The sequence below is a fragment of the Paenibacillus sp. cl130 genome (assembly GCF_900116035.1).
Lineage (GTDB): Bacteria > Bacillota > Bacilli > Paenibacillales > Paenibacillaceae > Paenibacillus > Paenibacillus polymyxa_B.
Window position 1 is genome coordinate 1136521 of the sequence record NZ_FOYG01000001.1, and the last position, 115343, is coordinate 1251863.

Below are 115343 nucleotides of genomic sequence, written 5' to 3' on the forward strand. Positions count from 1 at the left end.
TCATGAATCAGATATAGCCGTTTTTGCGCCGAAGATGTTTCATATCCTTCATAATGCATGATGCTAAATCTCCCTCCGTCGGCGTTCTTTTTTCTCTACTTTTACTGATGACAGTGCATGCTGCTGAACTGGGATGACTTCTCTCATAAGCTTTCCATCGGACCGAAGTATGTTGCTAATCTCGGTTTCCTCTGTTCTGAAAAACTCAATGGCAAACGGAACAGATTCATGAATAAGCTGAACAATCTCGCCGTTGATCACATCAAATGTGGTCCTAAAAGCTTCGTGACGCTGAATAAGCGCTTGGAAGGCTCCCTCAAGTCTGGCCAGGTCCAGTTCTCCTTCCAACATCATGGCGCCCGGTAGATTATAGCTTAGATCCTCTGGATTCAGCTCGTGCATCATAAAAAGACGCATTTGAGCAGACGAGGCCGGATAATGGGCGCTTGGAGTCGCAGCAGGGATCAAGGAACGGACTGTCGCTTCATCCTCGTGATGACACTCAACTCTTCTGGAGCTTATGTGATCTGAAAGTTGTCGAATAGTCGGAGCTGCAAAAAGTTCCTTTAAAGTAATCTCGATGGCCAACATTTGACGCACACGCAAAATGAACTGGTAAGCGAGCAACGAATCTCCGCCAAACTCAAAGAAATGATCATCTATACCTACTGCGCCTGTTTTGAAAATGTCCGCCCACAACAGGAGCAGTTGCTGTTCCATTTCGTTGCGGGGCGGTGTATGTTCTTTGCCGGAAGGCAACTCTACCCCCAAGGTATTTAACGCCTTACGGTCCAGCTTTCCGCTTGAACCTAGAGGCATCGTCTCCACCTTCACAAAACGTAAAGGAGTCATATATTCCGGTAATCGTTCCAGCAAAAATGCCCGCAGTTCTCGAACTGTACAGTCGGTTTGCACAACCAGATAAGCACACAAATACTTGTTGCCCTGCTCATCTGTCAAATCAAGTACAGCCGCCTGCTGAATGTCGTTATTTTGCAAGAGGGCTGTTTCAATTTCACCTGTCTCAATCCGGTAGCCTCCGATTTTCACCATTTGATCCAATCGTCCCAAGTAAACAATCTCTCCGCTAGGCAGCATCCGGGCAAGATCGCCTGTCCGATAGATTCGCTCACCTGGTACAAAAGGATTGGGGATAAAACGCTCTGCCGTAAGTCCATCCAGATGTACATACCCGCGTGCCAGATGGCACCCTCCCAGACAAAGCTCTCCTACCTGCCCCAAACCAACCAACGCCAGCTCCTGATTTAAAATATACGCCCGGGTGTTGCCCACAGGCCGTCCGATCGGAATCGGACCTTCGGAAGATACAGACGTACACGTATAGGCTGTTGCAAACACACTGGCTTCCGTAGGCCCATACAGATTAAGTAATCTCGCTTCCGGGAACTTCAGATTAAAACTTCGCACCTGCTCCTGGCCTATCTGTTCGCCACCCGACATGACCCAACGCAAAGTGGCTGCTTGGATTGTATCCTCGACTGAAAGCTCTGACAAAAACATTTGCAGCACAGTAGGAATGAAGAAAGCCACTGTAACCTGATGCCTGTGAATGGTACCCAGCAATTGACGGGTATCCGTTTCTGCACCTGCCTCCAATAACACCAATCGTCCTCCGCCCATGAACCAGCTGAAAAGCTCGACGATGGAACCATCAAAGGTATAGGATGCTTTTTGCAGCACCGTGTCCTGCTCCCTTAAACCAAGCTGTTGTGCCAGCCATACCACTCGCGCACTAAAGGCGTGATGCTCCACCATCACCCCTTTGGGCTGCCCGGTTGAGCCGGAGGTGAAGATGACATAAGCCAGATGATCAGGCTGGATGACAAGCTCTGGATTACCTCGTTCTTGCTGATCCTGACACAGTAAGTCAACGTCGATGACCTGCTGGATTCCTTCATCTATCCAGTTGGCGTGGCATTGCTGATGGGTCAGAATCCATTCGGCACCAGCGTCTGCCAGGATGTAGCGAATCCGTTCCTTTGGATCGGCTGGATGAATGGGGAGGTACGCCGCCCCTGCTTTTAACACGCCCAATAAAGCAACAATCATTTCCGGTGAGCGCTCCATAACAATAGCTACTATTTGCTCCGGCCGGGTACCGGAGTCCAGTAGGCTATGTGCAACCAGATTCGCCCGTCGATTCACCTCTCCGTAGCTGATCTCCTGTTGACCGGAAATGAGAGCGATCTGCTCAGGGTTTCGGCTTGCTTGATCCTCGAAATATTGATGTAACAGCTTTACGGACCCCGGACCCATGTCTGTCTGATTGAAATCATGGACAAGTGTCTTCCATTCCGCCTCGCTCACCGATTCCGAAGCCGCTATGGCAAGCTCACTCACCCAGTCCTCTTCCTTGTGGACGCTTGCTGACTCAAGTATTTCCTCTCTGTCCCGCTGATTCGGGTCAACTGCCACCTTTTCTATCCGAAGCTCTCCAATCTTTTGCTGTGGATTGACAAGGACAGTGTGTAAGATTTGAAGGAATTCCCGGCTCAAGCGTTCCACCGTCTCCCCGGTAAAGAGATCTACATCGTATTGAAAAATACATTCGATATGCTCGTCGGTCATAGCTGCGGTAAATGTTAAATCGAATTGTGCTCCTGTATACTCCGCTTCATCACATGGAGTCAGTTTCAGGCCGGGTAATTCTACGATGGTACGGGAAGATTCGTTCAATAATGCAAACATGGTATCGAACAGCGGATTGCGACTTGTTTGGCCAGCCAAATTCAACTTCTCAACCAGTTGCTCGAACGGATAGTCCTGATGCTCAAAAGCCTGGAGAGAGCGTTCCTTTACCTGCATTAAAAATTCGTGCACTGTCATGTCCTTCTTCGGCGTGTTGCGAAGGGCCAAAGTATTGACGAACATGCCGACAAGAGGACTCAGGCTCGCATGAGTTCTGCCGGATACCGGAATGCCGACGATAATATCTTCCTGCCCACTGGCTTTGGCCAGCAATAGGTTATAGGCCGCCAGTAGAACCATAAATACCGTGACATTTTGTTGCAGGGCAAAGCGTTTTAACTTCCACGTCCATTCCTGATCCAGCTCAAAATGAACGGCTTGCCCTTCACCTCTTCTCACATCGGGGCGTGCATAATCCGTAGGCAATTCCAGCTCTGTAATTTCCCCTTGAAAAAGCTCCAGCCAAAACTGCTCCTGCTGACGGAATTCCACACTGTTCAAAAACTCACGCTGCCACACGGCATAGTCTTTATACTGGATCGTCAATTCCGGTAAGCTCATGCCCCCGTATAAACGAGCAAATTCCTCGACGATTATCTCCTGGGAAAGACCGTCCGTAATAATATGATGCATATCAATGAACAGCAAATGACGGTTGGCAGGCTGATGAATAACCTGAACGCGGAACAATGGCTTTTGCCGGAGATTAAAGGGCTTGATTAATCCGTCCTGTTCCACTAATATTCCACGTTCACAGCCCGATTGAATTTCTTCTATCCAGGTCGCTAACCCTTGAACCGTACCTGCCCGGAAGAAATCGCGCAGTGTCAGATTTACATTCCATTCCTTGTTAATAAGGTAGACCAGCTTGGTTGCCAGCAAGGATTGACCGCCCAGCAGGAAGAAGTCATCCTGTGTGCCAATCTGCTCCCGGTGCAGGATTTCCGACCAAAGCTCAACCAAGCGCTCTTCCAGGGGTGAAGCTGGATGTACATAGGCCGTACCGACCTTGATACTTTCATTAACCTGCGGTAAAGCATGACGGTCGATTTTTCCGTGATGTGTTAACGGGATCTCATCGACTCGAACAAAGTAAGACGGAATCATATATTCAGGCAAGGTTACCGACAGATGGGTCTTCAGTTCTGCCACCGACAATTCCTGATCTGTAACGATATAGGCGCATAGCTCATGCATACCAGGCTGGACTTCCTGAACCAACACCACTCCATCCTGTATACGCGGGTGCTGGAGCAACGATTTTTCAACCTCGCCCGGCTCAATGCGGTAACCCCGCACTTTAACCTGCTGATCGACTCTTCCTAAAAATTGAATTTGCCCATCTTCAAGATATCTGCCCAGATCACCTGTTTTGTACATCCGCTCGCCCGGTATCCACGGATTTGCTACAAACTGCTGCTGCGTCAGTTCGGGGCGGTTCATATAGCCGCGTGCAACACCCCAGCCTGAAATGCATATTTCACCGGGTACCCCGATAGGCATAACATCCGTACCCCTGCGATTCATGATGTATACCTCAGCATTGGCTACAGGCCGTCCGACAGGCAATGGATGGACAGCTGGAATATCCGGCACACAATAATAGGTAGCACAGACAGTCGCTTCTGTCGGTCCGTACGTATTGTAGACCTTTGCGGAACGCAACAACTGGGTGACATATTCGCTTTTCAGCACATCCCCCCCGCTAATGTAAGTGCGAATATGCGGGAAAGGGGGCAGTTGATTTAGCTCATTTAAAATAAACGGCGAGGCGCTGACCACGGTCACTTGCTGCTGGCGAATGAATTGGTTCAGCAATTGGATGTCCTTCAGTTCATCCCGTGAAACCATAGCCAGCGTTCCCCCTGCTGCCAATGTAGGGTATATTTCCTCCACGGATGCATCAAAGGTAATGGCTGCCTGCTGGAGCACTACGTCCTCAGCCGTTAAGTGGAATTTATGCTGGAAAGCCGTGATGTAATTCGTTACATTTCTATGCTCAACCATGACTCCTTTGGGCTTACCGGATGATCCTGACGTGTACAAAATATAAGCCAAATGGTGAGGTGCCAGAGGCTCCTTGCCCGCAAGTGCAAGAGCTACATTATCAGCATCTCCGCTGTACAAGGCCGGATCACTTACATCCATGACAGATCCTGTAAAGCGCAGCGTGTCGATGCTGGCGGTACCCGTAGAAGTTAGGAGCAGAGACACGCCGCTGTCCTCCAGCATGTAGGCCACCCGCTCCGTCGGATGTTCCGGGTCCATAGGGACATAGGCTGCTCCTACTTTGAGTACGGCAAGCATGCTGGTCAGCATATCCAGCGAACGGGGAACCAGGATGCCGACAGCTTGGTCCGGTACCAAATGATAAGTTAGCAAGTGCCGGGCAAGCTGATTAGCTCTGATATTCAATTGGCTGTAAGTCAGCGAATGCTCTCCGTAGACGGCAGCAATCCGCTCAGGATGCTGTTCGGCCTGTTCTTCAAACCACTGGTGAACCAGCTTTTCTTGTGGGTAATTCACCCGGGTTTCATTCCACTCGTACAGGGTTCGCTGCTGTTCTTCCGCCTGATTCATGGAAATGAGGCCAATCGGCCGCGAAGCATCAGCACAAACTTCTTGTAAAAGATTCTTGTAATAGCTCGCAAGCCGACGTATGGTCTCTCCCTTGAACAGTTGGGTCGCATACTCAAAGTGAAAACGCAGCTTGCCTTCATTTTCAACCCATATGACTGTCAGATCGACTTGTACAGCCTCCATCTTAGCTTCCAACGGAGTAAAGCGAAGCCCGTTGATGCTCATCGGCTCCCCCCGAAAGTTCTGGGAAATAAACTGAACATCAAAAAGTGGGTTCCGGCTCCGGTCTCTCGGTACGTCAAGCTGATTCAGCAGCATTTCAAAGGGATAATCCTCATGCTTATAGGCTTCAAGCGCGTGCTTCTTAACCTCCTTCAAATATGCTGCGAAAGGCTTATCTTCAGCTGGCGCAGTTCGTAGGGCCAGCGTATTGATGAACAGCCCAATCATGTGCTGGACCTCTTCCGACTGGCGACCTGCGCTTGGAATGCCAATAATGATCTCTTCCTGATTCGCATATTTGGCCAATAAAGTGCTATAGACAGCGTACAGAAGCATAAAGAGCGTAACCCCATGCTGTACCGCTGTTTTTTTAGCCAAAGCTGTTAATTCCTCACTCAGATCAAATGTATAGACATCCCCGGCATTACTCATTTGCGCTGCCCGCGGCTCATCTGTAGGCAAATCAAGTACAGGCAGCGTCCCCTTAAATACGTCCAGCCAGTATGCCTCCTGCTTTTTCATTTCGGCACTGTCCAAACGCTGATTTTGCCACAATGTAAAATCGGTATATTGCATAGGCAGTTGCGGTAGATCCTGTCCAGAATAGCCCTGTATCATTTCACTTAATAAAATACCAATCGAGGCTCCATCGGCTGCAATATGGTCAACATCGCACAGAAAGAGGTGGGAATCGTCCTTCAGCCGGATCAGCTTCGCCTTTAACAGCGGCGCACGATTCAGGTCAAAGGGACGGATAAATTCATCCACATACGCTTCCAGCTCGCGCCCGTCCCCTTCGCTATATTCCAGTGAAAAATCTACCTCCGGGTACACTCTCTGTACCAGTTCGTTATCCCGCAACTCAAAAGCGGTGCGCAGCGAGCTATGACGACGAATTACCGCATATATGGCTTTCTCCAACCGATGATGATCCAGATTACCAGTGATGGTCATCGCACTGCATAGATTGTTCAAGGTGCTATGTCCTGCCATTTGACGCATCATATAAAATCGACGTTGCGTCGAGGAAGCTGGGTACACCTCACGTTGTTCCACCGGATGAATGATCAGATTTTTGTCAGCTGATTGGGGTGCAGGCAGCTCCGTTTTCGTCAGAAGAGGCTGCTTCGCTTCTCCATCCGTATACAGAGCTAATTCGCTGACCGTCATATAGTTGAAGATATCGCTCATATCCACTTTTTTGGACAAGCTTTGATTCATCTGTCCCACCATTTTACTAGCAATCAGGGAGTCTCCTCCCAGCTCATAAAAACTGTCATAGATGTTCAGCTCATCAAGCCCCAGCACTTCCGCCCATATGCTTGCGATCACCTTTTCAGATGAGCTATATTGTTCTGTTGCCCGACCACGCAACTGCACAGGACGGCGCACGGCAGCAGATGACGTGACCGCATGGTCATGCAGAAGCCGACGATGACGGTCCAGAATAGCCCGCATTTCATGAGAAAATCCGAAAGGAATGGCAGCGGAATCCAGCGCGGCCACCTGAGCGTAATTCAAGCCACCCACAATGACACGGGGAACGGGATGAAGCAATAATTGTTCAAGAGCGGCCAGTCCCTCTTGTGTGGACAGAGCCTGAAATAAGCTCTCTTGGAAATCAACCTCATGCTCAAAAGCCATCCCAACTTCCTGCCAAGGAGCCCAGTTGATGGCAAGCGTACGTCGGCCGGAGTGATTCCGCCACTCGGCAAAGGCATCCAGATAGGCGTTGGCTGCCGTGTAGTCGCTTTGGCCTGGTCCACCCATCAGTGAAGTCACAGATGAAAAAAGAATAAAAAAGTCCAGTGTATCCGCAGTGGTGATTCGGTCAAGCACATGTGTGCCTGTTACCTTCGGAGCCAGTACCTCGGTAAAGCGGTCCTGGCTCTTGAGAGCCATAAAACCGTCTCCAGCCACACCCGCAGCATGGATGATACCGTGAATAGCCCCATACTTGTGGCGAAGTTCATTCAAGGCTTGCTTCATAGCGGTCTCGTCAGCTACATCGACAGCATAATATTCTACCTGCGCTCCCTGCTGCTCCAATTCCAGTAAGGCGGTAACCGTATTCAGCATCCTTGTATTCATATCTGGCTTTAAGTTCTGTCTTACGTTACGGCTTCCGTTCGAATCAGCGTTTGCAATGGCCTCCCATTGCTCCTTGGGTGGCAAAGGCTTGCGACCTATCAATCCCAGTGTGACCTGACCTTTAGAAGCAAGCCATTTACCGATTGCCAATCCCAGCCCGCCAGTACCCCCAGTTATGACATAGGTTCCCTGCGGTCTGATCGTAATCGGGTCAACTTCGCTTTCCGTCAGATCCACAGGTTCAATCTGCTCTACATAACGTTCGCCGTTACGCCAAGCGACCAGAAATATATCAACATCGTGCCGTAGGGAATGAATGAGTTCTGAAGGCTGGGTGCTTGTATCTATATCGAGGCAACGGCAGCTCAGATCAGGGTATTCCTGACCGATGACACGGGCCAGCCCAAACAAGCCCGCATGTTCTGGTTTTAATTCATTTTCCAATTCATTCACTTTATAAGCCTGCTCAGCGATCACCGTCAGTTCCTTAACAGCTGACTTGGTCTCTGCGATTGCCTTAGCCAGATGAAATAGCTGAACCATAGACTGCCCGTTCCAGAGGTATATCAGTTTCTTAGCATTCTGACATCGCATCTCTGTCAACAAGCGTCTATGATCTTCCTCGGAACCCGTAGAGAAGTAAGCATGGTCTGACATTTTAGTAAAGGTGACTCCTCGCTTCACTTCAACCACATCATACCCTTCGTGCGCTAACAATCCACGTAGCGTTACACCGATCGGACGGTTATCAGTGAATAATAAAATCGTTTCCAGCGGTGTGGATAACACTGAATCATTTGCGGTCCGGGTTACTGTATCTTCTTCATACTCGGAGGGTGCTTGTTCTTGCTTTTTCCATACAATCTGATGATATTTATGATGTTCTGTATAGCGGGTTCGTTTAAGATCCGCCTCGTGTACACGTTTGACTGCATAATCTTCAATTTCTACCAGTACCTGACCTTCGGCACCCAGAATGAGCACATCTACCGTTAAAATTTCTCCACTTTCCCTGACCTTGCTTTTTTTGCGCAGATAGCTGTAGCAAAGCCGTGGAAGGGAGTCGTAAATGCGCAACTTGTGATATGAAAATGGCAGAAACAGGCCATTTCCTAAACTCTGGCTTGCTACCCCGACGGCCACATCCAACAAAGCGGGATGCAGCACGTATTGACTTACATCCATTTGATAGGCTGCGGGCAGCTCCAGCTTAGCCAACACTTGATCTGTTCCAATTGCAATCGTCCGTAGCGTCTCCCACCGCGGCCCGAATGAAAATGCAGCAGCAGCTTCGGCATGATTCTCACCGACTACTACTTCCTGATCGTTGCACTCAGTCCGAATATCGCCCAGACTCATAACAGGATGGGCTGCCTTTACAAATACCGCGCGCCCCTGTGCATGCCTTACCCAATTCTGCTCCCACGGCTGAACTGAGGGTCCCGTCCGGCTTAATACCTTAAACGAAAACGTCTCACCCTCCCGTTGCAAAACGGTGTGTACTTCTCTTTCTTCCTCTGCATCCACGATGAGCGGAGAAATAAACTGGATATCATATAGCTCCAGCACCTTGCCTGGACGCTTGTATTTTTCCAACCCTGCCCTAACCATTTCCAGATAAGTGGTTCCTGGTACAATACAGTTTTCCATAATCTTATGCTCGCTTAGTACCCAATGACGCCCAACAGAGAAACGGGTCAGGTAAATATCCTGATCCTCGGTTTCTGCCAAACAATAGTCCAAAAGCGGATGTGTTGTTTCCATCTCTGTGAATTTTCGAACATGGGAAGCCTGAGAAACGACTGCCTTCTCCTCTACCTCCACCCAGCATCGCTTAGGCTCAAAAGGATAGGTGGGAATGCTTCGTCTGCGGCACGCTTTGCCTTCATACAAGCTCTCCCATTCCACATCTGCTCCCTCAACATACATACGGCACAGAGAATCCAGCGTATCGAACTCGAATGAAGACTGGGTCAGTTTCTCTTTGGCTGATGCTGTCAGTCTTCTGGATTCCTCCAGCGTAAGCTCCCCTGCTTCTTTTTCCTTCTGTGCAGATACAACCTTATGACGTCCAAAATACACACCCGGTATGAACTCTTCTTGTTGCGCTTGTCCGCTGAAACCTGAGGTCTGAATTTGAGTCAGCTTTGCTCCTAGATCATCCCAATCCCGGCACAGAATCGCCAGACGAAAGCCATACTGCCCTCGTCCGGTATTGGCGGTATAACAAAGATCGCGTAACGGATAGGTTTTGGGTTCCATGACATATTGCTGATATTGCTTCACATAGGCTGCAAGCACTGTTTCATTTTTAGCAGATAACGTAAAAAGCTGAACCGTTTCCGGTGTTTCCTGCTCCAACTGGCCACCATCCTGCATTTCAGCCCACACCGGGGCCTCTTCCAGAACGACATGGCAGTTCGTACCGCTGAGCCCGAAGGAACTGACTCCGCAACGCCGTGGAAAATCCTCCTTGGGCCAAGGCTGCAGCTTGTCATTCACATATACAGGCGAATCAATAAAGCTAATATCCGGGTTTGGGCAGGTAAAATGTAGGCTCGCCGGAATTTCTGCATGCTCCAAAGCGAGCACTGCCTTTAAAAAGCCCGTGATTCCCGCACTGTTATCCAGGTGACCTACATTGGTTTTGACCGAGCCTATGGCACAAAATTGATTCCGGTCGGTATACTGCCGAAAGGCTCTCCGTATACCATCAATCTCCACTGGATCACCCAGCTTGGTGCCTGTCCCATGAGCTTCAATATATGTAATGGTATCCGGGTCAATCCCAGCATCCTTCCAGGCCCGTACAATGACATCCTCTCCTGCCAGCGAATTGGGAGCCGTAATCCCGGCTGAAGTCCCGTCATTGTTCACAGCACTGCCTTTAATGACAGCATAAATATGGTCCTGATCCTGAATGGCCCGCTTCAAGGGTTTGAGCAGAACAGCGGCTACACCTTCTCCTCCGCCTGTGCCATCTGAAACGCTATCGAACGTTCTCGTCCGGTCATCCGAGGAGCCTACACCCAGTCCCCCTCCCTTTCCCTCTTTTATAGGTACGAGTGTGACCTTCACCCCGCCGGCAATCGCCGTATCGCAATCGCCGTGCCGCAAATCCCGGCAGGCCAGGTGAATGGCCACCAAAGATGAAGAACATGCGGTATCCACCAACAGACTGGGCCCTTTTAAATCCAGCAGATAGGCAATCCGACTGGCAATCATGGAATGGATATTACCTGGAATCGCTGAAGAAGCTGATGAAGGAGCCATTTCTGCTATAAACCGCTTGTACTCCTCACCAAAATCACTGCTGTAGCCGACATAGACTCCTGTCCGACTACCGGAAAGCTTTTTACCACCGTACCCCGCATCTTCAACCGCCGCCCAGGCAGACTCCAAAAATAGTCGCTGGTTTGGGTCCATCAATCGCGCTTCAGCCGGAGAAAGTTGAAAAAAGGGATAGTCGAACTTATCAATTTCTTCTAGAAATCCACCTTCATTTAATGCCGTTTGTTCATTTAACAGCCCGGCTTGGAAGAGGCTCTCCAGCTCCCTTTTTCGTCGGGCAGGAAAAGGGCGTATAGCGTCCTGCCCCGCCCGCAGAAGATCCCAAAACTGAGCTGCATTTTCACTTTCGGCAATTTTACAGCTAATCCCGATGACTGCAATATCCGAATCTCGCAGCTCATTAACCGCGATCGGACCCGCGTCCTGAAAATCCTGTTCATTGAATTGAAGAGCCGCCAGATTGAATCCTGTTTTTGTCATCATCGTACTCCCTTCCGTTCCTCGTGTTCGCTGCGATTAGCTGACCTGAAACGCGGGAAATAATTCGCGTGTATGCGTATTGCTGAAAATCTGCTCAAACCGTTCAGCCCGTAGTTCCGTTGGTGTTAATTTGGTTGCAAAAATGGACTTTAGCTTGTCCAGAGCTTGCTGCATTTGTTCCAACGTTGGTTCTGTTCCGGTTGTGATCAATTGTTCGCGCAGGTTTTGCAATTCTTTGTATGGAACGACTACACCCTGCTCATACTCATCGTTATTCCAGTTCCGGTTCTGGGTTGAAACCGCAATCGCAATACAGGAGGTCACCAGACCCAAACCATCTGGTTTGCTCTCGATATCAGCATTCCGCAGCAATTCCAGAGTGGAGGGATGCTCAAAAGCAAAGGAATGAGCCGTAGAGGTGATACCAGCCATTAAATTTCTCAATACGGTTTTGGGGCCGATTTCTATAAAATGATTCACACCCTGATTCAGCATGTATTGAACGCTTCTGTGCCATTGCACAGGCCGTGCCATCTGGGACGTCAGGTTAGATAGGATATAACGACGATCCGCATAGGGTGTCGCTGTAACATTAGAGAGCACAGGCCATTGAAAACGGCCATAATCATATCTCTCCAGCTCCTCCCGAAATTTCCCCGCAGCGCTCCGCATTAAATTCGTATGGAACGGAAAGCCCACCTTGAGGCGAATCGTTTTGATTCCTCTACGGTTCAGTTCCTCTTCTGCCTTCTCCAGTGCAGGAGTATGACCCGAAATGACGAGCTGCTCAGAGGAATTATAATTCGCAATGCCGACCGATACACCGGCTGTCGAGGCTTTCTGGCACACCTCATCCACCTCACGCTCATGACTCCCGACTACCGCCAGCATCGCTCCTGTACCGGGAGCAACAGCTTCCTGCATCAGAATGCCCCGCTGACGTACTATTTTCACCGCATCCGAAAAAGCAAGCGCCCCTGTACTGACCAATGCCGAGAATTCTCCCAGACTGTGACCCGCTACCAGAGATGGAGCAAGCATCAATTCCTGCATCAGTACACGAAAAGCTGCGATGCTCACGGTCAAAATGGCAGGCTGGGCATTAGCGGTCAGAGTCAGCTCATCCATGGAACCTGTGAAACAAAGCGTCTTTAGATCAACCCCTAGCGCATCCTCGGCCTCTTCAAAGGTTTCTCTTGCTACTGAATATTCATCGTATAAGCTTTGACCCATGCCTACATATTGAGAGCCTTGCCCCGGGAATAAAAATCCTAATTTTTTCATCGTTCCATCCTCCTTATAGTAGGTCTGCAATCTTGTGCAGTACGTGGACATAGGCCTTCATTATCTGTTCCGCCCAAGTCTTCTTCAGTTTTCCAGCTTGATATTCGCATAGGAACCGTACCTGCTCCGTGCGCACATCCATATGAAGCACCCAGTCAAATTGTCGGGTCACCTCATGTCCCGCCGGCGTATGATTCAGAAACACACAAGGGAGAAAAGCAGACGGATTGGCGTTTCCTGTCCCATTTGGCAACATAACTGGGATCGGGTAAAGGTCGGTCTCTTTCGCTTTTTGACGATGACCAGCAACCTCTATGCACAGGGCGCTAAAATCATCATTTTCCGTCAATCGTACACGCAGCGGATACAAGCTCTCCCCTGTCAGTTGTAATGCGAGGAAAGAGGACTGTCCATGGTGTACGAACTGTTTATGTGGTAATAGGTGCCCTTCACCGATGAGCAATACCAGTTCGGACTGACCTGTCATTTGTGACAAAACATACGTATAAACGGCTAGTAACAAGTCTGTTAGGGCAAAATCCTGACTCCAAACTGCTTTCTGTAACGTGGTCAGCAGGTCCGCAGGTAAGGTAAAGGTGAACGTAGCCTGCCCTTCGGCTCCTCCATCTGTCCGCATCGCCTTATTCCACGGAATAAAAGATAACGATTCAGCCAAGTAAAGACGCCAGTATTGCTCCTGACGCTCATATCGTTCCTGTTCCGCATCCGTCCATGCTTGTTCTCCTTGCTGCTGCTCCAGAAAACCGGAAAGTCTCGCAATCGTCGGATAGGCAAAGCAGTCTGCAACGCTGATTTTCCCTGGATAGATTTGCTGAAGACGAACATTCATTTGAATGAGCAGAACCGAATTGCCCCCCAGCTCAAAGAAATTATCGTGGATGCCAAGTCCACTTCTGTGCAATACCTCTTCCCAAATTCGGCTGACCTGCATTTCCACCTCTGTAGCAGGTGCTGTATATTCCACTTCAAGAAGAGGACGGCTAGGATCCGGCTTGGGCAGCATTCGACGGTTTACTTTTCCGTTCGGCGTTAAAGGCATCTCCGACAAGGTAATAAAATGCGAGGGAACCATATATTCTGGCAGCCGGGCAAGCAAATGATTACGTAGCTCACTCACCGATAAAGTCTGCTGGCCTACCCAATAGGCACAAAGGGAGTGGTTCTCCTGTTCAGCTGGTCGATCCTGTACCACCACAGCTTCCCGAATGGCAGGATGAGCCAGCAGCGCCTGTTCAATTTCCCCCAGCTCCACCCGATAGCCACGGACCTTGATCTGATCATCCATCCGGCCCAACACTTCAATCTCACCGTTAGGCAGCCACCGCGCCAAATCTCCGGTCTTAAACATTCGCTCACCGGACCGGAACGGATTGGCTTTGAACTTCTCCGCTGTTAGCTGAGGGCGCTTGTCATAACCGGATGCAAGTCCCTTGCCTCCAATCCAGAGATCACCCGCTACAAGATCCGGTACAGGCTGGAGCTGCCCATCCAGAATATATACTTGTGTATTCGCTATCGGCGTACCCACTCTCACCCGCTCGTGCTGGGTAAGCTCCTGCACAGTTGACCAGACTGTAGTTTCGGTTGGGCCGTACATATTAAAAATACGCGCAGTGGTCATCTCCTGCGTCTGACGAAGCAATGGCTCTGGTAAAGCCTCGCCTCCCACCATCACGACCTGCAACGTGCGCATACTCTCTTTTGCTTCTGGGTGCATAAGCAAAAGCTGAAGCCGCGAGGGCGTCATTTGCAGCAAGTGCGGACCTGTTCGGTGAATTGCCTCCAACAGCAGTTCAGCATTCGCCTGCTCTTCTCCCGTAGATAACACTACCCGTAGCCCCTTCGCCAAAGGCAGTAGCGTTTCCAATACAAAAATATCAAATGCGGCAGTAGTTACTGAGAAGAAGGTTTGACCTTCAGGAAACGGTATTCGCTCGGTAATCCCGTAGATCAGGTTAACGATGGCTTCCTGACGGATCATCACGCCTTTCGGATGTCCGGTCGAGCCTGAGGTGAAAATCATATACGCCAAATCATGGGGTCCCGGCTGTGTGATCTCCAGCCTTTTTCCATCCTGACGGTATATACTCGCGTCATTCAACGAAATGACTTCGCCTCTAAAATCCAGTCCATCCAGCAGTGTGTCCCGACTAATAAGCCATTGCGCTTCACTCTCTTCCAGCATGTAGGAAATACGCGCCGCAGGATAGTCGGGGTCGATCGGCAAATAGGCAGCACCTGCCTTTAAAATGCCGAGCATCGCCGTCAGCAAATCTACCGACCGTTCCAGCAGCAAGGCAACCACCGTATTCACGTCCGCTCCTTTGCTGCGCAATGTTCTCGCCACCCGATTGGACAGGACATCCAGCTCGCCATAGGTCAAACACTGGCTCCCACATTCTACCGCTATGGCGTCCGGCATCCGTGCAGCCTGTTCTTCGAACAGGTGATGCATCAGCTTGTCAGCCGGAAGCGCAAGCTCAGTCACATTGCGGTCGACAAGGATGCGTGATTGCTCCGCAGGAGTCAGCAGGCTGGCAGCATACAGGGGACGATCTGGCTGTGAAGCCAGTTGGGCCACCAGCTCTATGAAATGCTGCGCCATCTGGCGAACCGTATGCTCGCGGAACAGTTCCGTGCTGTATTCAAAGGTACAATGCAGCCCATTACGGCTAATATTACTTGCACCTTTCTCAGTCGGCATCTCAACCACGGTCAGCATCAAATCAAATGAAGCAAAAGGGCTTTCCAACGGATAAGGCTTCACCTGTAAACCCGGTACTTCCCTGCTGCCATCCATAAAATTTTGCAGCCGAAACATCGTGTCAAACAGCGGATTACGACTCAAATCCCGCTGGAGATGCAAGCGATTAACGAGCATATCAAAGGGGTAATCCTGATGCTCAAACGCATTCAACGCATTGTCTTTGACCTCGTCCAGAAACTGTCGGAAGGTCTTCTCCTGTACGGGAGCATTTCGTAACGTAAGTGTATTTACGAACATACCGAGCATCCGCTCCAGCTGAACATGCGATCTTCCGGCTACTGGCGTACCCACCACGATGTCCTCCTGCCCACTGTAGCGTGACAAGAATACATTGTATGCTGCAAGCAAAACCATGAATAACGTGGCACCACTCTCCGTTGCCAGCTTCCGCAAACTTGTTGCACAGTCTGACGACAGACTAAATTCCAGCGAGCCCCCGGCAAAGCTCCGTTGTCTTGGTCTTGGATAATCTCCCGGCAGATTCAGAAGTGGAATTTCCTTTCCAGTGTGCTGTTCGTCGAACATCTTCAGCCAGAACGCTTCCTGTTCTTTCAGATGTTCCCCGCTGAGCTGTATATGCTGCCAGGCGGCAAAGTCTTTATACTGAATGTGCGGTTTTTCCAGAGCGCTTCCTTCCATCAGGGAGATAAACTCATCAATAAGCACTGTCGCAGAAATTCCATCAAAAATAATATGATGCACATCCAGCAGTAGAACATGGCTCTGCTCCGCTAATCGAACCAGCATTACCCGTAAAAGCGGTGGCTGTTGCAAATCAAAAGGACGCAAAAATGATTGCTGAATCTGCGGCATATCGGCCGCCGTCCCTTCGGTATATTCCATTTTCCAAGCTACATCCGAATGAATCTGCTGTACTACCTCATCCTCCAGCAGGGTAAAGCCCGTTCGAAATACTTCATGCCGGAGCAGTAATGTTCGAAACAGACGTTCAAGCTGCTCTCGTTGGATACTGCCTTCCAAATGCCATGCAGTGAACACGTGATTGCTCAGGCTTTCTCCTTCCAATTGATGCAAAACAAATAATCGTCTTTGAGCGGCGGAAACTGGGTAATACTCCTGCTCAGGCAACGGTTCGATAGAAGCTGCATGAACAGAGGTCTTTTGACGAAGCAAATCTGCCAGCTCACGAATGGTTTGATGATCAAAAAGTTCTTTGAACGTCACTTTCACCTGCAAGCGCTCCTGAATCCGGTAAATCATTTTTGCCATCTTGAGTGAATGTCCACCCAACGCAAAAAAGGGGTCCTGTACACCCACTTGCGCTATATCCAAAATTTCTGTCCAAATGGTGGATAGCTCCTGCTCCATGCCGTTTCTTGGAGGTACATATTCTGTTCCTGCAAGACTTCTTCCCTCAGGTTTTGGCATGTGCTTACGGTCGATTTTACCGTGTGGGGTCAAAGGCATGGCTTCGAGAGGGACCAACAGACCGGGAACCATATAGTCGGGAAGCCGTTCTTTTAGATGTTCACGTACCCCTTCTGACGTCATTTCCGGCGACTGCAATGTGTAGTAGCCGATCAGCCCGGTTAATCCCGTTGCCTCGATATGTGCAATCACCGCTGCCTCACGAATAGATGGAAGACTGACCAGCGCCTGCTCAACTTCCTTCATTTCGACGCGAAATCCCCGCACCTGAACCTGATCGTCCTTTCGCCCAAGATACTGAAATTGCCCATCCGGGGTCTGACAGCCTAAGTCTCCCGTTCGATAAAGCCTTTCTCCAGTCAACGGATGCATAGTGAAGGCTCTGGCTGTCAAATCCGGCTTGGCCCAATATCCGCTCGCCAGTCCTGTCCCGCCGATACAAATTTCGCCTTGCACTTGGAATCCGGCAAGCTGTCCATCCTGATCCAGCACATACACATGAGTATTCGCAATCGGCAGCCCCAGAGGAATACGTAACGTTCCTGCATCCGGCTTGTGCTGAATGATATGCTGGGTCGCATAGATGGCCGATTCGGTCATGCCGTATAGATTGGCGATTTTCGCTGTGCGAAAAAGAGTGTACCATTCCTGCACGATATTCACCGGAAGCGCTTCGCCCCCGTTAAAAATCCACTTTAGATCAGGCAATGGATGAGATTCCCCCGCATTTCGTACAGCACTTAGGAAAACATTCATGAGCGCAGGAACAAATTGAGTAACCGTCACTTTTTCCCGCTCCATAAATGGGTATAGCTGTGCAGGGTCTTTGACGATATCCGCAGGTACAATCGTTAATTTGGCTCCCTCCATCAGCGGCCAGAACCATTCCCACACCGAGTCTGTAAAGCTGGTAGACGTCTTCTGCGCGATGACATCGTCTGCTCCCAGAGCAAAGGTATCCTGCAACCAAAATAACGTATTCAGCACAGCCTTATGGGTCATCATCACCCCTTTGGGCTGTCCCGTGGAGCCAGATGTGTACATGATATACGCCAGGTCTTTTTCATTAGGAATATTTTGCAGACTCAGCTCATCCGTAGACATCCCTTGTGCTTTGACAGGAATAAAATAAGACTCATCCCCTCGCATCTCCCGCAGTCTAACGATCCATTCCGACTCTCCCCATACCGTTTCATCCAGACAAATGACAGTTTTAATACAGTCTGGCAAATGATCTAACGTCCGTCCGAAATAACGTAAATTCGTAACAAGCACGCGGCACGAACTGTCGTCAAGCATATATTGGATTCGGGATTGCGGATAATCAGGATCAATCGGTACATAGGCACCACCAGCCTTCATAATCCCTAAAATAGCGGTAAGCAATGGGACATTCCTATCCCCCATAATGGCAACCAGCGAGTTCGGACGAACTCCATAGCGACTGAAAAGCTGTCCCAATTGGTTGGAGCGAAGGTGCAGCTCCTTATAGGTGACAGCCATGTCGCCGTCCAGAACCCCCACTGCATCAGGGGTACGGAGCGTCTGCTCCTGAATACGAGACGTAATTGTGACTCCAGCCGGATAAACCTTCTGCGTATCATTAACACGATGGATGACCGCGCGTTCCTCTGCCCCCATGTAATCCATTTTCCACACAGACTGCTCCGGGTCCTGAATGGCACCCGCAATAATGTTACGGAAATACGCTCCGATCCTGGACATCGTTAAGGCTGTAAACAAATCTGTTCCATAGCTAAGCGATATGACCAATTCGTCATTTACGGATTCCACAATTACGGTCAAGTCAAACTCGTTCGCGTCGGCACCATTTCCCAGCTTGATTCTTTCCATCGGGATTCCCCCGAAGTTCTCCTCATTTTTGGAGCCGGCTGCAAAATTAATTAGAACGTCAAACAGTGGGGCACGATTTAGGCGGCGTGGACGGTTCAATACCTGCAATAGCTTGTCAAAAGGATAGTCCTGATGGGCGTATGCTCCTGCGCACTCATCTTTAACTTGTTGTAACAATCGGGAAAAAGAAATGTCTCGGGAAAGTCGATTCCGCAGCACGAGAGTATTCACAAAAAAACCCATCAGGTTTCGAACCTGCTTTTGATTCCGTCCCGCCACAGGAGTACCAATAATAATGTCCTCTTGCTGAGTAAGCCGGGCTAATAACACATTTAGACTGGCAACGATCGACATGAACATGGTGGTTCCGTACGTGCGGTTCAACCGCTCCAAGCCCGCGCATAATTCCGCATCCAGAATGACCTTTTCCACCGCCGCCGGAGCATTTCGGATGGTCGGACGCGGAAAATCCAAAGGCAATTGAAGACTTGGCAATTCACCATCCAATCGGGATTTCCAGTATTGCTCCTGCGAGCTTAGTTTTCCAGTAAGCACCTGCTGATTTTGCCAATGTGCATAATCAATATACTGGATCGGCAATTCTGGCAAATGGGGGCTTGTTCCTTGCTCCAACGCCTGATAAATATGAAACAGTTCTTGAAAAAACAGATCCATAGACCAACCATCTTCAATGATGTGGTGCATACAAATATGAAAAACATAGTCGTTTGCCGCCAGCATGTAGATCTGTGCCCGCCATAATGGACTCTGCTCCAGATCAAAAGGCTGATTCATCACAGTCTGTATTTCTTTTTGTACCTCTGCCCACGCTGTTTCTTCCCCTGTATCCGATACATCCACAACAGGCACGTTTAAGGTCAATTGCTCCAGCACCACTTGCTTCGGTACACCTTCGACCACCGTGAACACTGTACGAAGGATAAAATGTCTTTCAACGATGGTATGGAGGGCCTGCTGTAAATACGCGGTATTCACAGCTTGTCTGATTCGAACGGCTACCGACTGATTTAAGGCGCTGCTCTGAGCGTCCAGCTGGGACTGAACCCAGAACCGTTTCTGCCCATGAGACAGATCATAGGTCTGCTTCTCTCCCATGTGTAAACCTCCATCTGTACATTATTCGAGGATATGCTACTGCTTTTCGTATAACGTTTCATTGCACCAGACATACCGGGTTCCGTTCCATTCGGTTGCAGAACGTACATCCGGGAAAAAGCCGCTGCCGAGCAGATTGGCGCTAGTATTGCACAGCACTGGAATACCGCTCAAATTCTCGTACGCATGCAGCAATTCATAGATCAGCGGATTATCCTCCCGACTCACCGTCTGCAGGCGTGCCGTTCCATCGAGATGACGGATCGCAGGAATGCGTTCCACCCATTCATCACGCAACATATGATCAAAAAGCATATACGGATCACGTGTTCCCGGTGAAAAAATAGCAGGTGCATGCTCCTCCATACAAATCGGTGAGACCGGACGATAGTCTTCCCGCTGCTTGATGGCATTCAGGCGGTCTTTCATATCCGGTTGAACGGCAGCTGCCAGTATACTCCGGTTGCCCAAAGCACGTGGTCCCAGTTCCGCCCGATCATGCAGCACCACGACAGGTTCATCTGTCGTATGCAGCAGCTCCGCGAGCTGTGCTACCGTACAAGCACGTGATTCCCAACCTTCTGCTGGCTCATTTTGAATGACCATGGGTCCGCTGTACACAGACCAATTCAAATGAGGATGACCTGTCTGATGAATCATTTCACAACAGGCAGCACCAATAGCCGAACCTGTATCATTGGTAAACGGAGAAACAAACACATCGTCAAATAATCCGCTTTCCCGAATCGCACTGTTCCATTTGATATTCAGAGAACAGCCTCCTATAAAGCAAAAGTTTCGTGTTTTCCGTCCATGCTTGGTCACACTCGTCTCCAGCGAGGTTACGAGAAGCTGCTCCAAATACTGATGAAAAGACGCCATGGCGTCTGCATGCGGAATATGATGCTCATCTACATATCGCTTGATTTCCTGGGAAAAGGTCCAGTTAAACTCCAGCGAGGGTGAAAAATGCCGTGCATACGTTAATTCAAACTGTTCGAGCAGCTCTGGACGTACCTGTCCCTTGGCAATGTAGGCCATGACCTTGCCCGCTACCGAAAGATCATCCACACGTGGTCCTTGCCCTCCGCGCAGAAATGGCTCAAAGTGCAGCGAAAACAGTGAATAAATGTTGCCAATGTACATGAAGAGAGGACCGAGATTTTCTAATTTTCCGTTCGCTGGATCAAAGTAATAAAAACGCGGATACATGCCGCCATCGTACACAAGCGCGTAAGACGGCTCCTTGGTCACCGCATAAGGACTTGCGCAATAGGTGCTGGCGATATGTGTGGTTGAATGCATATAACTGGTATAGTTGTAGGTTCTTCCACCAATGGCAAGGCCACTGCCCGAATAGGCTTGGAGCGCGTCGGCTGAAAGCGATACTTCGCGGTAAGGTGCAACCGTGAGGGACAGCTCCTGTCCATGGGAACGCGTATCCACCTTACTTTCCTTCAATCCGGCCCAGCCGTCGATGACAAACCGATCCACATCTGCCGAGGTATAGCCATGCAGGTTAAGCACTTCCTCGACAAAATCCAAATCAGGAATTTCGCTGTAGCGTTTGTTGTTATTGAATTTTTCAACCTCGTAGCTGAAAATAAGCTTGTTATCCTCAATCAAGGCCACACTACCATCATGCGTTAATTTCAGTCCGCAGAATAACATGTTCCTTCACTCCTCACCTGTTAGCCCAACACAAAGCCGCTTTATTGTTCAGCCTCAGCAAAATGACGTGGTAATACCGGAATGATATCGGATTCCTCGGAATCGACACGATTGGATTCATCTATCCAGCTTCCCAGCCCGGCCACCGTTGGCTCCTGAAAAAAGACCTGAATCGGTACATCTATGGCCAGCTGGTCTTTAATTTTAGCAATGACACTCATCAGCATCAGCGAATCTCCATTTTCAAAAAAGTCCTGGTGTATGCTAATTTCCTCATGCCCCAGTACCTCGCCCCAAATCTGACCTAGCTGCCGTTCTGTTTTCGAATACGCATCTCCATCACGGCCGATCAAGGTCACTTGAATGTGAGAGTTCATGTGCACTCCAGTGTCCGTAGCCTCCGACTTGGGCTGTAGCGTACGAAACAGCTCTTCCTCGAAGGAGACAAATTTAGCACCCAGTTTCACATTTCGCTGGATCATATCGTTCAGCGCTTCATTAGAGGTAATGAACTGCTTCAGCTCTTGATAGGACTCCAGCAGATGACTGTAGGCTTCAGACTCTTGATCGTTGTGTCCCTGCGCTTGCTCTGTAATTTCCTTTGTTAAGTCTGGGGAAAAGCGGACCTTGAGCAGCGTCAACACTTGAGCCAGCTCCTGGCTGCGAATGTTGGCAATGACCGTTTGGGTCAGTTTATATTGCAAAAGCCGATCAAACAGCTTGCCATAGTCCTCCGACGAAATCGGCTGAGATAACATCCGTTGATCCATCAGCTCGTCCGATGTAGCCCCCATCTCCAGATGCGACCAGTTGATCGCCATCATCTCCATGCCACGACGGCTCTGATAGTGGGCATACTGATCCAGAAATGCATTTGCAGCAGCGTAGCTACCCAAGCCTACACCTCCCAGCTGCGAAGCCACTGACGAGAAAAGAATCCAGAAGTCCAGCGTTTGATCCTTAGTCACCTCGTTTAACACCCATGTTCCTATTACCTTGGCTCCCATGGTTCGCTGGAACCCCGCTGCATCCATCTGCTCCAGACGAATTTCCTCCAAATGCATCGCGGCATTCATGACCCCATGAATCGGGCCATAACGTGCATACACATCATCCACGACCTTCTTCATTGCATCCAGATCCGTGATATCTGCCGCATAGTAGCTCACCTCGGAGCCGAGCTTTTCAATCTCCAACAGTCCACGGATTTTCTTCGTAATTTCAGAGGTATCCAGCCCCGCAGCTCGTTCCTGCCAGCTTTCCCGGTCCGGAAGCACAGTACGGTTCACCAGCACGAGCTTAACCTTCGCCTGCCGGGCAAGATAGCGGCAGGTTTCCAGTCCAACTGAACCGGCTCCCCCGGCAATCAGATAGACGCCACCCTCACGGATTGTAATCTTCCGATGTGGATGAGCTGTAAGCTGCATCCGTTCCAGCTGCTGCGTATACCGCTGACCGCTTCGCCATGCTGAACTTTGATCTGCTTCGTCCCGATCCAATTCCAGCATGATTTCCTGAGCAATGTCGGAATTGTCACGTCCGATCGTTTCTACATCCATACAGCTACAACGATGCTGACTATATTCCTGCGAGATGACCTTCATCAATCCCCACAGAGGCGCTTTTTCCGGGAACACATATGTATCCTCCGCTACGACCAGCTGTGCGTAGTTCGAGACGACTTTGATTTCCAACAGGCGATGAATCGAGCTTGCCTGAACAGCCTTCATCAAATAAAAAAGACTTAAAGCCCCTTGCTCCTGACTTTCATTCAAATCATCGAGCTGTCGCATGCGACTGCGAATTTCGGTGCAGGTCCACAAGTGGACGATACCGGAAAGCTCTGCTCCCCCTCGCGTCTCAACCTCGGTCACGGCTGCAAGCAGCCTGTTATAATCCTCCGCATAGCCGGGACGAATCTGATAATGGCTCGGATCTATGGCAGCATAATCAGATGCAGCCTCTACGATAATAGGTGTGAGTCCTTGATCCTTCATAAACTCGCTTAGTGAAGCAGCTACGCCTTCTTCATCCGCCAGAATAAGCCATGACTTGCTGGTAACCGACCGTTCTTGGGAGGCAGAAGCCGTCAACGGACTGGCTACCCAATTCAGTTCATAGAACCACTGGTCAACCTGCTTCTCCGGTACCGATCTCAAGGCTGGGGAATCTGCTACACGCTCCATCGCATGCTCCGGGATATAATTCACCCAATGTCGTTTGCCTGCAAATGGATATACAGGTAAAGGAACACGATGTCTTTGATCCAAATCATGCAGAGCTGTCCAATTGATCTCGCTACCTTGCATATATTCATCCACAACCCGATCTAGGCTGGTGTCAGGCTGTACCTTGAAGCTTTTCTCCTCACGGGTCGTTAGGCGGGTATAATATATCCCCTCTCCCGCTAAAGCTGGACGTGCAGCTTCATCTGCATTTGCAAAACGCTCCAGCCCTTCCTTCAATTCTTCAAGACTTGTAGCTACAATCGCAAGCCGATAAGCATAGTGCCCCCGTCCCTGATTGCTTGTAAAACAAATATCTGGCAGCGCATGAGCCGTGCGATCCAAAAACGTATGATAACGGTCAACCAAAGCATCAAAGGAAGCTTTACTCTTGGCAGACAACGTAAATACATACGGTACGTTTTCTCCACTGGCGGACTGGCTCTGCTCGTCCTGCTCATATTCCTCCAATATGACATGACAGTTAGTTCCTGCTAGACCAAAAGCACTTACTCCTGCCCGCCGTGGCACTCCTGCCTCCGTCTCCCATGGAACCAACTCTGTATTCACATACACAGGCGATTCAATGAAATTAATGTGCGGATTCGGCTCGTTAAAATGGAGGGTTGCCGGAATCTCCTTCTTTTGCAATAACAGCACTGTTTTGATTAGACCTGCAATACCGGCTGCGGTGTCCAGATGACCTATGTTCGTTTTCACCGCGCCCAAGGCACAAAAATGCCGCTTGTCCGTGTAGCTGCGGAAGGCGTTGGTAATGCCTTCAATCTCAATTGGGTCACCTAGACGAGTTCCTGTACCGTGAGCCTCAATGTAGGTTACCGTTTCCGGAGAGATACCCGCATTACGCCAAGCTTCCTTCATTAGCTCCGTCTGAGCCAAGGCACTTGGCGCGGTAATGCCGTTGGACTTTCCGTCCGAATTCATGGAGCTGCCTTTAATGACAGCGTAGATATGGTCCCGATCCTTTTTAGCCTTTTCCAGCGTCTTCAGTACGATGACCCCGAATCCCTCGCCCCATACCGTCCCATTCGCTGCGGCATCGAAGGTGCGCGCAACAGAGTCGGGAGAAGCAATGCCGATATCGACCAGCCCTTCATCTACAGGAAACAGGGTCAGGTTCAGCCCGCCGGCTACAGCCATGTCACAATCGCCAGTAATCAGTCCTTTGACCGCATGATGCACAGCAGCCAAAGATGCCGAGCAGGCGGTATCAATCAGATGGCTGCCGCTGGCGAGATTCAGCAAGTAGGCCACCCGACTGGCTACGACTGAAATGGTATTGCCGGGTAAGGCATACGGCTCCATGTTCTGAATCAGTTGCAAGTAATCGGCATCCGTATCCCCTACGTATACCCCGGTTCGTGAGCCGTACAATTCCTTTTCGGCATAGCCGGCATCCTCCAGTGCTTCCCAGGTAACTTCAAGGAAAATGCGCTGCAAAGGGTCCATACACCGGGCTTCTGCGGGAGTAATGTTAAAATATTCCGCATCAAAACGATCAATATGGTCCAAATAAGCTCCTCTGCGATACTTGATCTCCGGCGCATATCGTTTACCTTTAAAATAGTCCCGAATAGGCCGGTCCACATCAGCCTTGCGGCTTTCCGGGAAGTCCCTCACGGCATCCATGCCGTTCACGAGATTATCCCAAAACTCATCCGTTCCATTTGCTCCCGGAAAACGACAGGCCATCCCAACAACGGCAATATCATCAACCTTCACCGTTTTGGCCTCATTTTCGAATAGCTCTTTTAGCATCGGCAGAGCTTCTATCTTGGAGAGATGTTTTGCAGCAACCTGAGCTAGCAAATACTTCTGAACCCGTTTCATATGTTATCCCTCCTTCAGATGGTCCAGCGCCCGTATAGACTCGCTTACATCCAGTGAGCCATCTTCAATTTGATCCAGCAGGCTCATAAGATCCTGATCCAGCTGTTCGTCATCCTTGGACTGATTTTCAAAGTGATTCATATACGCTGCAATCGTAGGATAGGAAAACAGCTCGGCTACTGTTGCCTCACTGCCCAGTGCGTGCTTCATCTTTCGATGAAGCCGAACAATCGAGATGGAATTGCCGCCGATTTCAAAAAAGCTGTCATGGATGCCGACGTCCTCCGGGCTTATATTTAAAATTCCGGCCCAGATTTTCGTCAGCATATGCTCTCTTTCATTGCGAGGCGCCACATATGCGGTTGAACGGTGAACTCGGCCCTCCGGCTGTGGCAGATTTTTGCGATCAATCTTCCCGTTCGGAGTTAACGGCATCTCCAGCAGTTCCATGAAAAATCCCGGAATCATATACTCAGGTAATATTTCACGCAAGTGTGTTGTCAGATCATCCACTTCGAGCCCTTTTTCCAGCGAAGTAAAATAACATAAGAGATTGGTTACACCAAACTCATCCGTTTGGGCAATCACAGCGGTTTCCTTGATCCCTGGAAAAACGGATACGGCCCGCTCCACTTCTTTGAGTTCTACGCGATACCCCCGCACCTGTACCTGATCATCCTTGCGGCCGCTATACTCTAGAATGCCATCCGGCCGTAACAGGCCCAAATCACCTGTACGATATAGCCTTTCTCCTGTTTTGGGATGCTGAGTAAAAGCCTTGGCAGTTGCTTCTGCCTTATTCCAGTACCCCTCCGTCAGACCAATCCCGCCGATGCATATTTCGCCTTTGACCTCAAAGGGGCACAATTGCCCCTCCTTGTCCAAAATATAAACATGCGTGTTCGCAAGGGGCCTTCCCAACGGAATGCTCAATTCGCCCTCTGCCGGAAATGCGTCAATCAGGTAACAGGTTGCATAAATAGCCGACTCGGTCATACCGTAAATGTTGGCAATCTTGGCTTGCTGGAATGTGCTGTACCAGTCCCGCACCCCATTGACGAGCAAGGCTTCGCCTCCATTGAATACCCATTTAAGTTCCGGTAGCGGTTGATCCGTCTCTTCGGTCGGAACCGCATCCAGAAAGAGACTCATCTGGGCCGGAACGAACTGGGTAATGGTAATCTTGTCATCCCGTAGCTGTTCATATAGCCGTTGAGGATCTTTGACCGCATCCGAGCTGAATATAGACAGCTTGGCTCCGTATATCAGAGGCCAGAAGAATTCCCATACCGAATCGGTAAAACTGGCAGAAGTCTTCTGCGCAATCACATCTTCTGCGGTCAAACAAAAGGTGTCCTGCAACCAAAAGAGCGTATTCAGCACAGCTTTATGCGTCATCATGACTCCTTTGGGATCTCCCGTAGAGCCTGAGGTGTAAATCAAATACGCAAGATCATTTTCACCGGCAGGACAGGCCCATGAGCCCTGCTCCTGGCGCTCCCAATCCGACCGCTGATACACCTTCAGATGATCTGCTCGCATCTTCGTTTCGTCAAGACAAACAACCGTCGTCATGCTTTCCGGCAAATCTCCCAGCATCGTTTGCAGCTTGGCAGACTCGGTGATCAGCACACCGCAAGCACTGTCGCGCAGCATATATTGAATCCGCTTTTTCGGGTAGTCCGGGTCAATAGGCACGTAAGCTGCACCTGCTTTTAATACGCCGAAAACAGCCACTAAAAGCTCAATTCCCCGTTCCGCTACCACTGCTACCCGCTGGTTAGGCCGCACACCTGCTGCGTGCAGCAGGCGGGCCATTCGGTTCGCTTGTTCCTCCAATTGGGCATACGTAATGGAGGAGCCGTATTCATAAATAGCGGTTTGCTGTGGTGTGATTGCGACCTGACGGGCAAACAAATCAGGAATCGTAACATGATCCTCATAAAGCTTTGCAGTCTGATTCATCTCCGCAATGACGCGTTCCTCTTCTGCCGATAGAATTTCAAATGCATCAAAATCCAGATCCATAGGGTCTACTCCCGAACCGGAATTGCAGCAGATACAGCCGATTGACCTACCAAGCTGTTTGTGAAAAAGTCCACTAAGCGATCTATGCCTTCGTTGTATCGCGTTGTAGAGTAGGACAGGCGCAGCATTTTCGGCAATCCAAAATCAGAACCTGGCACAGTCGCCACTTGTTTGGCTCTCATAATTTGTTCAGCCAGCTCCAAACTCGTTTCGATGCCGTGCTCGTCCATGTACTTTTCACAATCGAGTGTGAAGTAAAAGCTACCTTGTGCAGGGATAGCACGTACGAGCGGAACCTCATTGAATCGCTCCACCGTATAATCCCGTCTTGCTTTATACAGGCTGACCAGCTGCTCAATCTCTTCGGGATGTGCCAATGCTTCCAGTGCGCCAAATTGCACGACAGGGTCGGCTGTCAGCAATGTATGATGCTGTATGACCGTGAGCGGTGTGACTAGCTCGTCAGGAACGATACAGTAGCCCACGCGCCGACTGTACATCCGGTACCCTTTGGAGAAAGCATTCGTTGTAATAAAGGCTGATTTGGTATCCTTCAGCTCCAGTACCGAAGTGCTTCGTTCATCAAAGCAAACATTGGCATAAATCTCATCATTAATGACCACTGCCTGACCGTTGATAATTTCATCAATGGCATACAGCTCGTCTTTCGTTAAGATGTTGCCTAGCGGATTACCAGGCGAATTAATGACTACAATTCTGGTTTTATCCGTGAAATTTTCCTTAAAGGAATCCAGATCCAGTGCCAACGTCTCCAAATTGATATCATAGTAGCGAACATTCGCCCCTACCAATTGGGCGCAAAAATGATACAGAGAATAGTACGGACGCGGTAAAAGAACCTCATCCCCCTCTTTTGCCAGCAAATAAAACAGATTTCGGAATAAGGCGCTGGTGCCTACATTAATCAGGATATTGTTAGGGTTAATGTCCAGATCATATGTTTTCTTGTATTCCTCCGCGAGCGCTTCCTTTAATTCCGGCAAGCCCGGCGGAAATACAAGCGAGCTTTTTTCAAAGGTGTCCAACGCATCCTTCATCGACTGAATGATATCCTCATGCAAAGGTAGCTCGGATTTTCCCAAGGTCATTCGAATGACCTCTTTGGAGCCGTTTTTCTCAAATTCATAAGCCATTTGATCCAGAACGAACATTAAAAACCGATTGTCATAAAATTCAATAGATGATCTTAATTCCATTTGTAATTGCCTCCTTTGAATGAACCGCACGTTAATGGGATACCTTAGACAGGTTGGACACACTACTAGCAATGGTCTTGATTATTTTGTGATACCTTTCCAGCATAGAGTGGACATAGGAAGATTCCAGCAAAGCGGTATTCCACCTCAGGGAACAGGTCAGTCCGGTTGTTGATTTCACGACTGACAGTTGCAGTGCTGCTGGCTCTGAGGGGTATACACGCAATCCCACTTCCCCTCCCTCGGGTAAAGATCTCGTTCCATCCTCTGTGCAAAAGACGACGTTATAACGTGATGAACCCTCCCTCCCGCTCTTCAACTCATTAGGGTCCAGCAGCAAATGAAACGGATATAAAACAGCTTGAAGCGCAGCTTGATGTTTGTCCTTCACTTTTTCTAGCAAAGGATTAAACGACGAAAGCCCCTCCATCGAAACTCTGACTGGCACAGGATGCTGGATACATAAAGGTACTCCGCTGCCCTGAACTGGATGTCCTTCGGGATGCATGACATAGATCAAAAGCTCCTCCGCATGCGTTAATTGCCGCAGCAGCAGGAAATAACAGGCGAATAGAACGTCCGTAACAGAACCTTCATGACTGGAGGCAAAAGCTTTTAGAGCTTCAGTCTCCTCTGTGGCGAGAGGCACTTCAATAGAAGTCCCCTCGGGTGTTACAAAAGCTTCTTCCCCGCGTTTGAACGGCAATCCGATCGGAGGAAGCGGCTTTTGCAGTGCCTCAGTCCAATACGCCTTTTGAGGCTCCAAATATCCTTCCTGCAGCAACCGTTGTTGCCAATAAGTAAAATCAATCTGCGAGATGGACTGAAATATGTGGTCTGTATCCACTGCCGAATCCGTAACAGCAGCGGAATAGCGAATAAACAGTTGTTCCAGCCAACCTTTCAGATCGAGGCACTCCGTTAGTAATGGATGAACAGCGACGATCAATTGGCATCGTTCGTTGCTGTCACAACCCAAGCGTATCCGGTACAGCGGACCTTGTCGTAACTCGAACGGGTTTTGATACTCCACAGCCACACGGTGTTCCGCCCAAGAAGCTGCATCCCCCTCTATTACATCTGTAAATTTGTAATCCAACGGAAGACACGCCTGCACCTGCTGAGTCGGCCCGGCTGTCTCTTCCCTAAAGGTTGTTCTGAGCGTGCTGTGTTCGGCTTGCAGTTCTTCCAGCACTCTGGCAAATAACGTTTGATCCACCTTGCCTTTCCACGTTGCATAAACGATCACATTATTAGTTGATCCTCGATGTCGCCATATCTGCTTTTGATAAAAAGACAAAGGGTGCTGCTCAGCCTCCGGTGCCGGGCAGATCGCAGGAAGCGCAAAAGTAGAGTCCTTTCCCTGCCGTTTCTGTTTCATCTTCTCCGCTTCCTCAGGTGAAAAAATCCGGTACTCCGCTAAAGCTTGCTCAGGCTGGTCCACAATCTGGTCGATCAGGCTGAGCAAATGTCCTGCCAGCGCAGTGATCGTCTGTTCGTGAAACAAACGGGAGTAATACTCAAAGGTACATTTCAGTTCCCCTTGCATTCCCTGAAAAATGTCGAGCTTTAAATCCATGGTTGAACTGTGCTTGGCCCAGTCCACCATGTTCAGCGTTAAATCTCCCATCGTAAATTGGGTTTTCTGCATCCCCTGATTATGTAAAATAAGCATGGTGTCAAAAATAGGGTTGCGTGAAAGATCGCGCTTCTGATCCAGATGCTCCACCATTTTTTCAAATGGATAATCCTGATGATCATACGCGGCTATGGTGCGATGAGCCACCTCCTTTAAGAAGTCCGTAAAGCGCCGCTCACCCGCTGGAGTATTACGAATAGGCAAGTAGTTGGTAAAAAGTCCTATCGTATGCTCTACACCCGCATAACGTCTGCCAGCAATGAGGGAGCCTACAATGACATCCTCCTGCCCTGTGTATTGATAAAGCAGCACATTGTATACAGCAAGAAGCGTCATATACAGCGTAGCGCCATGCTCCTGTCCCATCGCTCGCAAGCGTTCAGCGACCACTTTGTCAATCGTGAACGAGTACACCCCCCCTTCAAAAGTCATCACAGGCGGCCGGGGATAGTCACTGGGCATTTTCAGAACAGGCAATCCTGACTCCAGTCCTTCCGTTAACGTCCTCAGCCAAAATTGCTCCTGTTGCAGCATCTGCTCACTTTGCAGAAAAGCATTTTGCCATACCGCATAGTCCTTATATTGGATACGCAGCGGCGGCAGGTTCTGCCCGGCATAAAGACTGGTAAATTCCCGAATGAGGATCTCCATGGAAACGCCATCCGAAACAATATGATGCATATCAAACATCAGCAAATGCTTGTCCTCTTCATCACATTCCTCCGTTAATCGCAGCAAGCGTATCCGAAGTAAAGGAGCCTCTCCCAGGGAAAACGGCTGGACAAATTCCTCCATCAGCTTTTGTACATCTGCTCCCTTTGGAGCCACACCCAGCGATATAGCAAGCTCAGCCTGCGGAAGAACACTTTGCACAATTTCATCCTCCGCAACATCAAACACCGTCCGAAAGGATTCATGGCGACGAATGATCGCAGCAAAAGCAGCTTTAAAGCGTTCCACATCCAAGCGTCCCGTGATCGTAGCCGCTCCGGGCATGTTGTAACTCAAATTGCCTTCTGCCAGCTGCTTCAAAATAAACTGACGGCGCTGCGCATTGGATACGGGATAAAATGCTTGTGGAGACACAGGTTCTATGGACTGGTAATCCGATTTTTTTTCACCTGAAATAAGCTGGGCAAGCTCACGAATGCAGGGATGCCCAAACAAATCAACCAATGTAATTCGTGTATGGAATACCTGGCTTATGGCAGTAATCAGATCTGTTGCCAACAGAGAGTCCCCGCCAAGTTCGAAGAAATCCGCATCCACAGACAGCTCGTCAATGCCTAAAATTCGGCCCCAGATACGTGCCAGCCTGTCTTCTGTTTCCGTCGGAACATATCCGTCACCAAAGGAAACGCGTGCTTCGCTATAAGCTGACACCTGTTCATCGCGGTTGCTGCTTCTACGTTGGATCGGCGGCTCCACCCAATATCGTTGCTTCTCCCAAGCGTATGCAGGCAAGGGTACTTTGACACACCCACCTACCGGATAATCCTCCGCCCAGCGCCTGTTCTCCCCGGCAACATATCGCCGGGCAATCATCGGGGCATCATCTGTATCCAGCGCCATTTCTACCAGGGACTCGCTGCACATGGAACAGAAAATCCCCTGCTGCTCCAGCCCTGTTCCATCCTGACGAACCAAAGCATCATAGGCCTGTTTGAGCTTTGTCCAAAGGCTGCGTCGATCCGTGACCGGAATCGCCAGCCGATAAGCATGATGCTCTCTGCCCGTATTCAGGACGTAACAGATATTTTCCAAAGGCGGAATATCGTCATTCTCCAAAAAATCAATATATCGGGCAGTCAATCTTCGCAGTGAATCCTCACTGTATGCCGAAAGGGTAAATACACGTTCCCCACCGCAGGGTAGATCGGAGGACGAAGAAAGGGAGGGCCTGCTTCCCTGATAATCCTCCAGCACCACATGACAATTTGTACCGCTTAACCCCCATGAACTGATACCCGCCCTCAGTGGTATTCCGTCCTCACTTCGCCATTCGGTTAGCTTCGTATGGATATAGACCGGAGAGCTATGCAGGTTCATCAACGGATTCGGATAAGCAAAATGCAGGGTGGGCGGAAGCTGCTTATGCTGTAAAGCCATGATCATTTTGATTAATCCTGCCATGCCTGAAGCGGAATCAAGATGACCGATATTGCTTTTAACCGAGCCGATTCCGCAAAATTGTCTGTTTTGCGTATACCTGCGAAAGGCATTCGTAATCCCCTTAATTTCAATCGGATCTCCAATTTTGGTCCCCGTTCCATGGGCCTCGATGTAAGAGATCGTCGAAGGGTCAATGCCCGCACGCTTCCACGCCTCTACAATCACTTCTTCCTGAGCTCGGGCATTCGGGGAGGCCAATCCGTTGGAGGCACCGTCCTGATTGATGGCACTTGCTTTAATCACAGAGTAAATATAATCGTGATCCCTCTCGGCTTGCTCCAGTGGCTTGATCAGAACAACGCCACAACCTTCGCCCCATCCTGTACCGTCGGCATCCGCGTCGAAGCTGCGTGATTGTCCTTGCGGAGAAGTAATCCCAAGCCCGCCCGGCTCCATCCTGGTGGGTAACGCACCAATGGCTACCCCACCCACCAAAGCCATGCTGCAATCTCCAGCGCGTAATCCCTCACATGCAAGATGCAAAGCAACCAGGGAAGACGAGCAGGCGGTGGCTACACTCAATGCAGGACCGGACAGATTCAGCGCATAAGCGAGACGGCTTGCGATAACTGGCGGGAAATTCCCGACAAAGGCGGTGGACGACTCGCTTTCGATCAGCTCCTTGTATCGCGCTTCACTATAGCCGACATATACCCCCACTCGTGAGCCACGAATGCGTTCACCACCATACCCTGCGTCCTCAATGGCCTCATAACCGGTTTCCATGAACATACGCTGCTGCGGGTCCATGTATTTGGCTTCACCCGGAAGAATATTAAAAAATGCCGCGTCAAACGTATCAACTTCCTCCAAATAGCCTGCCGGCATATATGGCCCTTGATTCTCCTCATCCAAAAAGGGACGAATCTGCTCCAAACGTGAGCTTGGAAACGTTCGTATCCCATTCAAACCGTTGACCAGATTACTCCAATATTGTTCCTTGTTATCTGCTTGCGGGAACCGTCCGGCTACGCCGATAATGGCTATATCCCTGTTGCGGTTTATTCCATCGTGGGCTGCGGACGATGAAGCAGTTTTGAGCCGAACCTGATATTGCTTGATCAGAGAATACGCATGCTCTTCGGATAATTCCTGTTTGGCTACAAGCTGCAAAATGGCTTCAACAAACGTATCCCTCATATGCTTTCATATCCTTTCATAGCTTCATCCACTGAAATAGCGTCCTCCTTTACACGCTTGATCAGGCTTCGTAAATCCTCGTCCGCTTCGTCCGCGCCGGAAACTTCAACCTGTAAGTGCGGTGCTACGTCCGTCACTTCTCTTGTGCTGGCGGCATGCCTGTTTTCCATAAACTGCGCCAGCTGCGCAACTGTACCGTACGAGAACAAATCCCCGGCCTCCACTTCGGGATCAACCCGTTCATTCAGAAGACTCAGCACTTTCAAAATAAGCAAGGAATCCCCGCCGATTTCAAAAAAATGTTGACCTACATCAATTTCCTCGTATCCCAGCACCTCTGCCCATATTTGAGCGATCTGCTGTTCCAGCTCTGTGTAAGGCTCTGTTGTTTTCCCTTTCAGACTGACCTTCACATCTGTCACCAAACGGTTAGGCTCGACAGATGGCAGAGCTCCTGCTTCCTTGGTGGATTTAGCTACAGCTCGGCGTCGACTCGTCAACATATCCGGCGCAAGCTGAATTTTCATCATCGGCGCCCATTCACGCAGCTTCTGTGTATCAAACTTGCCGATGGCCACCTGATCCAGCGGATAAGACAAGCTCATGCGGAAAGCAGCCAGCGCATCTGATACAGGCATATAGTCCATGCACCCTGGTCCAGTGAGTCCCTCCCACGCATACCAGTTGATCGCAAGCGTCGTTTGCCCCTGCATGTTACGCTGTGCGCTGAAGGCATCCATAAACGCATTGGCAGCCGCATAATCTCCACCGCCAGCTCCGCCCCATAGCGAGGCTACCGAGGAGTACAGAACAAAGAAATCTGTCTCTTGTTCCGCCAGAAGCTTATCCAATACCAGCGTTCCGTGAATTTTGGGGCGAAGCACCTTGCGAAAATCACCCAAATTCTGAATCTCCAGCGGACGACTGGTGTCGCCGCTAGCTGCCGCACAATGAACAACTCCCTTAACGGGGCCATAACGAGCTTGTACATCGTCAAAAATGTGTTGCATCTGCCTATAATCAGCCACATCTCCCGCGTAATAATGCACCTTTGAGCCGTGTTTTTCCATGTCTGCAAAGGCCGAAAGCTTACGGTAAATTACGGTATCAGCCTTCCTTTGCACCTGATCATTTATGATGTGTGACCATTGCGATTTTTCCGGCAGCTCCGTTCGGTTCAGGATGACTAGATGGATCGGAGCTTGCTCGGATAAATACCGGCTAACCTCCAGTCCTAATCCCCCTGCGCCTCCAGTCACGATATATACGGCACCCGGACGAACGGTGATGGAACGCCGGGGTGGAATACCCGGATGATTCCGATTATCTGGAGTGCTTACCGTATCCGATTCGAGACGAGACATACCTTGGATGTAACGCTCCTGACGGATGACAACGAATGAATCCGTTTTGTTTTCTTGCAGCTCGGTCATGATCAGATCCGCCACTTGCTCGTTGGTGTGGTGGAGCGTTTCGACATCCAGTCCGAAGCATTGCAATTGTGGATGCTCCTGAGAAATAACTTTGACCAAACCGTGAATCGCCGCTTTTTCAGGTGATACTTGTTGCTCGTCCGATATCCGCTGGGTAAAGTTCGAAACCACCCGCAAGTCCAGCGTTTCATGCAGACCCTGATGAAGTAATGCTTTAGTCAGAAAATAAAGACTATAGACACCTGACTCCAAACCTGCATCCACTGTTTCAATGTTGACTGGGGTTGACGGGGTGACTGTACAGGTCCAGAGATGAACGATACCGTTCAAGCGCTGGTTATGTTGTCCCAGTTCATTCATGAGTTGAATATAATCTGCTTCTACACCCGGCTGGATGGTGTACTGTTGATCGTTCCGTTTTTCAAACCTTTGCCCAGCCTCTACAGTCACCACAGGATGACCGGAGCGCCTCATGCGTTGCACCAGTTCCTCACCAATCCCCAGTTTGTCTTTGAAGATTAGCCAGTTTCCTTGAGCCAACACGCCTTCTCTTGTCTTCTTCAGTTCTTTTTTAATCCACCGAACACGGTACATTAAATCTTCAACCCTGCTCACTTGTTCTTGCTCGCTCATTCGACCGATAATCAGCGCGGTTTCGGCCTCGGCACGGTTTGGCAAATGCATAGGAAAGGTTCGTACCTCCGTGAATCGCTCCTCCTTCAACAACTGCCCCCATGTTTCCGTCGTAACCAGCGGAGAATCCTTTCGTATGTCCTGATCCTCGAACAGCCACCATCCCTCCGTCATTCCCCAGACGAGATTTTCCGCAGGCTCGTTCTGCACTTTTTCGATCATAAACAGGGCTCCACCAGGAGCAAGCACCTTTTTCAACTGGGACAAGGCCGTCCGCAAACAGCTCGTGGCATGAACTACATTCAGGCCAATAATGATATCAAACTGTTCTGGCACAAAGCCTTGTGCCACAGGATCTTCTTCAATATTAAAAGTCTGATATCGAACAAACGGGTAAGCTGCAAACTGCTTTTGCGCTTCCAAAATGATGCCCCGGCCCAAATCGGTGTAGCAATACTCGACTTGACGATTTGCTATGGCTGGGAAAAGAACCTTGCCCACCGTTCCCGACCCAGCCCCAACTTCCAGAATGCGGAGCCGTTTTCCCGCTTGCGCTAAAATATGCTGCTTTAATGCGTCCAGCGCCATCGTCTCACACAGATCGCCCAGCGTACGTCCCTGATTGGCAAAGCCCGCCAGGAATTGCGATGTACCATCGGGAAACAGCACACTCAGGGGTGACCTTTTCCCGGTCAGCACAGCCGGATAGGCGTCCAGACAATACTTCAACACCTTGAATGTTCCCGCAAATGCCGGATATTGTTCCACGTATTGGGTGTATAAGGCCGACAGATCGGGAGCTGACCCTTCAAGGGTTAGCGTGATATTATCACCGTCAATACAGATGTAACCCTGTTCTTCTACGAAACGCAGCATGAACCGAAATAGACGATGATATGTGGAAGTAATCCCTATCGTATGCAACATTTCTGGCTCTTTATATACTTTTCCGGGTTCCGTGAGCGTCCCCCATTGTCTGAATAATCCGATAATAAGCTGGGCCGCAAATTCATCAACCGCCTTTTTATAGCCCTGTACTACCGCAAAGCCGCTCTCTTCCAATAACCGTTCACCAAATTGGAAAACCGCCTCGGTAGCCTGCCAGAAGTCAAGAGCTTTCTCCTGCGTGTCAGGGGTCAATTCCGCACTGTTTCGTACATGCGGTGGTTGCTGAACTTTGGGTTCAACCCAGTAGCGCTTCTCTTCAAACGGGTAGCCTGGAAGAGGGACTCGCACCCGATTTTGCCCGTGATAATAGTCCTCCCATTTCAGATCCCTTCCTTGCATATACGCCTTTGCCATATGCTCCAGCGATTCCGCAGGCTGTACCCTATACGGCTCAGGGCTGTTCCCTGTTTTTGCTGTCGTATTTACGTATATTCGTTCGCGATCCGGTAATGCCGAAGCTGCATCATGATCGCTCTGCTCCACGGACAGCATGAGCTTACGCCGTAATTCTTCCTGCGAGTTGACGACGGTAGCCAAACGGCAGGTGTCGTTTCCACGGCTGATATTGGTACAGTAACAAATGTCTGCCAAAGCTTCGTTGGTATTTCCCAGATAAGCTGCAAACCTGTCGGCATAAGCGTAGAGCGCTTGTTCAGTCCGAGCTGACAAGGTGAATACATATTCCTCGCCCAGAGAAGGAACTTCTCTTTGGATCGCATATTCCTCCAGCACAACATGGCAGTTCGTTCCGCTCAAGCCAAAGGAGCTTACCCCTGCACGACGAATTCCGCAGTCTGGCGTCCATTCCTGAAGTGACGGAGCAACATAAACCGGAGAATTTGCAAAATCAATATGTGGGTTAGGCACTTTAAAATGAAGGGATGCCGGAATCTGACGCTTGCTGATGGCCAGCACTGCTTTTATAAACCCGGCAATCCCTGCCGCTGAATCCAGATGCCCGATATTGCTTTTGACGGAGCCTACCGCACAGAACTGCTTACGATCTGTATACCGTCCAAAAGCCCGTGTAATGCCCTCCATTTCAATAGGATCACCTAGCTTGGTGCCTGTTCCGTGCGTTTCGATATAAGAAACCGTCTGCGGATCAATCTCCGCACGCTTCCAGGCCTCTTCAATCACTTCAGCCTGCGCTGCCGCATTGGGAGCTGTGATCCCGTTGGAGCGACCATCCGAGTTAGCTGCGCTTCCTTTGATTACTGCGTAAATATAATCACCATCAGCCACCGCCTGCTCCAGTGACTTCAGTACAACAGCGCCAACCCCTTCGCCACCGCCTGTACCATCTGCCGATGCGTCGTACGCCTTCGTCTTTCCATCAGGTGAGGCGATTCCCATATTGAAGAGATTTTCATCCACCATCGACAGATACAGATTGACACCACCAGCTACAGCCATTTCACAACCGCCGGACGTTATCTCCTGTACCGCATGATGCACGGCGATGAGTGAAGAGGAACAGGCTGTATCAACAACCTCCGCCGGGCCTGTCCAATTGAAGGCATAAGCAATCCGTCCGGCAATCACAGCCTGCAAATTCCCCGGAATTGCGGAAGGCTCTACCTGTGGCATAAGGTCCACATATTGCGGTGTGCCTGTCCCTACGAACACTCCTGTCTTCGAGCCATACACCTCTTTTTCCGAGTATCCCGCATTCACCATCGCTTCCCATACAACCTGCAACAGTAGACGCTGCTGCGGGTCCATCATCCGTGCTTCATTAGGGGATATTTGAAAAAACGATGCATCAAAGCCATCAATTCGATCCAGATATGCCCCTTGCGGCAACGATCTTGACTGCCCGACTACATCATCTGAACTCTGAGCAATATCCTGTAACCGATGGGCCGGAATGTCGCGGACGGCATCCACCTCGCGACACAGATTGTCCCAGAAGTCATCGCAATTGTCCGCCATAGGGAAACGGCAAGCCATGCCAATCACAGCAACATCACCGTTTCGCCCCTTGCTTCCAAGCTCAGGTCTGTGGGTATGTAGTCGTTTTGTTTCCGTTTTGTGAAGGGCTTCGGTAGGTTGCTCTACACCGCCGAACTGAATGATTTTGGCCTGCATGGCGATCGTATGATGTGTAAAGAGCTGCGGAATCGTCAGCTGAACTTTCAGCAGATGGTGGATTCTGCTTTGCAGTCGCACGATAGACAACGAATTTCCACCTGCTTCAAAAAAACTTTCCTCCACACTAACGACAGGTACGACCAGCAGCTTCTTCCAGATCTCCGCCAGCTGTTCTTCCAGCTCATTACGTGGTGCCACATATGCACGGGTTTCGGTAATTACAATCTGGTGCAGAGGCAACGCTTTTTTATCCACCTTGCCGTTCACTGTGACGGGCATGGACTCCAAGCAGACGATATGAGTCGGGACCATATAGCCCGGTACATGCTGCTTCAAGTACGACTGGACATCGCTCGTTCCGACCGGAGATTCTTGCCTGGCTCCCGATTTTTTCAAGGTATAAAAGGCAGCAAGATCCTCGGTTCGTTCCTCTGATCCATGCGGAATGACCACGGCTTCTTTGATGGACGGATGACTTCTGAGAACAGATTCAATCTCCCCCAGCTCCACACGCATCCCCCGGATCTTAACCTGATCATCGGACCTGCCGACAAACTCCAGATTGCCGTCGGGCAACCATTTCACCAGATCGCCTGTTTTATACATCCGTTCTGATTCGGTCCCAAACGGATTCGGCACAAAGCGTTCTGCCGTCAAGCGTGGATTGTATAAGTATCCGCGCGCCAGTCCAGCGCCAGCGATGAACAGCTCACCAGTAGCTCCGAAGGGCAGCAAGCGTTGCTGTGGATCCAGAACGTATACCTGATAATTCAGCAGAGGCTTACCTATGGGTAATGTTGCTCGCTGCTCTACAGGCAGACATTCATACAGAGTTGTATTAATAGCCGCTTCCGTCGGGCCGTAAATGTTGAGCAGCTTGTCTATGTTCAGCTTATCGCGTAATTGCTGTACCAGCTCGCCGCTGCAAACCTCACCTGCCACCATGATAAAAGCAAAGTGATGTTCGATATCTGTCACCTGTTCCAACAGCACTTCCATCAGTGAAGGTACGGTATTCAACACGTTAATCCGTTCCTTCCGTACCAGTCCCCAAAAGGCGCTTGGATCGGTTTTGGCTTCTTTTGGAATCAGATATAGTGTCCCGCCTGTAGCTAACGGTAAAAAAATCTGCTGCACAGAGGGATCGAATGTGAACGGAGCCATCAAAACATGTCTCAACTGTTCATGGAAGTCATAGCTGCGTTTCAGTCCAGCCAATTGATTGACAATATGACGATGCTCTATCACCACCCCTTTAGGCGCTCCCGTCGAGCCTGATGTGTATATGACATACGCTGTATGATCAGGTCTACCCTCAAACGGTAGATTGGACGGCTCCCCCGCATATAATGCAGGATTGGATAGATCGAGCACTGTTCCTTGAAAAGCATGGGTATCCACATGCTGTGGAGGTGAGATCAACAACTCCATCCGACTATCCGTTAAAAGCTGCTGTACCCGCTCTACTGGAAACGTCGAATCTATCGGACAATACGCCGCTCCAGCCTTTAATACCGCTAAGATGGCAATGATGACCTCCGTCGTCGGCTCAGCCATGATGCCCACGATATCATCCGATCCCACTCCGTGACGTTGTAAAGTACGGGCCAACTGATTTGCCTTCGCATTTAGCTCTCTATAGCTAATGCGATACCCTGCCTCGACCACAGCAGCTTGTTCAGGCGTTGTAATCACCTGTTCTTCGAACAATTGATGCAGCAAGGTCACACCCGGCAGCTCTACAGCCGTCTGGTTTAATCCATGTACCAGAAGCTCTCGTTGCTGTGGAGCCAGCATATTTGCCGCATCATCCTCCAGAGAGACCGCCGATTTCTCAGGCCATTGAGCCAGAACATACAGCAAATTTGCAGCAAAGGATTGGACTAGGGACAACGAATACACCTCAGGCCGATAAACCAGTTGCAGCATTCGACCTTCTTCGTTTGGTACAAGCTTGATCATCAGATCGAACCGATCCAGGTCCTCAGTCACCGTTTGTAATCCCTCATCCACACATGCCAGTTGCCACAGTTCTTGCAGTTCTCTCCCGTGAAGAGATGTCCATTTGTTATAGAGAAGGGGCACAGAAACATCCTGATGATTCAGCGTTCGAGAAAACTCGGCCTTCATGTCTTCGTTAAGCTCACGCCAGGTTCGGCTTCCCTGAACCCGCGACTTGAGAAAAAGTACATTTCCCCGCTTGGGTTCGGACTGTATAAGCGTCGTCGTGCCGATACAAATATCCTCTGACTGCGAATAGCGATAGACCAGCCCTGACAGCGCCGTCAGGAACAAAATAAAACGTCCCAATTCCGAGCCCTTCGACATTTGATCCAATTGACGAATCGTTTTCCTGGGAATAACCATTTCGAGCGTTTCCTTGCGAGCCTCCAGCTGATGGTTAGACTTGCTTCTGCTTGTAGGCAGTAATTCCCTCGGCAGGTCTTGAGACCATTTTTCCATCCAATATTCTTCAATGATCCGGCCTTTCAAATGTGTACTTTTGTCCATACACACTCCCCTCTCTGTCAACCGTTCCAGGCCTTCATGAGCTGACGAATCTACCATATCTTCCAGTTGATAATCTCAATGAATCACTTAATTAATTCACTATTCAAAATGCTCAGTCTTTCCTCAAAAGGAGGATGCACGTGATTCAGTTCCTTCTTCCATTCAGCCTTGCAGCTGCAATCCAGATGGTCCAGAACGCTCGGATCAAGAGTGTGATTATACTCCTTCAACGCCTCCATTACTCGATCACTGCAATGCGGACAATTGTAAGGCACCCCGACAGGAGAAGGATAGAATTGGAACAAACCGACGATGATCTTGCCCAAATGCGCCGTCCGTTTTACCACCTCAACGATGCTCCAGAGCCATGCCGGTTTATAGGCGCCCTGGTCACTTAAATATTGCACCAGTGTATAATCCTGTACGGTACAGCTTTCCAGTGAAACGGTCGTCGTACCGAGCTCAAAAGCATGCTCAATCGTTTGTACGGCATGTTCGATAGCCTCTTGTTCCGTAATAAAGGGCGGCTTCAGCAACACATAGCTGCGTAAATTCAGCTCCTGGGTCACCAAGCGAGCGGCCTTATCAAATTGCTTTAAGGAAAAGCCTTTGTTTATGCATACATACCGCAAAAAGTCGTCAATCATTTCGAGCCCCATGGCGACTTCCACATGCTTATCCGGTAAAAGGCGCTTAATTTCCGCCATATTTTCTTTCGTTACAAATTCGGGTCTGGTTTCGATGACCAGCATTTTGATCTCAGGCTTTTCTCCAACCATGCGTATGATTTCCCACAGCGCTTCAGCCGGAACTTCATTGTCGTTGAGAATGGAGCCGTTATTATACAGATTGAGTAAAGGATATTTGCTAAAATCAATCCGCTTAAATTCCTCACTAAATTGCTCCAAATAATAATGGGCAGAGAGAGGGCCGTCTTTACGTGTTTGCTTGGCCAAATGACCGCACATGGTGCAGCCATTTCCGTTTTTCAAGGCCCACTCACATCCGTTAGACATTAAATACATGACTGCGCGTTGATAGTTTTTTCCCTGAAAGTTTTCCTCACGAATATCCGTTTCTGTCGCTACTTTGTCCAAATGATACTGTTCATCTGGAATTTTAGCGTGAATCTCCTTCATTAGATTGGCGATGAGTCGGTAATAGTGGGCGGTTTCTTTCGTGGTCATCCATTGATAGGAATCCATTTGTTCCCAAGCTTTCGGCTTCTTCATCTTCATACACTCCTTTTCAAAGTATCCGGGCTATAGTCAAATTCAATTGCCCAGACCTCTTCCAGTCTCTTTTCCATCTCCGTCAAGGAGTGAATATTCTGAATGGCACAATCTCTTTCTGTAACGATCAGCCTGAGCAAAGCAACATAACGTTCACATAACAGTTCAATCGCGGACGGCTCATATTTTGAGGGCTGATACATGATTTGGATGGCTGTTTGCTCCATTTGATGAATGCTCACCAGAAGTGAATAATCCGTTACGCTATGGCCAGAAAAGGATTCCAAGTTCAATTCACTCTGTTGATTGATCTCCAGCGGATAATTTTCAATCACAAGCAACGTATCAAAAAGACGCTCTGTGCTTCTGAAATTGCCGTAAGACTGTATATCCACAAGCGGTGTTGTTTCGTAGGGCTGTCTCGCTACGCTGGCTTGCTGAATATCGAGCAAGGCTTGTTGCAGCGTATCTCCATTGCCTGACTGTAACCGTACAGGAACCGTGTTCATCAAAAGCCCCACTACCCGTTCAATTCCAGGCAGGCTGCTGGAGCGGCCAGATACCGTCGTGCCGAAAAGCACATCCTGACGTCTGCTGACCTTTTGCAGCAGAATACCCCAAGCCGCTGTAAAAAGGGTACCTACTGTCACGGATTCTTCCTTCGCAACAGCTTCAAGCCCCCTCACCAGCTCCGATTGCAAAACATACGATTCGCAAGCCGTATCGCTTATTTCTGAGCTAGAAATTGTATCGGGTAAACACAGGGGCTGAACCTCATATCCAGTCAGGTAAGCTTGCCAAAATGCCTTACTTCCGCTTCTATCCTGCATCCCAAGCCATTTCACGTACTCTCGAAAACGCGGCTTGGCTAATCGTTCTGGCTCCCGGCCTGCACGCAGCGCATCATATGCCCGGATAAACTCACCCAGCACAATGCCATTACTCCAGCCATCCATCACAATATGGTGGTTGCTGACCATCATGATATGACGATCATGCGCCAGCCTAAACACCGTAATCCGCAGTAGGGGGCCCTCGGACAGGTCAAATCCTACAGCACGGTCTGCCTCGCGCAGCTCCTGTAGTACCGTCTCTTGCTCCACCTCTTCCATTTCTATGAGGTCATGGAAAGTGAAAGATAGGACGCGTCCTTTCAGGACAATCTGAACCGGGTTCTGGATCTTTTCCCAGCGGAATACGCTTCTCAGCACTTCATGCTGTTGAATCGTCCATTTCCACGCCTCACAGCAGACAGATAGATCAAGCTGACCCTGCAGCGTATAGCTGTATTGCTCAAAGTAAGCTCCTGTATCCTTGTCCCGTAAATAGTGGTAAAGCATTCCTTCCTGCATGGGAGTCAAACCAATGACATCCTCCACACGTGTTTTGTTCAATGGACGGTGGCTCATGGTTGTCTCTCCCTTACAATTGAATGATGGTGCCAATCCCATACGCGAACAGTCCCTCTTGCGGGTGACGAATAAACGGCTCTCGACAGCCCGTTGGGTCTACAAATTCCTCAAAGGAGGGATAACTTTGTTTCACTTCATCCCAGAAAACGCCAACATCATAACCTCTTCCCCACGTTTCAGGCCGCATGCTGATATCATGAAAAGCAATCATGCCGCCCGGTGCCACCAGCTCTTGATACATACGAAAATCCGAACTCACACCACCGTAGGAATGATCTCCATCAATAAATAGAAGGTCAATCTGCCGGTCTCCTAAAACCTTTTTCAAGTCCTGTTTGGTGGAGCAGTGAAATGAACGGTCTCGAATAAAAGAAAACTGCTGTCCCGTGCTGCCAAAGCTGGAGTAGAGCTGTACCTCACTGTCATCCTGACCCCCTCCATACGGTCCACCCGGATAATCAATACTGACGAGCAACGCGTCTGGATCGGCCAGTTGACTCAGGCAATAAAACACACCGCCGCTGGCTGTCCCGATCTCAACGACTGTTTTAGGCTTTTGGCCTTTCACGACCTCCAGAAAGCGACGCAGCTCATAGGGATTCTGAATGGCTGGAAAAACAGGTACATGCTCGGCGACACGCTCCAAAATAGCTCTTAACCGGATAGATTGCGGACTGGTCACGTCTTCTTGAAGATTTTCCGGGGAAAGCAGTTCGAATAACTCGGGCACGATGACCTTAGCCAAGAGTCCTTCCACATCAGGTTCATCTTCTCCGTCCAGTAGCCATGCTTCTGGCAGCCGAGGAAGCTTGTCCTCAGGATTTTCGCCTTTTTCAATGGCTGCTTTGAGAAGATTTGCCTGTTCCCGTGTTAGCTTCACATACCCAGGCTTCCATGCATGAATGAGTATAAAATCCCCCTTTACCTTGATGTGATCCAAGCCAAACTTGTGCACCCATGGCAGATCGTTGTATCGCTTTTGCAGATAATAATTTAGGGGGCCTGTCGGGAGAATGCGTAAATGTTCCAATCTGTTGCTCATGCTCTCACCTCGTTCTCGTCGTAATCCATTCCTAAGTTACGTAAAAAAGATCCGGTATGGGAGTGCTCACAGGTCGCAACCTGCTCAGGCGTTCCAGCTGCCACTAGCTGTCCACCTCGGGTGCCCCCTTCAGGGCCAAGGTCTATCACATAATCTGCTGTTTTGATCAGATGCAGGTTATGTTCAATGATGAGTACGGTGTTGCCCTCATCCACGAGCTGTTGAAGGATAGTTAGCAGTCGCTGAATGTCGTCGGGATGCAAGCCTGTGGTCGGTTCATCCAAAATGTACAACAGGCTGCGCCCTTTTTTTAACTGACTTAGCTCCTCTACCAGCTTAATACGCTGGGCTTCCCCGCCAGATAATGTCGTGGCAGACTGACCCAGCTTCATATAACCAAGACCCAATTCGTTCATGAGCTTCAACTTGCCGTAAATATCCGGTTGGTCAGCGAAGAAAACAGCAGCTTCTTCAATGCTCATCTCCAATACATCCGCGATATTCTTCTCGTGATATGTAATTGCCAGTATATCCTCGCTGTAGCGTCTGCCCCGGCACGTTTCGCAAACCATTTCAACGTCAGACATAAACTGCATTTCAGTGACGATCACCCCGAGTCCTGAACAAACTTCACAGCGTCCACCCGGTGAATTGAAGCTAAAATGTGCACTCTTTCGTTGGAGTTGCTTAGCTATTTCTATCCTGGCAAACAGCTTTCGAATGGCGTCAAACACCCCCACATAGGTAGCCGGAGTGGATCGCGGTGTCCGTCCAATTGGCTTCTGATCGATACAGATCACCTGATCAATCGACGCTTCTCCTTTCAGCTCTACATCGTGCTTCAGATATGCAGATTTACCATCCAGGCGAGAACGTAATTTCTCATATATAACGTTATGAACTAGCGTGGTTTTCCCTGATCCAGAGACCCCTGTAACACAAACCAAACAACCCAATGGAATACGAATATTCAGGTTTTGCAGATTATTCTCCCTGGCTCCCAGCACCTCAAGATATTTCCCGTCACAGGCCTTTCTTCGTTGGGTGGGAACAGGAATACCTTGCTTGCCGCTCAAATATTGTCCTGTCAAAGACTTCGAATTGCTCATGACTTCTTCCACCGTACCCTGTGCTACAATTTCACCGCCGAGCAATCCTGCGCCAGGTCCAATATCAACAAGATAATCCGCTTGGGCCATAATCTCCTCATCATGTTCGACGACCAAGATGGTATTTCCCAAATCCCGTAGTCTGTGAAGCATAGCTATCATTTTCCCGGTATCCTTCGGGTGTAATCCAACACTGGGTTCATCCAAAATGTAGATCATGCCCATCAGCCCAGAGCTTAATTGGGTCGTCAAGCGTACGCGCTGTGATTCACCACCCGAGAGCAGGGTCACCGGACGGTTCAGATTTAAATAGTCCAGTCCCATATCCAGCAGCAGCGTCAAACGAGTCTTGATTTCCTGTAAAATGGGCTGGGCCACAGCCGCAAGACTCTCGAAAACTTGAGGTGCCATTCGCAGTAGTTCATCACAGCCTGCATACAGCTCAACCAACGGCATGTTCGAAAAATCGCGGATCGTTTTGTCCCCCACACGATATAGCAGTCGTTCTGCCTTCAAACGTGCTCCTCCGCAGCTCGGACATACTTGTTCCCGCATCACTTCCTTGTCTTCCGCTTTCATGGCGCTCATTTCATCCTTGGCATTAGCGTTAAAGCGCTCATAAATAAGATTCACAATCCCTGCAAATCTTTCGTGCATCAGCTTGCCACCTGTAGCAGGATTCTCAATTGCAATCTTTTCCCCTTGAGTACCGTATAGCACAGCGTATAACGCCTCATCTGGCAGATCCTTTACCGCCGTGCTCAGTTCAAAATGATATCGGGTCGCTAGTCCCTCCAAAATTTTTCGATTTTTATGAAATTTCTCTTGCTCACATTGCCAGCCAAGTAGCTGAATCGCTCCTTCAGCTAGACTTTTGGATCGATCAGGAATCACACGTTCCAGATCTACTTCATAATGAGTGCCCAGTCCTGTACAAGTCGGACAAGCACCCAAAGGACTATTCGACGAGAAAGCCCCTGCCGAAATTTCACTCGCCACCATACCACAACAGGAGCAACCGAAATTTGGATTCCATACGAATCGTTTATCAACCATAGGTCGAATTTGAATCCAGCCATCTCCTAAGTCTAGTGCTTTATCCACCATAGCTTGAATATCTTTGCGTTGCTCCACGGAAGCTGAAATCGTAATTCTGCCAACCAGTACCTCCAGCTGACTGTCTCCTTTTCCTAGACGTACGGCCTGTGGAGACCTACCGGAAAACAAAGCTTCTGCTTGCTCTATATCCAGCATTTTTTGATTCCAGCTTAATTGGGTGTAGCCTTTTTTTTGTATTTCCTTCAGCAACGCGACAGGCCCTTCATGTGGCATGGAAAGGATTGGCGCATAGATTTCTATTGAAGTGTCGGGTGAACAATGGAGTATCTGCTCCGTGATTTTTTTCCTTGTCTGTACAGACAGTGCTTCCTGACAGTAGGGACAAACCGCCCGACTTGTTCGTGAAAACAACAACCGGACAAAAGAGGAGATTTCGGTCAATGTACCCACGGTTGACCTCGGGTTGCGCGACACCGTCTTTTGCTCCATCGCGATTGCCGGAGACAACCCTTCGATCAAGTCCACATCCGCCTCTTCCGTTTTTCGCAAGCCCATTCGTTCATATGCGGACAGCGACTCCATTAAGCGTCGTCGCCCTTCCGCATATAGTGTATTGAAGACAAGCGATGATTTACCCGAGCCGCTAACTCCCGTGAAAACAACCAGTTGATCTCGCGGAATCCGCAAGGAGATATTTTTCAGGTTGTGCTGTCTTGCACCTTTGACAACAATGTAGTTTTGCATGCTAAGCCCACACTTTTTCATAAATTTTAATGGATTGGTTATGAGCCACTGACTTCAGCACTCAACACCTCCAGCTCCTTCATCTGCCCCATTTCCATCTTCAGCAGTCGGTCTGCGGTATGGAAATAATGGTCATCATGCGTAATGGCGAAAATAATTTTACCCGCCGCCTTCATTTCAGGCAGAAGTGTATGGTAAAAGAACTTGCGGAATTCCGGATCTTGATCGGCAGCCCATTCGTCAAACAAATATACGGGTCGATCCTCCAGATAACAGATCAAAAGCGCAAGTCGCTTTCGTTGTCCACCTGATAGCTTGAGCGTACTGAAATATCCATCCTTGACCGTTACTTTTTCCTCCAGTCCCAGTCTTTTCAGATAACGCTCAATGTCGGACTGCTTTTCCTTATAATCAATGTCGTACAAGCGCTCAAACAGATGAAAATCAGAGAAGACGGTGGAAAAATACTCGCCCGACGTGCGGGCATCAATGACTTCTCCATTGATCGTGATGTATCCCGTTTGTGGAGGATAGAGGGCAGTCATTAATTTAGCAAGCGTCGTTTTACCACTGCCGTTGCCGCCTGTGATGAAAATGGTCTGTCCTTTAGCCGCTTCCAGTGTAATAGGTCCGACCAGAAAGCTGGACTCTCCAGTCACGTTGCTGTACTCGAAGCTAAGATTATGAAAACCAATTCGTTCCACAGCCACTTCTTCATCCACCAAACTCGCAGTATCATACACTTCTCCGCTGTCATCAGTCGGCATTTCCGCAATAAAGGCTTTAATTCTTCGCCAGGAGGTCCGAATCTGGAACAGCTCCGGCACAGCCTGCAACAATCCGTTGATGGGTCCGATCAAGTAGAGGAACACGACAACAAATTGAATTAATGTGTAATCCTTAATGTTCGGGAAAATCGTCGGGAACACAAAGGTAACTACACCTAAAATTAAAATCAGCAGCGTCTCGCCCAGCACCAGTGCATTGGTAAATTTAATGCGGGACACGGAGCGTTTTTGACGATACTGTTCACAGCTATCCTGAATATCGCTGCTAAACTCCGTCTTTTTGCGTCCATGCATACTAAGCTCTTTAAAACCTTTGAGCATATGGTCGATGAACCCCAAATACACGTTTTGGGTATCCCTCGCCTCTTCCCAATAGCGGTTAGCCGTACCGCTGACGATGCTATAAAATGCGGCAATCACCGCAATGACAGCCAGGGAGAGTATCGTGCCCCAAAATGAAATCGTACCGAGATAAACAAAGCAGCAGATGACTGTCAGTAGACTGGTCGCGAACCCCACCGCCACATTGGCCGAGAAGCCCACCATCTCTGTATCATTATTTAAAGTGGCTAAAATTTTGCCATTGTCCATGCGTTCTAATTTGTCATAAGAGCTGTGTAGCACACGTTGAATCAGTTCCATTCGTTTTCGATAAATCATGTTGTAGGTAATCTTCACTAATTTGGTTTCAATCAGCTTGCGACCGAAAATATAAACCGCCAGCGCTAATCCGAAATAATACAGCAGATATTTGAGCGGTATTTCGCTGCCAATTGAGAAATTGACGATAAAAATGACAAAAGCATTCGCCGCCCCGCTCAGCAAGCTCATCATTACCAGTAAAGGAAGCGAGCGTTTATTTTCGTCTGTGTTCGGAAAAAGCGTACCCAACACCAGGTAGCCAAAGCTCAAGAGCAATCCCAGCCCCAAGGCTGCAATCGCAAACGGAAAGCTAAACGGAGACCAGACGATCGCAGTTGTCCAAGAAACGCCCTGCATGGCTGTAGGAACCAGATAAACTCCATACAAAAATGGTGTACTGCAAAGTAAAAATAGCAGCCATGTGAGCAGCTTTTTTGGATTCAAAGGCTTCAAAACACGTTGTTTGCGGATGATATCTCGTACCACCGTCATCAACAGGACCACTACCGCCAGCACATAACATGCCAGCATGATCGTAATAACGGACCACGCATTGTCTGTTTTCTGATCTGGCTCATACGGAGACACAGGCTGACGATCTCGTAAAATGTCCATAAGACCATGCCCGGTGATATACGTTAACGTGGTACCGTTGTTTGCCATAATCCCTACAGCCAGCTGATCCTGAGGGCGAAAAACCATATAAGCAGAAAAATTCGGATTTAATCCAGCCTTGGACACCTCTCCGTTTCCACTTTGGTAGTCAGCCCAGCCCATAGCATAAGACGACATATCAAACTTGCTGGGGGTAACGGTGCGGTCAGGCGCATGAGTTTCCATAATTAATGGAGTCATGGGAGATTTCAGGCTGCCCAACTGATATTTGAGCCAAGTGGCGAGGTCATTTCCGTCCATCATGATATAACCAGCGGGACGGTTTCCTCTAAAGACAGGGGATTGATATTCACGTGCTTGAAAAAAGCCGTTCTTGTAGCCTGTTGCCATCGTGGGTGCGGCTTCTGTGGGATAAAGAGTAGTTTTATTCAGACCTAAAGGCTGAAAAATATGGGTCTTCATATAATCTTCGTAAGGTTGCCCTGTGACCTTTTGAATGACAGCCCCCACGATTGCGTAGTTAATGGTGGCATATTCAAAGCGTTCGCCAGGACGATTATGTAATTCCAGGCCATTCACATTTCGTACAACCTGTTCCAGTGAATCGGGACGGTTGGAGATCGGGATGTCGGTAATTGTGTACCATGGAATGCCACTGGAGTGATGTAACAGCTGCCGCAGTGTAATCTCGACATTTTGGTGCTTATACTTGGCTTGAAACCATGGAAAAAACTTTGAAACGGGATCATCCAGCTTCAACAACCCCTGCTGCTGTAGTTGCAGCACGGCAAGTGCTGTAAATCCTTTGGAGCAAGAGGCAATTTCAAAGCTTGTCTCGGGTGTTACAGGAACCTGCTTGTCCACATTGGCATACCCAAAACTTTTGAGATAGGCCGTTTCCTTTCCACGAACCACAATAACTGTCATTCCAGGGATATGACCTTCCTGCATCTTCTCATGAATAAATGCTTCCAAACGCTGAGTGGTGTTTTCATCCAATCCTGCTGCGGCCTCCGCACGACTGGGCGGAATACATGTAGCCACTAAAGCGAAAATCAGGATAACCGCTGCCATTTTTCTCATGATCATCTTTTTACATTCCATAATCGCTCCAGCTTTCTTTGTAATATGTAATCAAAGCTTGCTTGACCAATATATGTAAGACTATTTATCTAGTAATTACATAAAAAAACTAGGATAAATAGTATTCAACATCATGAATAAATATACACAATTTGTATATTTAATTTATGGATAATTAAATAGTTTAAGAGTAAATATATGTTAAATAGGAATGGATTTATTTAAAGGAAAATTAAGGAAGAATGCCAGGATATTGATTGCGAAATCGGAGAGTCAATTACCAGAAATACTTAATAAATTAATATTTATCAATATTATCGAAATTGTATTAACACCTTAACATTTCATCCATATCGGATGTAGTGAGCTAATTCACACTTTTTTAAAAATTCCATTGTAAACCTACGGAAACCTTTTAAAGGGAACTCGCCTTTTTAAATTGGAATAAAATTGTCGAAAATCCGTTTTATTTTTTGTTTAAAAATACATTTTTTCTGCTTGATTGTTTTTATTGGGTGGGCTAGGATCATTTTTATGTAGACTCTATGTTTTTCAATATCTGCATGTATAAGGAGGCTAATGGATGTTCTATGCATTAACGCATTCTCAAAAAAGAGTTTGGTATAACGAGAAAATATATGGTACGACAGCCATGCACAATTTGACCGGACTTGTACGCATTCAAAAGGAACTAGAGTTTGACGCGCTGGAGAAAGCGATTCAACTCTTCATTTCCAAAACGGAAGGCCTCCGCATCCAGATCGAAGAGCAAAATGGAGAACCCGTACAGTACGTGAAGCCCTATGAAAAGGAGCAGATCGCATGTATTGATTTTAGTCATGAGCCTGATCCGTTACTTCATTTTGAACAATGGCTGAAGGCTGTGAGTGGACAGGTTATGCCTCTGTTGAATGCCAAACTGTATTCTTTTGTTATTTTTAAACTTGGGCCTGGTGATGTTGGTTATTTGGGTCAATTTCATCATATTATTGCAGACGGTTGGGCCTTACATATCGTGTCTGAACGAATTTCGCAGTATTATACACTACTGGTTAACCACAGCCCCCTGCCTGCTGATGAAGAATATTCCTACATACCTATCATTGATCAAGAACAAGCCTATTTAACATCTGAGCGTTTTATTAAAAATAAAATATTCTGGCATGAAAAATTCCAAACCTTACCCGACATGATACCTATCAACAAAAGCAAAGATATTTCGGCCGTTCGAACGTCCTTTGCCATCGACAGTGAAACTTCACGTATCATTCAGACCTTTATCCAAAGCTCCAAACTTTCTGTAAACGTATTATTCGTATCCGCCCTTCTGCTTTACATCTACCGGACGACTCAAGAAACCGATGTGGTGATCGGGACTCCAGTCCTAAACAGATCGGGCAAAAAACAAAAAAATACGTTTGGTATGTTCACCAGCACCATGCCGTTTCGCATCCAACTGGATGAAGCTTTAGATGCCTGCTCTTTGATGAAGCATGTGGGGGCAGAACTGATGAATTTTTATTTTCATCAAAAATATCCATATGATCTTCTAGCTAGTGACCTGGAGCTTGCTCAAAAAGGATATAACAGTCTGTTTGATATGTGTGTTAATTATTACAATATGAAATTTAGTCCCCAATTTGATGGGTGCCCCTATGAAGTTCAGGAGGTTTTCAGTGGTTATCAACCTTATGCGCTGCAACTGGTTATTCGTGACTGGGAGGGGAGCGGAAGAATTACGCTGGACTTTGACTATAAAGTGAATTCTTACAGTGAGACGCAGATCGCAAAAATGTTTGAGTATATCATTCATATCGTTCGCGAGATGATCGAGCAGCCACAGACCCCGATTGCGGAAATTGAAATGCTATCTCCGCAGGAACAAAATGAGCTGATCTATGGGCTGAATCAAACACGTTCTTCCTATCCCTCGTCCCTAACCATTACTCAGTTATTTGAGCAGCAAGTCGTTGAAAAAGCTACTAATATTGCCTGTTACTTTGAAGAGCACACGTTAACCTATCGTGAGTTAAATGAACAAGCTAACCAACTGACGAGGTTTTTAAAAAGCCGTGGTATTGGGCAAGAGAGTATCGTGGGGATCATGGCTGGGCATTCATTTGAGCTTATCATTTCGATCTTAGCTGTGTTGAAATCAGGTGGGGCCTATCTGCCTATAGATCCTCACTATCCAGCTGACCGTGTTAGCTATATGCTGGAGGATTCCGGGGCTGCTTTGCTTCTTACCGATGCACCTTTGAATGATGATATTTCATTTTCCAGAGGAGTTTATCGTATAGACGATGCATCCCTGTACCATGGAGATTGCTCGAATTTGAAGCCACAAAGCGGACCGAACCAGCTCGCTTATGTAATTTACACCTCCGGTTCCACAGGCAAACCTAAAGGAGTGGCAGTTCCGCACAAGGGACTTGTGAATTACATATGGTGGGCGAATAAAACCTACTTGTCCGCAGCTCACGAGGTCTTTGCTTGTTATTCGTCAATAGCCTTTGATCTGACTGTCACTTCCATATTCACCCCATTAATCAGCGGACATGCCATTAACCTCTACAGAGATGATGATCCCGGCGAATTTGTATTGTTCCGCATTATGAAAGACCAACGTACAACCATTGTAAAGCTAACTCCCGCACACTTGTCCCTTCTACAAGAGTCGGACATTCGTACATCGAGCGTCCGCAAATGCATTGTAGGAGGAGAAGATCTCAAAGTCAGTCTTGCTCACAACATTCATGACAAGTTTGGCGGAAGTATTGCCCTGTTCAATGAGTACGGACCTACGGAAACCGTCGTAGGCTGCATGATCCATATGTATGATGCAGACCGGGATAGCAGAAGATCCGTTCCCATCGGTGTGCCTTCCGATAACGTGGCTGTATATTTGCTGGATACGCACTTAAAGCCTGTTCCTGTGCAGGTAAAAGGAGAAATCTACATTTCCGGTCATGGAGTGGCAAGAGGATATCTGAACAGACTGGAACTCACAAAAGAAAGGTTTCTCGATAATCCTTTTGTTCCTGGCGAACGAATGTATAAAACCGGTGACATGGGGATACGGCTGGAAAATGGCCTGATCGAATACCTTGGCCGAAATGATAACCAAGTCAAAATCAGAGGCTTTCGTATCGAGCTGGGTGAGATTGAAGGAGCTTTATCCTCCTATCCTGACATCCAGCATGCTGTCGTAAACGTTGTGGAAACAGGCGATGCGAATAGATATCCCGTTTTGTGTGCCTATTATGTATCTGATCGTGTTATCTCTCCCAAGCTTCTCAAAGATTATTTACATGCTTGTCTTCCCCATTATATGGTACCAAGCCACATACTCCAGCTGGAAATCATTCCGCTTACATCCAATGGCAAGGTGGACAAGCAAAAGCTTCCTGTGCCAGACGTGTCCTCTGGATTAACTGACATATATGAGGAAGCCCATAATACGGTGGAAAGCATTCTCGTGCAGGTTTGGGAAGAGCTGTTCCATACGTCTATCATAGGTATCCACGATAATTTCTTCGCACTGGGCGGAGACTCTATTAAAGCGATCCAGATGACATCCAAATTAAATAACTATGATTTGGAAGTGGGTGTACAGGATGTTTTAGCGCATCCCAGTATAGCAGAGCTTGCTCATTACACACGCCAAAAGAGCCGACTGTACGATTCTTCAGCTCCCGTCAGCGGAGAAATTCAGCCTACACCGATCTCCTTGTGGTTTATGGAGCAGTCATTTCATAATCCTCATCACTATAATCAATCGGTCTTGCTTCTGCTGAAAAATGAAATGGATCGTTCTGCTCTAGAAAAGGCATTTCACAAGGTAATTGAGCATCACGATGCTTTAAGGATGAGCATACACCCGGCTGGCAAGTTATTTTATAACCCGGAACTCACTGCAATCCCGTTCAAGCTGGATTGTTATGACATGACGCCTATTTCAGCAGATGCTTGGCAGCATGAATTCAATAAGCTGGTGCATAGCTTGCAATCCGGTTTCGATCTGTCCCACCGTCTTCCTATTCGAGCAGCTATATTCGATCACGGACAAGGAACCTGGGAATTGTTCATCACTGCGCATCATCTGGTTGTAGATGGAGTTTCCTGGAGAATTATATTGGAGGATGTATTGGAGGCTTATCATGCCTTAGAAGAAGGCAAGGAGGTACATTTTTCAAGAAAAACAGCCTCTGTTCAAACCTTTGCCAAGGAGCTTCATCATTATTCCACTACTGCGGATCTACGGGAGGAGCTTGATTTTTGGAATGAAATGGAGGGCGGCAACGACCATTTTCCAGCATTCATCACAAGCCAGCCAGCTACTGCCGTAAACTATGCTTCATGTGCAGTCGTCGAAGGAGAACTTTCCCCTACCCATACGCACAAACTGCTCACCAAGGCGAATCAGGTCTATCATACTGAGCCTGTGGATTTACTGCTAGCTGCCTTGGCGTTAAGTGTAAAGGAATGGATCGGGTTGGACGATTTCACTTATGAGGTTGAGCATCACGGAAGGAGCCTGGATCACGTAGACGTATCCAGAACGGTTGGCTGGTTTACGGCGTTACATCCCTTACGTATTCAAGTGCCAGGTACAGAAATAGGCAGTGTCATTGCATATGTCAAGGAACTGCGCCGACGCATTCCCCAACAGGGTATCGGTTATGGCATTTTAAAATACATGCAAGGAGCTATTGAAAAAAGTAAAAAGATTCGTCCCCTACGCTTCAATTATCTGGGACAGTTCGATCACGAAAGTCAGAGTTCAGACTATGTATATAAGCATACTCCAGGCCTTCAAGATGTGGACTACGCCAATCATCTAACGGCTGGCATCGAAATCAACAGCCTGATTGTTAACGACCAGTTGGTGGTCCATATGATGTACAGCACGGAAATGTTTGAAAAAGAAAGTATAACTGAATTTATGCATATGTATGTCCAAACTCTACACCGTGTGATTGATTTTACACTTAGTCAGCAAAATGTTCACTTCACTCCTTCGGACTTTGAATCTGCTCGGATTAGCCAAGAGGATATTGAATTGCTTTTCGAATAAGGGTGCAATAAGGGCAGGCGGTTGCCTTCAACCGCCTGTCTATTTAGACTTCGGGCGTAACTGCTTTACTCATTTCATATAAAAGTGGGATTGGCAGTGAATGAGTTCTTTCGAAGATCATTTGGTTGTTTTAAACACACCCAGACGGTTCAGTACGACCAGTAAGCGATAAAAATCGTAACTGCTTGGCAGTTTCGCATCCACAATCGGGCTTGCCGGATTAAATGCAACAGCGGCAGCCATCGCTTCCTTCGCCCAGGTCGGTACAGGCATAGCCTGACGCGCCTCCAGTTCAGCTACCCGCTGATCCACCTTTTTAATATAAGCGCTTTGTTCATTCAACGTCTGCTTAAGCACATCTTTGCTGTTTTCAAGGGCGGCGACCTGCTGCTGCAGGGCCTTAAATGCCGCTTTTTCCTCTGCTGTCATTGGCTCATCCCCCTTTTCTCCTACAAATGCTTGGCGTAGCTCGGCCTCTGTTCCGACGTATACATTCAGGTCAACCGGCCCTTGAATTCCATCAACCCGTCCACTATCGCTGTATTGCCAAAAGTCCCAGCGCTTCCATGCCGTGGTGTCGCCGGGCACTCGTGTACTATAACGCGCAATCCACAGCTTATAACTACCCAATGGGGCTTTGAAATGGGCAGCAAAAGCATTCCCTGTATATACCATCGGCTTGCGGCCGCTTACTCGTTCAAATTCCGTTATAAATGCCAACGCAACCTCATGAATCGCGGCCGAGCTAAGCCCTCCCGGATTATTTTCGTAATCCATCACCGCTGGCAAGTCCAGCGCTTTCGCACCCCCCACCTGATCCAGCACCTCGGCGAAATGCCTGGCTTCCGCTTTTGCTGCGTTTACACTAGTTGCATCTACAAAATGGTAAGCTCCCAGGAGAATCCCGGCTGCCTTGATCCCTTTTGCATTCGTGATAAATGTCGGATCGACGTAACGCTGTCCTTGACTCGCTTTAATAAAGGCAAACGATTTACCATCGGCTCGTACACGCTTCCAATCAATCGTTCCCTGATATCGGGATACGTCAATGCCTTCGGCAGCGTTAGGGCTGCGATTCTGCATAAGGCGTTCCCTCCTTATCATTCATAATGTTGTAGCTCACTTTGTCTCTGTTATCCATATGCTTGGACCATCCATACGGTCTGGGCTTTTCCACTTTTACACCGAAAAAAGGGCGAAAAGGTAGTCTGCCTATTTTGGTAGTGGCCACTAGTGGCACTTTATGAAGCTTTATTTTCTTTGTCGGAAGGGTCGGTTGGCTTTATTTTTTCTCCACTCGACTTGGACTCAAAAATAGCTACCGCATTCCGCAAAATATCCGGCATCGGCACTCCCATTCTGCCCACATTTTCAATAATGGACAACAGCTCGTTCGCTAAATAAAAGAAAACGACGGCATCCCGGAAGTAATGTGCATCCCCGAGAATACCGTCGATTAGATGAGCTACCGTAATGAGCAAAAACACGGTAACCTTGCGAAAAATACCGTAATACCCCTGGCGGCTTTTTAGCTCCCCATTAATCCAGGCCGCTGCCCATCCGGTGAAAAAGTCGATCACGACCATCCACCACAGCAACGTCAACATTGTGGTCCACCCCCCAAAAAAATAACCGATCAAGGTCCCCGTGGATAGCCCCAGCCAAATCTGATCGATCTTTTCATGCATATTTGTTCCCCCTTTTGAACCAAGGTGTAAAATGAATGCCCTTGGACTGATTCAAGGGCATTTAAAAACACGCTCTGCGCGGGCGTGTTTGTTATACTTGTTCAGTTTTGGCTAAATCCAAATTTGTCTTAACCATGTCTTGCAGCACTACTGGCACATCTTCAATCGAACGACGACCAGATAAAATAAGTTGTACGAAAGTTGCAGCGAATGCTTTTTTGATTTTATTGTCCACCGTATTACCACCTTTGGTTATTATGCTAAAGCAAATAGTACTATTCTTAGAATTCTACTTAAACATCGGTCTGTTGTGACATAACGAACTGAATCAGCCCTGCAATTGTCTCTTTGTTATCCAGATCAGCTTGTTTTAATATCTCAATTTCTTCTTGGAGCTTTTCCTCCACAGACGGCCTAGGATTCGGTGCTGGAATTCTTTCGAAATCACCTGTATCCGGATGGAATTTACTCCCTAATACTTCGTATCCATTAACTTCAATTACTTTATCACCTGCTGGCGCTTCAATACTCTGCGATACTGCGAATATTACGCAATCATTATTATACTGAGCAAAATATTTCATATAACATCCCCACCTTAATTAAATTCTATGACTTCAAAACTTGCAAAAATATAATAATCTCCGCCTCTTTCATGAGTGAATTTGACTTGCGTTGGGCTTATAATGCTGGCCATATGGCTATCATCATCTCCGTAAGTTGTTAAGTTCAACATTGCTTTTCCGACATTGACAGGTGCAATATTTACAATACCGTCAGGCACATTACTGGAAATACTAAATCTTTGTATGCTTTTCACAGAACCAGTCTCCTTTACACTATTAATAAGTTGTCTTAATTCATCACCTATTGCCTTTACCGCACTGGGAGTAGCTGCCTGATCTGTAGCTGTACTTCCGGTAGATGTATTAAGTTGCACAATCCCCCTAGCCTGTGTGGATGCAGAAGGCAAATCTGATGCTGGGTGACTATGCTGCTTGGGAGCAGCGTACTGATCTGTATACTTCTTGGCATTCCCCTCTGTTGCACTCCATACCGCTTGCTTGGCTGCCGTAACATGGATCTCTGTATTGCTGGCATGGTTGTCTAACGCTTCCTTAGAAGCAACACCGTTTCCAGCCGGGTCCTTTTTGATATTTTCAACCTGTGCGGCCAATTCCAGATCGTTAGCATAAAGGGTATCAATCGGTCCATTCAGGACGTCCGCATGTCCTTGGTCGGTAGTAACAAATCTGCGTGGTTGTTGTATGCTCATATTTTGTATCCTCCTTAATAGATGTCATCAATTTCGAAAACAAACTCCATATCACTATCCTTGACCTTGTTACTCATCGTACGAACAGCCGTCAGCTTACCTGCTGAATCTACTAAAGCCAGCTCATTAATCGTTTCTCCCGCCAATTCATTTTCTGCCAGTGAGCAGGTATATCGAATTGTTGCAGGAGCAATAAATTCAAAGCTCGTAATATCCTTTTGAACCAGTTCCTTTTTCAACACCTGTTCTGTTCCATCCAAAGGCAGTGGTTTCCCTGCTTGATCCACACCTCCGCTACCAAATGCCATTTTTACTACTTTACTTAGCGTTCCTCCCTCAGCGCGGGCACGAGCCATTTGTTCCCTTGCATATGCAGTCGTGACTGTCAAAACTTGTTCTGCCATACTTACCATCCTTTCTATCTTAAAAATAAAAGTTATATTTGTTTAGATTGAAATGACTTTCTCGGTTGAGCTTAACATCTGACTACCGTCCAGCTTCATACTTCCATCTAACTTCCAATAATGGTCTCGAATTTTCATTCTGCCTTCCTGATGATGATCCACTCGATGCTTGATGACCATTTTTGAACGGTTCAAATAGCGCATAGGTTCCTCTGTCCACCCGGACAAAGAAGCTATTCCGTTCAGTAACTCGACACCATCTAAATACCATGGCCTTCCACCCAAAAAGCGAACTCTCGAACGTAATCGAATACGAGAAACTATTTCATTTTCATGAAGAAATGTAAGCCTGGTTTTGTTATTCATATAAAAAGCAAGATGAGCAGGCTTAATATCCTCAATGATCTTTTTGAAATCAATCATATTTTCAGGGATGCGATTTTTAAAGCTTATACTGAACTTATATTCCGTCGGATGAAAGTCTACTTCCCCTTCCACATCAAAAGAGTTCATGATTTTCCGTATTAAATCCCCTGAAAATTTGCCGCTTCCACGAAGTTTTGACTCCACAACAGATCGCCGCTGTTCCAGCGGTTTTTCCAAATGGGTTTGGATACCCAACTCCATTTCCCAGCGTTCGAGCCCCCAAGTGGCAGTACGAACAAAAAACTGAGCTAACGTATCATCCAACGCGAGATATAGAGCATCTAGTTCGCTACCCTTTGCATCCATATCGACGTGCATAACACGAGATGCTTCGTAATAGGCAGGAAGATAGGAAAATAGCTCCGGTCCCCGCGAACTGAACATTCGATTACTAAAATCATCGGTTACATCTTGGATAACAGATTCTTTTTTTTCGTCAATATCCATCCACACTCACCATCCCCAGCTCTACCCCCTGACCGAATTGAATCGTTATAAAAGGATTGCTTTGTCTGTTCATTTTCAACTTGGAGAAACCCATTATAATCAGATCCATTCTTTCATACATGCTCGCTCCTCCTTTGAGTACAGGCATTTTTGCCCTCTGCTCTATACCGTTTTTTTACGAAAAATAGAGCTATACCATTTAACCGGTTCTCGCTGTGCACTGGAAACCTCCATAGATGACGATTCCTCTACGTTGTCCAATACCAGATCAGAACGATGGGATAAAATCATTTCCTTCACTTGTTTACGTTGTTTTTCATCTAAAGCGTAGCTTCCAATGATAGCTGCTATATTACCTTCTCCCCGATCATAGCGGGTAACACAAGCATAAGCACAAATACGCAATTGAGTCTCTGTTAAAGCAGTCATAGTTATGACTTCACCTCTTTTAAATAAGATTTTTGCAGTTAAACAGGAGTCGGTACTTGGTTATTTTCCTGTGTTACCAAGCATGAACTGACTCAGCACTACTTCGAGATCTGCAATACGCTGCTTCAATTGATCTGTCTCACTTGGCTGTTGCTCTGCTTTTTGTGTCAGTTCCTTAATCGCCTCGGCACTTAATCCTTCACTCCAGAACGTCGTTGGATCTCTTCGTTCTGGAGTCGCAAAAGCCGGAGCAGAATATATAGGTTCGTCTCCACGTTCGTTTTCCAGCTTGTTTTGCCATTCATCATGTAGCTTCTGAAATGAAGCTTGCGATTCCTTGCTGAGTTGCTCATACGCCCTCTGGGCTTCTAACAGTTTTTCACCATATTCTGTTTCTTGGGTTAGCCAGGATTGAATGTCAAAATGAGGCTGGTATAAGCCCGGTGGAACTGGAATACCAACGGTATAGCCAGCGATTTTTTTTTCCTTCATAGTCTGATCTCTGGTTTCTAAGGAAGCATAAAAAGGGACGACACCCACAAAGGCATCGTCCACAAGCTCGTCCTCTAGATAGAGACCGCTTATATTCACTTTAGGAACTGCTTTCATTTGGTCACTCCCCTTGTTTTGCACGGTATTTAAAATCTAGTATTAAATAAGAATTGTGTACTGCATTATCACACTGTATACTGCTCTCGCCTACATATATAGTTGAGGGATAAGGGACACTACCTTCAGCAGAAAGCGCCGCAACCTCCATTGGCCTTTCCGCTTCATAACCATCCGGTAATGTAAAAATCTGTGTTCCAAAAGCAGTAGCACCTCCGCGAATAAATCCCTGTACATGTACCCAGCCTTGAGAATCCTTACAGTAGCCTACTGGCCTACGAGTATTATCATAGTTAACCCACCCGTTGAGTAATGTAGGAGCTATCCATTTTAAGGTGATATCGTTCTCTACCCTCCCATTTTCAACGACCGACAAACGTGTACTATTCTGTTGAACACTATCTACCAAGTCAAGTAAAAGCGTTTTTTCATTGGCTGTATAAGTTCCGATAAATTTGACAACGGGTGAACGATCAAACATTAGGTAGGTAGTATTGTAAGACGACGATAAATTGAAATTGGCGGTCAAAGTATACACTTGCTCTTTGCCGAAGGTAGATTGGTATTGATCTGAAACTGTGGCAATTATCCATGACGAATCCTTTTTACCATCTCTATAAACGGCTAAGATTTTATTTACTCTATTTTTTAAAATACTCGGATCATCTGTACGACCGTTTATATAGTAAGCTCCATTTGTGTAAACTGCCTTTGATCGTTCACGTAGTATAATCCCCGTACCGACTTCGACCTGATTCCCTCCCTCAATAAAGGATAGCTGTCCCTCACTAACGATGGGTTCAACAGTAGGTGTCTTAAGCTGATACACGAGTTGTTGCGTTGTCCAAATTCCATATCTTGTGTATGTCAAGGAAGTTATCCCTGTTGTTGGTAATGTTGTAACGAAAAACGTTGCAGATGGCGTACCGTTGGCCACATAAATAGAATCTATTGGGCACCACGCCTTGCCTGCAGATTCGTTATTAAAAGGCTTGCTTACATCTCCTTGTCCCGCAAGATACATCTTCCAACCATTGAAATAAGCCTTAATCTCGTCCGATGTCGGTGTATAACTGTCCCCCCATCCGCTGTCTGTAAGCGAGACACCTATTTGAAAATTATCGTACGTGCCATTACTGCTCGATGATCCTATATTGTAACTGTCGGATTGACCAATTGCAGTTGCGTAATTCGACTCTTTAATAACCTTGCTGTTAAATTTGACGAATATCCCCGTACCGTCTATGGCTGGGGTAATTCCATTGTTTAGTGAACCTACCGTTTTATTACCGATTACCGATGTGTAAAACGCGTACTCCCGGTTGCCATCCAGCACTATGGCATTCCACTTCTTAGATTTGAAATACTGACCCTCTCTCTCAAATACCGTGTCAGCATTTTCGCCCGTAACAGGATCGGCATACAGGTCCGTTTGTAATGCCAGCATGGAGTCCTCACGTGATTTGAATGGTTTGGCAATGCTTCCGATGTTGAGCATCATTTCTGAAAAAACAAACGTACCAAAAACACCTGTATCCGCTCCAACTATAATACACAATCCAAATGTCCCAACAGGAGTTGTAAACGTCTGTGATAAAGTGTGCTCACCGTTAGCTACTGCGTATGGGCCAGTGTCTAAGGGTACCCCAACGTAATTCCCGTACGCATCTAGTGCACGGATATTGTAGTAACCACCTGCACCAATGACTCCCCCGATATTAGATACTGACACTTTCATGGATAAAGTGTAAGCTTTACTAGCTGCAGCCGGGAGGTTCCAGGCATACGAGCTATATCCTGCTGTACTCTTAGTGAGAGTGGCGACATATGGAGCGGTAATTTTTTTTGAACCTGTGGTCACACTGTTTTCAGCTTCGTAAATGCTAGGCAGCATATTCTCCCCATACCGAATCGCATAAGGATTACACACAGGCATTACACTGTTCACATATGGATATTCGGCAGCTACCTGTTCAGGTGACATACTTTTAATTGCTGTGGCCTCAGATGAACTCAGTTCGTAAACAGCCATTTCATCAAAGTAAGCATACTGCCCAACAGATCCGCGAGAAACAGCATAAGGAATAGGTGCTTTAGCGGCTTTTCTAGCATCATATACCGCATAACAAAAAGTAAATTCATTTGAATCCGTAGTACTCATATCCACCGCATATGCAATTTCGTCAGTCAATTGAATATATGCCCTAGCATCAGTACCTGAAAGATTCCCATTTTTAACATAACCACGGATCAAATAATACGGCGCCCCCTCTCCAAATTTAAGAGGCAAACCATAAGCTCCAGCTATACCAACTGGTGTTGTACTAACGGTAACCTCAAGAGCATTGTTACCTGTAAGTTTATTACTTGCGTTTAATTCCAGCTTTGCTGTGTTGTTTACAGCTGACCAACCTGTCAGACTTTCCATTCCTCCAGTGCGTCCCAACAAATTCACCAACGTACGCCCTTTCATCCCCGTCAGCGAAAACGGAGATGCCTTTTCCGCATGAACAATTTGTACCCCAGGTTCCAAAGTTACCGCCTTACGATCCGTCGTATCCAGACGCTTCTTGATCGCATTCACACCATCATTCACATCACCTGCAAAATCATCTACAGCGCGCCAGTTTTGGTCCAAATACTTCTCCAGATCAAAATACGTGGTTTTGGGCGATGTGCGGTCAATTTGATTTAAGCCAAGATTTGGTGTTTTTTCGCTTGCCATGTTATGCGCCACCTCCTAAATATCTATCCTGTGTTGTATGTTCATTTTCATAGACGGTCATAGACTCGACTTCAGCAATGGTCAGGTAGCGTAATTTGTACTCCACCGCCATGTGAGCGGGCTTGATCTCCTCAATGGCTTCTTTAAGATCCTCCACGTTAGGCGGAATCCCGATGGTATCCATAAATTTGACGGTAAATCCCCATTCGGCGGGATGAAAGATAACATCTACAGTGCCTCCGTCATACGCCTCCGCTACATTTTTGACAAGCCGGCCGGAAAAAGTTCCTGCCCCTCGCAGCTTCGACTCCACCACCGCACGCCGTTGGTCCAATGGCTTCGTCAGATCGGTTTCAATCCCCAGCTCCATTTCCCAGCGTTCCAACCCCCACGTGGCGGTACGTACGAAAAACTGTCCCACCGTTGCATCCATTGCAAGATACAAAGCGTCCAATTCGCTTCCTTTAGCATCCATATCGGAACGCATTACACGTGAGGTTTCATAATAGGCAGGCAAATAGGAAAGCAGCTCGCGTCCCCGCTCGCTGCTCATTTGGCCCAATGTATCTCCCGCTATAGTTACCCGATTAACAAAAGTGTCACTACGGTTTGCACGTTTTCCCTGGTCTGAATTATTCAATAAATCTTCAAAACTGTTCGTTCCATTGTTACTCACTGACGCTCACCGTCCCCAGCACTGCCACCTGACCTGATCCAATCTCAATATTCTGATTGCTCTGTCCATTGATTTTCAGTTCAGAGAAATCAATAATAATCGGAATGTCGAGCAGCACAGCAGAAATCCGGGTATACCGTACCAACGGGTCTTCTTTGTAAAAAGCAAGCTGCTTCAAATACGTCCGCACACCGCTTTCGATCAGCTTTTTGATTTCATCCAGTGTGGACGGCTTCTCTTTGGTACGCTGTACCTTAACTGAGATATTAATTTCCACTTCTGTCGCTGGCATGATCGTCACCACAGGGCCCGCTGGTGCCAGCCCTTCTCCTTGTCCATCCTGAGTCGGATCAATGTATTTCTGCACCGCAGCCACGATATCCGGGCTGGCCGCGCGTTTATCCGTATCCAGCACATATAACCCTACTGTTCCCGGCCCTTTCCAGAGAGGAACAACTTCTACGCCACCAACTCCAGCAATCTCATTCGCCCACTGGGTATACTGCGCCTTGTTGCCACTGGTACCCTGGTTCCGCACCTTGGCATAAAAACGCTCCAGCAACAACTGGTCGCTCTCAACGTCTGTACCACTTTTGGTTTCCTCCGTATTGATCACAGAGGCGACCCCGCTAACCGGGGTTGCCATCACTTGGATGACACCCGCAGGCACATTACCGCTGCGCCCGGGATTCACCGCCCGAATAGCCGCTTCCCCGGCACCTTGTTCATCCAGCGTGACCGATGCCGTGATCGCATACTCAATGGAGGCTTCCCCGGATACATCATCTGCCGGGGTCGCCACCAACGTTCCCGCCGGGACGGTCGTTCCCGCTGTGCCTGTAAAACTGACCATACCTGAGGCAGCAACCGCTTCTCGCCGTGTCACCCCATGCTCTGCTGTCCGCAAATCCAGCTCCGGCGAGCGAAAATCCGGGTTGTCGCTGGCTGCTGTGCTGGCAAAGCCACGTCGCAGTAGCTCCTGCGCCCAGATTGCCGCTTCGGATAGCATAAACGCTACTGGCGCCTGTGCATCCCAAATAAAAGAGCCCTCGGACTTATCCATGTCCGAAGGCACTTTTTCCAGCATCCGATTTAAAATTCCCTCTTCCGTCTGGTCTACCAAATATTCCGGCAAGTCTGCCATTAGATCACCACACTTTCCACAATTTCTGTTTCATCTCGCACGTTCGTAATCTGGCAGCTAAAATGGCACGCCTCACCTTCCCAGCGAAACGTGAATTGATCCACACTAGCCGTACGTGCATCTGCTAGTAATGCCTCCGTGACCATGCGTTTAATTTCGCTTTCTTGCACACCGTGCCCATAGCTGCTGCCAATTAGCTCCTCCAGCTCACTCCCATAGTCAGGTGAATAGATCACATGCCGGTAGCGAGGAGTGCGAATCGCTTTTTCACACCACTGTACCCAGGCTTCTTTCTCGCCTGTAGTCACGATTTTACGGCTAGGGCTCATAACAAACTCACCAGCTTCAAAATCAAACCGCCAGCTTCGCCCAAATACCGCACGGTTATCCTCCAGTACATCCGGGTCGGTCATATCCGTGTCTGTCCAGATCATATCATCTGTTTCGGGGAATAAATTAGCCACGTCCACTCACCACCTTGCACACGACCACCACATCATTGCCGCTATTCACCCGAACCGCAAGTACACGATCTCCAGGCTTAAGACCTTCGTTCAAACTGAGATTCACATCCTCCAGCTCGTCTTCCCCGATATAAAAGGAAGTTTTCAGCTCTTTGCCTTCCCAATTTTCCGATTCCACTGCGGTTGAGGTGCCTTTATACATATGACTTGGTACAGACAGCAGCCCCGGTAGCTCGGCGACCAGATAATCCTGAAGCTCATGTTTAAAATCGTCCAGCTTGAGTCCCGTGGAGGTGATCGTTCCTAGTACCGCGCCTACCCCACTCAGTGCTTGCTTGGTATGCTTATGAAAAGAAGATTGCAGCGCAGTAGCCAAATGCCCATAGGGGTCCTTATTCAAGGTAAAACCTCCTTTTTACATCGTCATACGTTCCGAGCTCCAGCGACATACTGCCGGGGTTACCTAATTCCCTGCTCACTGAAATGACCAACAGCTTTATGGAACCTAACATTACCGCGTCTCCTGCTCGAATCGTGTTCATATCCGGTGCATTTACCGATATCGTTTGTTGTATGCCTCTCAGCTTACTTTTGGCCAACTCACGTGCTGCTGCACCAGACTTGACTTCGTCATCCTGCACGATCACCTGAAGTGTCCCATATTTGGCAATGTCCTTTTCCTCAAGCGCCATCACCTTGGACGGTACCTCATTGCCTGATTCACTGGCAGCCGTAGCCAGTACCTTCACTCTCGTGGCCGCACCTTCCAGCGTACGGGATTGAGTTGTATCCGTGACTCTCTCCAGAGCATACACATCTTTGTTCGTTCCCAGCTCGTACAGCTCCAAGCCGGAAGAAATCATCCGTGGATGATACAGCTTCCCCCCCGCCTTTGCCGTTTCGCGCAGATCTCCCAGCATCATAGAATAGATGGACTGTGTGCGGTATACGGCGCGTCCCAGCGTTTTTTTCGTATCTGGCAATGAAGCGATTTTCAGCTTCCAGTCCCTAGCATACTTCTGAAAACGCTGAGTAGCCGTCTGCTTGGCAGGAAGTAAATATTCATCCTCTGACTTGTCCAAATACACCGTACGGTCATATAACGTCAGCGTCATACGTTTGAGCCCGTTGTTAGAGGTTTCAACTTCCCAGATCACCGCTGGAGACAGCAAGGGGACATAATCCTTTTTGCCATAAGGAATCCCACTAACCCGGATCGACATCCCTGGAGAAATGGGCGGCATATCCGACGTAACGACCAGATTGACCGTGCCCTGATAGGCGATTTGCTCCAGCGAATCCCTCAAATTAATGTTCTCCACGAGAGGAGATAAATCATATTTATCCTGTAAAATGACTTTGTAGCTCATGATAACACCAGCTTTTGACCCGGTTTAATTGCATTCGGATTTTGTCCAATGACCTTTTTATTAAGCTGATAAATACGACTCCATTGCGAACTATCCCCCAACTCCAGCTTGGCAATTTTGGACAAGGAATCACCCGACTTAACCGTATATGTTTTTTTCTTTTCTTTCATATCTGTGCGAGGTTTTTTGTTGACCGCAGCCGCCTTACTTCCCGTGACGCCAGCTTTTTTGGCAACTTTCATATCACTCCAGGTCCGCAGTGACAGATCAAAATTCACATCCCCATACTCGCCGCCGCGAAAGGTGGAATTATGGGATGCCACAATTACTGGCACATTCACGGCTGTCTCCGTAATGATAAAACGTAACGGGTTCTTGGATAACAAAAAGCCATTCAACGTGTTCATGGCCTCCTGTGGATCAGGGATATCTTCGTATGTGCAATACGCTGGATTGTATTCTTTCGGAAAAAAAGAAGAGAAGGAGATTTCCTTCACCTTCTCCCCTTGTGGGAAGTCAAACTCCCCATAGGATAAAATCGTCGTTGTATCAAATCCTTTTTGCCGTGAGATCGTCACTTCCTCAGGATTTACTGGAAACTGAAACTTTTTTCCTTTACCATCCGTCAAACTAAATTCCATCTCTTTCCTCCTTCCCCATTGCTACCATATACTGCACTACATAGCTCCAGCGCCTGCTGGCTTGGTATTCTGCGTTGCACGCAGAATTTCAGCTTTGAGACGGTAGCCAATTTGCGTAATAAGCCCATCCACATCCAGCTTGTTCTCATGTACAGTGACCTGTACAGCCCCCGCAGGAAGATTGAATTGGTTGGTGGTTTCCGTTTTAAAATCCTTCAAAAAGCCAGACAGGGTTCCCATCTGTTCAGGACTGATCTGTACTACTTGAGGTGTCGGATTACCATTACCTTTGCCTTTAGCTTTGGCTCCATTGTTCGCATGAGCCGCAGTATTCAGTAGTGGGTTTGGATTGACTCCCTGGTTAGCTATAGCCATCGGCCCATATGGGTTAGCAGCGCCTTTTACGCTTGGTTGCGGAGGTCCATACATCACTTGAGAGCCGGGTGGTAACCCCGGAAATGGTGGCATAGGTGTTAATGGTTTATTCGACACAGCTACAGCTGGTTGAGGTGGCGTGGCAGGCTTGGGTACTTCAGGTGGCTTAGCTGGCTCTTTCTTAGGTTCATCTTTTTTACCAAAAGAAAAGAAATCAGAAAAGCCTTTACCGAAGTCTCCAGCCTTATCTGAAAGCCAACCTGTAACCTGGGAAGCTTTTTCTCCAAGAAATTTACCAGCGGACTTCGCTTTGTCCATCATGGCTGGACCATAATCTGAGACTAATCCACCAATTTTCCCACCAATCCAATCACCTGCCATACTCCCTAGTGTAGAACCAATAACAGTACCTGCTCCTGGAATCACTGAACCTACAATACCACCGACGGCTCCCAATACTCCCCCGCCTATAGCAGAGCCTACAGCTTGTGAGCGTTCTTTACCAGGAGCGGACTGAGCGATATTCATAATATCCATCCCATAACTTAAAGGTCCCAACAGTTTTTTCGCTCCACCTTTTAGAAGGTTTTTGAATAAGCCTGATCCTGCTTCCTCAACCGCTCCAGCAGCACTACTTGGGTTTATAATGCTAGAAGCAGCACTAGAAGCTGCTTCTGTGGCAGTACTACCACCGCCTTTAAAGACTCCAAACATTCCCTCTCCACCTTCAAAGAGATCTGAGAACCCCCCACCTACTTTTTCCATGAAGTCTCCACCATTTTTCCCAAAAGAATAAGCTTTTTTTGCAACATCTTTAATTTTTTCTCCAGTAGTTGCTCCAACAGGTCGTGTAAATAATTTTCTTCCTGCTTTCAATGCTTTTTTACCCGCTGAAGGTGCTTCAGATAAGTTTTTTATCCCCCCACCAATTTTTTTAAGATTACTAAAAAAATCCTTTGTCTTCCCCCAAACCGTCTTAGGCTCTTCTTTTTTCTCTGCAGCTGGTGTCACAGATCCCAACTTAGTACTTAAATCCGCAATAGCGGCCGTATTGGCCTCTATAGCAGTAGTATTTGCTTTTAAAACCGTACCCAGGTTATTGTCAGACTTAACCGGGCCTGCTTTAGCAGTGCCGCTATTCACCTTCACATTTACATTTCCCGAGGCGTTAATAATCTGGGATTTAACCCGATTAATCTTGTTCAACAGATTATCCAGCCCTTTGGAGGCCATATCGTTCAGCACAATTTCCGGGGCCATGCGAGTGCGGCCGATTTTCAACACACGTCCTTGAATCCGCTCAAAATAGCGTTCCATTGCGCGCAATTCTCTGTTCGCCTTAATGACGTTTTTAGGATCAATCACAAGGTTCATGCGGTAATTTAATGCTTCTGCCATCTATCATGTTCACCTCCTTGTTTATGCTTTTGAAGCTGCTATGCTATCCATTTCCTGTTCGGCAAACGCCAGCAGCAGCATGCGCTCACCGCGGGGAAGCCGCCAAAAGTCTCCGGGGCGGAGGTGGTGCCGGACCCACAAGTGGTACAGCATCGTCGTCATTCCCCCGGAGCTGATTAGTTTTTTAGATCAGCAATCTCAACACCAAAACCGGACAGTTCCAGCACCTTATCCCCTACTGCATCCAGTTCACCAGCCAGCAGCATACGGCGGACAGACTGTTCGCCACCGGACAGCTTCAAGCGGCTTGTAATCCGGGGATCGCCCCAACCGTTAAGGGACAGGCCCTTCACTTCCAGCTTTCCAGTAGCTTCCGAAATCAACAAGGCGTTGAACGTTTCAGTATCTACCTTCTCATCCACTGCACCTTTCACAGTCCGTCGAATCGTGCAGCGTTCACGAATGCTGTCCACCTTACTGGAGGTCAGGCCGTGCAGCACAATTTTCATATCAAGGCGCTTGATACGAACCGTTTCCTCAGGTAGTTTTTCGGCAGCTTCAAACAGGCTGTCCAAAATTTGTTCTTCTGTCATATTCTCATTCAAGCTCATAAGTCATTCTCCCTTATTGTTCATTTGTATTTGGGGAACGGAACGCTTGACAGCATCCCATCCCCCGTCTTCCAATTTAGTTTGCTACAATCGGATCAAGCAGCTCATAACCTTCAAAGGTGAAGGTCGTTTCTTCCTGTACTTCTTCTCCTGCTGTCCAGTTGGCCAGTTGGATTTTGTCAGCAGTGCAACGAATGAGACGAATACTTTCATGTCCGAAGGCTTCTGGATCATCCAATTTAGTAATAATCTCAAAACGGTTAAAACCGCGACGAATCATATCGGATGTGACCTTGTAGCCACTCATTGTTCCCGTTCCCTTTTTGATACCGCGCTTGTGCACCTTCCACTCATTGCCCACGAGATTCAGCTCGCGTTTTTCCATTTCCACGCTGGCTTCCAGCTTGTTGATATTCGTCTGCCACACCCCGTCCACATGCGCCTGACCATACGTACCTAAAATGACTCTTGAAGCATCCAACATTTCTTTTTCCTCCTCAAAATGATCCATAATATAGTTCGGGATTTCACAAAATCCTCGTTGTTAACAAGCTACACCATTTCTGCTGATTGCCTGCGAAATGCTTGTACACGTAAAATGCTTATTTATTGCACGTAAAATGTGCCGAACAGTTGCTCCATCACGTCGGTAAGCTTCACGTTCCATTGCAGGAACACTTGATCCGGCTCCGGTTTGATGACTGGTGCATCGCCGTAGTAAGCCGGGTCGAGAATGACATCGTAGCCATCTGCTTCGATGACGTTGCTCAGCGACAGCTGTGCCAGGTATTCTTTGATCGCACCGATAAGCGCCAGACGACCTTCCACCGTGTTGTTGATTTTGCCAATGTAAGTCTCTTCGGCTGCACGCTGCAAGTCAGCATTAATAGCATCCATGACACGGATGGAACGAATTTTCTTCCATGCATTGTTTTGTCCAGCAGCCGGGTTCACCAAACTGTTGATGCCACGCAGCGCTTTGACCTGACGACCGTCAAAGAACAAAAGGAAGACACCATTACGGACTGCCTGCTCCTGCTCGGAACGTGTCCAGCGACGGGTCACATCCTCAAAAGGTGTAACCGCATACGTTGCCGATTGATTCAGACGTTGACCTGCAATCAGCCCGGCTACATAAGCAGCCGTTTGGGCGGAACTGTAGTCCGTACCTGCCAGACGTACGCCTGTACCGACGTTCACGATGCCTTCATGGTTCAGTGCCAGGGAACGTGCAGAGGCCAAGCTGACAGCTGTTTTGGACACATCATCTGCCGCAGAACCGCCGAATACAGCGATTACGCCCTTACCTTCGTTGCGGACACGCTTGATCCAGGCAGCAAAGCTTTGCAGCAATGCCAGATCAGCTGCATAATCCAGGGCCAACACATTAAACTCCTGTCCTTCAAGTGCCTCCTGCATCGCGATGTAATCGGCATTAACCAGCTTGCTATTGCCGCTGTTGCCGCCAGTGAGGTGTACGCCGCTGACATCCACCGGAATGCCGCCGTCGCCAACAACCTCGGCCTTCACCCATACGTTTTCGCTATTCTCGTTCATGGCCTTGGCAATAGAGGCTGCTGTACCGTCACTGCCTTTGTACGTGCCGAGCAGCTTGGTTCCTTCATAGAGGCGCACCTCACGAGCTTGCTCATCGCCCAAAGTTGGCTGTACAGTTACAGCGAAACCATTACCACGGCTACCTGTGTACAAAGCCTTCAGACGCAGCACATCCGCCGGGGTCGCACCGCCGCTTTTCAGCGTCACAGATGCTTCAGCAGCTGTATCATCTGCCAAACGGTAGGCTAGCAGCTTTTTCGGACCGCCCAGCAATGCCAGATACAGCGTCGAATACGCGGTCGCACCGTCCAGACTGTCACCCGAAAAGATTTGGCTGATTGCCGTTTCACTGCCGATCTCTACAAACTCACGTACAGGGCCCCAATTCGCCTTAACGGGTACAACGACCGTACCACGTGACCCACCTTGAATTGCTGAAGCTGCTGCTGCCTGAAAATTCATATACAAACCCGGCAATACCGGTTTATTCGTGTTTTCCCATGTTCCGCCTGCCATAATTAGTCCACCTTCGCTTTCATAAATTGTTCGATTTTAGTGTGTGCTTCTGCTACCGTAAACAGCTTGTCCTGTGTGCCAAAAAAGGCTCCTGCCAGCACTTCTTCTTTCACGGAAAACAATTGTTCTGCGTGCTCCTTTAGCTCCTCCAGCGTATAGCGAGGGCCGCTTGCTTCCTGCCCGGAATGTACCGGGGCCTTCTCATGATTTTCCAAGGTCACTCGGACCACCTCATTTCAAAATAGGATGAATTTCCACTCTGCGAATCAACGCTGCTTCCTCAGCTGGGCGCATACGCCGCTGTACCAGCATCAGCCGAAGCTGACCGTCTAAAATGGCATCTGCCTGCAAATCAGCTGAAGCTTCAGCTGTAGACATATAACGGCCTTTGTCCTGATCCAGAGGAAGCTGGATTTGAGCGGCAAAGCCCTCGATCAGTGCGGAAGCTGCGCGGTTTTCTTCAGTGGTGTCCGGGGCGGTAATATGCCCGATGAACCGTTTGCGCAGCTCATACATGGAGGCTCCCGCCATCCTAGTTTCGCAGCCGCTCATCCGCCATAGTACCGCGTGCCGGCCCGGCTGTGCTGGCCATGCGTCGGCGTATACCGACCACGTTTCGCCCAGTTGCTTCTGCGTCCAGCGGACCAGCGCGGCCAGCCACTCTTCCGGCTGTGTAGCACCGTTTGCTGGAACGGCCGAACCACCTTCCGTCTCAGGCACATACACGCCAAAACGCAGCGTTCTATAGGCCTTGCCCGTAACAGTGTCCAGCTTTTCTGCATCCCGCACACCCAAATAGTGCGCGGTAAAAGCCGATGTATCCTCACCTGCACCTGTCACTGGTTCCCGGTGCAGCCCGGCAATCAGGGCATTCGCCCATACATCAGCCTGCGCCAGCCCGGCTTGTCCTGCGTACAGCTTGATGCGAACAACCTGCCGATAGCCGGCCCAGGAAGACTTCCAAATTTCCTCGCCCAGCGCCATAACAGCATACGGCTCCTCTGCCGTCTGCGACGGTGGCTGAACATCGTATACACGCCCTTGCAGCGCTGGAATAATTTCAATGAGCTTTTGCTTAAAGGCTTGTCTCATCCTGCGGCATGCCACCTTTGCGTCCCCTGCGTTCGCATGTTGTGGCTATTCAGCCAGGCTTTTTTCCACTTTCGTGTTCTCATCCGGCGCAGCCTCGTACTCATGCATTGCAGCATCCCTTGCTTAGGCAACACGACTCCTCCTTTCTGTACAACGAATTCCCGGGAACCGACAGAGACGATCACCGCATGAAAAAACCGGCCCTAATGGCCGGCTAACGTTTGACTGTGTGTGTCTTCGGTATGTCCTCTTGTCTTGATTCCCGATGATATAATCTTACACCCTAATAACGAATGCGTTGCCGGGGAAATGGACGATAAAAGCAGAGACTAGGGATGATGTTGGGAGGTTTTTAGAGAACATATGTTCCTATTATAAAAAAAGGCCTTGATCCCTGTTATTACAGGAAATCAAGGCCTTTTAGGAAACCATTTTAAAATAGAAATGAGAACAAGTGGATAATTATTACATTAACCCAGTTTTCGATCCGCGCCCTTCTGCAAGCCTGCCAAATTTAAAACGCCTTGGTCCGCCAGTGCAAGCGCCATTTTGTAAAAAGCACGCGTACGAAGCTTCGTGTACGTATCCTTGCTGACCGGAGGGTCCAGTACGTAATTGTAAACCTTGTAATCAAACACATCGTCATCCTTTAAATAACGTTCACGGATGAGCAGCTGTTCGCGTTCATTCAAGCGACTCACTACGGCATCTACCATTTCGCAGTAGGCCAAGCGGGCGGCAGGAGCATCTACATTATATACGGCTGTCCGGGCCGTTGGATCGCTTGTCACATTCGTTGGGCCGTTCGGGCGATCCGTATAGCCAGCCGTAATAAAGCTCTCCCGATCCATAAAAGTAATCGTTTTATAAATTCGGTATTTCTCAAACACACCCTCCAATGCATTCTGCGTTTTGCGACGGTCCAATTCGGGTAAGTTATTTCTCATGTAAAGCAACACTCCTTATCTTATGCCTTTTGACAATGATGTATTTTTAAATGAGGATTTTGCACTTCGAAGCGATTGGAATCGAATTTTGCAAAATCCTGAAATAGAAAAACGTTCGTGTTTACATTGTGTTCCCCTTTTGTTCGTATCTTGAGTATAACATAACATTATTTAGGATAGGTATCCATCGTCAAAAAAAGCAGTATAGCTCTAAAAACAGGATATTCGCTTTATTTTCCTATGCCTTTTGGCATATTACGTGCTTTTACTATTTACCTAATGGTATAATAAAACTAGTATCTATGATTCTCTTGCAGAAAGGAGCCCCCATTGTGGAACAGCCAGCATTCGGAACTTACTTAAAACAGCAGCGTGAGCACAAGCAATGGAGCATCAACCAGTTGGCAGATGCTGCAGGTATAAGCAATTCACAAATTTCCCGCATTGAAAATGGACTGCGCGGAATCCCCAAACCCTCCACTCTCCGCAAAATAGCGGACGCGCTTAGCGTATCCTATACCGAAATGATGAAGGCCGCCGGATATTGGGGAGATGATGATTCAATGGAGCAAAATCCACATGAACTTTATCGTTCTACTGTGCCGGAATGGGCAACCTCCAAAGACCGCCGGGATTTTAAAAAAATGCTGGAGGAAGACGACGAATTAATGTTCGATGGCATTCCGCTGGATGAAAAAGACCGTCAACGGATCAAGGACGTGCTGACAGGTCTGTTCTGGGAAGCCAAGCAGATGAACAAACATAAAAAGCCCAAAGAGCCCCAAGCGGGCAAAGATCAGGGATAGTAGGTGAGCGCATGAACGAACTCATTCACAAACTTGTCCGAAAATACCGTACCAACTGCCCCTTCGATATTGCGAAAGCTTTGGGTATCCATATCCGATACTGCGATCTAGGCCCCACAACCAAAGGGCTGTATTACCACAAGCTGCGTAGAAGATTTATCGTTATCCACAATGGCCTCACACCCGAATGGGAACGGTTCGTCTGTGCGCATGAATTGGACATGACCGACTGCATAAAGGCATTAGCCGCTTTTTTATGGAGGAGCACTCCTACTTTTCCCCAGGAAAATTTGAACAGCAGGCCAATCGGTTTGCCGTGCTTTTGCTGAGTGAAGGAAAACCGCCACTAGCTGACGAAACGTTGGATCACTATTTACCCCGGATCGGGCTGCCCAAAGAGACTGCCCTTTTTTTTGACTACAAAACAGAACGTTAGTTCTCATTCCATGAGTTACTGTTTATTACTTCCTCTACAATATAGGTAACTAGACGATGTATTTAACAACCGATATCTCAAAAAATTTTAGTGCTTTGATATAAAATAGAAGTTATTTTTACAATCATCTGATAAAATGTGGTCGTAAGCGGTTTCTCTAATTCATTTATTTTATGGGAGGTTGAAGGAACAACATGAACTCATGGAAAAAACTCTCGTCGATCCTGACGACTGCCGCGCTTCTACTTGGTTGTCTTGGTACAGCAGCAGCAGACCCAGCAACCAATGTGGGAACAGCTGGAACGGCAACGGCTCCAGTCAGCGGTAAGCACATCACCATCCTACATACGAACGATACCCATGCCCACGTGGCCGCGAACGACAAGGAAATGGGATTCGCCAAGCTGGCGGGTATCATTGATCAGTATCGGGCTTCCAATCCCAATACACTGCTGCTAGATGACGGGGATACCGTTCATGGAACGACCTTCGCTACTTTGGTTAACGGTGAGAGCATTGTGAAAGTGATTAACAAGTTGCGTTATGATGCTATGGTTCCGGGTAACCACGAGTTTAATTATGGTTGGAAGCATCTTGTTGAGCTAAGTAAGGAGATTCAGTTCCCTGTGCTCAGCGCCAATATTAAACAAACAGACGGAACACGTTTGTTCAAACCCTATGTTATTAAAGAAGTGGACGGCGTTAAAATCGGTATTATCGGTTTGACTACGCCAGAAACAGCATATAAGACTAATCCCAAAAATGTTGAGGGTATTCAATTCACCGACCCTGCGGCTGAGGCCAAAGCGGCTGTTGATGAAATCCGCAGCAAAGTAGATGTCGTTGTTGTTCTTGGTCACCTGGGGCAGGATGCGTCTAGTAAGGACACCAGCCTTAAGGTAGTTAAGGAAGTGCCTGGCATTGATATTTTCATCGATGGACACAGCCATACCGTTCTGGAAAAAGGCTTGATTAGTGACAATGGTACATTGATCGCTAGCGCAGGTGAATACACCAAGTATCTGGGTGTTGTGGACTTATGGGTCGACGGCGGTAAGGTTACGCAAAAGCAAGCCAAGCTGATTGATTCGACTCAAGCAGTCGACGTTCAGCCCGACGCTGAGATTGCTGCATTGATCGCCTCCATTCAAAAGGACCAGGAACCTATTCTTAAAGAGGTTGTAACGCAAACGAGTGTGGATCTGGAAGGAGCACGCGAAAAGGTACGTGCAAGTGAAACCAATCTCGGTGACCTGCTCACCGATGCTATGCGTGATGTTTCAGGAGCAGACGTGGCTTTAACGAACGGTGGCGGCATACGGGCTTCCATCAAGACGGGGACAGTAACCAAGGGAGACATCATCACTGTGCTGCCCTTCGGCAACCAGATCGTTACCCTGAAAGTGAAGGGCTCTGACATTCAGGCCGCACTGGAAAATGGTACAGCCTCCTATCCAGAGCCAAGCGGAGGTTTCCCACAGGTATCAGGTATCTCGTTCAAAATAGACACATCAGCAGCCAAAGGGAGCCGTGTTCATTCCATCCTGATTGGCGGGAAGACACTTGATCCTGAGGCAACATACACACTGGCCACCAATGATTTTACTGCCGTAGGTGGTGACCAATATACGATGTTCGCTAAATATCCACAGGCAGGTATGTTCGGCTCGCTTGACGAAGCGTTAATTCGCTACATGCAAAAGGTGGGCTCCGCTAGCCTGCAAGTACAAGCGGACGGTCGCATTCAAGAAGCCAAGGCTGATGGTAAAACTTCTGTCCCTGCCACACAAGCTGCGCCATCTGCTTCAACGGCAACACCCGCACCTGTGCAGGAAAAGCCGCAATCCGTACCTACACCGGCTGCGAAACCAGCACCCGCAAAACCGGCACCGGCAAAGTCTCAAACAGCCAAGCCACAGCAGACATCCGCTTCTGCACAAGTTACAAATAGCCATGTATATGTTGTGAAATCCGGGGATACGCTGTATGACATTTCCCGCAAACATGGTACCACCTGGCAACAGCTTCAGCAGTTGAATAAGTTGAAGAATCCTCACCGCATTTATCCGGGACAAAAGTTAGACCTCCCGGCCTAATTCAATAGCTAGCAAAAACAGCGTCCGGAATCCTAGTGGTTTCGGATGCTGCTGTATGTCAGGCGTTTTTAGATATGCGATAGTCCAAGCTCATTTGGACATCGCATATTTTTTTTAAAAGCAAACCTTTTAACCGCTGACAAGTTGTGAACCGAGAGGTATGATGGAGAAGAGTCATTCGGGCAGAGAACATTCGTCCCGATATCCATTGGGATCAGTTATATGTGTGGAAGGAGTCCAGAAATGCAATACATTATTTACGATCTTGAATTTACCGTTAGCCGTAACGCCAGATATTCCTCCGAAATCATTGATATCGGTGCCGTCAAAGTTGTTCAGGGAGACGATGGCCTATACGTTGCGGATACGTTTCACAGTTTTGTAAGACCCTCGAATCGGCCTGTACTCTCTACAGATACCGTTCAGTTCACGGGTATTACTCAACGAGACATTGATGCCGCCCCACTATTCCCTGAAGCTGTGAAGCAATTCATAGCCTGGCTCGGTACGGATTCCCCTTATTATTTATGCGCATGGGGCCCGGATGACCGTCAGAAGCTGGTATCCCATTGTCGTACCCATCATGTAGATCTCGGATGGATTCATAATACAAATGATATACAGAAGCAGATTTCCCGTCTGTTTAGTTCCAATGGAAAGTACCGTCAGTTGAGCCTGTCTCAGGCGCTGGAATTGTGCAACATTGACTTCGACGGTCAACAACACCGGGCACTGGATGATGCCGTGAACACCGCACAGGTTTTCATGTACCATTTTGATCGTATTACATTAGTTCATAATGCTGCTGACGATGAGGAAAGCCGCGGCTCGAAGCTCGTCTACTCCTCACCAGAAGAAGAACAGGAGCAGTACAGTCCTTTTGGCAATCTCGCCAACCTGTTTAAAGACCGTTAAACGGATAGCTCCCCGGCCCGTTCCGGGGGATCTCCCCCTGTTATTCTTGATTTCCTGCCTTTTTATCGAAATAGAATGCTCCCCAGGTCCGCAGCATTTCTTGCATTCGTTTGCGGTACCGTAAAGGCTCCAGGATCTCGGCCTCAGCTCCATAGGAAGTGAGCCAATCCAAAAATTCACGGTCATGATTGACCGTCACCTCAAACAACAAACTTCCATCCGGCAAATCCTTAAGAAAAGGCTTGATGAACAGCTCCTCTTCTTTGACCCGATATACAGATTCGGCAGAAAAACGTACCACAAACCGGATATTCTGATTTCCTTTGGTCACCGACCAGGTCCCTTTAAAAAACATTTCCATTTCAGTTGTATTTTTTTGAAACGTATACGGCAAAATTCTCATGTTCCGAAAGCGGCTGATCCGAAAGGTTCTCATAGCGGAGTGCTTGTGACAAAAACCAAGCATATAGAATCGCCGATCCTGCGGAACCAAACAATAAGGATCTACCTGAACTAGGGATACATTTTCATTTTGAGGCGAGCTGTACTCCGCTTCAATCGTCTGCTGCGTAAGACTCGCCAAAACAATCAGCCTGAGCAGATAGGGCTGGTTTTCCCGATCAAGTGTCGAGCCGAGCCGGATGATATTTTTCATTTCCTGCGCGAAGCTCGTCTGGTCCATCTTTTTTTTCTGACTAGAGGCCATCACTTTCTCATAAGCACTTTCAAAAGCTGGCGGTAAAAGAGGCTTTACCGTTTCCATAATCTCTCCCAGCTTGGTAAAAGCCTCTACCTCTTCTTCCGTCCAATTCAGAGGATACAAAGCAAAATTACTAATAAAAATGTACCCTTTGCCATGCCCCATATTCGTAATCGGAATATGCATAGCGCTTAACGCCTCCATATCCCGGTATATAGTACGTTCTGATGTTTCACAACGTTCGGCAAGCTCTCTTGCCAATATCCCCGGATTTGCCTGAACAATAGTAATAATCCGCATTAAACGTATCAACCGATCAGTCAAGGAAGTCTCTCCTTTACAAAAAGATAGTAAATTAGACTCACTATATTACACAAATAAACTAGCATAATTGCCTATCTTAAAATATCATTTTCAGTAAAATGAACATCTCCTACCGATATTGCTTTATTAAAAATGACCTTAGAACTATACGCTGTGAATGAGACAAAAGTACCACTCCATTTATTGCGTATGGCCAGAATTAACTCGGCTTCCTGCAGGTAGTCCATGTCATCGCTTCTTGCTGCACGTATAAGTAATTCATCTGCTTGTCTGGTAAGGATGAACGCCCCTCGCTCATATTCCCCTTTCTCGTACATACGCAATGCTTTTTTTACAATAGGGGACGTCTCATTCAGCTTTATGTATTTTTCCACCTTCGGGTTGGATGGAATGCTCAGCAGACCAAGATGATGCGTGAAATGGATATAGAGCTGGTCTGTCCGGATCAGCGTTCGCTTTTCCTGCGATGGCTTGCGCCAGCTCCACTCCATCATTCCAATCGTATGTCTTCCGGACGAGTGAGCCGGTATAGAAAACGTTAAAATAGCCTGTCTATATTTTCCCCGCCGTACATCACCACAGTGAACAAACATGCTATCTCCGTTTTCTGAGCGTTTAAAACCGAGCCTCACCCCTTCAGCTTTTAATAGACTTACCCCGTTTTCTGGAATGAACTGGAGTTGAAGGTCACATCCCGCTGCTTTCGGTATTAGATTTCCTTTTCTTTTACGTATAGCTCCATAGCCCCATTCTATCAGTAGATTTACTTGTTTGGACCCATTCGCAGATATAGACTCTTTGTCCCATGTGCACGTTACATTGAGCATTGACTTCACCACTGGTAAATTCCCCCTAAAAGAACATGTAACTCTAAATTAACAGTGTTATCTGACACTATATTGTCAGGGAACGTATGTTTGATTGTGAAAATTATACATGGGAATCTTTATGAAGGGGGACCTAGTTTGGTAAATAACATTTTAAACCATTTTAATTACATAAATGCGCAAAAATAGCCCGGCATATGCCGGGCTATTTTATAGTCTACTTCTATATTTATACTTATGAGATTGTAGTTTCTGTTAAAGAAACTTTCGTTTTTGTGCAAATATCAGATATAGGAGCAAAAGTAGTGCTATCTACAACGAGATCCTTTGATAACGGCTTTCCATTTACAGTGATTTTTAAAGTTTTATAGTTTTGTTCTCTCTCATTCATCTTGCAAAATCTCCTTCTATATCAATTTTTAATATATTTCAGTTCATATATTCAACTTAAGCCCTGATCAGGTGCGGATCGTTCTTTACTCGTATGCTGGAAAAAATGCCGGAATGTTGCCGCTTCCTTGATATACCCGTTTTAAGGTACACTTAAACTAATATATCGACTTTTTTTGAGAACATTTTCTCCGTATTTGTCGTCCATTTATTCTAAAATCTGCATCCGAATCGTTATATTATACGTAACCATGTCATATGGGTAATGATCCGTATCACCTAACATCTTGGTTTATCAAAAGGGGGAACATCTCTTGGCACGACCAACTTGTCGTTTTGCTTTGTACCGCCGCATTGTCTGCGCTGCTATAGCACTTTTGTTTATTTTTGGGATAACTCGTGTACCCGAAGTACATGCTGCTTATTGGGATGATGTGTACCAAGGCTTCGAGCAATTTTCGCGGTTGCCCGGTGATGTGTACCAGCTCAAGGAAAGCTACCGACAAACACAGGAAGATCTGGAAAAGGCTCGTAACAGCTTAGAGGCCTATCAAGAGCAAAATGCCCAATTGCTGGAGCAAAACCGCAAGCTGACTGACACTGTCACAGAATTAAAAAATCTTCAAACCCAGCGCGATCAGGCTTCACACCGAAATAAAATGCTCATCATCACAGCTATAATTCTGCTGGCCGGTTATTTTATCGGTATCCGACTGTTGCGTTACGGGATGCGTCGACGTTCGGGAAGGTACTAACTGTCTGAAAGGATGAAAGGTCTGAATGGACATACAAGCAGGACAACACCATGATGAAAGCGTCGGTTCGGTCGTAACGCTCGATCTGGCGGAAGGAGAAAAGCTGCATGTTCTGCATCCGCAGCAAATCATCGCATACCGCGGACCCAGCTCAGGCCGTAGTGATAAACTGATGAATATTAAGGGCATGTATCGCAAACACAAACTGATTCAAGCCGATTTCACAGGAGCTTGTCGCCTAATTGCCGCACTTCCGCCTGGCTTTAGTCTAAAAATGATTAAGCTTGAAGGGAGCGATGATCTGTTATACGATTTTCGCAACCTGTTCTGGTACAGCTCCGGTATCCAAATGCGTACCAAGCTGCTAAGCATGAAAAACATGTTGTTTAGCCGCGATGTTATAAAAATGAAATTCGATGGTGTTGGTCAAATCGGTCTTTTGACGCAGGGATTGGTATGTCAAGAACAGCTTCATCCCACAGAGCCGATATATGTGGATGCAAGCAGCGTCATTGCCTATCCCGAAAACGCTAAACTAGAGTTGACCGTGTACGGCAACCATCTGGCCAGCCAGCATATGAACTATCATTTTAAAATGACCGGACAGGGTACCGTACTATTTCATGCTGGGGAACATCATCGGCGGCTTCAACAGGATATGAACGACGATGGCGTGATCAAGCGATTTTTACGGGAAGTCATTCCATTTGGTGGAGTGTTTATCAAATAGCCCTGCCATGCTATAATGACAATGCTATAGCCGTCTGTCCTCATGGCAGATACTAATGGAGAAAATCCATGCGTCATGCATGGGAGAGGTTCGCGAACTCCCTCTATAAAAAACTAACGATGCTTTGTCCTCCGCAAGAAAAATGAATTCGCGGGGCAAGGCCTGTTTTTTGTTGAAGTCGGTTCAAGAACTCTCCTTCTTCCAAGTGACAAGGCTCCATGTCTTGCACCATTCCAAGAAGATCGAGAGGTTTTTTTATGTTTGCAAACGAAAAAGCAGTCGTCGTATTCAGCGGCGGCCAAGACAGCACAACCTGTTTATTTTGGGCAAAAAAACATTTTGCTGAAGTAGAAACCGTGACGTTCGATTACGGTCAACGCCACAAGCAGGAAATCGAAGTAGCCGCTGGAATTGCCCGCGAGCTGGGTGTTCCGCAAACGGTACTGGATATGAGCCTGCTTAATCAACTAGCCCCTAATGCCCTCACACGCACCGACATTGACATTACTCAACAGGAAGGCGAACTGCCTAGCACCTTTGTAGACGGTCGTAACCTACTGTTCCTGAGCTTCGCGGGAGTTCTCGCCAAGCAAAAAGGAGCGCGCCACTTGATTACAGGCGTTTGTGAGACGGATTTCAGCGGCTATCCCGATTGCCGGGATTCCTTTATCAAATCGCTGAACGTCACACTGAACCTTTCGATGGACTATCCCTTTGTGATTCATACCCCGCTCATGTGGTTGAACAAGGCCGAAACCTGGCACATGGCCGATGAGCTGAAAGCTTTTGAATTTGTAAGAACACGTACACTAACGTGCTATAACGGCGTCATTGGCGACGGCTGTGGCGAATGCCCTGCTTGCAAACTTCGCCGTGCTGGACTCGAGCAGTATCTCGCGGTGCGCGGTGCTTCATCCCAAGGAGTTGAAGGTCATGCGTGAGCCAGGTACCTTTCGCATTGTCGATAAGCTCCAGCAGTTCGGGACAGACATTGAGCACTCTCAGCTGCGTTATCACCGCAAACGTGTACTAGTCAGCAAACAATTTACATTCGATGCAGCACATCATTTGCACTGCTACGAAGGCAAATGCAAAAATCTGCACGGACATACCTATATCGTCGTGTTTGGCATAAGCGGTATACCGGGCGAAACGGGTCTAACGCTGGATTTTGGTGACATCAAAACGATCTGGAAAGAGCGGCTTGAGCCTTTTCTGGACCATCGTTACTTGAATGAGACGCTTCCTCCAATGAATACAACGGCGGAAAATATGGTCGTCTGGATCTTTGAACAAATGGAGTCAGCCTTGACCTCGGATGCATACTGCAACCGTGTCGCAGGTGGACGTACCGAGTTTGTACGGTTGTTCGAGACACCTACCAGCTACGCCGAGTTCCGACGGGAGTGGATGCTCGATGAGTAATACCGTGACGACTCACCAACCCATGACAGCCTCCCACGGCACCAAACTAGCCCCTATTCCCGTACTAGAGGTGTTTGGTCCTACCGTTCAGGGCGAAGGTATGGTCATTGGTCGTAAAACGATGTTTGTTCGCACCGCAGGCTGCGATTACCATTGCTCGTGGTGCGACTCCGCCTTTACCTGGGACGGCAGCGCCAAGGACCAGATCCGTCGTCTGAGTGCCACTGACATTTGGCAGGAGCTGAAGGCCATCGGTGGCGAACGGTTTTCGCATGTGACCCTTTCTGGAGGCAATCCTGCTCTGCTACCGCAGATTGGGGAGCTAATCACCCTGCTGCGCAGCCAAGGCATTGCCACCGCTGTCGAAACACAAGGCTCCCGTTGGCAGGAATGGCTATACGATATCGATGAGGTAACCCTATCCCCGAAGCCGCCCAGCTCTGGTATGACGACCAACTGGGACGTGCTGGATGATATCGTCGCCCGTCTATCGAACCGGAAGATGGCTAGTGAGTCCCGAGCTACGTCCAACGTCCCAACCGCACCAGGCTTGAAGGAACCCGCTAATGAATCTGCGCGGCTCTATACCGGAGCTTGCAGCTTGAAGGTCGTCATCTTCGATGACACCGATCTTGCCTATGCCCGCATCGTTCACGAGCGCTATCCACACGTACCGCTGTTCCTCCAGACGGGTAATCCAGATGTGAACACGGAGAACACCGGACAGATTGCGGAGTCCCTACTCCATCGTTATGAATGGCTTATCGACCGTGTCATGGACGATTCCCGACTAAACGACGTAAGAGTACTCCCGCAGCTCCACACCCTCGTATGGGGCAATAAACGCGGCGTATAACACTTATATGTAATATATTCCGTATGGGCTGTATGTGATACACAAGATACACCAAATTAGTCGAAGTACACCCTCGACACCCAAGTTACAAAACAAGAGAAACCCTCGTCCGTAAGGACGGGGTTCTCAACAAGCTCGCTCCTTTTATAAAGGAGCGAGCACTATTCACTTCTGCCCCAACCAATATGTAAACGGGTAGGGACTTTATGGTGTTGACGGCGGTCGGCAGCGAAGCGGAGGATTTGAAGCTGTAGAAGCGTTAGCGTTCGCCTTTGAAATGGGATTCTAACCTATATCTTTCACCTTATCAGAAAGAATCCCATTTCGACAGCGATCGGAAGCTCAAATCCTTCGCGGAGCATCCCCTATCCTCCTCACCACCATAACTCCCTATCTCTTTTACCAAACCAAACTTAAGGAGCCCCATCCAATGACCGGAAGAACACCCGAAGAAATGACCGACGTTACCCTGCTTGGCAATCAAGGCACACAATACACGTTTGCCTATGATCCCGCCATTCTCGAAAGCTTTGATAATAAACATCCGTATCGGGATTATTTTGTAAAGTTCAATTGCCCGGAGTTCACCAGCCTGTGCCCGATTACAGGACAGCCTGATTTTGCAACCATCTATATCAGCTACATTCCCGATATTAAAATGGTAGAAAGCAAGTCCCTTAAGCTGTACCTGTTCAGCTTCCGTAACCACGGCGATTTCCATGAAGACTGCGTCAATATCATCATGAATGACTTAATTAAGCTGATGGACCCTCGCTACATTGAAGTATGGGGCAAATTCACGCCACGCGGCGGCATCTCTATCGACCCGTACACCAACTACGGCAAGCCAGGAACGAAGTACGAACAGATAGCGGAGCACCGCATGATGAACCATGATATGTACCCGGAAAAGATCGATAACCGTTAAGCTAATAACTCTTCTGACATAGCGTAAATATCAAGGGGTTGTCCTAAAGTCATCAAATGACAAGGGACAGCCCCTTGGTTGTACTGAAAGGATGCTGTGCATGCTCGTGGCGTTACACATCCAGATCAAATCTTGATTTTTTATATTCATACGGTGTTTTACCCATAACTTCTCTAAAAGCCTTTCTGAAAGATTTCTCGTTTGGAAACCCAACCTCGTAAGAAATTTCTGTAAGTGACTTATTAGTTGAATCCAGTAAATCGATCGCCTTCTCCAAACAAAGAATTTGCTTGTATTCGGTAAACGTCTGGCCTGTATATTCATGAAACATTCGCGACAAATAAGCCTCCGAATAACCGCAGATACGGGCCGTTTTGGCCAGGCTAATATTTTCAGTATAATGCTCTTTAATAAAGTCCATGATTGTCTTTATCTTTCGTTGCTTTTCACTAAATACTTCCGGTGGAATGTCTGTTGCTTGACTAAAATGATTGACAAGCAAATATTTCAGTTCAATAATTCGGCTTTGCTCTAAAATGTAGTCGTATTTGCTTTTGGAAATATGTAGATCATATATATCCATAAACAATCCTCTTAATTTAGAGATTATAGTATCTTCAACTTGTTTCTCTTGCGTGTTTAATTGGATGATTACTTGTTCATTGGCAAAGAAAGTGTCTGGAAATTGCAGCACAATGACTTGGTTCTCCGTAATGCTCTGCGTGGAATGCGGGACATTGCTGTTAATGAATAGCGCATCCTTTTCCATCAAAATAGTTATTTTTCCTTCATGCCACACCTTTAGACTTCCACTTGTACAGTAGATCAACTCCATATTGCTGTGAAAATGCATAGGAATGACTCTTTCTGTATCTCTGGATTGGAACATAAAAAGGTTAATCATTTTTTTTCTGTCTATTTCGATATGTTCATATATTTTTTTCATCACTACACCTCATCAGCCAGCCATGAGTGATCCATCTGTATTCTATATTAAGCAATAAACTCTTATACTAATACTCATACTATACCGATAGTAAAATGCCCGGACAAGCAGAATCTATTCAACGGACCAAAATAAAAAAGAAGGCAGTTCTTCCCGTAAACGGGATAATGAACAGCCTTCCTTAGCCTACTTGCAACTCGGCAAGCAAAAAAATGTTAACCTACACATTCCTGCAACTGATACATTCTAACTTCACCTACATTGTCTCCTGCCTCAAGCAATACATTGCGTTGGTCTGCATCTTCTATGAAATAACGCAGGGAAAACACTTCTTCACCCTCGTTAACAAATATTTCCAAGCTTGAGCTTTCAATAAATATTTGCATTTCTGCAAGCTTATTATTTAATGTTGCTTTTCTGTACTCCCTCTCGCCAGTCAACCAGTTTGTTCTCCAAACTGTCAGACTATTTTGTTCCCAATCATAGTCAAATTGCACAGCATCCCTAATGATCATTTTAAAGTTTTCTGTGAGTAAGGAAAAATGAACAATGAGCTCCGTTTGTGTAGAAGGCAGTAACCACTCACTGTTATTTTGAATTTCCCCTTTGTAATGCATGTCATCCAGTCTTAACAATTGTAATTCCGGCAATGGTTTCTGGTACAACACACCGTTCATCAATACCACTTCTCTAGGAAGTGTCAATGCATGAATCCAGCCCTCCTGAATGGTCGGAACAGCTCTCTCCGCTTCCTCATTCATGGCGCTCATCCATCCGAACATAATGGTTCTGTCATTAACCTTAAATGATTGTGGCGCGTAAAAATCAAATCCTCGATCAAGCTCTTTAAAATCGGAAAGGTTGCCGTTAAATTTGCCTGTATCCGATAATTTGCCAACAATATAACCCGATTGATTAGGATTTTTATAATATTCGCCTTTCTCCAGTAAACCCTGAGGAGAGAAAATAAAAACATCATTTTCGGCAAAATGAAGTACATCCGGACATTCCCACATATATCCAAATTGATGATCGTGATCAACAAATGATCCTTGGCATTCCCATTCGGACAAATTTTTAGATTTGTAGATAAGCGTATCTCCAGTCAAATCTTCTCTCTGAGCACCAACAATCAACCACCAGTTCCCGTGTTGGTCTCTCCATACTTTCGGATCTCGAACATGCCGGGTATAACCTTTGGGGTGCTCAAACAAGGGACCTATTTTTTGGAAATACTCGCCATCCTCCGAAATCGCGGCGCATTGATAGCTTTCTTTTACTCCATCATCTCGGATTACATTTCCTGTATAAAACAGATACAGCTTTTCATTATGAACAATGCCTCCGCCCGAATAAATGCCATCCTTGTCATACCATTCTGAAGGCTCCAGCGCGACACTTTTCCTTTGCCAGTGCACCAGATCGCTGGAAACAACATGGCCCCAGCATTTATTTTTATGCTCCGTTCCTTTTGGATTCCACTGATAGAACACATGATATTGATGATTGAAATAGGCAAGTCCATTAGGGTCATTGAGCAAACCGTAAGGAGGAGTAATATGATATTTCAGGTTATACGCGTCGCTTTTATTCATGCTCATCCTCCGGTAAAAAAACAAAACTAAAACTCAGCAAAATTTCCTGCGAGCTTGACCCGATATAAATATCAAATTCGCCGGGTTCACTTTTGTATTGCATTTCACGATCATAAAATTTAAGCATCTCTTCATGAATTGAAAATTCGACATTTTGGGTCTCGCCACTTTGCAAAAAAACTTTTTTAAAGTCTTTTAATTCTTTCACTGGTCTTGCAACACTTGCAAATTTATCGCGAATATATAATTGGATCGTTTCCTTTCCATCATAAATTCCAGTGTTGGTGACAGAAATACAGATATCAACTGACTCATTTTTTTTCATTTCTTTTTGGCTAACTGTTAATAGGCTGTATTCAAATGAGGTATAGGATTTACCATAGCCAAACGGATACAAGGGTTCATTCACTTCATCAATATATCGGGATGCAAACCGATAAGAACCATTTTCCTTTAAATTTGGTCTTCCTGTATTCAACTCATTGTAGGATATCGGAATTTGTCCAACGCTTCGTGGAAAGGTCATGGCTAATTTCCCCGATGGATTGACTTCCCCATACAGTATATTGGCCAGTGCTTCTCCGCCCATCGTTCCTGGATACCAGGCTTGGACAATAGCGTCAACTTTTCCGGCTACTTCGGTAAGAATCAAAGGTCTTCCGCTATAAACGATCAGAACCATCTTTTTGCCCAGTAAACTTAATTCATGGAGCAGTTTCATTTGCGGCTTAGGAAGCGTCGGGTTCGTTCGCGATCCCCCTTCTCCGCTCTGATAAATACTTTCTCCCAAGGCGAGTACAATGACATCCGCTTCGTTAGCATTCCGGATCGCTTCGTGCAGTAGGGCCTCCTCATCCACTGTTTCAGCAGCCAGCTTGTCCGCATATTTTCCAAGGGCTTCTCTCGCATTAGTGGGGAGCATATGCGCCCCTTTGCAAACCGAGAGATTGTCGGGATCAACATGCTTTAATAATCCCATTTTCAAATTGACGGTATCCGCCTCATCCCCCTTAATGGCCCACATGCCCAGGGTAGAGTTTTCATCTGCGTAAGGGCCGATTAAAGCTACTTTGGTATGTTTAGACAATGGCAGTAGTTGATTTTCATTTTTCAGCAAGACTACGGATTCTTCAGCCAAGGACAGCGCGGCTTTTTTATGTTCATCTGACAGAATACTGTTTCTCGACCGCTGAACGGTTTCCTGTAATCCGCGGAACGGGTCCTCAAAAAGCCCCAAATCATTTTTTAGCTTTAAAACACGGTATACAGCCTCATTCAAAAGCTCCAGCATATGCTCGTTATCCGATACTACTTTCTCCAATTGATTGGCATATATCGCTGTCTTCATATCCACATCAACACCAGCCAATAACGCAATCCTTGCGGCTGAAGCCTCGTCTTCAGCATAACCGTGCATGATCAGTTCTTCTATAGCGGCGTAATCCGAGATCAACACACCATTAAAATTCATTTCTCGTCTTAGCACGTCGCGGTTAAGCCACTCGTTTCCTGTCGCAGGGACGCCGTTCAAGGTATTAAAGGCCGTCATAACAAGCTTTGCCCCCGCTTCGATTGCAGCTTGATACCCTGGCAAATAATATTCTCGCAGCGTATGCTCCGACATATCCACGGCGTTATACTCACGTCCAGCGACAGGTGCCCCATAAGCGGCAAAATGCTTGACGCAAGCGGCAATTTTATTGGCTGGTATGATCCCTTCCAAGCTTCTTCCCTGTATCCCCTGAACCATGCTTTCAGCGTATTTCTTCGCTAGCAAAGTATCCTCTCCAGGCGATTCCATCACCCGCCCCCAACGGGGATCTCTAACGATATCTACCATGGGGGAAAAGGTCACGTGAACACCTTCGTCGTAACATTCCTGGGCAGCAATCGAACCCGCATGTTCTATTCCCTCATAATTCCAACTACATGCTTGTGCAATCGGAATCGGGAAGATAGTTCGATACCCATAGATAATATCTGCCATGAACAGCAGCGGAATTTTATGAATCGATTTTTCTAAATAATCCGTTTGCAACTGGATAATTTTTTCTGGGTTAGTGATGTTCAATATCGATCCTGTGTTATATATATTGTAGCCGGCGTTTAACCCTAATTTTTTTAAAGGCCCCGTCACAACAGTGTCTATATCCCCTTCAAAAAAATCACCGGTCAGTTGGATGAGCTGGCCTATTTTCTCTTCTATTGAAAGGCTGTCCAATTTCTTAAGTAGTGTGTTGTTGTCCATGATTCTCCCCACATCATTTTATTTGTTATCTGTTTTTTCTTTAAACCCAAAGATCCACGTTAGCGAAAATGCTACAGCAAAGCCGATTACACAAACTAAAATGTAAAGAAATATCTGATTGTTCAGGTACAATAACATTCCAGGTAGGGCTGTAATCGACATCCCCGTTGCTTGAATATTAAATATACGTGCGAAGAAACCACCAACCGCTCCTCCAATCAAGCCCATCATGAACGGTTTGCCATATCGAATGTTCACCCCAAAGATAGCGGGTTCTGTAATGCCCAACAACGCTGACAAGGTAGAAGGATAAGCAATGGATTTGGTTTTTACATTTTTGGATTTTAGACCAACAGCTAGCGCAGCACCCGCTTGTGCGCAAATCGACGCCGAACTGATCGGGTTCACCATATTCCAACCATTGCCCACTAACATCTGTATTTCAATCAGGTTTAAGGCATGGTGTAGTCCGGTAACTACAATAATCTGATTGATGCCACCGTAAATAAATCCGCCGATGCCGTATGGTAATTTCAAAATGGCGGTAACAGCCATTAATATTAAAGCTTCCACCTCGTGAAAAATGGGACCAATTACGAACAATCCCAGTACCAGTGTTATTAATAATGTTAGAAACGGTGTTAGAATTAAGTCCAATGCATCGGGGACTGACTTCCTGATCTTCTTCTCCAGCATCGCCCCCACGACACCTATTATGAAAGCAGGCAGAACCGAGCCCTGATAGCCTGCAATTTTAATGAATCCGAAAAACACTAGTGGTTCCTGAACTTTTTGGGCGACATCCCAGGATGTAGGCAACGAAGGACTCACTAACATTAATCCAATCAAAATCCCCAATAGCGGCGATCCACCAAACACCCGGAAGGCCGACCAACATACCAACACGGGTAAAAATGCAAAAGCCGTATCGGTCAATATTTGTGTAAACAATATGAAATTCGCAGAAATATGATCAGGCGTAAGTCCAAATAACTGGAGCAGTGCAGGCTGAGTTACTAAGCCTCTAACTCCCATGAATAATCCTGTAGCTACCAATGCGGGCATAATCGGAACAAATACATCCCCGAAAACTCGGATCATTCTTTTGAACCGATTATCATCTTGGGTGGAGGCCATTTCTTTCAAATCAGCCTTTGATGTAGCAGATATGCTTTGACCAACCATGGCATCGTATACTTTATTTACAGTACCGGTTCCAAAAATAATTTGATATTGCCCAGAGGTAAAGAAAACGCCTTTGGCCTTATCAATATTCTCAATAAATTCATCATCAATAATTTCTCTATCTTTTACAATCAGCCTCAGCCGTGTGGCACAATGTGCCATGGAAATAATATTGTCTTCTCCGCCAAGCCCTTTAATGACATCTTGGGCTATTTTAACGTATTCCTTTTCAAGACTCATCAGTCTCTTCCTTTCCTCTGTTCCTCTTAGTTAGTCTGAATCATTTGAAAATTTGATCAAATATGCTTCTTAAGAATATCATGACTGCGCTTTCAAACAGCGGGATTATTTTACTACATTAAGGTCAAATTTTGACCTTTTTATACTTTTGATTAATTATGATGAAACAATAAAGTGCACCCTAGAATACATACTGGAATAACCTTCTGGTTTATCCCCATGTATTTTAAAGGTGCACTTCAATTGTTGTATAGAGAGTTAATTACGTTTTACTTAGTGACTTTCAACTGAGCACTGTCAGCTGTATAGATAACCTTCACTTTATAATTGCTTGGTAAACCTACTGTTTCAATCGAAGAAAATGCTCCATTCCGTTTACCATAAGTTAAGATCGTAGCACCATTAGCCGGTACATATTTGTTAGAAAAATTCAGACGTAATTTTCCGTTGAGTATGGCTGTTCCCTTCATTTTGAGCACATCATTTTTACTGCGCAGGTTAAGCTCAAGTGTTCCCTTGGCAGATTGTCTGTAATTTCCGCCAATAATCAGCTTTCCAGAAGCATTTTTAAGCAGAGTTCCCCCGTTATTCGTAATTCCACCACTTCCGAAAGCCGTTTCCGAAGTTCCCTCCAGAGTACCTTGTTCGATCTGTGTACCGCCGGAATACGTATTGTTGCCCATTAGCTTCAACGTACCTGTTCCCTTTTTAGTCAGCTTTCCAACGCCGGAGATATTGTTGCGCCAGCGATCCAGTGCATTGAAACCGCCTTTGGAAGCGTCCATATTTACCGCAACATTATTGGTGAAAGCACCGTAGCCATCCGCGGCGGAAAACAGGTTCAATCGTCCCCATCCCTCAGCATCATCAAGTACAGGATAGCCGGAAGGAATCCCTGTAGTAGCCAAAACCCAACGACGTTGTGTGCTATCCAGGTAAGGCAAGCGTGTCTCCAACAGTACCTCAGCTCCCTTAGGCACTGTCATTGGCGTCGTAGTTGGATTAACCTGACTGAATCCGTATGTTAATCGTTGATTATAATTTTTTTTGTTTGTGGCATAATTGCTGAATCGATCTGGAGCTGTGCCTTTCTGAGACAGCAGTTGTTTACGAGCATCCTGATAAGCCGCTTTCTTCAAACTGCTATTGGCCGGATCAGACAGGATAGCAGCAGCCATCGCCGTTGCCATGACACGTCCTCCCATAACATCAAGCGGGGAGTGCATACCGGCAACAACACGGTTATTGCCCAGCTCCGAAGCTCGTGTCAGCAGTTCCTGATAACGCTCCGGCACGGCATAGGCCATAGCAATAGAACTGAGATACGCAGCATTGGTATGACCGCTAGGAAAGCCGCCATCGCTAGTAGCATCAGCTTTGAGAGCAGGAATAAGGCTCGGAACAACCACTGAGTTATCGCTCCAGCGAAACGGACGAGGATAGCTAAAGTAAGACTTAACCGGGTTCGTCGTAGAGTATTCCCCGCGCAAGGTATTTACCAGATTTACGATGTTACCGAGATTGGAGCTTGTACTCCCTGCATTCGTTCCCTCATCTTCGTATTTCTTAGTCAGGGCATCTGCCGGAATGTCGTTGATCGTTGTCGTGGCACCTGCATTCTTTCGATATACATCAGTGAGCGAACCCAGACCGTCGATCACACTGTAGCTCTGGTTTCTGCGATCATCCAAATAAGCCGCATCGGCCTCACTGGAAGTGCGCCGGGCAGCTATATCAATCACTTTTTGAATATTAGCGTCCAGCACGCTGCTGTTTAGCTTGGTACCTGTATCCCAGGTAGCGCCGGGAGTCCAAAGCTTATTAAATTCGGAGAGCAACCCGAGGGTTGGATTAGAGCTTTCCGTCTTATTTACAGAACTATTATTTTTATAATGATCTACGAAATATCCCCACGACGGTTCTGTTGGAGTTACCGTTGTTGGTAGGGTTGCCGCACTCGCATAACTTCCACCCAGGGAACCTAGAAGTAATGGTAAAGATAGTAATGCAACTGATAGTGGTTTCCTTAGCGATTTCATTCTCAAATCAGATCCTCTCTTCTCTTGTGCTCTTCATACTTTCTCTACGAAGCTATTATCTATATAAAAAGATGTATGACATAAAGAATCATATCTTAAGTTTGTTAAATAAAGAGCTTAGTTTTGTTAAATGAAAAAAAGGCATCCCAAGAGCCGTATATACGACTCTGGAGATACCTTGTTCAAACCGTTATAGAAAACCAGCTACCCTACAGCCATACTTCTATGACTTTGCCATTCACGAAAGCTACCGCCTTGAAATAAAGACTACGGTTGCCGTATACCCAGGCTTCGACTTGAGTTCCGTTTGAAGCAGCCCCCTTTTCTCTGACTGTTGGGTTTCCCCATGCGAACTGCACCTGCGTCGTATTCATGCCCAAGCTTACCTCATTATTTTTAATCTTGTTCCAGATGGCTTGCGACCATTGGTATTTCTTGTACGGATCGTAAGTCAGAAATTGATCGGAATCAGACAGCATTTGTGGAATGCGTGAAGCTCCGATGATGGAATACGTGTCATAAGTTTCGCCATTGGCCCCCTGGAAAATAACTTCGTAAGATTTAACACCGTTCGGATCCGTGCTGACTTCGATATCTTTAACTGTTACCTTGCCAAATCGCTCTCCAGCGCTATAGAAGTTATTGACCCAATAGGTTTTGCCAATTAATTTGGACAGACTACCCAGATCAATGGCTCTGATAATTTTTGCCGTTTCTGGCGTCTCAATGACCAGCTTGGTAGCGCCCACAGATAATTCTCCTTGCTGGCGGTCACGATTCCATTTGAATCCGCCCAACTTCAGATCGGTCAGTAATGTTCCCGGGAATACAACCTGTCCGTTAACCGTTTGAACCTTGCCCTTCAGTGCAACAGGTTTACCATTCACCATCGCGGTGGAGCTCCCTTTTTGGAGTACGATATTGTTTTTACCCAGCTTGATCGTAAAGGTCTGGTTCGCCACGGTAACAGATCCACCCAGCGTCTTGAACACAGACTGCACAGGTAAATACACATTGCCGTTCAGTATAGCCGCCCCGGTCAAGGTTTGATCGGACGATACCTTTAGTGTAAAAGAAGATGGTATTCCTTCGGTCCGCAGAGCTACGGATGTGCTTCCAATGCCCCTTACTTTGAGTGTACCGGAACCATTCTGCTGTAGCTCGGCAACCTGCGGTTTCTCCACTTCAATCTCACTAGCTTCGGGATGACGTGTTAGTCGATAACCGTTCGAATACGTCTCTTGTACATTTAATTGAATCGTATCGCCGATGGCAGCCTCTTTGGAGGTCGTCAACAAGGACATACCCGTTAATGTAGGCAAGCTCAGCGCAGTCGTGATTCCGTCCTTATAGCCGACCCAAGAGCCATCCTTTAATTGTGCAAAAAGCTCGTCAGGCGAATCAACCAACCGTGCAACATTAGATAACCCGCTAAGCTGCACAGCTGGATATTTCTTCATTCGGTCATAGCTCCATACAGTCCCGTCATGATGTACAGTAATCAAGACATGTGTACCTTTTTTCCATAAAATTGAAGCAATATCACTTCCCACTTCGCGCGGTGGTTCATTGGTCAGCATATCCAGCATCGTGACATGGCCATCTTCCTTAAGTACTGCAGCATACGCCGTACTCATTTTGATATCAAGCGCACCATCTACATGACCTATCTTGCGGGGCTTAGATTCTGCGTACCCTGTGGAATACCATACATCACCGGATCGAGTAAGAACCGTAAAATAGGTACTTACCTTATCACCATCTATAGCATCCGATATTCCCTCAACCTGTTCTCTTCCCCAGGAGATCGTCCCATCGGTTTTAATAGCCAAACCCTCACCTGTAATTTCTTTAACTCCTGAGGATTGAGCCGTCACTTTTGGGTCGGAGTTATCATCCCAGATGGCTACCTTCCCGTCCTCAGTCCAGCCATAATAACCTTGGCTCTCGTTTTTGCTGCCTGTAATGCCTTTCAAATTCAATTTCTCAATAACCGGGCCATCTATACTCTTTCTCCATAAAGAACCGTCATCCAGTATGTAGTTATTCCGGTCGATCACGTCTATAATTTTAGCATTTTTCCAAGTGTTGTTCGTCGTTACATTTGCCGCTACTGCTGTTTCTCCAGTGTTTAACGTAGTTCCCACCACCGCTCCACATACCATGGATACTGCCAGCAAAATCTTCGCTGCTTTTCTCATCGTGGTTCCCCTTTTCTATCTATATTTCCATATCAGTATTTTGCATAATTCCATTCCCAACGCTCAAAAATATAATATATAGACGAACTGGATCACTTCGATCTCTATTTTGCTGATTTGAAAAGCGCTCTTGGGACTTATGCAAAATACTCACATATATATCGGTTTTGAGGATGATAAACGTTTGAATTTCGATGTACCATTTTAGAAACCAACTAAATCGAGTAATAAAGAGTATCCAGCAGAATGGGCAAGCAGCGATGAGTAAAGGGGGACTTTACCCCACTTTCAGCCATTTGCTGCAAACGGATCGCTTCCTATATCTTAAAATATACATACATATTCGGAGGTTGCCATGACTAGTAAATCTGCTACAAAAAATGAAACGGGCCAATCGCTTCCCCTCCCGGGGCCGCAAGCGAAAAGCACCGTTTTTGCGATTCTGATTGCGATCAGTTTCGTCCATCTGTTCAATGACTCGATTCAATCGGTCATTCCAGCGATCTTTCCGATCTTAAAGGAATCTATGAGCCTGAGCTACACGCAGATCGGCTGGATTTCATTCGCGATCAATTTTACAGCTTCAATCATGCAGCCCGTGATTGGCTTGTTTTCGGACAAACGACCTACGCCAGCTATTCTTCCCATCGGTATGGGCTTTACGCTGACTGGCATGCTGCTGCTCGCCTATGCTGCCGATTATAAAGCGGTGCTGATCGCAGTCATCTTTGTGGGTCTGGGCTCGGCTGCCTTTCACCCTGAAGGCTCGCGCGTATCCCATATGGCGGCCGGGCCGCGTCGGGGATTGGCACAATCCATTTTTCAAGTTGGCGGCAATGCGGGCCAATCGCTGGCGCCGATGCTCACGAGCTGGATTTTTATCCCGTTAGGACAATTCGGTGCGATCTGGTTCACAGGTATTGCGGCAGCAGGAATTGTTGTGCAATCGTTCATCGCCCGCTGGTACGGTAACGTCCTACGTACAGAAGGCGTTGCACGCAAAAAAGCGGTGGCACGCCGCATGAAGCCCGAAGTGCGTAACCGCGTTATGTTTGCCATGATTGTCCTCATTCTACTGGTATTCGTCCGTTCGTGGTACTCGACCTCGGTCGGAAGCTACTATTCGTTTTACCTGATGGAAGTATTTAAAATGCCATTGGCTGATGCACAGCTTTACATTTTCCTGTTCCTCGGGGCTGGAGCGCTGGGCACCTTCTTTGGCGGTCCGCTCGCGGACCGTTTTGGTAAACGCAATATGATTTTTCTGTCCATGGTATTAGCTGCACCACTCGCGCTGGCACTACCTTATGCCAACCAATTCTGGACGGCGATCCTGCTAGCAATTATCGGGTTTATTATGCTGTCTAGCTTTTCGGTCACAGTTGTATATGCACAGATGCTTGTGCCCGGCAAAATCGGGACCGTGTCCGGTCTCATTACGGGCCTGGCTTTTGGCCTTGGCGGTGTAGGCGCACTCGTACTCGGCAACTGGATCGACAAAGTAGGCATCACCCACATCATGTTCTTGTGTGGCTTTTTGCCACTGCTCGGCATCTTAACCTTCCTGCTTCCTACAGATAAAACCCTGAACCGCTGGGCGGAAGAAAATGGAGCCGAAGTGTAACAGGCAAACGTGTGGCGGCCATCTTGGCCGCTGCACAACTTTATAGCCAACTCACGTGTTTCCTCACGAAAAAAATATCCCCTTTTACGCCTAAGTGTTGCAATCAGTTCTCTACTTCTGCCAAACGCATCAAAATACGACGCTTCCGATACAACATTTTCCCTGCTTCTGCTACGTCACTAATAGCGCTTCGATTCGCGATGGAGCCGAACAAAATGCCCGCAATCGGGACCATTTGAAGCAGCTTTTTCCATCCAAACTGATCACGATAGGTGTTAATGACCTCTCTCCATCCCTGCATCTGGGAAAAAACCTGTGCCTGACGTGAAGGATCATCGAACAAAGCCAACTCCTCTAATACAGCCTTTTTACCCACAATATCAGATGAAGCAAATTGCATACATTTAATAATAAAAATGCGTTCCTGCTTATCATGGGGATTAAAGCCATAACACAAGGCTATTTCCTGAAGCACTTTGAGTGACAAGCCGAGCAAAAGAGGAATATCCGCCGCAATCGTAAACACACCCCCAATCCCCGTTGTTGCTCCCTGAGCGGTGGCAAAGGTAATGCGACCCGCCGTCATCTCGTCAGCAGTCCGATCCATGATTGTTAGCGGGAGCTCAGCCGCCTGCTTCAACTCCCACATAGGTTCGGCACTATGTTCCGAATCAGCGTTTTCCCCGGCACGAGGCAGGTCCTGCGTATCCGACACGGAATCTGTGCCATTTTGCTGAATTACATGTTCATGGGCCGTCTTTTTCAGCCTGTTCAGAACCGTTTCTTCCTTCACCAAATATTTGCCGCCGTTCTGAATGAAACTGCCCATCTCATTAAGCAGTTGCTCTAGCTTGTCTTTAATGATTTTGGGCGTCAGCCGATCCAGCAGCATAAAAGGCCATCTGCCGATTTTTTCCCAGAAAAAAATGTCCTTCTGTTCCTTTTCCCATTTTTCAATATTCTTCAGCTCATGACGCAATACGTCCTGGCTTTCCCGATATTCTGCAAGCTGCTTCATAACCGTAGACGTCTCCTTTTGACTATGCTAGTTTATGTATGGGTAATACGTAAGCAAGGCGAGTTCAGGTTTCTTTTTTTAGCAAACTAGATGATATAGTAAGTTAAAAATCCGTACAGATCGGAGTGTAATGATGAATAATGTAGAGCTTGTCCCTTACCATTGTGGGCATGATGCCATTTTACATACCTTCTACTTACCTGAGGAGCAGAAGCAGTTTACTGGAATGCCGGATGAAATGTTGACACTGGCCAAGGAAGATCCGCACCGCCATCCTGTCGTGATTACGGCTACTAGAACACCCGTTGGATTTTTCATTTTATACGATGGGGATGAATTAGCGGACTATACGAATATTTCTGAGGCACTGCTGCTGCGCGCGTTCTCTATTCATTACGCAGATCAGGGACAAGGATTCGCTAAAAAAGGGCTGCTTCTACTACCACAGTTCATCGCCAGACACTTCCCACATATTCGCGAGATTGTACTGGGCGTCAATGCCCGTAATCTGCCTGCCCAAAATCTGTATCGCAAATGCGGCTTTATCGATGAAGGCAACACTAAAATGGGACAACACGGCTTGCAGCATATTTTTAAAATGAGCCTATAACGTTGACCTCGATAGCCCTCGCCCACATAAAAAAGCTTTCGGCACAAACGCCGAAAGCTTTTATCGTTAAATCTCACCAATGGAAAAACTCAATTTGTAATTACCAAACTTCGTAAGCTCATCCAGCATGGTATTTAACTCTGCCTGTGATGACATGCGCAAGCGCATCCAATAACAGCCTTCCCCACTCACCCGATGGATTTCGACAATATAGGGATGCTCCCGTGCAAAAGCCTGGAAAGCACTGTGAGTCGTTCCTGAATTCAAAAAAACCGTAATAAAGGCATGAATCGTCTGTCCAATTTTTTCAGGGTTCCAGCGCAGCGTATAACCCTCGATAATGCCCGCATCCTGCATTTTTCGAACACGTGCCCCTACGGCTTGGCCCGTCAAATGAACAAGCTGACCAATCTCCTTGTTCGATAAAGAGCTGTCTTCAATTAAATGATGAAGAATGCGCAGATCGGTGTCATCAGGTACGAATAGTTCCATAGTTATTTTTCCTTTCATGATGAAACGAGAATGCTGGTTTTCCTTTCAGCAAGCTGTAGCCTGTAGCTCATTGCGTCAGATATGATTGTAACAGAAACAAAGAACCACCGAAAATACACTTGGTCCAAAAACATTCACTACCAAAGGAGCTTCCATATATGAAAATCACACTAATCCGTAACGCAACCTTATGGCTGGAATACGCTGGAGTAAAATTTCTGATTGATCCGATGTTAAGCGATGCTGGCGCAAATCCGCCAGTTCCCAATACGGAAAATGCCCGCCGTAATCCGCTGGTTCCCTTGCCGCCGCAATGGCAGGCACTCGGACAGCCTGACGTTGTGATCGTCACACATTTACATCCGGATCATTGGGACCCGGCAGCAGTACACTGGTTGGACAAACAAATTCCCGTCTTCTGCCAGCCCGGAAATGAAGAACAGATCGCTGCTGACGGTTTTACACAGGTTACTCCGATTTGGGTAGCTGGTTCTGTGGGAGAAATTGAGATTATCCGTACAGCCGGGCATCACGGCACCGGAGAAATCGGGGAACAGATGGGACCCGTATCCGGCTTTGTGTTTCAGGCTCCAGGTGAACCTGTCGTCTATTTGGCCGGGGATACGATCTGGTGCAGTGAAGTCGCGGAAGCACTGGATAAATACCGTCCTGAGTGGACAATTGTGAACGCTGGAGGAGCACGGTTTACGGTAGGTGATCCTATTATTATGACTGCCCAAGATGTAACAGCTGTTGCGCAGTATGCCACTTATACACAAATCGTGGCTGTCCACATGGAGGCAATCAACCATTGTCTACTAACTCGCTCTGAGCTTACAGAACACATCAACCGTGAAGGTTTGGAGGGACGCGTCCATATTCCGGCAGATGGAGCAACGGTTTCGGGATAATATGTGTTCTGGCATCTGATGACGGTTCCTACATTCCAGGCCAAACGCTGCATATAAACGGCGGTCAAATGGTCACGACTTAGTTTCGTTGGCTGATAGCCACAAAACCCAACAAGCAAGAAAACCTCCAGCATCCACATTTCAAGTGGGACTGGAGGTGTCTTGTTTTACGATATCGAATCTGAGCTTAAGCTGATCTTTTGTTTTTGTTGTAAATATCGAAGGCAACTGCCAGCAGCAGCACCAAGCCCTTGATACCTTGCTGCCAGTCAATACCCAGACCAATCAGAGACATGCCGTTATTCAGTACGCCCATGACCAAACCACCGATAATGGCTCCAAAAACGGTTCCGATCCCGCCGGATGCCGAAGCACCGCCGATAAAGCAAGCTGCGATGGCATCCAGCTCAAAGTTCGTACCTGCTCTCGGCGTAGCCGCGTTCAGACGTGCAGCAAAGATCAGACCGGAAATGGCGGCCAGCACGCCCATGTTGACGAATACCCAGAACGTTACTTTTTTCGTTTTGACACCGGACAGACCCGCTGCCTTTTCATTTCCACCCAACGCATACACATGACGGCCCATAATCGTGCGGTTCATGACGAAGGAGTATACAACGATCAGTATGAACAGCAGCACGAGAATGTTAGGTATCCCCGCGTAGCTCGCGAGCATGAAGGTGAACAGATTGATAACCGCAGCTACCACAATCAACTTGAGTACAAATAAAGTCTGTGACGGAACCTCGAATCCATATTTAAGCTGAGAACGGCGTTCGCGAAGTTCGTTCACGATAAACCATACCGTGAGTGCAATACCGACAATGATGGATACCAGGTTATACCCGGTAGATGAAAAATCCGGCAGGAAGCCTGAACTGATTTTCTGGAATCCCCCCGGAAATGGAGAGATAGATTGGCCTTCCAGCACGATCATTGTCAATCCGCGAAAGAGCAGCATTCCCGCCAATGTAACGATAAATGCCGGAATCCGTACATAAGCGACCCAGAACCCTTGCCATGCGCCGATTAACGCCCCGACCAGCAAGGATGCAATCACAGCGATCCATGCTGGAAGCTGCCAGTCGACCATCATTATGGCGGCAACCGCACCGACAAAAGCGGCTATGGAGCCGACGGACAGATCAATATGTCCAGTGATGATGACCAGCACCATCCCGATAGCCAGTACGAGAATATAGCTGTTTTGCAGAATCAGATTTGTAATATTAATCGGCTTCAACAGCAGGCCGCCTGTCAGTACCTCGAACAAAATCATAATGACGACCAGCGCAATCATCATGCCATATTGGCGGATGTTATTTTTAAATAGTTTAGTTATGGTTTCCATGCTTCACGCCTCCTGACTTGGTCATATATCTCATCAACGTTTCCTGCGACGCGTCCTCACGGCTAACCTCTCCAGTGATCCGCCCAGCATTCATGACATAAATCCGGTCACACAAGCCTAGTACCTCTGGCAGCTCGGACGAAATGACCAGCACTCCCTTGCCTTCAGCGGCAAGTCGATGAATAATCGTATAAATTTCATATTTGGCGCCCACATCAATGCCGCGTGTCGGCTCATCCAGAATCAGAATATCCGGCCCGGCGAAAATCCATTTGCTCAGCACCACCTTCTGCTGATTGCCGCCACTCAGATTACCCGTTTTCTGTAAAATGCTCGGCGCTTTGATGTTCATGCTTTTTTTCATTTCCTCTGCAACGACGACTTCCTCCTGCTCATTGACGACAGCGCCCTTCGTCAGCTTGTTCAGGCCAGTCAGCGAAATATTACGCTTGATATCATCCATCAGAATGAGGCCATACTCCTTGCGATCCTCTGTCACATAGGCAAAGCCGTTGTTGATCGCGTCTGTAACTGTGTTGTTCTGGATCGGCTTGTCGTCTTTAATCAGCTGACCGGAAATGTTGCGTCCGTACGACTTGCCAAAAATACTCATCGCCAGCTCGGTCCGTCCCGCCCCCATCAGCCCGGCAATACCGACAATTTCACCACGCCGGATGTTCAAATTCACCTGATCCAGCACCTTGCGGTCTGCATGATGCTCGTGATACACCGTCCAATCCTTCACTTCCAACACGACTTTGCCAATCTCGGCATGGCGCTCTGGATAACGACTGGTCAGATCACGTCCAACCATCCCGCTAATGATCCGATCCTCCGTAACCTCATCCTTTTTCATATCCAGTGTCTCAATCGTCTTTCCGTCCCGCAAAATCGTGATCGAATCTGACACCTTCGCGACCTCATTCAGCTTATGGGAGATCAGGATGCAGGAAATGCCCTGTTTTTTAAATTCCAGCATCAAATTAAGCAGATTTTCACTATCATCCTCATTCAACGCCGCTGTCGGTTCATCGAGAATAAGCAGCTTCACCTTTTTTGAGAGCGCTTTCGCAATTTCAACTAGTTGTTGCTTCCCGACCCCGATGTTCGTAACTAATGTATTGGGATTTTCACTCAAACCGACCTTGGACAGTAGCTCGCGTGTCCCTACAAAAGTCTCTTTCCAATCAATCACGCCGCCACTGGCGCGTTCGTTGCCCAGATAAATATTTTCCGCAATCGAGAGATACGGGATCAGCGCCAGCTCCTGATGGATAATGACAATGCCCAATTCCTCGCTCTGCTTGATATCCTTGAACTCACATGTTTTGCCCTGGAAAACAATATCCCCTTCATAGGTTCCATGCGGATATACACCGCTCAGTACCTTCATCAGCGTCGATTTACCCGCACCGTTCTCACCGCACAGGGAATGGATTTCGCCTTCCTTGACCTTGAGATTTACATTTTCCAATGCCTTCACGCCGGGAAAGGTTTTGGTAATTCCCTTCATTTCCAAAATGATTCCAGTCATGGGATACGCTCCTTTCGGTTGGATTCTTACTCTTATTTCAGTCCGATTTGCTCTTTGGTGTAATAGTGACTGCCGACAATATCCTTTTCCACATTCGTCCGATCCACCGAGATCGGATCAAGCAAGTAAGCAGGAATGACCTTTTTACCGTTGTTATATGATTCGGTGTCATTCACTTCCGCTTGTTTGCCCTGTAAAATGCTGTTGGCCATCACGACCGTTTGCTCAGCCAGCTTGCGAGTATCCTTAAATACAGTTTGCGTCTGCTCCCCAGACACAATCGACTTGATGGAAGCCAGCTCCGCATCCTGCCCTGTAATGATCGGCAGCGGCTTGTTCGCTGATCCATATCCGACCCCTTTTAGGGATGAAATGATACCGATACTAATTCCATCATACGGGGATAGTACCGCGTCCAGATTAGCCCCCGAATAGTACGCACTCAGCAGATTATCCATTCTCGACTGGGCCAAAGCTCCGTCCCACCGCAGTGTAGCGATCTGCGCCATCGTCATCTGCTTGCTGCGCACGACCAGTTTGCCGGAATCCACGTACGGTTTAAGTACAGACATCGCACCATTAAAGAAGAAATAAGCGTTATTGTCATCCGGTGAACCACCGAACAGCTCGATATTGAAAGGGCCTTTGCCTTCCTTGAGTCCCAGCTTTTTCTCAATATATGCCGCCTGTAGCACGCCCACCTTAAAGTTATCGAAGGTCGCATAATACGTCAGATACGGTGTGTTGCGAATCAGACGGTCGTAAGAAATAACCTGGATGCCTCGGTCGTGTGCCTTCTGAATCACATCCGTCAGCGTGTTTCCGTCGACCGAAGCGATCACCATAACATTGACGCCCTTGGTGATCATATTTTCGATTTGGGAGATTTGGTTTTCAACCACGTCCTCGGCGTACTGTAAATCCGTTTTATAGCCTTGCTCCTGAAACAACCGGACCATATTCTCTCCGTCCCCTACCCAACGCTCGGACGATTTGGTCGGCATGGAAATGCCCACGTAGCCTTTTTCCTTGCTGCCCGTTCCACTCTCCGCCAAATTACAGGCCGAAAGCATCAGGGCCAAAACCAGAAGCCATACGACAACAGCTCCTTTTTTCATATGAAGTTCCCCTTTCCTCATGTGATGCGGGTCAATTTGAAGGTAAGGATTTTGCAAATCCTCAGGTTAGTGCTGAATAGAAAATGAGATGGGATAGCGCTTACATAATTGAGGCAATGATCACCTCTCCTTTTTTATGTGCAAACACATGGTATCATTCCAGGCCGGGAAAGGTCTTTGCAGGTTTTGAACTTTTTTTATAAAATTTTAACCTTTGTGTGGGTGAAGGAAGGGACGGGATTGGATTTAAGGAGAATGGAGATTGTCGGGAGAGCGGTCATATATTTTGAAAATGAAAAAAAGACTTAGCCTTCTTACGATTGGCAAAGTCTCAATTTGTTGAATCATTAAATGGTCTATCTAAAGAGTTCACACTTTTATTGACAATTCACCAATGATAGGTACGTGTGGGTTAAATAAACGCCAGCTAATCCTATTAGATAAAAAGACTATATAGCAGACCCAGGCTCCAACGGAGCCACAGCTTGAATATTTATGTTATACGACGGAATCACTTCTTCGATCAACCAAAATTCTTCCTTGATCTTGATCTGTCATTGCTCTGCTATGTGTTCCAATAAATCTCCTGGTTGACAACCTAAAGCCGTACATAATTTATCAATCACTTCTAATGACACATATTCATTCGTATTGAGCTTCGCCATTGTAGCAGACGAAATCCCCGTCATTTTAAGTAAGTCTTGCTTCTTAATTTCCCTGTCGATCAATAATTTTTGAAAAGGTTTGTAACTAATCATCTGTTATTCCTTTCACACATAAGTGAATTTTCTTTAATTATATAAAAGTATATTTTTATCAAAAACAACTCCAGCTACAACCAGTTCTCATCCGAACGAAATCTTTACTTCAAGCAGTTACATGAACTACTAACAGAGGATATACAAAAGACTCTATTCCTTTTTGATGACGCAGACCTTTCTGTTCAAGCTATTTTAGAGCGTGAAATCTATTTGCAAGGTTTTAAAGATGCTGTTCATCTACATAACGAATTAGATTTATCTTTAGATTGAGAGCCTATCGGCTCTTTTTTCTTTTGATTCTGTCGTATAACGTTTGTGTGTTCACGATGCCGAGAGGCAGGCTTAAGGCCACAAAGTGGCCGGTTGCGCTTGCTCAGTTAGCCTCGCAGGTGTGTCCGCCTGATTCCGCTTCCCCGAAGAAGCTTAGAGCGAACCGAGGGCCGAATGGCCCAAAGCGTGAACATGTTGTTAAACGACGATTCTGACTTCTAGAGTTACTATTAAACTATTATTAATCAAAATTTTGAATCAATTTGTTTTAGAATAGAATTATAGTACGTCCTAACTAATTCTCTTTCAACTTTACTAACATAGCTATTATGGGCAATTAAATTTCTAATATCGGCCATTTCATCAAGTTTTGATAGAATAAAATTTTGAGTTGGAAAATACTTTTCAAACAATGTCCAGTTGTTGTTTATTAATGTGCCTATGTCCTTGAAATCCAAATAAAATAGATCCGAATCTCCTCTTATGCTTAACCATTTTTTATTTGCTGCACTTTCCTTTCTACTGCTAACTGTTTTTTCTAAGGATCTAGGTATTGATACTTTATTTATATAATCAGTACCATACTTTTCAGTTGCAACAATTTCGAAAAAAATACGCAGTGAATTTTCTATAGAGTATAAGAAAGTATAAAGTTCAGCCATTTCTCTACCTTTATCACGAATCTCTGCTGGAAGAATTCTAGGAAGAATATCTGATGTAGACTCGTTAATTTGATTTTCTAGCTCAACTATAATATCTTCGTGAGAATCAATATCTATATTAAGATCTGGTACAAAAGCTATTTCTTTAATGTCATATCCAACTTCTCCAGGAATCAAATTGGAGCATATTTCAAAAATTATGCCTCGATATTCGTCTTTCGACAATGCCTCAATTGAATTTGGATTAACATAAAATTTGACCTTCACTCCCCTAGCGTTCCATCTTCCACTCCGATCCACATAATATGAAGTCCCTAGATCGTCAATTGAAATTTTTGATGCTTTTAGAGAAGGTATTATCTCATTTTTATTTGTTCTTTTCAGTTCAATTAATATACCTTGTAAAAGTTTTTCATTTGAAAACGGCAATTCATAAGTAAATTCAGACATATTTTTCCCCTTTAGTTTGAAATATTTTCTCTAATCTTAAGAAGTTTCGCTTAACGTTGTTGTGTTCCCGACGCCTCACCACCTTAAGGTCCGTAGGACCGGCCGCGATGCGGTTAGGTGGTGCAGGTGTGTCTGCTGAATATGCTTCCTCGAAATCCCTCTTGCAGACCAAGGCTCCGTAGGAGCCGCAGTGGGAACACCGTGTTATACGCTGACCAGGACCTCTTCGAATTCACTGAAAAATTACTTTCAATCTATCAGATTTACCTCTTCTCTATTGTCCTGATCCATCAATTATAATATTAGCTCTTTCATAAGGTTTCTGTATCTTTACATATTGTTCTTCTGCAGGCATCCATGTATCTTCCCACATAGTACGCATATTCTCACCATCTCTGTCGATACCTCTTTGTAACCTTATTTTGTTGGGTGTATCAACCCAGATAGTATAGTCATAGTATCTAAATAGCTCGGTTCTTAAAGTATATACTCCTTCAATGATTACAATTGAGCCACCTGAAACTGTATTCCATTCCGTTAATGTATCAGTATTCCAATCATATCTTTGATACTTTCCTAATAAACCTTTACTTAAAGGCAGTATCACTTGATTTAATAATCTCTTCCAATCGAAATCTTTACCAATATCATCTGTGTTTTCTATATGTTTTCTTTGTTCTGATGGCAAGTAAAAATCATCCATATGTACTACAAAAACATTCTCAGTAAACGTCTCCTTTAATCTTTCTGCTAATGTGCTCTTACCGGAACCTCCACATCCATCAATACCAATAATAAAGCTATTGTGTGTTTTTGGTTTCTTCTTAATTGCTTCAATCATTTGATTTATTTGAAAGATTTCCATGTTTTTTCTCCATTCTCCAGGTTTGCGGATAACGTTACTGTATTCACGACCCGACGCATGTCGGGTGTTCGGCTCCTGCCGAACCAAGGGCGTATGACCGCAGCGTGAATAATATGTTATCTGAAGGACTGTTCGAATTATTCGCTTATGAATTCAAATTTCTTCGCTATATACTTTGCTGTATTCTCGATATAAGGAAAGACTGTACTATCATTAATATTTAATGCATCAAGTTCATTTAAAATCTTTTGCTTATTTACAATAGTTATTCTTTTTACTGTAATATCTTCGGTTCCTTCTTCATTCATAACTGCTTCATGACCAAAAAGCAAAAATGCTCCTGATTGTGAGTGTATTCTACTATTGGCTCGCTTACTTTTAATACACAAGATATCTTGTAAGTCTGTTGACACTATTCTAGGCTGAAAAAACGGCTTCTCTTCCATGATGTAATGAAGTAATCTACCAACAATTTGTTGCTTGTTAAATTCCTCCACATCAGCCTCAAATATAATGTTTTCTTTATCATCTTTCGATAATTTCGCTAGATTTGAAATACAACTCGCTTTATCAGAATCAAAGTATTTAATATGACTCTTCTTTACTTTGAAAATAATAACTTCACCCTCAACTTTCATGTTGCTAGCTGAAGAACATGCAAAATACAAAGCGATAAGTGGATTAGATGTTATATCTAGCAAGCGTGTTGGCAGTGAATAATGTTGCATTCTTACTAACTTATCCAAAGTACTCGTATCCATTGAAAAATCAGAAGAATTAGATAATATCATTTCATTAAACATTACATTTTCGTTATCAAGAAATTTGTAATTCCCAGCTTTATCTTTCCTAAAAAGAGAGGGCACAAGTTTGTATTCTTTTTTATCTGAATGCCCTCTATAAAAAGTATCATTGTCTTGATCATTGCTTAGCTTAAAAATTTCTTCAATATATGATTTTACTGATTCTACTACTAAGCTATCTGATTCTACTGGATCAGGTAGAACAGTATCATTCTTATCTACTTCGATCTTAATAAGGTTTGCTTCACTTAGACGTGTTAATAAATCTTCATCTTTGATTGCCCAATGAGTTCGATTAATCTCCCAACCTCTGATGTCTAATAACAACGCTATATCTTCCAAATCCGAAGATTTTATAGATGGAATTTCTTCATCAAATGAATACTCAATAAGATACATTCTTCCCCTGTCAGAGATTTTTTCTAAATAACCAACTTTGGAATATCCTTCAAAACCCTCATAAGTGAACAAACAAGGAAATGATTTAAGTACATCCAATTGATCTTGTTTAGCATTTTTAAAAACATCGCTGATATCCATGTTTGTATACTCTAAAAATCTACTTTTATCGATTTCATAATGATTTTTTTCCCAAGCGTCATCTTGGCTAGTAATAAAAAGATTATACATTTTATCACTCCTAGTTTTGTGATTATAGAGTCTTTCAGATAACGTCTTATTTACGAACTTCGTGAAAACAAGGAAAATAATAAATTAAACGAATCATCGTATTTGGAATAGTCCTTTTGAATCATGTTTATATTCTATCATAAAATGGAATAATATTACAAATGATAACTATAGTTAAAAACAAAAAAATCCCTGCCTTCACAACAGAAACTTTTTTGAATAATTGATTCACGCAAACGTCCCATCAATGACAAGTACGTGTGGGTCAATAAATAGATGTATTCAATGGATAAGAAGACAGGCTTGTTGTCGCGCTTGGCGATTTCAAAAGCTTCCTCCGACCAAGGGAAGCAGTTCACCGGGTTATGTGCATGTTGCAGCACATACGGCGACTTTTCCTTGGCTAATCTATCGGGTACTTTTTGAGTTGTCATGGAGCATCGCCTCGTTGGATTTGGGTAAAGTATTGCTTAAGCTCAGTTTAGCTAAAAAGGTGAGGTAGGACTTGAGTTGGAAGTTTTCAACTAGTAATCATTCAATACTCCTTGTATCTCATGAGGGTATTCAATTTCCTGTAACAAACATTTCAGCAAATCACGATAATCCGAATAATTTGTTTCAATTATAAATGCTACTTGTTGAGATATTAAAGTAAAACTATTCATTGACACTAGAACACCAACAAGTAATGATTGCGCCATAAGATTATTAAATTTCAATGCAATATTCATTAATATCCTTGTAACATTTATTTGTAATGCTATATTTTGTGTCTCATAGTAAATACAATTTATAAGTAAAGATACTTGATCCCAGTCCGCTTCATTATTATTTGATATATTGGATATATTTTCTTCAGTCATCTGTACAAAAGGAATCATTAGTGCGTCATATTTGGCACACTCCACAAATACATTTATCGGAATTGATTTGAATGGTACTATAAACTTTTCAATAACCCTATCAGAATCCTCAACTTGAACTGATGCAATACACTTTAAAACATAATTAACATCGGCCGAGAAATCTTTAAATTCATAATTTTCCAAACTATAAAACGGAAAATTTTCTTTTCTCATACTTTTTCTATCCATAAGATTAATGTCGTCAATAAGTTCTTTAGTTGTCTGATACCGTTTAGTACGCTCCTCCTCCATAGCCTTCATAACAATTAGCTGATATTTTACTGTCTTCCTGTATCGTTCTTCTGGTGATCTCCCACTTAATAAATAATAGAGCATTGCACCTAATGAATAAATATCAGATAAATGATCGGCACTCTTCAAACTGTTTAATTGTTCTGGCGCGGTATAACCTGCTCTTCCATAACCATAAACAAAGAGTCCTGTTGATTTCGATTGTGATCGCTTATCTTTTACTAGTCCAAAATCAGCAACTTTTACTACTATAGTCCCGTCACTCTCTTTAAATATCAAAATATTATGAGGAGCTAAATCTCGATGACTAATTTTGCGGTCATGAAGATAAGCTATACCACTTAAAATATCTTTAAAAATACTTATTCTTATATCTTCCGATATATTGGAATTCAGTCCCAACCATTCATCTAATGAAGCATCTGCCAAAGGCATTGTGAAAAGGAATGGCTCATTCACTAGTTGTATTTTGCTAATTTCAATTATATTTCTATGAGAAGCTTTCTCTTTTAGAAACTTCACTTCTCTTTTGAATCGGAGATAATGATCGTCTCCTTCTACTTCTTTATTTTTAAACATACGGGATCTTTCGAAAAGAACTTTACATGCTAATTCTTTTTTTAATATAGGATCAAACACTCTATATACTTCTGCAAAGGATCCTTCACCAATCTTTTTTAAGGGAATTAATTGATAATCTCTTTCCTCTTCATTATCTAAAATCCATAAACGATTTGTTTTTTTAGTAGAATCTGGACAGAACAAAATATTATTCCCTTTTAAAATATCTTCTATCTGTTCTTCATTTGGGTTTGGAATGAATTCAGTTCCTAATGTCAAATGATTTAATACTTGTAATGCAAACAACAACATTTTACCGCCATCAGATTTAGGACTGAAGTAATCATAGTCACCGGTAAACTCATAAGCAAGCATTGGTAAATAGATGTTACTCTTTAAAGGGAGGTAATTAAATATTTTATTAATTAATTCGAGCAAATGTTTTAAGGAGTCCGGCCTCTTTTTGTGCATAATATGAATAAATGGTGCATTTTTATAAGTCTTGATAAATAAAATGAATTGGTAGAATGAACTTTCCATCGGATAATCACTCAAAAGTGTTTGGAAAAATTTCTTCTTTTCCGTATCATAACGCTGCTTGTCTTCACTTTTTGAAGTTAATTCCCCCCCGTAGTACATTTTTAATAAATCATTTAGATCATATCCATCGAATAATTCTCGATATTTACTATTCCGAATTTCCTTTTCAATTTTGTCAGCGGCAATTGGGATTACCTTCTCATTTCCATAAACCGAACCAAAAAAACCGTTTAATACCCGCAATTCATCAGATGTTGGATCTTCAAGATTAACTATCGTACTTCTGGTAATTCTTCCATAACTTCTGTATTTTTGACGAAAAAGCAAGAACACTCTGTTAAAGCCATCGATGTTCCGGAAAATCTCGACTAATTGCTGTAATGATGATTCCATCTATCCAGTTTCCTCCGGCATGTTTTTCTATAAGCTTTTAGCAAGCATATTATGCTAAGTTCTTTCGTCTTTTTAAGAGAACGTAAGGGTAATAGAAAACCCATCATCTTGTCACATTATTCCTCATAATTTGTCCTATTTGCCACCTTCATGAAGAATTTCATTCACCTCCGCCGCACGTGGTGAACACCAAATAACTCAAAACAATGTAACCTGAGCAACCGAAGATTGAATGTCCTCGCTTGCTTCATAAGGCTCTTCTACACGTGTCTTCTTAATGCCATTCCATGAGTAAGAAATTGAATTAACAAGATTTGAATTCCCCATTCGATTCAGAACATAAATCGACAGATCAGGCACTATATCGAAACATCCCCATAAGGATTGAGAGTTTAATGTGTAATCAAAGTCGTACATCTCAATAACTTTGAATGCTTCTTTGATATTGTTATCATCTACGCCTGCAAACGCTTCGTCTAATGCAAATATACGAGGAGCTTCACAGTGAGCATTTTGCAAACGTGCATCAACAGCTGCTAGAAGTGGCGTATACATCGCCATTGCTCGCTCACCACCAGAGAATGTGTTGTAATTGCTTTTCTTCATTTCTTTGCGCTTTTCACCTGTTTTTTCGTAGTAAATAATGAACTCATACCATTCTCGATAATCCAAGACTGACTTAATATCTTCCATGAAGGTCGATGTACCGCTCAACTCAGCTTTGCGTTTCGCCTCATATACCTTGGAACGAAAATGCTGGGCTATCCTTTTCCTATCGGGATCCGCAAGCCACATAGGATCCTTCTCTAGAAATCGAACCAATTCTAGTGTATCGAGTTCTTGTTCACTGTCAGTCTTTTTCGGTGACCACTCGACATCAAACTTCAGTCCACTGGAGTTCTGCGTCTTTTCCATTATTGTATTGATACGTGCTACCCATTCTTTTGAATTTTGAATTTTGTTTTTTATGGTTTCTCCCACATGATTAATCAGGATGTCTTCGTAAATCTCACGGTCCTTTTCAGCCATTACCTCTGCAAGCGTTTTATCTTGCTCGGTCAGTTTGATTTTGGCAAACGAGGGCGAAACACGACGCGACTGATACTCTAGTGTAATTTTTTCACGTCTGGCTATCATTTTAAGCATTTCCACACGACTTTCATCTTCAATAACCATATGAGAAAAATCGACTTCAAATTCTAACGGTTCCATCGTTAAATTGTATTCTGGTAAACCCTTGTCCGCATCCGAGAAAACATTGCCTAACTCGCTTTTATTTTTTACTCTATCCTTTTTCGAGAGGAGCTGCCCGAACTTGGACATGATACTCTCAGCAAGCGATTCCGTATCTGATTCGATTTCAAGCCCAAATTTTCCACTGAATTCTTTTACATCTTGAAACAAAGCAATTTCCCATGCCAAAACAAGCTCTTGCATAAAAAGTTCTTTCTGAGCACCAGTCGAAAGACGGTCACGAAGATTTTTTAAATCGTTTTTCAGTTCACTAAGTTCCCTGTCCAGTGCCCTTTGGTCTATTGGAAATTGTTCCAGCTTATCGTTAATACTTTGGGCAAGCTTTCGAATATTATCCGCGCCAATATCTTGTAACTGCTTTTCATAGCTTTCTATTCGTGTATCTATGCTTTTGATTCGCCCATCAAGTGACAGAACGTCGGCCCTTGCCACATCCACAACATCTTTAAAAGTAATTATCTTGTCATCTTGATTCTTTAGAAGACTTTGTTTATCCCCTCGGGAACGATAAGAACTCTTCAGATTTGATAACGCTCGCTCAAAATTTCGTAAGCCATCACACGCATCATTTACGGCTTGCTCATTTTTCTCAATAGTGATATCTTCGAACTCTACATTTAGGTTCCTGATTTGTGTCTCCACGCTGGTGTTCAGTTCCTTGAATTTTTCATTTAACGACGAGATCTCAGGCTCCAACAATTCTGCAATGCGTTTTGCAACGACTTCAAATTTTTCTTTGGCATCCTTTAGAGCCGGAAATTTCGGGCATGACCGGTACTCAACTTCAATTTTTCTTTGTCGCGTTTTACTTTCATTAGAAAGTACTTCAAGCTTATCAATTTCAAGCTTAAGAGCAGCAACCTTTTCTTTTAACATTGCAATTATGCGAAGCCGCTCTTGTTCCCGCGCATGCTTTCCAATATATTTGGCTACACCATACTGCGAAGCAGTTCCGGCTATAAAAGAACCTTTAAATGATCCATCAGCCGTTACAAAATGGACGTCCTCATTAGAAACCGAAATCCCCTTCAGAACTGCTAGCACATCTTCATGACTCACATCGCCAGTAGCCGAAACCGAAACATCTAGATACTTTGTTAGATTGTTTGGTACCTGAGCCTGATGAGTACTAAGAACCGTTCCAGACAACGCTTCGTTATAACGGTTAGCGGGTACAATCAGCGAAGTTAGTATACCAGTTTCAGTAAGTACCGATTCCAAACGTGACTTCTGCTCCTCAGTAAGATTCTTTTTGAAATCAACCACAGCGTAAAAAGGTACATACGGTATCCCTTTTTCTTTGAACTCCCGTATCTGGTTCTCCTTGGCTATCGGAAGTTCAGGTTCAATTTCATCAGTTCCCTCAAGAACAACGACTTCTTCTTTAGTAAGATCTCTTTCTTCAACCTTTAATCGAATTTGTGCTTCTAGCCATGCTTGCTCTTTAATGCATTGGGACACTTGTTCTTCGCGCTCACCCGAGATTGGCAACATCAATTGCTCCTCAGTCACATTTTCCAGATATCCATTAAACATCCGTTTCACACTCGTACTACTATTAACGCTAAGCACAAGAGCTGTTAATTCATTCATCCAGTTTTCAAGCTCTATATAAGCGTTGTTTCGTTCCATATCATAGATATTCGCAAGAGAAGTGCGCCTTTCTCTTTCGTTTTCAAGAACGTCTTGTTTCACTTCAATTTGTTGTCTCATACCATCTAGATCGCGCTTCT

At 46.5% G+C, this 115343-nt stretch carries 73 protein-coding genes, 1 pseudogene and 1 riboswitch (2 of these 75 only partly in view); of the genes and pseudogenes, 14 read left to right on the forward strand and 60 right to left on the reverse strand.

What is annotated here, in order from left to right; all coding sequences use genetic code 11:
* The 15 genes from BM358_RS05360 to BM358_RS05430 form a co-directional block, all read right to left on the reverse strand.
* Positions 1-59, reverse strand: the 5' portion of a protein-coding gene (locus BM358_RS05360; protein ID WP_028543120.1) for a non-ribosomal peptide synthetase. It extends 3811 nt beyond the left edge of the window; only the first 59 of its 3870 coding nucleotides appear in the window; it begins with the start codon at positions 57-59; its stop codon lies beyond the left edge, outside the window.
* 4 nt (positions 60-63) lie between these two features.
* Positions 64-11376, reverse strand: a complete 11313-nt coding sequence (locus BM358_RS05365; RefSeq protein WP_231517274.1) for a hybrid non-ribosomal peptide synthetase/type I polyketide synthase — start codon at positions 11374-11376, stop codon at positions 64-66.
* Between the two features lie 33 nt (positions 11377-11409).
* A complete protein-coding gene (gene fabD / locus BM358_RS05370) occupies positions 11410-12657 on the reverse strand; it encodes an ACP S-malonyltransferase (RefSeq protein WP_028543122.1) in 1248 nt (415 codons plus the stop codon).
* Between the two features lie 13 nt (positions 12658-12670).
* Positions 12671-19804 carry a non-ribosomal peptide synthetase gene (locus BM358_RS05375; RefSeq protein WP_028543123.1) on the reverse strand — a complete coding sequence of 2378 codons (7134 nt, stop codon included), beginning with the start codon at positions 19802-19804 and terminating at the stop codon, positions 12671-12673.
* Positions 19805-19840: 36 nt separating this feature from the next.
* Entirely contained in the window at positions 19841-21475 is a 1635-nt protein-coding gene (locus BM358_RS05380; RefSeq protein WP_028543124.1) for a carbamoyltransferase N-terminal domain-containing protein, read from the reverse strand.
* A gap of 41 nt (positions 21476-21516) precedes the next feature.
* Positions 21517-25551, reverse strand: coding sequence for a type I polyketide synthase (locus BM358_RS05385; RefSeq protein ID WP_028543125.1), 4035 nt, complete (start codon positions 25549-25551; stop codon positions 21517-21519).
* Between the two features lie 3 nt (positions 25552-25554).
* Entirely contained in the window at positions 25555-27579 is a 2025-nt protein-coding gene (locus BM358_RS05390) for a non-ribosomal peptide synthetase (protein ID WP_028543126.1), read from the reverse strand.
* Between the two features lie 5 nt (positions 27580-27584).
* Positions 27585-28796 carry a pyridoxal phosphate-dependent aminotransferase gene (locus BM358_RS05395; protein WP_028543127.1) on the reverse strand — a complete coding sequence of 404 codons (1212 nt, stop codon included), beginning with the start codon at positions 28794-28796 and terminating at the stop codon, positions 27585-27587.
* Positions 28797-28827: 31 nt separating this feature from the next.
* The gene (locus BM358_RS05400) at positions 28828-33747 is read right to left on the reverse strand and encodes a condensation domain-containing protein (protein WP_028543128.1); all 4920 of its coding nucleotides are present in this window, start codon (positions 33745-33747) and stop codon (positions 28828-28830) included.
* Entirely contained in the window at positions 33744-41366 is a 7623-nt protein-coding gene (locus BM358_RS05405) for a non-ribosomal peptide synthetase (RefSeq protein WP_028543129.1), read from the reverse strand. Before BM358_RS05405 ends, BM358_RS05400 begins: the two co-directional genes overlap by 4 nt.
* Positions 41367-41449: 83 nt before the next feature.
* Positions 41450-42598, reverse strand: coding sequence for an archaeosine biosynthesis radical SAM protein RaSEA (locus tag BM358_RS05410; protein WP_028543130.1), 1149 nt, complete (start codon positions 42596-42598; stop codon positions 41450-41452).
* A 2-nt stretch (positions 42599-42600) separates the two neighbouring features.
* Positions 42601-44007, reverse strand: coding sequence for a condensation domain-containing protein (locus BM358_RS05415; protein ID WP_028543131.1), 1407 nt, complete (start codon positions 44005-44007; stop codon positions 42601-42603).
* Between the two features lie 13 nt (positions 44008-44020).
* Positions 44021-45052, reverse strand: coding sequence for a class I SAM-dependent methyltransferase (locus BM358_RS05420; protein ID WP_028543132.1), 1032 nt, complete (start codon positions 45050-45052; stop codon positions 44021-44023).
* A complete protein-coding gene (gene uvrA, locus BM358_RS05425) occupies positions 45049-47964 on the reverse strand; it encodes an excinuclease ABC subunit UvrA (protein ID WP_028543133.1) in 2916 nt (971 codons plus the stop codon). Before uvrA ends, BM358_RS05420 begins: the two co-directional genes overlap by 4 nt.
* Before the next feature lie 38 nt (positions 47965-48002).
* The gene (locus BM358_RS05430) at positions 48003-51098 is read right to left on the reverse strand and encodes a cyclic peptide export ABC transporter (RefSeq protein WP_256253339.1); all 3096 of its coding nucleotides are present in this window, start codon (positions 51096-51098) and stop codon (positions 48003-48005) included.
* 577 nt (positions 51099-51675) lie between these two features.
* Here BM358_RS05430 and BM358_RS05435 point away from each other — a divergent pair.
* The gene (locus tag BM358_RS05435) at positions 51676-56169 is read left to right on the forward strand and encodes a non-ribosomal peptide synthetase (RefSeq protein WP_028543135.1); all 4494 of its coding nucleotides are present in this window, start codon (positions 51676-51678) and stop codon (positions 56167-56169) included.
* Between the two features lie 117 nt (positions 56170-56286).
* Here BM358_RS05435 and BM358_RS05440 read toward each other — a convergent pair whose 3' ends face one another.
* The 24 genes from BM358_RS05440 to BM358_RS05545 form a co-directional block, all read right to left on the reverse strand.
* Positions 56287-57252: a glycoside hydrolase family 25 protein gene (locus BM358_RS05440; RefSeq protein WP_028543136.1), complete on the reverse strand. Its 966-nt coding sequence runs from the start codon at positions 57250-57252 to the stop codon at positions 56287-56289.
* Between the two features lie 158 nt (positions 57253-57410).
* Positions 57411-57857 carry a phage holin family protein gene (locus BM358_RS05445; RefSeq protein ID WP_023987387.1) on the reverse strand — a complete coding sequence of 149 codons (447 nt, stop codon included), beginning with the start codon at positions 57855-57857 and terminating at the stop codon, positions 57411-57413.
* A 91-nt stretch (positions 57858-57948) separates the two neighbouring features.
* A complete protein-coding gene (locus BM358_RS26370; RefSeq protein ID WP_155990489.1) occupies positions 57949-58092 on the reverse strand; it encodes a CD1375 family protein in 144 nt (47 codons plus the stop codon).
* A gap of 58 nt (positions 58093-58150) precedes the next feature.
* On the reverse strand, positions 58151-58441 hold the full coding sequence (locus BM358_RS05450; protein WP_028543137.1) for a hypothetical protein: 291 nt from the start codon (positions 58439-58441) through the stop codon (positions 58151-58153).
* Positions 58442-58455: 14 nt separating this feature from the next.
* The gene (locus BM358_RS26710; RefSeq protein WP_231517277.1) at positions 58456-59133 is read right to left on the reverse strand and encodes a phage tail protein; all 678 of its coding nucleotides are present in this window, start codon (positions 59131-59133) and stop codon (positions 58456-58458) included.
* A 14-nt stretch (positions 59134-59147) separates the two neighbouring features.
* Positions 59148-59537, reverse strand: a complete 390-nt coding sequence (locus tag BM358_RS05460; protein ID WP_028543138.1) for a phage tail-collar fiber domain-containing protein — start codon at positions 59535-59537, stop codon at positions 59148-59150.
* Positions 59538-59579: 42 nt separating this feature from the next.
* The gene (locus tag BM358_RS05465) at positions 59580-60347 is read right to left on the reverse strand and encodes a putative phage tail protein (RefSeq protein WP_028543139.1); all 768 of its coding nucleotides are present in this window, start codon (positions 60345-60347) and stop codon (positions 59580-59582) included.
* 52 nt (positions 60348-60399) lie between these two features.
* Positions 60400-60531 (reverse strand): hypothetical protein, encoded by a 132-nt coding sequence (locus tag BM358_RS26715; RefSeq protein ID WP_256253340.1) that lies wholly within the window; start codon positions 60529-60531, stop codon positions 60400-60402.
* A 41-nt stretch (positions 60532-60572) separates the two neighbouring features.
* Complete coding sequence (locus BM358_RS05470) at positions 60573-60839, reverse strand: hypothetical protein (RefSeq protein WP_028543140.1); 267 nt, start codon at positions 60837-60839, stop codon at positions 60573-60575.
* Between the two features lie 60 nt (positions 60840-60899).
* Positions 60900-61448 carry a hypothetical protein gene (locus BM358_RS05475; protein WP_028543141.1) on the reverse strand — a complete coding sequence of 183 codons (549 nt, stop codon included), beginning with the start codon at positions 61446-61448 and terminating at the stop codon, positions 60900-60902.
* 4 nt (positions 61449-61452) lie between these two features.
* Positions 61453-64173, reverse strand: coding sequence for a hypothetical protein (locus BM358_RS05480; protein ID WP_028543142.1), 2721 nt, complete (start codon positions 64171-64173; stop codon positions 61453-61455).
* A gap of 1 nt (position 64174) precedes the next feature.
* Positions 64175-64849, reverse strand: a complete 675-nt coding sequence (locus BM358_RS05485) for a YmfQ family protein (protein WP_028543143.1) — start codon at positions 64847-64849, stop codon at positions 64175-64177.
* Positions 64842-65993, reverse strand: a complete 1152-nt coding sequence (locus BM358_RS05490) for a baseplate J/gp47 family protein (protein ID WP_028543144.1) — start codon at positions 65991-65993, stop codon at positions 64842-64844. Before BM358_RS05490 ends, BM358_RS05485 begins: the two co-directional genes overlap by 8 nt.
* Positions 65993-66457 carry a DUF2634 domain-containing protein gene (locus tag BM358_RS05495; RefSeq protein WP_028543145.1) on the reverse strand — a complete coding sequence of 155 codons (465 nt, stop codon included), beginning with the start codon at positions 66455-66457 and terminating at the stop codon, positions 65993-65995. The genes BM358_RS05490 and BM358_RS05495 overlap by 1 nt, the downstream gene beginning before the upstream one ends.
* Positions 66450-66857 carry a hypothetical protein gene (locus tag BM358_RS05500; protein WP_028543146.1) on the reverse strand — a complete coding sequence of 136 codons (408 nt, stop codon included), beginning with the start codon at positions 66855-66857 and terminating at the stop codon, positions 66450-66452. The genes BM358_RS05495 and BM358_RS05500 overlap by 8 nt, the downstream gene beginning before the upstream one ends.
* Positions 66850-67827, reverse strand: coding sequence for an XkdQ/YqbQ family protein (locus BM358_RS05505; RefSeq protein ID WP_023987379.1), 978 nt, complete (start codon positions 67825-67827; stop codon positions 66850-66852). The genes BM358_RS05500 and BM358_RS05505 overlap by 8 nt, the downstream gene beginning before the upstream one ends.
* Positions 67824-68468: a LysM peptidoglycan-binding domain-containing protein gene (locus BM358_RS05510; RefSeq protein WP_028543147.1), complete on the reverse strand. Its 645-nt coding sequence runs from the start codon at positions 68466-68468 to the stop codon at positions 67824-67826. The genes BM358_RS05505 and BM358_RS05510 overlap by 4 nt, the downstream gene beginning before the upstream one ends.
* A gap of 36 nt (positions 68469-68504) precedes the next feature.
* Positions 68505-70241 carry a hypothetical protein gene (locus tag BM358_RS05515; protein ID WP_028543148.1) on the reverse strand — a complete coding sequence of 579 codons (1737 nt, stop codon included), beginning with the start codon at positions 70239-70241 and terminating at the stop codon, positions 68505-68507.
* A 176-nt stretch (positions 70242-70417) separates the two neighbouring features.
* Positions 70418-70852 (reverse strand): phage tail assembly chaperone, encoded by a 435-nt coding sequence (locus BM358_RS05520; RefSeq protein WP_007429164.1) that lies wholly within the window; start codon positions 70850-70852, stop codon positions 70418-70420.
* Positions 70853-70928: 76 nt separating this feature from the next.
* Positions 70929-71336, reverse strand: a complete 408-nt coding sequence (locus BM358_RS05525) for a phage tail tube protein (protein ID WP_013309122.1) — start codon at positions 71334-71336, stop codon at positions 70929-70931.
* 122 nt (positions 71337-71458) lie between these two features.
* Entirely contained in the window at positions 71459-72925 is a 1467-nt protein-coding gene (locus BM358_RS05530; protein WP_023987375.1) for a phage tail sheath family protein, read from the reverse strand.
* Positions 72926-72927: 2 nt separating this feature from the next.
* On the reverse strand, positions 72928-73146 hold the full coding sequence (locus BM358_RS05535) for a YqzN/YkzM domain-containing protein (RefSeq protein ID WP_028543149.1): 219 nt from the start codon (positions 73144-73146) through the stop codon (positions 72928-72930).
* Positions 73147-73156: 10 nt separating this feature from the next.
* On the reverse strand, positions 73157-74017 hold the full coding sequence (locus tag BM358_RS05540) for a hypothetical protein (RefSeq protein ID WP_028543150.1): 861 nt from the start codon (positions 74015-74017) through the stop codon (positions 73157-73159).
* A gap of 470 nt (positions 74018-74487) precedes the next feature.
* The gene (locus BM358_RS05545; protein ID WP_013309118.1) at positions 74488-74964 is read right to left on the reverse strand and encodes an ArpU family phage packaging/lysis transcriptional regulator; all 477 of its coding nucleotides are present in this window, start codon (positions 74962-74964) and stop codon (positions 74488-74490) included.
* A 332-nt stretch (positions 74965-75296) separates the two neighbouring features.
* Here BM358_RS05545 and BM358_RS05550 point away from each other — a divergent pair, with 332 nt between their 5' ends.
* From BM358_RS05550 to BM358_RS05565, 4 genes and pseudogenes are all read left to right on the forward strand, one after another.
* Positions 75297-75770 (forward strand): helix-turn-helix domain-containing protein, encoded by a 474-nt coding sequence (locus tag BM358_RS05550; protein WP_028543151.1) that lies wholly within the window; start codon positions 75297-75299, stop codon positions 75768-75770.
* An 11-nt stretch (positions 75771-75781) separates the two neighbouring features.
* Positions 75782-76206: pseudogene (locus tag BM358_RS05555) on the forward strand (ImmA/IrrE family metallo-endopeptidase).
* Positions 76207-76400: 194 nt separating this feature from the next.
* Entirely contained in the window at positions 76401-78302 is a 1902-nt protein-coding gene (locus tag BM358_RS05560; protein WP_028543152.1) for a 5'-nucleotidase C-terminal domain-containing protein, read from the forward strand.
* Positions 78303-78545: 243 nt separating this feature from the next.
* The gene (locus tag BM358_RS05565) at positions 78546-79217 is read left to right on the forward strand and encodes a 3'-5' exonuclease (RefSeq protein WP_023987369.1); all 672 of its coding nucleotides are present in this window, start codon (positions 78546-78548) and stop codon (positions 79215-79217) included.
* A 40-nt stretch (positions 79218-79257) separates the two neighbouring features.
* Here the strand turns inward: BM358_RS05565 and BM358_RS05570 are convergent, their stop codons facing one another.
* The 3 genes from BM358_RS05570 to BM358_RS26375 all read right to left on the reverse strand — a co-directional run bounded on the left by BM358_RS05570 (position 79258) and on the right by BM358_RS26375 (position 81459).
* Entirely contained in the window at positions 79258-80241 is a 984-nt protein-coding gene (locus BM358_RS05570; RefSeq protein ID WP_023987368.1) for a helix-turn-helix transcriptional regulator, read from the reverse strand.
* Positions 80242-80312: 71 nt separating this feature from the next.
* Positions 80313-81080: a hypothetical protein gene (locus BM358_RS05575; RefSeq protein WP_028543153.1), complete on the reverse strand. Its 768-nt coding sequence runs from the start codon at positions 81078-81080 to the stop codon at positions 80313-80315.
* A gap of 223 nt (positions 81081-81303) precedes the next feature.
* Entirely contained in the window at positions 81304-81459 is a 156-nt protein-coding gene (locus tag BM358_RS26375) for a hypothetical protein (protein WP_023987366.1), read from the reverse strand.
* Between the two features lie 313 nt (positions 81460-81772).
* Here BM358_RS26375 and BM358_RS05580 point away from each other — a divergent pair, with 313 nt between their 5' ends.
* The 6 genes from BM358_RS05580 to queF all read left to right on the forward strand — a co-directional run bounded on the left by BM358_RS05580 (position 81773) and on the right by queF (position 86152).
* Positions 81773-82213: an SH3 domain-containing protein gene (locus BM358_RS05580; protein ID WP_023987365.1), complete on the forward strand. Its 441-nt coding sequence runs from the start codon at positions 81773-81775 to the stop codon at positions 82211-82213.
* Between the two features lie 25 nt (positions 82214-82238).
* Positions 82239-82943 (forward strand): AIM24 family protein, encoded by a 705-nt coding sequence (locus BM358_RS05585; protein WP_013309110.1) that lies wholly within the window; start codon positions 82239-82241, stop codon positions 82941-82943.
* A 79-nt stretch (positions 82944-83022) separates the two neighbouring features.
* Positions 83023-83066, forward strand: a riboswitch (PreQ1 riboswitch).
* 134 nt (positions 83067-83200) lie between these two features.
* Positions 83201-83884, forward strand: coding sequence for a 7-cyano-7-deazaguanine synthase QueC (gene queC / locus BM358_RS05590; RefSeq protein ID WP_013309109.1), 684 nt, complete (start codon positions 83201-83203; stop codon positions 83882-83884).
* A complete protein-coding gene (queD, locus tag BM358_RS05595) occupies positions 83877-84368 on the forward strand; it encodes a 6-carboxytetrahydropterin synthase QueD (RefSeq protein ID WP_023987364.1) in 492 nt (163 codons plus the stop codon). Before queC ends, queD begins: the two co-directional genes overlap by 8 nt.
* Complete coding sequence (gene queE / locus BM358_RS05600) at positions 84361-85224, forward strand: 7-carboxy-7-deazaguanine synthase QueE (RefSeq protein ID WP_028543154.1); 864 nt, start codon at positions 84361-84363, stop codon at positions 85222-85224. The genes queD and queE overlap by 8 nt, the downstream gene beginning before the upstream one ends.
* A gap of 430 nt (positions 85225-85654) precedes the next feature.
* Entirely contained in the window at positions 85655-86152 is a 498-nt protein-coding gene (queF, locus tag BM358_RS05605) for a preQ(1) synthase (protein ID WP_013309106.1), read from the forward strand.
* Positions 86153-86264: 112 nt separating this feature from the next.
* On the opposite strand, the gene BM358_RS05610 is transcribed toward queF, so the two are convergent.
* The 6 genes from BM358_RS05610 to BM358_RS05635 all read right to left on the reverse strand — a co-directional run bounded on the left by BM358_RS05610 (position 86265) and on the right by BM358_RS05635 (position 96606).
* Positions 86265-87098: a helix-turn-helix domain-containing protein gene (locus tag BM358_RS05610; protein ID WP_023987362.1), complete on the reverse strand. Its 834-nt coding sequence runs from the start codon at positions 87096-87098 to the stop codon at positions 86265-86267.
* Positions 87099-87313: 215 nt separating this feature from the next.
* Positions 87314-88693, reverse strand: coding sequence for a glycoside hydrolase family 32 protein (locus tag BM358_RS05615; RefSeq protein ID WP_028543155.1), 1380 nt, complete (start codon positions 88691-88693; stop codon positions 87314-87316).
* Positions 88686-90941 carry a beta-glucosidase BglX gene (gene bglX / locus BM358_RS05620; RefSeq protein ID WP_028543156.1) on the reverse strand — a complete coding sequence of 752 codons (2256 nt, stop codon included), beginning with the start codon at positions 90939-90941 and terminating at the stop codon, positions 88686-88688. The genes BM358_RS05615 and bglX overlap by 8 nt, the downstream gene beginning before the upstream one ends.
* Before the next feature lie 18 nt (positions 90942-90959).
* Positions 90960-92366, reverse strand: a complete 1407-nt coding sequence (locus BM358_RS05625) for a sucrose-specific PTS transporter subunit IIBC (protein WP_023987359.1) — start codon at positions 92364-92366, stop codon at positions 90960-90962.
* Between the two features lie 269 nt (positions 92367-92635).
* Positions 92636-94405 (reverse strand): acid phosphatase, encoded by a 1770-nt coding sequence (locus BM358_RS05630; RefSeq protein WP_028543157.1) that lies wholly within the window; start codon positions 94403-94405, stop codon positions 92636-92638.
* Positions 94406-94614: 209 nt separating this feature from the next.
* Positions 94615-96606 carry a copper amine oxidase N-terminal domain-containing protein gene (locus tag BM358_RS05635; RefSeq protein ID WP_028543158.1) on the reverse strand — a complete coding sequence of 664 codons (1992 nt, stop codon included), beginning with the start codon at positions 96604-96606 and terminating at the stop codon, positions 94615-94617.
* Positions 96607-96961: 355 nt separating this feature from the next.
* Between BM358_RS05635 and BM358_RS05640 the strand changes: the two genes are divergently transcribed.
* Positions 96962-98230, forward strand: a complete 1269-nt coding sequence (locus BM358_RS05640) for an MFS transporter (RefSeq protein WP_028543159.1) — start codon at positions 96962-96964, stop codon at positions 98228-98230.
* A gap of 103 nt (positions 98231-98333) precedes the next feature.
* Here the strand turns inward: BM358_RS05640 and BM358_RS05645 are convergent, their stop codons facing one another.
* Positions 98334-99248 carry an EcsC family protein gene (locus tag BM358_RS05645; protein WP_023987355.1) on the reverse strand — a complete coding sequence of 305 codons (915 nt, stop codon included), beginning with the start codon at positions 99246-99248 and terminating at the stop codon, positions 98334-98336.
* A 133-nt stretch (positions 99249-99381) separates the two neighbouring features.
* Between BM358_RS05645 and BM358_RS05650 the strand changes: the two genes are divergently transcribed.
* Positions 99382-99858, forward strand: coding sequence for a GNAT family N-acetyltransferase (locus BM358_RS05650; RefSeq protein ID WP_049828516.1), 477 nt, complete (start codon positions 99382-99384; stop codon positions 99856-99858).
* A 66-nt stretch (positions 99859-99924) separates the two neighbouring features.
* Here the strand turns inward: BM358_RS05650 and BM358_RS05655 are convergent, their stop codons facing one another.
* On the reverse strand, positions 99925-100350 hold the full coding sequence (locus tag BM358_RS05655) for an Lrp/AsnC family transcriptional regulator (protein WP_023987353.1): 426 nt from the start codon (positions 100348-100350) through the stop codon (positions 99925-99927).
* 158 nt (positions 100351-100508) lie between these two features.
* Here BM358_RS05655 and BM358_RS05660 point away from each other — a divergent pair, with 158 nt between their 5' ends.
* Complete coding sequence (locus BM358_RS05660) at positions 100509-101261, forward strand: MBL fold metallo-hydrolase (RefSeq protein ID WP_028543161.1); 753 nt, start codon at positions 100509-100511, stop codon at positions 101259-101261.
* A 187-nt stretch (positions 101262-101448) separates the two neighbouring features.
* Here the strand turns inward: BM358_RS05660 and mmsB are convergent, their stop codons facing one another.
* The 10 genes from mmsB to BM358_RS05715 all read right to left on the reverse strand — a co-directional run.
* Complete coding sequence (mmsB, locus tag BM358_RS05665) at positions 101449-102612, reverse strand: multiple monosaccharide ABC transporter permease (protein WP_023987351.1); 1164 nt, start codon at positions 102610-102612, stop codon at positions 101449-101451.
* Positions 102596-104146: a multiple monosaccharide ABC transporter ATP-binding protein gene (gene mmsA / locus BM358_RS05670; RefSeq protein WP_028543162.1), complete on the reverse strand. Its 1551-nt coding sequence runs from the start codon at positions 104144-104146 to the stop codon at positions 102596-102598. Before mmsA ends, mmsB begins: the two co-directional genes overlap by 17 nt.
* A gap of 32 nt (positions 104147-104178) precedes the next feature.
* Positions 104179-105264, reverse strand: coding sequence for a multiple monosaccharide ABC transporter substrate-binding protein (gene chvE, locus BM358_RS05675; RefSeq protein WP_028543163.1), 1086 nt, complete (start codon positions 105262-105264; stop codon positions 104179-104181).
* A gap of 554 nt (positions 105265-105818) precedes the next feature.
* Positions 105819-106022 carry a helix-turn-helix domain-containing protein gene (locus BM358_RS05680; protein WP_019686344.1) on the reverse strand — a complete coding sequence of 68 codons (204 nt, stop codon included), beginning with the start codon at positions 106020-106022 and terminating at the stop codon, positions 105819-105821.
* A 518-nt stretch (positions 106023-106540) separates the two neighbouring features.
* Positions 106541-107407 (reverse strand): Swt1 family HEPN domain-containing protein, encoded by an 867-nt coding sequence (locus BM358_RS05690; RefSeq protein WP_028543164.1) that lies wholly within the window; start codon positions 107405-107407, stop codon positions 106541-106543.
* Positions 107408-107681: 274 nt separating this feature from the next.
* Complete coding sequence (locus BM358_RS05695) at positions 107682-108272, reverse strand: uridine kinase family protein (protein ID WP_028543165.1); 591 nt, start codon at positions 108270-108272, stop codon at positions 107682-107684.
* Positions 108273-108409: 137 nt separating this feature from the next.
* Positions 108410-109705 (reverse strand): FRG domain-containing protein, encoded by a 1296-nt coding sequence (locus tag BM358_RS05700; RefSeq protein ID WP_028543166.1) that lies wholly within the window; start codon positions 109703-109705, stop codon positions 108410-108412.
* 155 nt (positions 109706-109860) lie between these two features.
* Positions 109861-110139, reverse strand: a complete 279-nt coding sequence (locus tag BM358_RS05705) for a DUF255 domain-containing protein (RefSeq protein ID WP_049828517.1) — start codon at positions 110137-110139, stop codon at positions 109861-109863.
* A gap of 90 nt (positions 110140-110229) precedes the next feature.
* A complete protein-coding gene (locus tag BM358_RS05710) occupies positions 110230-112356 on the reverse strand; it encodes a protein kinase domain-containing protein (protein ID WP_028543167.1) in 2127 nt (708 codons plus the stop codon).
* 198 nt (positions 112357-112554) lie between these two features.
* Positions 112555-115343: the 3' portion of a TIGR02680 family protein gene (locus BM358_RS05715; protein ID WP_028543168.1), read on the reverse strand. It continues 1399 nt past the right edge of the window; only the last 2789 of its 4188 coding nucleotides appear in the window; its start codon lies beyond the right edge, outside the window; its stop codon occupies positions 112555-112557.

What these genes read in the sequence shown, in the direction of transcription:
- chvE (WP_028543163.1), bottom strand. Translation starts at nt 105,264, where the DNA reads ATGAAAAAAGGAGCTGTTGTCGTATGGCTTCTGGTTTTGGCCCTGATG.
- BM358_RS05420 (WP_028543132.1), bottom strand. Translation starts at nt 45,052, where the DNA reads ATGAGCAACAGATTGGAACATTTACGCATTCTCCCGACAGGCCCCCTA.
- BM358_RS05630 (WP_028543157.1), bottom strand. Translation starts at nt 94,405, where the DNA reads ATGAAATCGCTAAGGAAACCACTATCAGTTGCATTACTATCTTTACCA.
- BM358_RS05565 (WP_023987369.1), top strand. Translation starts at nt 78,546, where the DNA reads ATGCAATACATTATTTACGATCTTGAATTTACCGTTAGCCGTAACGCC.
- bglX (WP_028543156.1), bottom strand. Translation starts at nt 90,941, where the DNA reads ATGGACAACAACACACTACTTAAGAAATTGGACAGCCTTTCAATAGAA.
- BM358_RS05525 (WP_013309122.1), bottom strand. Translation starts at nt 71,336, where the DNA reads ATGTTGGATGCTTCAAGAGTCATTTTAGGTACGTATGGTCAGGCGCAT.
- BM358_RS05390 (WP_028543126.1), bottom strand. Translation starts at nt 27,579, where the DNA reads ATGGATCTGGATTTTGATGCATTTGAAATTCTATCGGCAGAAGAGGAA.
- BM358_RS26715 (WP_256253340.1), bottom strand. Translation starts at nt 60,531, where the DNA reads ATGTATGAAAGAATGGATCTGATTATAATGGGTTTCTCCAAGTTGAAA.
- BM358_RS05700 (WP_028543166.1), bottom strand. Translation starts at nt 109,705, where the DNA reads ATGTATAATCTTTTTATTACTAGCCAAGATGACGCTTGGGAAAAAAAT.
- BM358_RS05505 (WP_023987379.1), bottom strand. Translation starts at nt 67,827, where the DNA reads ATGAGCTACAAAGTCATTTTACAGGATAAATATGATTTATCTCCTCTC.
- BM358_RS05530 (WP_023987375.1), bottom strand. Translation starts at nt 72,925, where the DNA reads ATGGCAGGCGGAACATGGGAAAACACGAATAAACCGGTATTGCCGGGT.
- BM358_RS05520 (WP_007429164.1), bottom strand. Translation starts at nt 70,852, where the DNA reads ATGAGCTTGAATGAGAATATGACAGAAGAACAAATTTTGGACAGCCTG.
- BM358_RS26375 (WP_023987366.1), bottom strand. Translation starts at nt 81,459, where the DNA reads ATGAATGAGAGAGAACAAAACTATAAAACTTTAAAAATCACTGTAAAT.
- BM358_RS05385 (WP_028543125.1), bottom strand. Translation starts at nt 25,551, where the DNA reads ATGAAACGGGTTCAGAAGTATTTGCTAGCTCAGGTTGCTGCAAAACAT.
- BM358_RS05660 (WP_028543161.1), top strand. Translation starts at nt 100,509, where the DNA reads ATGAAAATCACACTAATCCGTAACGCAACCTTATGGCTGGAATACGCT.
- BM358_RS05450 (WP_028543137.1), bottom strand. Translation starts at nt 58,441, where the DNA reads ATGAAATATTTTGCTCAGTATAATAATGATTGCGTAATATTCGCAGTA.
- BM358_RS05585 (WP_013309110.1), top strand. Translation starts at nt 82,239, where the DNA reads ATGGACATACAAGCAGGACAACACCATGATGAAAGCGTCGGTTCGGTC.
- BM358_RS05415 (WP_028543131.1), bottom strand. Translation starts at nt 44,007, where the DNA reads ATGAGCCACCGTCCATTGAACAAAACACGTGTGGAGGATGTCATTGGT.
- queC (WP_013309109.1), top strand. Translation starts at nt 83,201, where the DNA reads ATGTTTGCAAACGAAAAAGCAGTCGTCGTATTCAGCGGCGGCCAAGAC.
- BM358_RS05365 (WP_231517274.1), bottom strand. Translation starts at nt 11,376, where the DNA reads ATGATGACAAAAACAGGATTCAATCTGGCGGCTCTTCAATTCAATGAA.
- fabD (WP_028543122.1), bottom strand. Translation starts at nt 12,657, where the DNA reads ATGAAAAAATTAGGATTTTTATTCCCGGGGCAAGGCTCTCAATATGTA.
- uvrA (WP_028543133.1), bottom strand. Translation starts at nt 47,964, where the DNA reads ATGCAAAACTACATTGTTGTCAAAGGTGCAAGACAGCACAACCTGAAA.
- BM358_RS05655 (WP_023987353.1), bottom strand. Translation starts at nt 100,350, where the DNA reads ATGGAACTATTCGTACCTGATGACACCGATCTGCGCATTCTTCATCAT.
- BM358_RS05465 (WP_028543139.1), bottom strand. Translation starts at nt 60,347, where the DNA reads ATGTTCAGTTCGCGGGGACCGGAGCTATTTTCCTATCTTCCTGCCTAT.
- BM358_RS05690 (WP_028543164.1), bottom strand. Translation starts at nt 107,407, where the DNA reads ATGTCTGAATTTACTTATGAATTGCCGTTTTCAAATGAAAAACTTTTA.
- BM358_RS05405 (WP_028543129.1), bottom strand. Translation starts at nt 41,366, where the DNA reads ATGGACAAAAGTACACATTTGAAAGGCCGGATCATTGAAGAATATTGG.
- BM358_RS05615 (WP_028543155.1), bottom strand. Translation starts at nt 88,693, where the DNA reads ATGAATAAAAGCGACGCGTATAACCTGAAATATCATATTACTCCTCCT.
- BM358_RS05710 (WP_028543167.1), bottom strand. Translation starts at nt 112,356, where the DNA reads ATGGAATCATCATTACAGCAATTAGTCGAGATTTTCCGGAACATCGAT.
- BM358_RS05650 (WP_049828516.1), top strand. Translation starts at nt 99,382, where the DNA reads ATGAATAATGTAGAGCTTGTCCCTTACCATTGTGGGCATGATGCCATT.
- BM358_RS05705 (WP_049828517.1), bottom strand. Translation starts at nt 110,139, where the DNA reads ATGACAACTCAAAAAGTACCCGATAGATTAGCCAAGGAAAAGTCGCCG.
- BM358_RS05375 (WP_028543123.1), bottom strand. Translation starts at nt 19,804, where the DNA reads ATGGGAGAGAAGCAGACCTATGATCTGTCTCATGGGCAGAAACGGTTC.
- BM358_RS05430 (WP_256253339.1), bottom strand. Translation starts at nt 51,098, where the DNA reads ATGATCATGAGAAAAATGGCAGCGGTTATCCTGATTTTCGCTTTAGTG.
- queE (WP_028543154.1), top strand. Translation starts at nt 84,361, where the DNA reads ATGAGTAATACCGTGACGACTCACCAACCCATGACAGCCTCCCACGGC.
- BM358_RS05695 (WP_028543165.1), bottom strand. Translation starts at nt 108,272, where the DNA reads ATGGAAATCTTTCAAATAAATCAAATGATTGAAGCAATTAAGAAGAAA.
- BM358_RS05470 (WP_028543140.1), bottom strand. Translation starts at nt 60,839, where the DNA reads ATGACTGCTTTAACAGAGACTCAATTGCGTATTTGTGCTTATGCTTGT.
- BM358_RS05515 (WP_028543148.1), bottom strand. Translation starts at nt 70,241, where the DNA reads ATGGCAGAAGCATTAAATTACCGCATGAACCTTGTGATTGATCCTAAA.
- BM358_RS26710 (WP_231517277.1), bottom strand. Translation starts at nt 59,133, where the DNA reads ATGAGCATACAACAACCACGCAGATTTGTTACTACCGACCAAGGACAT.
- BM358_RS05460 (WP_028543138.1), bottom strand. Translation starts at nt 59,537, where the DNA reads ATGGCAGAACAAGTTTTGACAGTCACGACTGCATATGCAAGGGAACAA.
- BM358_RS05645 (WP_023987355.1), bottom strand. Translation starts at nt 99,248, where the DNA reads ATGAAGCAGCTTGCAGAATATCGGGAAAGCCAGGACGTATTGCGTCAT.
- mmsA (WP_028543162.1), bottom strand. Translation starts at nt 104,146, where the DNA reads ATGACTGGAATCATTTTGGAAATGAAGGGAATTACCAAAACCTTTCCC.
- BM358_RS05490 (WP_028543144.1), bottom strand. Translation starts at nt 65,993, where the DNA reads ATGGCAGACTTGCCGGAATATTTGGTAGACCAGACGGAAGAGGGAATT.
- BM358_RS05380 (WP_028543124.1), bottom strand. Translation starts at nt 21,475, where the DNA reads ATGTTATTCTGCGGACTGAAATTAACGCATGATGGTAGTGTGGCCTTG.
- mmsB (WP_023987351.1), bottom strand. Translation starts at nt 102,612, where the DNA reads ATGGAAACCATAACTAAACTATTTAAAAATAACATCCGCCAATATGGC.
- queF (WP_013309106.1), top strand. Translation starts at nt 85,655, where the DNA reads ATGACCGGAAGAACACCCGAAGAAATGACCGACGTTACCCTGCTTGGC.
- BM358_RS05435 (WP_028543135.1), top strand. Translation starts at nt 51,676, where the DNA reads ATGTTCTATGCATTAACGCATTCTCAAAAAAGAGTTTGGTATAACGAG.
- BM358_RS05560 (WP_028543152.1), top strand. Translation starts at nt 76,401, where the DNA reads ATGAACTCATGGAAAAAACTCTCGTCGATCCTGACGACTGCCGCGCTT.
- BM358_RS05480 (WP_028543142.1), bottom strand. Translation starts at nt 64,173, where the DNA reads ATGGCAAGCGAAAAAACACCAAATCTTGGCTTAAATCAAATTGACCGC.
- BM358_RS05395 (WP_028543127.1), bottom strand. Translation starts at nt 28,796, where the DNA reads ATGGAATTAAGATCATCTATTGAATTTTATGACAATCGGTTTTTAATG.
- queD (WP_023987364.1), top strand. Translation starts at nt 83,877, where the DNA reads ATGCGTGAGCCAGGTACCTTTCGCATTGTCGATAAGCTCCAGCAGTTC.
- BM358_RS05625 (WP_023987359.1), bottom strand. Translation starts at nt 92,366, where the DNA reads ATGAGTCTTGAAAAGGAATACGTTAAAATAGCCCAAGATGTCATTAAA.
- BM358_RS05610 (WP_023987362.1), bottom strand. Translation starts at nt 87,098, where the DNA reads ATGAAAAAAATATATGAACATATCGAAATAGACAGAAAAAAAATGATT.
- BM358_RS05445 (WP_023987387.1), bottom strand. Translation starts at nt 57,857, where the DNA reads ATGCATGAAAAGATCGATCAGATTTGGCTGGGGCTATCCACGGGGACC.
- BM358_RS05510 (WP_028543147.1), bottom strand. Translation starts at nt 68,468, where the DNA reads ATGGAATTTAGTTTGACGGATGGTAAAGGAAAAAAGTTTCAGTTTCCA.
- BM358_RS05440 (WP_028543136.1), bottom strand. Translation starts at nt 57,252, where the DNA reads ATGCAGAATCGCAGCCCTAACGCTGCCGAAGGCATTGACGTATCCCGA.
- BM358_RS05410 (WP_028543130.1), bottom strand. Translation starts at nt 42,598, where the DNA reads ATGAAGAAGCCGAAAGCTTGGGAACAAATGGATTCCTATCAATGGATG.
- BM358_RS05640 (WP_028543159.1), top strand. Translation starts at nt 96,962, where the DNA reads ATGACTAGTAAATCTGCTACAAAAAATGAAACGGGCCAATCGCTTCCC.
- BM358_RS05475 (WP_028543141.1), bottom strand. Translation starts at nt 61,448, where the DNA reads ATGAAAGCAGTTCCTAAAGTGAATATAAGCGGTCTCTATCTAGAGGAC.
- BM358_RS05400 (WP_028543128.1), bottom strand. Translation starts at nt 33,747, where the DNA reads ATGAGGGATACGTTTGTTGAAGCCATTTTGCAGCTTGTAGCCAAACAG.
- BM358_RS05540 (WP_028543150.1), bottom strand. Translation starts at nt 74,017, where the DNA reads ATGAGACAAGCCTTTAAGCAAAAGCTCATTGAAATTATTCCAGCGCTG.
- BM358_RS05635 (WP_028543158.1), bottom strand. Translation starts at nt 96,606, where the DNA reads ATGAGAAAAGCAGCGAAGATTTTGCTGGCAGTATCCATGGTATGTGGA.
- BM358_RS05545 (WP_013309118.1), bottom strand. Translation starts at nt 74,964, where the DNA reads ATGAGAAATAACTTACCCGAATTGGACCGTCGCAAAACGCAGAATGCA.
- BM358_RS05680 (WP_019686344.1), bottom strand. Translation starts at nt 106,022, where the DNA reads ATGATTAGTTACAAACCTTTTCAAAAATTATTGATCGACAGGGAAATT.